The sequence below is a fragment of the Brevundimonas halotolerans genome (assembly GCF_003730275.1).
In the GTDB taxonomy this organism is placed as follows: Bacteria; Pseudomonadota; Alphaproteobacteria; order Caulobacterales; family Caulobacteraceae; genus Brevundimonas; species Brevundimonas halotolerans.
In genome coordinates this window covers 1-90,753 of sequence record NZ_QTTA01000002.1, presented here as the reverse complement: position 1 = coordinate 90,753, position 90,753 = coordinate 1, and the positions used below count along the sequence as shown (strand labels likewise).

Here is a 90,753-nt window from a genome sequence, read left to right as displayed (position 1 = left end):
TGCACCTGAAGGAAGGTGTGGAGATGATCATGCCCGGCGACAACGCCGAGCTGAACGTCGAGCTGATCACCCCGATCGCCATGGACCAGGGCCTGCGCTTCGCCATCCGCGAAGGCGGCCGCACGGTTGGAGCAGGTGTCGTTTCGAAGATTACGGAGTAATCATCGAAACGAGCGCCGTGTGCGACAAGCGCACACGGAGGCGGCGCCGGCGTGGTCTCCAAGATCACCGAGTAATCGGTAGACACGAATACGCATAACAGAGCGGCCCCCGGAGCGATCCGGGGGCCGTTTTGCTGTCCGGCCTCAAGTGGCCGCGACCGCGTCGCGAGCCTAGCCCCGTCAGACGAACTCCACCTCCACGCCCTCTTCGACGGCGCTGGCCAATTGTTCGACGTCCCAGTTGGTCAGGCGGACGCAGCCGCTGGAGGCGGTCTTGCCGATCTTGGCCGGCTCAGGGGTTCCGTGGATGCCATATCCGTCGCGCGACAGGTCAATCCACACCGCGCCGACCGGATTGTTCGGGCCGGGCGGCACGATGACCTTGCCTCCGCTCTCGCCGAACATGGACGGGTCATAGGTGTAGTTCGGTCGCGGCGCGATCGCTCGCACCGTGTGGGAGCCGGACGGGGAGGGGGTCTCGCTGCTGCCAATGGTGGCGGGATAGAAGGCCAGCAGCTTGCCGTCGGCGTCGAAGGCGCGGAGCGAGTTCTCGGCCTTGGTGACCTCGATGCGGGCGACCTTGCCATCAAGCGTGTCCGGGCCGGTCGCGGCGACGACGATGGTCTGGCCCGCGCGGCCGAAATCGACCCCCGGGTTGAGCGCGTCCAGCAGGGCCTCGCTCATGTGAAACTTCTCGGCCAGCGCTTCGCGGGCATCGGCGTAGCCGACCGTCTCGAGCTCGCCCATGGCGGCGATGTCTTCGGGCACGGTGCCGATGAAGGGGCCGGCCACGTCGTCTTCGGTAAGGGTGTAGTCGGTCAGCACCCGGTTGCTGTCGCCCGAGGTCAGTTGCTCGAAGACCTTCGCGTCCAGTTCGCCGGTCACCTCCAGGTCGTTGGCCTCCTGAAAGGCGGCGATGGCCTGGCGGGTGTTATCGCCGCCCAAGCCGTCGATGATGCCGGGGGAGAAACGGGTGCGGTCCAGCAGGATCTGGGCCCGGGCCATGGCGGGGTTGGGCCGCGCCTCGTCGGGCAGGGCCTCGGTGACCGCACCGCCGCGCTCCGATGAGTCGGCAGTCTCATCCTCCCCGTTCGCCGTATCGGTGTCCGTGTCGGACGTGGGTGAGGTGAAGGTGGCGGATTCGATCGACTGGCGCAGGCGGGTCGCTTCATCCCGGGCCGGACTCGACGCCTCCAGTTGGGATCGCTCGCGGTCATTGTCACCACAGGCCGCAGTCGCCAGCAGGGGCAGGGCGGCAAGGAGGACCACGGGGAGAGGGCGGCGAAGGATCATGGACAGGCTCCGGTTGAGGGCCCCTGTCCAAACCCGCAGGGCCGCCCGCGTTCCCCTCAGCGCAGCGCCTTGCCGAGGCCTGCGACGGTATTGGCGGCCCAGCAGGCATAGCCGCTGTCGTTGAGATGCAGATCGTCGGGGCCGACCCCGCCGCCTTCCAGACCGGTCCAACCGGACATGGGGCCGAAGCGAGGATCGACGGCATAGCCTTCTCGCGTGCCGAGGTAGGCAATCGTACCGGCCACTCCGGCGAGCAGGGTGTTACGGCCCCGGAAGCCGTCGTTGTCGGTGTCTTCGGGAAGACGCTGGGGATCGATCAGCACCACATCGACGCCGGCGGCATCCAGGATGTCGCGCCCTCGGTCAAAATCGCTGACCACCCGGGCGAGGGTCAGGTCGCGCAGCATATCATTAGTGCCCAGCTGCCAGATGACCAGATGGGGGCGGGCGGCGTCGATCTCGGCCTGCAGCCGGGTGACCGTGTCAGCGGTCGTCTCGCCGCCGATGCCGCGATTGATGACGGTGATGCGGGCGTCGGGGAAGGCGTCGCGCAGACCCGCCTGGACCAGCGGGACATAGCCGCGTTCAGGCTGGCTGGCGCCCACTCCCTCGATGCTCGAGGAGCCGACGGCCAGGATTGTCAGTGCTCCTGCCCGAAGTGCGGCACGGCTGCGCATAAGGCCGTCATTCGCCCGAAAGCCACTGGTCGAGACCGGGCAAGCCGCCGGCACTTCGAACGCCCGGATGGTCGAGGGCCCGGGGACGAGGGCGCAGGCCCCCATCGCAAGGACGGCCAACAGGGAGGCGAGGGTGCCGGCGGGTCGCATCAGTTCTCTTCGCCGGTGGCGGGGTCGGTTTCGGTCTCGCCCGAATTGCTGGAGCCTTCCGAGCCGCGGGGTTCGGTGGCCGGACGCGGGGGCTCGCCATCCTTTGAGGGGCGCTGGTCCTCGTTTTCAACAGAGCGGTTATCGGGTCGGGGGTCGGTCATGGGAGGACTCCTTCGACGAGCACAGTGCCCGGCGCAGGCTCAACGCTCAAGGCGCCCGGGAGGCTCCCGCTCGCCCGGCATGACTAATGCCGCGTTCACCATGGCTCTCAACCCGGGTTCAAGGCTGATCGGTTAGGTTTGAGATGACGGGGGTACGCGACAGGCGGACCCGAGCGAGGCGAACGAGACGGGAATGGCGATGGCTCTGAAGGTCGAGATGCTGGGCGTTGAGCGCCTGTCGGCGGATCACTGGACGTTGTGGGAGCAGATGCGCCTCGCCAATCCGGCGCTGTCCAGCCCCTATTTCCGGCCCGAGTTTACCCGCATCGCCGCCGGGGTCACGCCGGGCGCGCGCGTGGCCGTGCTGCACCGGGGCGAGGATGTCGTGGGCTTCTTCCCGCACCAGACCCGTGGCGGGGCGATCCAGCCGCTGGCGGCGCCGATGAACGATTACCACGGGATCATCAGCCACCCCGAGACGGCCCCGACCCTGACCCATGTCGCCGACCTGCTGGACGGCAACCGGCTCAACGTCAGTGGCTGGGTTGGGCCCGGCGGGGCGGGCCGGGTGCGCGAAGCGGTGATGGCCGTGCTCCCGGACGCCGGCTTTGAGCCCTGGTACGCCGAACGGCGCACGACCCAGGGCAAATACTTCAAGGACAAGGAGCGCGCCCGCCGCAGTCTCGAGACGGAACTGGGCCCTGTGCGCGTCGAACTGGGCCTGCGCGACCCCGAGCTGCTGACGCAGGTCATTGACCTGAAGCGCGATCAGTACCGGCGCAGCAGCCTGCACGATGTGTTCGCCTGTGGCTGGACGGTACGGCTGCTGGAAGCGCTGATGCAGGCCAAGGGCGACTTTGGCGCCTCGATCGCGGGGCTGTGGGCGGGCGACAGGCTGTGTGCCCTGGAATATTCTCTGCACGCCGACAGCCATTATCACTTCTGGTTCCCGGCCTATGTGCCCGGTCTGGCGCGCTGCTCGCCCGGAGTGCTGCTGAGCCTCGAGACCATGCGTCAGGGCTCGGAGCAGGGGTATCGCGTGTTCGATTTCGGCTTCGGTGGCGAGCACTACAAGAAGTATTTCTGCAATGCCTCCCAGAGCCTGCGCGAGGCCGTCATCCAGAAGCCCGGCCTGCAGGCCAGCCTGGGCGGTGCGGCGGCGGCGACGCTGGAGACCCTGGTCGGCCCGGTGCGGAGCGAGGCCCTGCGCACCAGTCTGCGCCGTCGCTGGTCGGCCATTGAGGCCTGCGAGGTCGATGGTCTGGCGCGCATGCGGGGTGTGGCGGTCGCGGCCCGCGCGGCCCTGAGGAAGACGCCCGACATCCTGACGGCCTCGGCCTGATCGACCGGAGAGACCCGATGCTGCAAAAGACCGCCCCTTCGCGCTACACCGGCCCGATCGCAAAGGGGGATGTGCACCCCCATACGCTGGTCGATCGCGGCTTTGCCTCGGACGAGGCGCTCGCCGCCCTGCTGGATCGCTATCCGGCCGAGCTGTTTGACATCAACCTCTATGACTATGACGACGACGGCCAGTCGCGCCTGCGCACCGGGGCGCGCGGGCGCCTGTCGGGCGCTGAACTGCTGGAGGCGATCAAACAGGGGCGCCTGTGGGTCAATCTGCGCTCGGTCGAACAGGGATGGCCCGAGCTGTGGCAGGCCGCGATGGGCGAGTTGGCAACCATACAGGCGCGCTATCCGGGGCTGAAGGCGGTACGCAATGCGGGCCAGCTGATCCTGTCGTCGCCCAAGGCGCGGGTGCCCTATCATTTCGACGCGGCGGGCGTGGTGCTGTTTCACCTGCGCGGCCGCAAGCGGGTGTTCGTCTATCCGGGCGATGAGTTGCACCTGCCCGAGATTGCCATGGAACAGGTGGTCGCCCGCCAGACGACCGAAGAAGTGCCGTACAGCCGCAGCTTCGAGGCCGATGCCCAGGTGGTTGATCTGGAGCCGGGGCAGGCGCTGACCTGGCCCTTCTATGCGCCGCACCGGGTCGAGAATCTGGACCGGTTCTGCGTGTCGCTGTCGATGGACTTTCAGACCTGGCCGACCCGGTTCCGCAACGGGGCCCTCTATGCCAATGCCGTTGCCCGGGCGCGGAGACATCAGCCCCGCTCGACCGACACGCTCGGCACGGTGGGGCTTGCCGCCCGCTGGGCCGCATCGCTGGCGTTCAGGAAGCTGAAGCTGATGCCGGATCAGATCGCCCGGTTCGAACGCGACTTTGAACCCGAGGTCGGGGCCTTGGACGGGGCGGGCTCCATTAATTCGAGGTCATGACCTCGAGTTAAAATGACAGGCGGGCCTCGGGCGCGCATCCTTTCCTCATGTTGGGAAAGGGAGGAACACCCATGAAATCCGCACTCATCCTGTCCGCCGCTCTGCTGTCGACGACCGCGCTGGCCGGCACGGTACAGGCCCAGGACGTCCAGATCGAAAATGCCGTTGCCCGGGTCATCGTGCTGGTCGAGGACCGCGCGGATGTTGCCGTCGAGATCGAGCGGGGCCGCGCCGACCTGCCGGTGCCGACGGTCCGCCAGAGGGGCGACCGAATCGAGGTGGACGGCAATCTGCCGCGTCGCGCCATCCGCAACTGCCGCTCGGGCCCCGCCAGCGCGCGCCAGCCGGGGGAGGGCGCGTCGGTCGATCTGCGCGATGTCGGACGGGTCCGTCTGGACGAGGCCCCGTTGATCGTCGTCAGAACCCCCTGCAAGGTGGAGGTGAGCGCCTCGGGCGCGGTCTTCGGCACGATCGGACGCGGCGCCAGCGACGTCGAGTTCGGCAATGCTGGATGCGGCGACTGGACCATCGCCAATGTTACCGGGACGCTTGACCTGTCCCTCGCGGGATCGGGGGATGCCCTGGTGGGCACCTCCGAGAGGCTGAAGATCGGCATTGGCGGCTCGGGCAATGTCCGCGCCGGGGCGACTCGCGATCTGGACATCGGTATCGGGGGTTCAGGCGATGTGGAGGTCGCCGGCGTCAACGGTCCGGTCGAGCTGGGCGTAGCCGGATCGGGCGATCTTCTTGTCCGCGGCGGCACCGCTCCGCGCGTGGATATTTCCATCGCGGGCTCGGGAGACGTGGAATTCCGGGGTACGGTCGGCGATCTGAGCGTGTCGATTGCCGGTTCGGGCGATGTCCGGGTCCATGAAGTGACCGGTCGCGTCAGCCGCGCCATCCTAGGGTCGGGCGACATAAGCATCGGTCGCTGACATCCGTGGAATTCCGCCCTTGACGCAGGCGGAATCGAACGGCATAAGCCCCCACTCTTGTTGGACCGGCTGTGCACTTCGCGTGAGTATGAAGTGCAGACGCGGTCCGCAGGAACGACCTGAGACCCTGTTCTTTGCAGCGATCCAGGACTTAAACGGCCTTCGCGGGTAACTGCGTGGGCCGCTCGTTTTTGCGGACGTGCGTACTCTGAAGGCTTCGGCCTGAAGACTCCGGTCTTTGAAATGGTTCACAGGGACGCAGGTTCGCCTGCTTGGGAAATACGACCGATATGGATCAAAGCATCCGCATCAGGCTCAAGGCCTTCGATCACCGCGTCCTCGACTTTTCGACGCGCGAAATCGTCAATACTGCCAAACGCACGGGTGCGACTGTTCGCGGTCCCATCCCGCTGCCGACCCTGATCGAAAAGTTCACCGTGAACCGTTCGCCGCACGTCGACAAGAAGTCGCGCGAGCAGTTTGAAATCCGCACGCACAAGCGTGTCCTCGATATCGTCGACCCCACCCCGCAGACTGTGGACGCGCTCATGAAGCTCGACCTGTCCGCCGGTGTGGACGTCGAGATCAAGATTTAAGAAGAAGAGGCGGGATCCGATGCGCAAAGACGCGCAAAGAACGGGCGTGATCGCCAAGAAGCTGGGAATGACGCGTATCTTCGCTGAAGATGGCGCGCATGTCCCTGTGACCGTGCTGCAGCTCGATGGCTGCCAGGTCGTGGGTCAGCGCACGCAGGAGCGGGACGGCTATGTCGCCCTGCAGCTGGGTGCCGGTGCCCGCAAGGCCAAGCGCACCAACAAGGCGCAACGCACGGTGTTCGCCAACGCTGAGGTCGAGCCCAAGCGTATCGTCGCCGAGTTCCGCGTGTCGGAAGACGCGCTGATGGATGTCGGTGCCGAGCTGTCGGCGGACCACTTCATCGCCGGCCAGACCGTGGACATTCAGGGCCAGACCATCGGTAAGGGTTTTGCCGGTGCCATGAAGCGCTGGAACTTCGGCGGTCTGCGGGCCACCCACGGTGTGTCGGTCTCGCACCGCTCGCACGGTTCGACGGGTAACCGTCAGGACCCGGGCAAGACCTTCGCCGGCAAGAAGATGGCGGGTCACCTGGGTCAGGAAACCGTCACCCTGCAGAACCTGACTGTGTTCCGCGTCGACGTCGACCGCGGCCTGATCCTGATCAAGGGCGCTGTCCCGGGTCACGACGGCAGCTACGTCAAGGTTCGCGACTCCATCAAGAAGGCCCGTCCGGCCGACGCTCCGTTCCCCGGTGCCGTGAAGTCTTCGGGCAAGGCTGCTGCTGAGGCGCCCGCCGAGACCCCGGCCGAGGACGCCCCCGTCGCCGAAACCACAGAAGGCGGTGAAGCGTAATGAAGCTCTCGGTCATCAAACTCGACGGCAAGGCCTCGGGCGATGTGGAGCTGTCGGATGCCGTATTCGGCATCACCGACATCCGCGGCGACCTGCTGGCCCGCTATGTGAACTGGCAACTGGCCAAGCGCCGCGCCGGTACCCACAAGGTCCAGACGCGCAACGAAAACTCGCGCACCGGCAAGAAGATGTACAAGCAGAAGGGAACCGGCGGCGCCCGTCACGGTTCGCGTCGCGCCCCGCAGTTCGTCGGTGGTTCGCGCGCCTTCGGCCCGGTCGTTCGCGACCACGGCTTCTCGCTGCCCAAGAAGGTCCGTGCCCTGGCCCTGCGCCACGCCCTGTCGTCCAAGGTCGTCTCGGGCGACCTGATCGTGGTCGACAGCGTCTCGGTCAAGGAACCCAAGACCGCCAAGCTGCGTGAGCAGTTCGGCAAGCTGGGCTGGACCAAGTGCCTGATCATCGCCGGTCCGGAAGTCGATGTCGGCTTCGGTCTGGCGGCTCGCAACATCCCGAACATCGACGTGCTGCCGAATGCCGGCCTGAACGTCTATGACATCCTTCGGGCCGACAAGCTGGTGCTGACCAAGGCCGCCGTCGAGGCGATCGAGGCGCGCTTCTCTGAGAAGGAGGCCGCATAATGGCCGGCGCTCAACCCACAGCCAAACACTACGACACGATCCTCTCGCCGATCATCACCGAGAAGGCGACGATCCTGTCCGAGCAGAACAAGGTCGTCTTCCGTGTGGCCGGTACGGCCACCAAGGACGAGATCGCTGCGGCGGTCGAAAGCCTGTTCAAGGTCAGCGTCGTCAAGGTCAACACCCTGGTTCAAAAGGGCAAGACCAAGCGTTTCCGCGGCATCATGGGCCGTCGGGTAGACATCAAGAAAGCGATCGTGACGCTGGCCGACGGCCAGTCCATCGACGTTACCACGGGGCTCTGAACCGATGGCTCTGAAGACATATAATCCGACGTCGCCGGGCCGCCGCGCCCTGGTGCTGATCGACCGTTCGGAGCTCCACAAGGGGCGTCCGGAGAAGTCGCTGACCGAAGGCCTTACCAAGTCCGGCGGTCGCGGTGCCGGTGGTCGTATCGCCGTCCGCTTCCGCGGCGGTGGTGCCAAGACCCTGTACCGCAAGATCGACTTCAAGCGTCGCAAGTTCCAGACGGCGACCGTCGAGCGCCTGGAATACGATCCGAACCGCACCGCCTTCATCGCCCTCATCACCTATGAGGACGGCGAAAAGGCCTACATCATCGCGCCGCAACGCCTGAAGGCGGGCGACACGGTGGTCGCAGGCGAAAAGACCGACGTGAAGCCGGGCAATGCCATGCCGCTTCGTTCGATGCCGGTGGGTACGATCATCCACAACATCGAGATGAAGCCGGGCAAGGGCGCCCAGCTGGCCCGTTCGGCCGGTGCCTACGCCCAGCTGGTCGGCCGCGACGCCGGTTACGCCCAGATCCGTCTGGGTTCGGGCGAGCTGCGCATGGTTCTGGACGGTTGCATGGCCACGGTGGGCGCGGTGTCGAACCCCGACCACATGAACCAGAACCTCGGCAAAGCCGGTCGCAAGCGCCACATGGGCTTCCGTCCGCACGTCCGCGGTGTTGCCATGAACCCGATCGACCACCCGCACGGTGGTGGTGAAGGTCGGACCTCGGGTGGCCGGACGCCGGTCACGCCCTGGGGCAAGGACACCAAGGGCACCCGTACCCGCAAGAACAAGGCCACGGACAAATACATCATCCGTAGCCGCCACGTTAAGAAGGCTCGCTAAAGATGGCCCGCTCCTCCTGGAAAGGCCCGTTTGTCGACGGGTATCTGCTAAAGAAAGCCGAGACCGCGCAAGCGTCGGGCCGCAAGGATGTGATCAAGACCTGGTCGCGCCGGTCCACCATCCTGCCGCAGTTCGTTGGCCTGACCTTTGGTGTCCACAACGGCATGAAGCACGTGCCGGTGTCGGTCTCCGAAGAAATGGTCGGCATGAAGTTTGGCGAGTTCTCCCCGACCCGGTCGTTCCCGGGCCACGCGGCGGACAAGAAGGCCAAAAGGAAGTAACGGATGGCCCAGACCAAAAACCCCCGTCGCGTGTCGACGACCGAGGCCCGCGCCAAGCTGGTCAACGTCCGCATCAGCCCTCAGAAGCTGAACCTGGTGGCCCAGTCGATCCGTGGCCTGCCGGTGCAGAAGGCGCTGAACGAGCTGGAGTTCAGCCGCAAGCGCATTGCGACCGACGTCCGCAAGGTCCTGTACTCGGCCGTTTCCAACGCCGAGAACAACCACAACCTGGACATCGACAACCTGATCGTTGCCGAGGCCTTCGTGGGCAAGAACCTGGTGATGAAGCGTTTCGCGAGCCGCGCTCGTGGTCGTTCGTCGCGTATCCTGAAACCGTTCAGCGAGATCACCATCGTGGTCCGTGAAGCCGGCGAGGCCGCCTGATGGGTCAGAAAATCAATCCGATCGGGCTCCGGCTCGGTGTCAACCGCACCTGGGACAGCCGCTGGTTCGCCGGCGGCCAGGAATATGCCAAGCTGCTCCACCAGGACCTGAAGCTGCGCGAGTGGCTGCGTGAGCGCCTGTCGGGTGCCGGCGTGTCGCGGATCATCATCGAGCGTCCGCACAAGAAGTGCCGCGTGACGATCTATGCCGCCCGTCCGGGTGTCGTGATCGGCAAGAAGGGCGCCGACATCGAGAAGCTGCGCAAGGACATCGCCGCCATGACGGACGGCGAGGTTCACCTGAACATCGTCGAGGTCCGCAAGCCGGAAGTCGATGCCCAGCTGATCGCCGAAAACATCGCCCAGCAACTGGAGCGCCGCGTGGCCTTCCGCCGCGCCATGAAGCGCGCCATGCAGTCGGCCATGCGTCTGGGTGCCAAGGGCGTCCGGATCAATGTCGCCGGTCGCCTCGGCGGTGCCGAAATCGCCCGGATGGAATGGTACCGTGAAGGCCGTGTGCCGCTGCACACCCTGCGCGCCGACATCGACTACGGCGTGTACGAAGCCAAGACCACCTACGGCATCATCGGTGTCAAGGTGTGGGTCTTCAAGGGTGAGGTGCTGGAGCACGACCCGATGGCCCAGGACAAGCGTTGGGCCCAGGAAGCTGCCGGTCCGTCGTCGAATGAAGGCCGCGAGCGTGGCCCCCGCGGTGATCGCGGTCCGCGCCGTGACCGGGGACGTGAGAGCTAAGTCATGCTGCAACCGAAGAAGACCAAATACCGCAAGGCCTTCAAGGGCCGCATCCATGGCTCGGCCAAGGGTGGTTTCTCGCTGAACTTCGGCTCCTACGGCCTGAAGACGATGGAGCCGGAACGCATCACCGCGCGTCAGATCGAGGCGGCCCGCCGCGCGATCACCCGCCAGATGAAGCGCCAGGGCCGCGTCTGGATCCGTATCTTCCCGGACGTGCCGGTTTCCGGCAAGCCGGCCGAAGTGCGGATGGGTAAGGGCAAGGGCGCCGTGGACCACTGGGCGGCGCGCTGCCACCCGGGCCGGATCCTGTTCGAAATCGACGGCGTGCCGGACGACATCGCCCGCGAGGCGCTGCGCCTCGGTGCCGCCAAGCTGCCGGTCCGCACCAAGGTGGTCACCCGCCTAGATGCCGGCATCGGCCAAACGGAGCAAGCGGCATGACCAAGATCGCCGACCTGCGGGCCCTGACGCCCGACCAAATGTCCGAAGAGCTGCTCAAGCTCAAGAAGGAACAGTTCAACCTGCGCTTCCAGGCGGCCACCGGCCAGCTGGAAAAGACCCACCGTGTGGGTGAAGTGCGCAAGGACATCGCCCGCCTCTCGACGCTTCTGCGCCAGAAGCAGGCAGCGGCTTAAAGGAACGAAGATGCCGAAACGAATTCTCGAAGGCGTGGTCGTCTCCGACAAGGGCGACAAGACTGTCGTCGTCAAGGTCGAGCGCACCCTGCTGCACCCGGTCCTGAAAAAGACCGTGCGCCTGTCCAAGAAGTATCACGCCCACGACGAAGCGAATGCCCTCAAGGTCGGTGACCTGGCCCGCATCGTCGAGTGCGCCCCGAAGTCCAAGCTGAAGCGTTGGGAAGTCGTCGCCGACTCCCAGGCTTCGGCTTCGTAATAGAGAAGGATCGGATCCCATGATCCAGATGCAAACTAACCTGGAGGTGGCCGACAATTCGGGCGCTCGCCGGGTCATGTGCATCAAGGTGCTGGGCGGCGCGAAGCGTCGCTACGCCTCGGTTGGTGACACCATCGTCGCCTCGGTCAAGGAAGCGATTCCGCGCGGCCGGGTGAAGAAGGGTGACGTCGTGCGCGCCATCGTCGTCCGGACGGCCAAGGACATCCAGCGCAAGGATGGCTCGGTCATCCGCTTTGACAAGTCGGCCGCCGTGATCGTCAACAAGCAGAACGAGCCGGTCGGCACCCGTATCTTCGGCCCGGTTCCGCGCGAGCTGCGCGCCAAGAACCACATGAAGATCATCTCGCTGGCTCCGGAGGTCCTGTAACCATGGCCGCCAAGATCAAATCGGGCGACACCGTCGTCGTCCTGGCAGGCAAGGACAAGGGACGCACCGGCAAGGTGCTGAAGGTTCTGCCGACCGAAAATCGCGTCGTCGTGCAAGGCATCAACATGGTTCAGCGCCACACGCGCCCGACCCAGGCTGATCCGCAGGGCGGCATCAAGAACAAGGAAGCCTCGCTTCACCTGTCGAACGTCGCGATCGCTGACGCCAACGGCAAGGCGACCCGCGTGGGCTTCAAGGTGGAGAACGACCAGAAGGTCCGCTTCGCCAAGACGACGGGAGACGTCATCTGATGGCCGAATCCAAATACACACCGCGCCTCAAGGGCGATTATAACGAGCGCATCAAGGGCGTGCTGACCGAGAAGTTCGGCTACACCAACCCGATGCAGATGCCCCGCCTGGACAAGATCGTCCTGAACATGGGCATCGGTGAAGCTGTGGCCGACTCCAAGAAGGCGAACGCCGCCCTCAAGGACCTGACCGCGATCGCCGGCCAGAAGGCCGTGCCGACCAAGGCCCGCAACTCCATCGCCGGCTTCAAGCTGCGCGAAGGCATGGTCATCGGCGGCAAGGTGACGTTGCGCGGCGACCAGATGTACGAGTTCCTGGACCGGCTGATCACGATCGCGCTGCCGCGCGTGAAGGACTTCCGGGGCCTGAAGGGCACCTCGTTCGACGGTCGCGGCAACTATGCGATGGGCCTCAAGGAGCACATCGTGTTCCCGGAGATCAACTACGACCAGATCGACCAGATGTGGGGCATGGACATTATCGTCTGCACCACGGCCAAAACGGATGAAGAGGCCAAGGCTCTCCTCACCGAATTCAAATTCCCGTTCGTGAACTGAGCGGGAAAGGAAAAGCACAATGGCTAAGAAAAGCGCCGTAAACCGGAACGAGCACGTCAAGCAGCTTGTTGCGAAGTATGCCGCGAAGCGGGCCGCCCTCAAGGCGACCGCCAACGATGAATCGCTGCCGCTGGAGGAACGCTTCGAAGCGCGCCTCAAGCTGGCCGCGCTGCCGCGCAACTCCGCGCCCAGCCGCATCCGCAACCGCTGCGAGGTGACGGGCCGTCCGCGCGCCTATTACCGCAAGCTCAAGATGAGCCGTATCGCGCTGCGTGAACTGGGCAACAAGGGTCAGATCCCCGGCCTGACCAAGTCGAGCTGGTAAGGGGAAAAACGCCATGATGATCAACGATCCCCTGAGCGACATGATCGCTCGCATCAAGAACGCGGCGACCCGCAAGCGTTCCAAGGTGCTCACCCCGGCCTCGCGTCTGCGTCAGCGCGTCCTCGACGTGCTGAAGGACGAAGGCTACATCCGCGGCTATTCGCTGGTTCAGAACCCCGGCGAGTTCCCGCAGTTCGAGATTGAGCTGAAGTATTTCGACGGCCAGCCGGTCATCGCCGAGATCAGCCGCGTGTCCAAGCCGGGCCGCCGCGTCTACTCCGCGATTACCGACCTGAAGCCGATCAAGAACGGCCTCGGCATCTCGATCCTTTCGACTTCCAAGGGCGTCATGTCTGACACGGCTGCCCGCGACGCCAACGTCGGCGGCGAAGTCCTCTGCAGGGTCTACTAAGATGTCCCGTATCGGTAAAAGAACCATCGCCATCCCGAAGGGTGTGACCGTCAACATCGACGGCCAGACCATCGTGGTGAAGGGCCCCAAGGGCGAGCGCTCGTGGACCGTGGCCGAAGAGATCGAGGTCACTCAGGGTGACGACGGTCTGAATCTGGCCCCGCGTGCGGACACCCAGCGTGCCCGCGCCATGTGGGGTCTGTCGCGGACCCTGGTCGACAATATGGTCGTCGGTGTCACCGATGGCTTTGAACGCACCCTGGAACTGGTCGGCGTCGGCTATCGCGCCGCGCTCAAGGGCCAGTCGCTGTCGCTGCAACTCGGCTTTTCGCACGAGATCGACATCGCTCCGCCGGCCGGCATCACCTTTGCCGTGCCCAAGCAGACCGAAGTGAAGATCTCGGGCAATGACAAGCAGGCCGTCGGTCAGATCGCCGCCGTCATCCGCAAGCTGCGTCCGCCGGAGCCCTACAAGGGCAAGGGTGTGCGCTACGCGGGCGAGACCGTCCGGCGCAAGGAAGGCAAGAAGAAGTAAGTCATGGCCACTACGCTCAAACAGAATGCCAAGCGTCGCGCCGAGCGCACCCGTCGTCGCCTCAAGGCGGTCGCCAACGGTCGCATGCGCCTGTCGGTCCATCGGTCGGACAAGAACATCTCGGCCCAGATCATCGACGACGCCAACGGCGTCACCCTGGTTGCTGCCTCTTCGCTGGAAGGCGAAAAGGGCAAGAAGCAGAAGGGCTCCGACACCGCCGCTGCGGCGCGTATCGGCAAGCTGATCGCCGACCGCGCCAAGGAAAAGGGCGTCACCGACGTCGTTTTCGACCGGGGCGGCTACATCTATCACGGTCGGGTGAAGGCGCTGGCGGATGCCGCGCGTGAAGCCGGCCTGAACTTCTAAGGAACCGCAGCATGGCGCATCAACCCCAACGCGGCGGCGGCGGCAACGATCGCAATCGTCGTGACAACCGCAACGCTCCCCAGGCCGAGGGTCCGGATTCGGACATCATCGAAAAGCTGGTTCACATCAACCGCGTCGCGGCCACTGTGAAGGGCGGCCGCCGGTTCTCGTTCGCGGCCCTGATGGTCGTCGGCGACGGCAAGGGCCGTGTCGGCTTCGGTCACGGCAAGGCGCGCGAAGTGCCGGAAGCCATCCGCAAGGCGACGGAAGAAGCCAAGAAGACGATGATCCGCGTTCCGCTTCGCGAGAACCGCACCCTGCATCACGACGGCAACGGCCGTTGGGGCGCCGGCAAGATCATGGTCCGCTCGGCCCCTCCGGGCACCGGCGTGATCGCGGGCGGTCCGATGCGGGCCGTTCTGGAAACCCTGGGCGTGCAGGACGTGGTCGGCAAGTCGACCGGTTCGTCCAACCCGTACAACATGATCCGTGCCACCTTTGAAGCGCTGAAGGTTCAGTCCTCGCCGCGCCAGATCGCGTCCAAGCGCGGCAAGAAGGTTGCGGATCTGATGGGACGTCGCAATGACGGTGCTTCGGCGCCGGAAGCCGTCGAGAGCTGATCATGGCCAAGAAAGACACCTCCACCGTCACCGTCCGCCAGACCGGCAGCCCGATCCGTCGCAAGTCGGACCAGCGCGCCACCCTGATGGGTCTGGGCCTGAACCGCATGGGTCGTGAATCGACCCTTGAGGACACCCCGGCCGTCCGTGGCATGATCGCCAAGGTCGCCCACATGGTCGAAGTGGTCGAAAAGTAAGCGAATTCGCTACGCGAAGTGGCGAGTGGTGAGTGGCGTGTGACGAGTAGGCAGGGGGTCGGTTCATCCGATTTTGCTTGACTCGGCACTCATCACTCGCCACTCGCCACTTTCTTTTTTCAACGCCGAGTCTGGCCTCGCCAGGCGCTAGCACCCGAAAGGATCAGGCACATGAAACTGAACGAAATCCGTGACAACGAAGGCGCTCACAAAAAGCGCATGCGCGTCGGCCGGGGCCCCGGTTCCGGCAAGGGCAAGACCTCGGGCCGCGGCGTCAAGGGTCAGAAGTCGCGGACGGGCGTCAGCCTGCTGGGCTTTGAAGGCGGCCAGATGCCGCTGTACATGCGCATGCCCAAGCGCGGCTTCAACAACCCCGGCGCGCTGAAGCTGGCCGAGGTGAACTTGTGGCGTCTGCAGGACGCGGTGGACGCCAAGAAGCTGGACATCAAGAACGAAATCAACGGCGACGCCCTGGTGGCCGCCGGTGTGCTGCGCCGCACCAAGGACGGCGTGCGCGTGCTGGGCACCGGTGAGCTGAAGGCCAAGCTTAACCTGGTCGTGTGGTCGGCTTCGGCCGGCGCGGTCAAGGCCATTGAGGCCGCTGGCGGAACCGTCGTGCAGGAGCGGATCGCCGCTGAAGCCAAGGCCGCCGCGCGGATCGAAAAGCGCAATGCCGCCAAGGGCAAGGCTCCCCCCGCCAAGGCGCCGCGTGGCGACGCCAACAAGGTCTCGGCCCGCTCCCGCCGCCAGGCTGCGGACAAGGCTGAAAAATAAACCCGCCGGGGCGGTCTCGCTAAGAGGCCGCCCTTCGCCTATCTGGGAATGGGCACCCGGTCGCTTGCGGCCGGTCTTGGACTGAAACGTCGGGGTAAACCGCTATGGCTTCGGCCGCCGAACAACTTGCTGCCAATATGAACATCGGCTCGTTCGCGAAAGCGACCGAGCTGCACAAGCGCTTGCTCTTCACGCTGGGTGCGCTGCTGGTCTACCGGATCGGGACGTTCGTGCCGATCCCCGGAATCAATTCCGAGGCCTTCCTGCAGTTCTTCCAGAACCCGGACGGCCAGCGCGGCATCCTGGACATGTTCAACATGTTCTCCGGCGGCGCGGTCGAGCGCATGGCCGTGTTCGCCCTGAACGTCATGCCCTACATCTCGGCGTCGATCATCGTGCAGCTGATGGGCGCGGTTTATCCGCCCTGGGAGAAGCTGAAGAAGGAAGGTGGCGAGGCCGGTCGCAAGCAGCTGAACCAGTACACCCGCTATCTGACCGTGCTGCTGGCGCTGATGCAGTCGCTGGGCATCGCCGTGGGCCTGAACGGCCAGCCGAATCTGGTCGATGCACCGGGTATCTTCTTTATCGTCTCGACCGTCGTGACCCTGACGGGCGGCACCATGTTCCTGATGTGGCTGGGTGAGCAGGTGACGGCGCGCGGCGTCGGTAACGGCATCTCGCTGATCATCTTTGCCGGTATTGTCGCGGTCCTGCCGTCCAGTGTCGCGCGGCTGCTGGGTCTGGCCCAGCAGGGCCAGATGTCGGCCTTCCTGCTGCTGTTCCTCGGCGCGCTTGCGATCGCCACCGTGGTCTTCATCGTCTTCATGGAGCGGGCCCAGCGTCGGCTGCTGATCCAGTATCCCAAGCGTCAGGAAGGCAACCGCATGGCTGGGGGGGAGCGCAGCTTCCTGCCGCTGAAGGTCAATGCCGCCGGCGTCATTCCGCCGATCTTCGCCTCGTCCCTGCTACTGCTGCCGGCGACCGTGGCCCAGATGACGGCCAATGCGGACCTGCCGTCGTGGATGGGGTGGCTGCCGTTCGTCACCGCCCAGATGTCGCACGGGCAGCCCCTGTTCATGGCGCTGTATGCGTTCCTGATCATCTTCTTCTGCTTCTTCTACACCTCGATCACCTTCAATCCCGAGGACACGGCCGAGAACCTGCGCAAGTACGGCGGCTTCCTGCCGGGCATCCGTCCGGGCAAGCGCACGGCCGAGTACCTGGACTATGTGCTGACCCGCCTGACGGTGATCGGCGCGGCCTACATCACCGCCGTCTGCCTGCTGCCGGAATTCATGGCCAGCTCGATGGGTGGCCTGCTTTTCGGCGGCACCTCGATCCTGATCGTGGTCTCCGTGACCATGGATACGGTGGCGCAGATCCAGTCGCACCTGCTGGCGCACCAGTATGAGGGGCTGATCAAGAAGGCCAAGCTGCGCGGACGTGGCGGCGGCGGCCGGGGTGGCATGCCGGCACCTGCACGCCGCTAGGCCAGAGGGGGAACGCCATGAACCTGATCCTGTTCGGGCCGCCTGCGGCCGGCAAGGGCACCCAGGCCAAGCGGCTGGTCGAGACGCGGGGCATGGTCCAGCTGTCGACCGGTGACATGCTGCGCGCCGCCATCGCCTCTGGCTCCGACCTCGGCCAGACGGTCAAGGGCATCATGGAACGTGGCGAACTGGTCACCGACGAGATCGTCGTGGCCCTGATCGAGGCGCGGCTGGATGAGGCCGAGGCTGCCGGGGGCGCCATCTTCGACGGCTTTCCCCGCACGGTGGCCCAGGCCCAGGCCTTGGATGCCATGCTGGCCCGCCGCGGCTCGACCATCGACCGGGTGGTCCGCCTGAAGGTGGATGACGAGGCGCTCAAGGCCCGCATCGCCCAGCGCTATGCCGAACAGGGGCGCCCGGACGACAACCCTGAAAGCTTCCGCGTCCGGCTGGAAGCCTACAACCGGCAAACCGCGCCGCTGCTTCCCTACTATGAGGGCCAGGGCAAGCTGGTCGAGATCGACGGCATGGCTTCGATCGACGCCGTCGCCGGGGCCATCGACACCGTTCTGGCCGACGCCTGAGCGCGACAGGAGACCGAACCCGGTTTCGGGCGTTAAGCTGGGCCGATGGGCCTGTCTTTTTCCTCTCTGTCTCCCCGACAACGCCGGGCGTCCCGCTGGAGCGGTGGCATGGTCGTGGCTCTGGCCGTTCACGGCCTGGTGCTGCTGGCCGTCAGCCGCTCGACTCCCGCTCTGCCCGAGGCGCCGCTGAGGACGATCGACGTCTTCCTCTATTCCCCCGAGCCGCCCCCGCCGCCCCCGCCGCCACCGGCTGAGCCGGCCGTCGAGACCGGGGGAGGGGCGCCGGCCAGTCCCTCGGTCGTAAACCTGCCGCCCGAGCCCCCGCCCGAGGTCGAACGCGAGCTGGTCGCCCCACCCGAGCCTGCGCCTGAGCCGACACCCCGGGTTGGTATTGCGCCGCTGCCGACGCCCACGCCGGGTCAGGGGCTGGGCGGTCAGGGGACCGGCACGGGGACCGGTACGGGTCAAGGCGCCGGCCCGGGCGCAGGCACGCGGACCGGCCCGCGAAACCTGCGCGAGCCGCGTCCCGACGCCCTGCGGCCCTATCATCCGCGCGAGGCCTTGCGCCGGGGCGTGTCGGGGACCGCCGTCGTCAGCTGCCGGATCCGGCAGGATACGGTGCTGGATCAGTGCCGGGTCCTGAGCGAGACGCCGCCCGGCCAAGGCTTTGGCGCCGCCGGCATCGCAGCTGCGGTTGCCGAATACAGGTTCCGCCCGGGCATGGTCGACGGCCGCCCTGACTTTGACCTGCGGGCTGTGATAACCATTCGCTTCGGGCGCAATGCACCCTGAAGCGCCCCACAGCCGTTGACGGCGCGTGAATCCCCTGTATAAGGCGCGCTTCCGCGAAGGACGCGACACGCTCCTGGTCTGTTGACCGGAGCGGTTTCTGCGTCTGGAAACGCGTTATTGGAGATATTCGTGGCCCGTATCGCTGGCGTCAACATTCCGACCAACAAGCGCGTTGTCATCGCGCTTCAGTACATCCATGGCATCGGCCCCGCCGCCGCCCGTGAAATCACCGAGAAGGTGGGCATTGAGGCCGCGCGCCGGGTCAATGACCTGACCGACGCCGAAGTCCTGCAGATCCGCGAGACGATCGACGCCGACCACACGGTCGAGGGCGACCTCCGCCGCGAAACCTCGATGAACATCAAGCGTCTGATGGACCTGGCCTGCTATCGCGGCCTGCGTCACCGCAAGGGCCTGCCGGTCCGCGGTCAGCGCACCCACACCAATGCCCGCACCCGCAAGGGTCCGGCCAAGCCGATCGCCGGCAAGAAGAAGTAAGAGAAAGAGCTGATCGATGGCCAAGGACACGGGTCGCGTCAAACGCCGCGAGCGCAAGAACATCACTTCGGGCGTGGCGCATGTGAACGCCAGCTTCAACAACACCATGATCACCATCACCGACGCCCAGGGAAATGCGATTTCCTGGTCTTCGGCCGGTCACATGGGGTTCAAGGGCTCGCGCAAGTCGACCCCTTATGCGGCGCAGATGGCCGCCGAGGACGCGGCCAAGAAGGCCAGCGAGCACGGCGTCAAGACGCTGGAAGTGAACGTCTCGGGCCCCGGTTCCGGTCGTGAGTCGGCCCTGCGCGCCCTGCAGGCCGCCGGCATGACCATCACCACCATCCGTGACGTCACGCCGATGCCGCACAACGGTTGCCGTCCGCCCAAGCGCCGCCGCGTCTAAGGCCCGCTGAAGCATTCTTTTCCCGTTGGTCGGGCTGTTCGCAATCGCGGACTTTCCAGATCGACGAAACCCGTTCGAGGGACCCTATGATCGAAAGAAACTGGCAAGAGCTGATCCGTCCCGAGAAACCGCAGATCGAGACCGGTACCGACCCGCTGCGTAAGGCGCGCCTGGTGGCCGAACCTCTCGAGCGCGGTTTCGGTGTGACGCTCGGCAATGCCCTGCGCCGCGTGTTGCTGTCGTCGCTGCAAGGCGCCGCGGTGACCGCGATCCAGATTGATGGTGTGGTTCACGAATTCTCGTCGCTGGAAGGCGTGCGCGAGGACGTGGTCGACATCGTGCTGAACATCAAACAACTGGCCCTGCGCATGCACTCGGAAGGCCCGAAGCGCATGATGCTGAAGGCGACCGGCCCCGGCCCGGTGACCGCCGGCCAGATCGAGCTACCGCACGACATCGAAGTGTTGAACCCCGACCACGTGCTGTGCACGCTGGACGACGGCGCCTCGGTGCGCATGGAACTGACCGTCCAGAACGGCAAGGGCTATGTCGCCTCGGAAGCCAACCGTCCGGAAGACGCGCCGATCGGCCTGATCGCCGTCGACGCCCTGTATTCGCCGGTCAAGCGCGTCGCCTATCGCGTTGAGCCGACCCGTCAGGGCCAGTCGCTGGACTATGACAAGCTTGTTCTGGAAGTGGAGACCAATGGTGCGGTCTCGCCGGTGGACGCCGTGGCTTTCGCCTCGCGCATCCTTCAAGATCAGCTGCAAATCTTCATCACCTTCGACGAGCCCAAGGCCGTGGTCGAGCAGTCGGACGGCAAGCCTGAACTGCCGTTCAACCCGGCCCTGCTGAAGAAGGTCGACGAACTGGAACTGTCGGTCCGCTCGGCCAACTGCCTGAAGAACGACAACATCGTCTACATCGGTGACCTGATCCAGAAGACCGAGGGCGAAATGCTTCGCACCCCGAACTTCGGCCGCAAGTCGCTGAACGAGATCAAGGAAGTGCTGGCGACCATGGGCCTCAGCCTGGGCATGGATGTGCCCAACTGGCCGCCGGAAAACATCGAAGACCTGGCCAAGAAGTTCGACGACCAGATCTGAGTTCAACCCCTCCGCCCCAGGCCAGACGGCTGACGGAGCGGTTAGAAGGAAAAGGCCCAGGCCCGCCAAGAGCATGCGGGAACCGGGACTGAGTAGGAGAGACCCCGATGCGCCACGGCGCCGCCTATCGCAAGCTTGGTCGCACGACCAGTCACCGCCAGGCCATGTTTGCCAACATGGCGGCCTCGCTGATCAAGCACGAGCAGATCACCACGACCCTGCCCAAGGCCAAGGAGCTTCGCCCCTTCGTCGAGAAGCTGGTGACCCTGGCCAAGAAGGGCGACCTGCACGCCCGTCGTCAGGCCATCAGCCAGGTGCGTGACGTGCCGCAGGTCGGCAAGCTGTTCGAGACCATCGGACCGCGCTACGCCGACCGTAACGGTGGCTATATCCGCATCATGAAGGCCGGCTTCCGCCACGGCGACAACGCCGCCATGGCCGTCATCGAGTTCGTTGATCGCGACACCGCCGCCAAGGGTCTCGACTCCGGCCCGGTGTTCAGCAACGACGACGACGCCGAAGACTAATCCCGGCTCACGTCGGACAGATTTGAAGGGCGGTGGAGCGATCCACCGCCCTTTTCTGTTCGGGGGCGACGACCTACTCCGATGGCGCGTCCGCGAGGGCTTCAGCCTCCGCCTCGGCACGCCTCCGTTCGCGGAACATCAGGGCGGCGACAGCCCCCGACTGGGCGTTCGCGCTACGCTGGTTCAGCTCGGCGTCGTAAAGCGAACCCAGGTAAGCCTCATCCCAGTCGGTCAGGCCAAAGGCGATGGTGGGGTTTTCGAACACATTCAGAATGGTCGGAAAGCCCGACAGAACGGCATCCGGGTCGACCTGGGCAAAGGCGACCATGGCGACGTAATCAGCCAGTTGCTGGAAGGTGACGCCTTCCGCCTGGTCGATATCGATGATCACATAGGCGCGCCTGAGGTCGTTCTGGATGACTGTGGTCAGTCGGCTGGCCATTGTGCCGGTTTGCGGCGGGGCATAGCCGGGAATGCGTACGGCTATGCCGCCGGCCTCACTGTTGACTGGCAGGCTGACATGCCACCAGCGCACCGGTGCGTCGGACTCAATGAAGCGCCGCAGTTGAAGGCGCGAACGGGACGAGCCGGAATAGGGAGGCCGAAAGGCGTTGGGGCTGCGCTCGACCAAGGCGGCGGTCAGGGCCGACGCATCGTCCGTGGCGATGATCAGCACATTGGGACTACAGCCCGGCTCACCGATGGGAAGGCCAAGGTCGAGCGCCACCTCGGACACCCGGTCGACCATGGCCTGAGCGGCCTCGCGCTGCAGATTGACCACACCCACGCAGATACCCGAGCGCGCGCTCCACCGGGCCGGGCCGCGCCCGTGCGGCGGCGCGACCACGGTATCGGCAAAGGTCTCGACCTGCTCGCGAAGGGGGGTGCCGAGGACGACAATGTCCTCGACCGTGGTCTCCTCGGGGGGCCGGGTTTCCTGAGCTGCGACAGTGGCCGGCATCAGCCCGACCAGAACCGCAAGCGCAATCCCGAGGGTAAAGGTTTTCATGTCCGACGTCGCCTCTTGGCTGATCACTCGGCGTCAGCATCTTCCAGTTCGACCTCATCGTCACCCGCGACACGCTGACGGTCCCGGAACATCAGGGCTGCGACCGCCCCGGACTGGGCGTTCGGGTTGCGCTGGTTCATTTCGGCGCCGTAAAGGGAACCGAGATAGGCTTCATCCCAATCCGTCATTCCGAACGCGATGGTCGGGTTGTCGAAGACATTGAGAATAGTCGGAAAGCCCGAGACATCGGCGTCGGGGTCGATCTGGGCAAAAGCCACCATGGCCACATAATCAGCTAGCTGACTAAAACTCAGCCCTTCGGCCTGATCGATGTCGATGATCACATAGGCCCGCAGCAACTTGCTGGTGATGGGCGAAGTCAAGCGGCTCCCCCAACTTGGTATCCACGGTGCGTCCCCACCAGGGAGTCTGACGGCTGGCTGGCCTGTCTCTCTTATAATCGGCATACTGACGTGCCACCATCGTACGGGGCTGTCGCTGGACTGGAATGCCCTCAGTGCCGATGGCCGTCGTGCAGCCCCGGAATAGCGAGGACGGAAAGCGTTGGGGCTCTGCTGAACAAGGGCCGTCGCTAGCGCGGGCGCGTCGTCGGTGGCGATTACAAGAATATTGGGGCTGCAGCCCGGCTCACCCACGGTCAGGCCCAGGTCGAGCGCAACTTCCGAGACGAGGTCTGCCATGGCCTGAGCGGCGTCAGGGCGAAGATTCACCACACCGACACAGATTCCGGATCTCTCATCCCAGCGGGCCGGCCCCCACCCCGTTGCGGGCGCTGTGACATCGTCAACGAAGGTTTCTACCTGCTCGCGGAGGGGCATGCCCAGCACCACGATGTCCTCGACCGTGGTCTCGGGCATAGTTGCCGACGAGTCTTGAGCCCATGCGACAGTTGGTGCCAAGGCGGAAACGAGAAGACATGCCCCTCGTAATACGCCGAACTTCATTGCGAGCAGTGTCATTTATGGGATCGGGTAGCCGGCATTATTCTTTGCATTCTGAAATTTCAGCCGGTTCTTCACCGCAGACCCTACTTCTGACATGTGACTATCTGACAGTAGAACGAGCATTCCGAATACGTCCCGCCTGTTGAAATACAGCCAGCGACGCATTCGATGAAGCATTCATCGTCAGCAGAATTGCAGACTTGCGCCATGGCCACCGGCGTCGGAGCGGCCAAGGCCAAGGCGATCGGGAACGCAAAAGCAACAAGACGTTTCATAGTGGTTCCCCCCATCGGTGAACTCTTTCACCGATGATCACGCTAAGATTGCGTCAACTGCTCGTCAAATAACAGAGTTGTGTGGTGCCTATTCCTTCGACAGATCCTGGCGGTTGAACCAGGCGATGGCACCCGCGGCGGGCAGCAGGGTCCACAGGGCGACGCTGATCCATGCCTTGGGAAGGACACCGTCCGGCACGCCAGCGGCGGCATCACCCCCCCGCACCAGATCCTTGATCGAGTCGAGGGCCCCACCGGGATCGACCAGGACCGACAGCCAGCTGTCGGGCATGAAGCCCATGGGTGGCAGCACCTGCATAGGCAGGAAGAACTGGGCGATGGCCAGCACCAGCGGCACGAACAGGGCGACCAGCAGCGAGCGGGTCATGACGGCGGCCAGCAGGCCGATCATCGTGAACTGCAGGATTCGCAGCAAAGACAGTCCCGCCAGCAGGAAGAACTGGCCCACATCCCCGGCATCCATGGTGAAGGTCAGACCCCGGTCGAACACGGCGGCCTGGATCAGGTCGCTGAGGGTGCCCGAGATCAGCATGACCAGCATGGCGACCAGCGACAGGCCGGTCACCACGGCCAGCTTGCCCAGCAGCAGGTTGGGCCGGGTGTTGCGCGCGCTGATCAGGCGCCAGGTCTCCCAGCGATAGTCACCGGCATAGACAGTGGCTGCCCCGATCAGAATGAACAGCAGCACCAGTGCATTCGACAGATTGCCGGCGTTGGCGATCATGGCCTGACCCATGTCCAGCGGCTGCATCGACAGCATCTGGGTCAGCTCGGGCGGGGCATCGGGGTCGGCAGCCAGCTTGGTGGCATTGGCGTCAATCACCAGACTGCTGATGGCGCCCACGATGAGCAGCAGGATGGGCGCGAAGAACACGCTCCAGAACCAGGTCGTACGGCTTTTGGAGAGGCGGAAGGCTTCCGCGCGGATGGCGTCAGCCCACATGGTCATGCTCCGGCGTCTGGATGGAACCCGTCTCGGTAAAGAAGACGCTCTCGAGGTCGGTGCCGACCCAGCGCGCCTCGTCGATGTCGATGCCCTGTTCGACGAGGGCGCGGATCAGGGCCGGGCCCTCGGCGCGGGGCACATTGGCGAGGATGGCGGTGCCGTCCACCGTGCCGCGTTCGCCCAAGATCGTGCTCGCCTTGTCCAGCGGCGTCAGCGACAGGCGCAGGCGCTCGCCCGTGGTGGTCAGTTCCGACACCGTGCCCTCGCGGACCAGCTTGCCCTTGTTGAGGATGGCCACGCGGTCGCAGACGCGCTGGACCTCCAGCAACTGGTGGCTGGCCAGCACGACGGTCAGGCCGTCGTCATGCGCGAGGCTGCGGATCAGGGCCCGCATCTCCTGAATGCCGGGCGGATCCATGCCGCTGGTCGGCTCATCCAGAATGATCAGCTCGGGCTCGGTGATCAGGGCGGCGGCGACGCCGAGGCGCTGCAGCATGCCGACGGAGAAGCCCCGGACCCGGCGGTCTGCAGCCTCGGTCAGGCCGACCCGCTCCAGCCAGCGATCGGTGCGCGTGGTGTCGGACGTCAGCCCGTGGGCCAGCGACAGCCAGGTCAGCACCTGACGGGCGCTCATATAGGGGGGGTAGCGCGGGGTCTCGATCATAGAGCCCATACGCCGCATGGCCTTCGGGTCGCGGATGGCCCCGCCCATGACAGACGCGTCGCCCTCGGTGGGCGCGATCAGGCCCAGCAGGATGCGAAACAGGGTGGATTTGCCGGCCCCGTTGGGCCCAAGCACGCCATAGACGCCGCCCTTGGGGATGGTCAGGCTGAGACCGTCCAGGGCTTTGACCGTGCCATAGGTCTTGGTGAGATTGCGGGTTTCGATGACTGCGCTCATGGCGGGGAGGGTGACCGGGCAGGCGCCACACCGCAAGCTGGAAACCGCCGGTTGCAGATTAAGGATTCTCCATGGTTCGGAGCTCGCCTTGATGCCGTCCCATTGCGGCGGTGCAATATTGGCCCAAGCCGTCTGTCGATTTCAGTGGATTGCCGATGAAATTCCCGCCTCTTGCCATCTCTGTTCTGGCGCTTGCCCTGACCGCATGTGGCGCGCCTGACGACACAAAGGCCCAGGACAGTGTGTTCGAGCCTGCGGCCGAGCGGGCGGTCCCGCGCGATGCGGCTGAGGTCAAGGCCAGCTTTGCCCCCGTGGTGCGCAGCACAGCCCCCGCCGTCGTCAATATCTCGGCCCGCGGGGTGCAGACCTATCGCGACCCCTATTGGGGCCAGTTCCGCCAGCAGCCGACCGGCTCGGTCGGCTCGGGCGTGATCGTGCGGGCCGACGGGATTGTGGTCACCAACACCCACGTCATCCAGGGCATGGACGAGATCATCGTCGGCCTGAACGACCGTCGCCAGTTCACCGCCAAGGTGCTGCTGGCCGATGAGCGGTCGGACATCGCCGTGCTGCAGCTGGAGGGCGTCGAGGAGCCGCTGCCGGTGCTGCGCATCGATGCGGGCGAAGACCAGCAGATCGGCGATCTGGTGCTGGCGATCGGCAATCCGTTTGGCGTCGGCCAGACGGTGACCAACGGCATTATCTCCGCCCTGAACCGGACCGAGACCGGCATTTCGGACTCCGGCTCCTTCATCCAGACCGACGCGGCCATCAATCCGGGCAATTCCGGCGGGGCGCTGGTCGATATGGATGGCGACCTGATCGGCATCAATACGGCGATCTTCTCGCGCTCGGGCTCGTCCTCGGGCGTGGGCTTTGCCGTGCCCGCCACCATGGTTCAGCGCGTGGTCGATGCCGCGCTGGAGGGTGAGACCACGGTCGTCAGGCCCTGGCTGGGCGTGAAGGGCGAACCCTTGACGGCGGAAGAGGCCACGCGCATGGGTCTGGACCGTCCGCGCGGGCTCAAGGTCACCGATCTGTTCGCCAATGGCCCGGCCGCTCGGGCCGGCATCCGGCAGGGCGATGTGATCCTCGCCGTCGGCAACAATGAGATCAACGATCAGGGCGGGCTGAACTTCCGTGTCGGCACCCGGGCGCCGGGCGACACCGTGGCTGTGACCCTGATCCGCGACGGCCGCGAGCAACAGGTGAACGCCCGTGTCCAGCCCCTGCCGGGCGAGATCAACCTAGAGGCCGCCGTGGTGATCCGCGAGGGTGCCATGGCCGGAGCCCAGGTGCTGGCCCTGAACCCGGCGATCGCTGACCGGCTGCTGGGTGATCCCTTCGCCGAAGGGGTGATCGTTGGTGGGCTTGCCCAGAACTCCATAGCCGCGCGTCAGGGCTTCCGGCGCGGGGACATTATCGTGTCGGTCAATGGACAGGCCGTGGATACGGCCCAGGACCTGGCGCAACTGCGTCGGGGCGCGCAGGTCGTCATTCAGCGCGGCGGCCAGAGCCTGAACGGCACCATGCGCTGACGGTGGATCAGGCCTTGATCGGAGCGCCGATCGACCAGATGTGACCGAACGGGTCGGTCAGCTGGCCATAGCGGTCGCCCCAGAACTGGTCGGCCAGCGGCATCAGCGGGATGCCGCCCGCGACGAGGGCGCGCTTCCACCACTCGTCGGCGTCATCGACCTGCAGGTGAAGTGTGACACCCGCGGGTTTGATATCCGGCGTCTGGCCGTATTCCGGGAATTCGTCCGACAGGAAGATCAGGCTGCCGTTGATCTTCAGCCGGCTGTGCATCAGCCGCTCGCCGTCATCCGCCAGATTGCGGAACAGCTCCTCGGCGCCAAAGGCCGCGCGATAGAACTCCACCGCCGCCTGTCCACCCCGCGACGGGATGGTCAGATAGGGGATCAGTCCGACGGGGGTCGGCGGGGCAGTGTCGGCCATAAGTTGTCCTTTGTCGGCAGGGCGTCCGGCCCCTACATACGCGCATGAGCGATCTTTTCGAAGCCTCGGGTATCCATCCGCCTGACGCGCCGCTGGCCGACCGGCTGCGGCCAACCACCCTGGATCAGGTGGTGGGGCAGGATCACCTGCTGGGCGAGGGCGGCCCAATCCGGCGGATGGTCGAGGGCGGACGACTGGGCTCGATGATCCTTTGGGGTCCACCGGGCACCGGCAAGACCACTATCGCCCGGCTGCTGGCCCGGGCGGCGGGCTATGAGTATCAGCAGATCTCGGCCGTCTTCTCGGGTGTGGCCGATCTGAAGAAGGCGTTTGAGGCGGCCCGCATGCGCCGCGCCGCCGGCCAGTCGACCCTGCTGTTCGTCGATGAAATCCATCGCTTCAACCGCGCCCAGCAGGACGGCTTCCTGCCGTTTGTGGAGGAGGGGATCGTGACCCTGGTCGGCGCCACGACCGAGAACCCGTCGTTCGAACTGAACGGGGCGCTGCTGTCCCGATCGCAGGTGTTCGTGCTGAAACGGCTGGACGATGAGGCGCTTGATCAACTGTTGACTCGTGCTGAGGCGCAGGAGGGAAAGACCCTCCCTCTGACCCCGGAGGCGCGCCACGCCCTGCTGGCGCTGGCGGACGGCGACGGTCGATATCTGCTGACCATGTCCGAGGTCCTGTTCGGTCTGTCGGGCGAGGCCCCGCTGGACGTGCAGGGGCTGGCCGGCACCCTGCAGAAGCGCGCCCCCGCTTATGACAAAAGTAGAGAAGAACACTATAACCTCATATCAGCATTGCATAAATCTGTCCGAGGATCGGACCCGGACGCGGCCCTCTACTGGCTGGCACGCATGCTGAACGGGGGCGAGGACCCGCTGTATCTGGCGCGCCGCATCGTGCGGATGGCGGTCGAGGACATCGGCGAGGCCGACCCTCTGTCGCTGCTGGTCGCCAATGCGGCCAAGGACACCTATGACTTTCTGGGCAGTCCCGAGGGCGAACTGGCCCTGGCCCAGGCGGTCGTGCACCTGTCGACTGCGCCGAAATCGGTCGGCGTCTATGAGGCCTATAAGGCCGCCGCCAGGGCCGCGCGTGAGACCGGCTCGCTGATGCCCCCCGCCCACATCCGCAATGCGCCAACCAAACTCATGAAGTCGCTCGGCTACGGCAAGGGGTATCAGTACGACCCGGACACCCCCGAAGGCTTCTCGGGCGCCAACTACTTCCCCGACGAGATGGAGCGCCGCGTCTTCTATGCGCCAAAGGGCGAGGGCCATGAGGCCAAGGTCAAGGAACGTCTTGACCGCTGGGCAGCCCTGCGCGCGCATATGAAGGCCGAATAGGCCCCACGAGAAGCGTTGCCGTTTTCGAAATTCGGCGTAACCTCCCTTGCGTCAACCTTGGGAGGGGAAAGACATGACTTCGATGACGGTAAGAACGCCTTGGCACCTGTGGGCGGTGGGGGTGGTGTCGCTGCTGTGGAATGGTTTCGGCGCCTATGACTTCATCATGACGTCGACGCAGGGTGAGACCTACATGCGCAGCATGAAGTTCTCGCAGGAGATGATCGACTATTACATGGCCATGCCGGACTGGATGTGGGTGCCGTGGATTCTGGGCGTCTGGGGCGCAGTGATCGGCTCGATCTTTCTGCTGCTGCGTATGCGCTGGGCCGTCTGGGCCTTCGCCCTGTCGCTGGTCGGCGCCGTCGTCAGCCTGATCTACGGCAAGTTCATCAACCCGCCGCCTCTGACGCCCGAAATGGCCGCCATGAGCTGGATGCCCTGGGTGATCGTGCTGATCGCCGCCTTCCTGGCTTGGTACGCCTGGACGATGGCTCGCAAGGGTGTCCTGCGCTGATCTGATGGCTGACGGGCGGGCTGGCATGCTCTAAGCCGGAACTGTGAGTTTCCAGCCGCCCGTCACCCTTTCCGATGCCGAGATCGCTGCCGTCCGTGCGTCGGTGGTCTTCGAGGACGCCCATGTGCTGGTGCTGAACAAGCCCGCGGGCCTGTCCAGCCAGGGCGGGCGGATCAAGGCCAATACGCTGGACGACCTGCTGTGGGCCTTTGCCCGGTCGAACGGAAAGCGGCCGCATCTGGTCCACCGGCTGGACCGCGACACCTCGGGCGTCATTCTGGCGGCGAAGACCAAACCGGCGGCCGGCTTTCTGGGCAAGGCCATCCAGAGCCGCAAGCTGACCAAGACCTATCTGGCGCTGGTCGAGACACCGCCGCCACAGGATCAGGGCGTGATCCGCCGGGCCCTGCTGCGGCAGGAGATCGGCCGCGAGAGCTATATGCGGGCCGTGCCGGACGGCACGCCCGGCGCCCAGCCGTCCGAGAGCCGCTATCGCGTGCTGGCGAGGAGCGCGCAGGGGGCCTTGGTCGAGCTTGAGCCGCACACCGGCCGCATGCATCAACTGCGCGTGCATATGGCCGATCTGGGCAGTCCGCTGGTCGGGGATGCGCGCTACGGTGGCGCCCTGACGTTCGCGGGTCGGAAGGCGGAGCGGCTGATGCTGCACGCCGCCCGCCTGCGTTTCCCGCATCCGGAGGGGGGCGAGCGAGGGGTCGAGGCACTTGTGCCTGATGATTTCAGGACCTTGATGGCGGCGGCCGGCCTGGTCGCGCCGGAACGTTCCGACCAAGCGGGCGCTTGTTCCTCATAGAGCGGAGAAATGCCATGACTTTCAGACATCCCGGCCGCCCCGTCGCACTTGCCGCCGTCGCCGCCTCGATCCTCGTGCTGGGTGGCTGTGCCAGTCTGGCGCCCTACGGCCCCCAGATGGGGCAGGGCGGACAGGGCTATAGCGAGGCCCCGATTGAATCGAACCGCTATCGCGTGACCTATAACGGCGTGGGCGATCCTGGGCCGGTCGCGGATTACGCCCTGCTGCGGGCGGCCGAACTGACCCTCGCCCAAGGCTATGACTGGTTCGAGGTGACGCAGCGCTGGACCGACGGCCGTCCCGATCCACGCGGCGGCGTGCGCCCCAGTGTATCCATCGGTGCAGGCTCTGGCCGGTACGGCGGCTTTTCAACGTCGGGCGTCGGTGTGGGCGTCGGCCTCAACCTGACCGGACCGGGCGCCACCTCGACCACGCTCGAGGTCGTCATGGGACGCGGGACCAAGCCCGACAGCGCCGTGGCCTATGACGCGCGTGAGGTCACCCGCGCGCTCGGCTGGCGCTGAGGCCTATCGCCCCCGCGTCAGGGCCCGGTATTCGACCAGACGTTCCTTGTCGCGGCGCACCTGATCGGCCACGGCATTGTCGACGTCGAGCGAGGCGTAGCGCACCCAGCTCTCGGCCCCCAGCTTGTCCTGGATGGCACCGACCGGCGTCTGCCAGCGGAAATAGGACAGCCAGCTGATGATGATGCCGATCACGACGGCGAGCGCCTGAAGTCCGCGGAAGGCCACCTCGTCGATGGGCGGACGCTCATAGGCGAAGGCCACCAGCCAGACGATCAGGATCAGCGGCGTGGCAATGCGCGACACCCAGCGGGTCCAGTAGCGCTCGCGGCGGACGCGCCACAGCTCCATCTGGACGTACTTCTCGAGGTACTCCATCCGCGCGCCGATCCACATGGTCAGCCGGGTCAGATACAGGGCGCGCTGGCCCCAGCCCTTGCCGTCCATCTGGTATTGGGTCTCGGCCTGATCGGCCATGGCCCGGGCGGTGGTGAACAGGTTCTGCAGCTCGCGCGTCTGCTGCACGATCTCGCGCGAGAGCTGGTAGGAATCGTTCTCCAGCCGGAAGCGGTACTGGATGAACAGGATGGCCTGCAGCGCCCAGAACACACCCAGCGTCACCAGCATGCCACCGGCCGCGAGGCCGAGGCCGACGGGGCGCGAGCCGGTCCATTGCGCCAGCCAGGTCGGCCCGACGGTCGCCAGCACCATCAGACCGATCAGGGCCAGGGCCTGGGTCAGGCGCTTGACCCCCACATGGACCATCAGGGCGGCGAACACACCGCGCCCATAGTCGTGGATATGGCTACGCAGCGGCAGGTCGGCGGGGAAGCGCTCGTTGATCTGACGCGTGAACAGGACGTGGAATCGGTCGGGCTTCCCGTCCTTCTCCCAGAAGGGGAAAATGTCGAGCGCCTGATTGTAATATTCGTCGATGTGGGCCGACACCATGGCCAGCTCATCGGGGTCGTGAGAGAAATAATTGCTGTCCTGGATGGGCTTCAGGATGCCGTCGGCCGTGCGCATGTGGGCGTCGCGGCGGGGAGGGCGGCCGGCCGGGATCTCGCGATCCTCTACATCGGCGGCGCCCGGCGGCGGGGCATTCGGACCCTTCGGCGTATCGACCACCGGATCGGGCCCGATCATGGGGGCGGGCTCGGATCCCGGCATTGGCGGCGGCGGCGTATGGTCGGTCATGATCGAAAACAGCCCAGCTTCACTGACCGGTCAGTATCGCAGATCACGCCATCCGGCCACCGGCGTTCTCCCGACGCACGAACCTGCGCGCCGGGGTTAACCATCGCCGGGCGGGGCCCCTCCCGGCAAGTGAAGATTGTGTCAGGTGCCGTTGCGCGACCGGTGCCCTTCGTTTTGCCTCGAAGACAGGTATAAGCCCGCCCATGACACGTTTTCTGATCGTTGCGGCCGGCGGAGGGGTCGGTGCGGCCCTGCGCTACGGGGTCGGGCTTGGTCTGGGCCGGATGCTGCCCGGCGCGGCCTGGCCATGGGGGACATTTGCCGTCAACGGTCTGGGAGGCCTCGCCATGGGCCTGCTGGTCGGCTGGCTGGCTCATCGCGGCGGCGCCCATGCCGAGACCTGGCGGCTGCTGATCGGGGTGGGCCTGCTGGGCGGGTTCACGACCTTTTCCGCCTTTTCGCTCGAGGTCGCCCTGATGATCGAACGTCGGCAGATGGGGCTGGCGCTGGGTTATGCATTGGCCTCGGTCATTGTGGCGGTTGTGGCCCTGTTCGTGGGGCTCTGGATCATGCGCCGTATGGTGGGAGGCGTGCTGTGAGCCGCGAAGTCAAGACATTGCCCGTGGCCGCCGAGGAAGAGGGCATCCGGCTGGATCGCTGGATCCGCAGGCGTTGGCCGCACGTGTCGCACATCCAGGTCCAGAAGCTGGCGCGTTCGGGCCAGATCCGCGTCGATGGATCGCGCGCCCGTCCTGAGGACCGGCTGGCGGCCGGGTCGATGATCCGCGTGCCCCCGATCCCGGAGGTCAAGGCGCGCGAGCCGGGCCAGCGTGACCGCATCACCCCGCGCGACGCCGCCTATGCCCGCTCGCTGGTGATCTTCGAGGACGAGATGGTCATCGTCCTGAACAAGCCGCATGGGCTGGCGGTTCAGGGCGGAACCAAGACCACGCGCCACGTCGATGCCCTGCTGTCAGCGTGGGGCGAGGGGCTGGAGCGCCCGCGTCTGGTCCACCGCCTGGACCGGGACACGACGGGCGTCCTGCTGCTGGGCAAGGGGCCCGAGGCCGCCAAGCGCCTGTCAGGCGCCTTTGCCCGGCGTCAGGCCAAGAAGACCTATTGGGCGCTGGTGTCCGGCACACCCAAGCCCGTATCAGGGCGGATCGAACTGGCGCTCAAGAAGTCGGGCATCAATGACTATGAGATCATGCGGCCGGCCGATGCCAAGGAGCATGGCGCCGAGACCGCCGAGACCGCTTATGCCACCGTCTCGCGGGCCGGACAGCGCGTGGCCTGGCTGGCGCTACGGCCGTTCACCGGTCGGACCCATCAGCTGCGGGCCCATATGAAGTCGATCGGCCATCCGATCCTGGGCGATCCCAAATACGGTGACGAGACTTCGGCGGCCCTGTCGGGGTCGTTGAAGCTGCAGTTGCACGCCCGCCGGATCGAGCTGGACCACCCCGGCGGCGGCAAGCTGATCGTCGAGGCGCCGCTGAGCCCCGAGATGAAGGCTGGCTTCGAGAACTTCGGCTTCGTCGAGGACGAGTCCGACTTTGACCCCTTCGCGGGGATGCGGCGCTAATCGTGCTGGCGGTGTTCGACATCGACGGCACCCTGGTGGACAGCCGGGCGACCATCCTGAGCGCCACCCGGACGGCGGCCCGGGCCATGGGCCTGCCGGAGCCCGACTATGAGTTCGTGCGGGGCGGGGTCGGCCTGTCGTTGACCGAGGCCATGGCGCGGCTGGGGCCCGATCTGGGGCCCGACGAGGTCGACCGTTACACCGACCACTACAAGGCCGCCTTCGTCACCATGCATGCCGAGCCGGGGTTTGAGGAGCCGCTCTATGCGGGCGCCATGGACCTGCTGGCTGATCTGAAGCGCCGCGGCTGGCGGTTGTCGCTGGCCACCGGCCAGTCGCGGCGCGGCGTCGCCCGCAATCTGGCGCGGGCCGGTTGGGCCGATCTGTTTCTGTCCAGCCACTGCGCCGAGGACGGGCCGGGCAAGCCCAATCCCGCCATGCTTCAGGCTGCGATCACGGCGTGTAAGGCCCGGCCGGAGCAGACCGTGATGATCGGCGACACCGGTCATGACATGCGCATGGCCCGCGCCGCCGGGGTGTGGGCCCAGGGCGTCGGCTGGGGCTTTCACACCGAGGCCGAACAGGTCGAGGCCGGGGCGCATCATGTGGCCGCGACCTTCGACGACCTGACGCGCCAGCTTGAGACCTTTGCCGCCCGCCAGAGGGAGACGACATGAGCCATATCCCGCCGCTGGACCCCAATGTCGCCGCCGCCAAGGGCTTTCGCGAGCCCGGCGACCGGCCGAAACGCTTCTGGAAGGCCGCCGGGGTGGCCGAGGTCGAGGGCGGCCACGCCGTCCAGCTGGACGGTCGCACGCCCAAGACGCCGGCGGGCCGCCCGCTGGTCCTGCCCACCGCCGAGACCGCGCGGCGCGTGGCCGCCGAGTGGGACCGCCAGACCGAGGTGATCGAGCCCGCGACCATGCCCGCCACCCGGCTGGCCTCGACGGCGCTGGATGCCGTCTGCCTGGCGCGCGAGGCCGTGGCCGATGAGATCGCGGCTTACGCCGGGACGGACCTGATCTGCTACCCGGCCGAAGCGCCGACCAGCCTGCGCGCCCGACAGGACGCGGAATGGGGCCGCTGGCGCAACTGGGCCGCCGAACACGGCATCCGGCTGGAGCCTGGCTCGGGCATCGTCCACCGGACCCAGTCGCCCGAGGCGCTGGCGCGGGTGAAGGCTCTGGCGCTGGAGCTGGACGATTTCGCCCTGACCGGGCTGGCCTCTCTGGTGCCCATGTATGGCTCGGCTATTCTGGCGCTGGCGGTGCTGAAGGGGGCCCTGTCCGCCGAGGCCGCTCACGACCTCAGCCGACTGGACGAGGCGTTTCAGGAGAGCCAGTGGGGCATCGACGCCGAGGCCGCCGAACGCACCGCCGCCATCCGCGCCGAGGCCATGGAGATCGACGCCTGGTTCCGGGCACTGGGTCTTTAGGGCTGGACCGCCGGGGCGAGGTCGGCCGCAGACGAGTCTGACAAAAACGCCGTCTGAACCGTCTGAATGGTCTGTTTCGAGACCCTCATCTCCTCCCCAAACGTGGGGAGGAGATGAAGAATTACCGTCTGAACCGTCTGAATCGTCTGAATGGTCTGAAATCACGGTCGCGTCCTCCGGAGGCAACCGGGCAGTATGGGCGCGGTGTCGACCCGGTCGGGAAGAACGGTGCGGGAGGGAGCAGGGGTGTTGAAAGGGATGAGGAATTTGGCGCCGGGTTTAATAGCTGGGGCGCTCGACCCACTGTCATGTCTCCTTCTCCCGATGGGAGAAGGTGGCGCGTGAGCGACGGATGAGGGTCGGTGGTGTCCGTCGGCGATCGCCGTGGCAGAGACTATGCGACGGCTCACGCCGAAGGATGCGGTGAGCCCCTCACCCCCAACCCCCTCTCCCAATGGAGAGGGGACTCTAGAAGGGGGTTCATCACAGCGGGCACAGCGAGGGCACGGCGACCACAGCGGGGCAGCGTCAAGACTCAACCGCGCCGTGCTCGCCGTGAAGCCCCGTGGTCGCCGTTATGAACCCGCTTCGCGCGCTCACTCCCGGAACAGCAGGCTGCCGTCGCCGTATGAGTAGAAGCGGTAGCCGCTTTCAACGGCGTGGGCGTAGGCGGCCTTCATGGTGTCCGTGCCTGCGAAGGCCGAGACCAGCATGAACAAGGTCGACTTCGGCAGGTGGAAATTGGTCATCAGTATATCCACCGCGCGGAAGCGGTAGCCCGGTGTGATGAAGATGGCGGTGTCACCATGGAAGGGCCCGATCACGCCGTTCTCGCCGGTAGCCGACTCCAGCAGGCGGAGGGAGGTGGTGCCGACGCAGACGATGCGCCCTCCAGCGGCGTGGACGCGGTTCAGGGCCTCGGCCGTCTCTTCTGACACCGTGCCCCATTCGCTGTGCATGCGGTGTTCCGACAGGTCGTCGACCTTGACCGGCAGGAAGGTGCCCGCGCCAACGTGCAAGGTGACGGCGTGCATGCTGACGCCCTTCGCCCGGATGGCGTCCAGCAGGGCGGAGGTGAAGTGCAGGCCCGCCGTGGGTGCGGCGACCGAGCCGTCGTGTTCGGCATAGACGGTCTGATAATCCGACCGGTCGCGGTCGTCCTCGGCCCGTTTGGCGGCGATATAGGGGGGCAGGGGCATTACGCCGATGTCGCGGATGGCATCGTCCAGCGCCGGGCCCGACAGGGCGAACTTGAGGGTCACCAGCCCGTCTTCGCCCTTGGCCATGACCGTCGCGCCAAGGCCTGACATCAGGCAGGCCGCATCGCAATCCGCCCCGAAGACGATGCGGTCCCCCGGCTTGATGCGCTTGCCCGGCTTCATGAAGGCCGACCAGACGTCTGGCGCATCGCGGTGGTGCAGGGTCGCCTCGACGGGCACGCTCAGCGTCTCGCCTTCGGGGCTGATGCGATGGCGCGAGCCGGACATGCGGGCAGGGATCACACGCGTGTCGTTGAACACCAAGGCGTCGCCGGGGCGAAGAAAGTCCGCCAGATCGCGCACGATCCGGTCCTCAAGCCCGCCGTCACGCACGACCAGCAGCCGGGCGAAATCGCGCGGCTCGACCGGGCGGAGCGCGATGTGATCCTCGGGCAGGTGAAAGTCGAAATCGGCGGTCTTCATGAGGCGGCGGTTTTGGTCATGGCGTCGCGGCGCGGTCAAGCGAGCAAAGGGCCTCCCTTAAGCGTTGCTTCAGGCGTTTCAGGCAAGAAGGGCCTATGAGTCTGACGCTTCCCGCACTGGCCGACGGGGCCCCGCTGACCGCATGGGACAGTTTGCGGCGGGCTGTGTGGCTGTTCGACCCGGATACCTGCTTCGGCGTCTATGCCAACCGGACGGCGTTGGCCCTGTGGGGTGCGGCGGATCTGGACGAGTTACTGTCGCGCGATTTTTCCAAATTGTCGCCGGCCGTCCGCGCCCGGACAGACCGGCTGAAGGCCGTGACGGCCGACGGCGAACCGGTCGAGGAACGCTGGACCTTCTATCCCAATGGCGAGCCGCTAACGGTTCAGGCGCTGATTTCGACCGTGGCGCTGGACGACGGCCGCAAGGTGCTGCTGTTCGAGGCCACCGAGGCCGACGTCGGGGTCGAGGAACGGCGGGCGGTGGAGGCCCTGCGCCATTCGGCCGGGCCGGTCGGCCTGTTCGACGCCACGGGCGCGGTACTGTTTGCCAATCCCGGGGCCTTTTCGGCCTATGGCGAGGGTGTGGGCCTGATCGACCGGTTCGAGGACCGGGCTGCCGGCCAGGCAGTTCTGGATACTGCGCTGGCCGAGCGTACGACGGCCGAGGTGCACCGCATGGTGACGCTGAAGGGCCCGCGCTGGCACCATATCGACTGTCGGCCCGTTCAGGATCCGGTGACGGGCGCCGTCAGCGTGCTGCTGAACGAGCACGATGTCACCGACCGGGTCGAGGCCGAGGCTGCGCGCGCCGCCGCCGAGCAGAAAGTCGCCATGGCCGAGGCGCGGCAGAGATTCCTCAGCGACATGTCGCACGAGCTGCGCACCCCCCTGAATGCGGTCATGGGCTTTGCCGACGTCCTGGACCGGTCCGGGCTGAACCCGGATCAGGCGGCGCATGTGGCGCGGATCACCGCCGCCGGTGAGGCCCTGCACACGGTTGTCGAGCGAATGATCGACCTGTCGCAGCGCGATGACTGGGGCGGGGCGATCGATATGGACGACCTGATGCGGCCGAGGCCGGCCGCGACGCGGCCTGACATGCCCGAACCGGCCGCCGTAGACGCGTCCGTCGAGGATGAGGGCGAGGGGCGCGCCATGGTCGTCCTCTATGTCGATGACAATGAAAGCAACCGGGTGCTGGTCTCGACCCTGCTGACGGCACAGGGGGTGATCTGTGAAACCGCCGATGACGGGGCCGAGGGCGTCGAGGCCGCCCGCCGTGGCGGATGGGACGTGATCCTGATGGACATCCAGATGCCGGTCATGGACGGCGTCGAGGCCACCCGCCGAATCCGCGCCCTGGGCACCGAGGTCGCCGCGACCCCGATCATCGCCCTGACCGCCAATACGCTTGCTGAGCAATTGGAGCTCTATTTCGCCGTCGGCATGGACGACTGTATCGCCAAGCCGCTGAACGCCGCCGAGATGTTCGACAAACTGTTCACCCAGGCCAGCCGCCCCTGGCGCGAAGACTGGGCGGAAGCGAGCGCTGCGGCCGCCTGACTATCGCTTGGGCGGATCGCCCTCCAGATCGGCGATCAGGGTCTCCATCTCGGCGATTTCGCGGCGCTGGGCCTCGATGATCTCATCGGCCAGCTGGCGGACGCGCGGGTCCCGGATGTTGGCGCGCTCGCTGGTCAGGATGGCGATGGAGTGGTGGGGGATCATGGCGCGCATCCAGGCGACCTCGCCCACCGTGGCCTGGCTGCGGACCAGCCACAGACTGCCGGCAAACACGATCACGGCACCGCCGACGATGGCGAGGTTGACGGCCCGCTGTTTGTACATGCTCCACATGAAGCCCAGCATGACCACGGCCATGGTCGCCCCCATGAGCAGGGCCATGTAGAGGCGGGTTTCGCTGAAGTGGACGTGGCTCCACTGGTACGTATTCAGATACATCAGGCCGTACATGATGACGGTCGAGACCGCGATCATGGCGGCGAAGCGGCGGTAGGTCATGGGGTTTTCCTCCTCGATCCGACAACGATCCTGGCTGCGTATCGCTCCCCGCCGTTGACCGCAGCGGCGTTGCGGGTCAAACGCTGGGCATGCTTCAGAACCTTGAACCCCTCGCCCGTGAGGCCCGCTCGTGGCCGTTTGAACAAGCCCGCAATCTTCTGGCCCATGTGCTGAAGAAGCGGCTGTCGGACGCCGAGCTGAATGCCGCGCGGATGCTGATCGATGCGGGCAAGGCGGACGAGGCGCTGGCAACGTTCGAGGCGCTGCAGCGGCCGGTGATCCTTGAGACCGGCTATGGTCCTTCGGGCCTGCCGCATATGGGCACCTTTGGCGAGGTGGCGCGCACGACCATGGTGCGCAATGCCTTTCGGGCGCTGACGGGCGACCACTGGCCGACGCGACTGATCGCGTTCTCGGACGACATGGACGGCCTGCGCAAGGTGCCGGACGGTGTGCCGAACCCGGAGATGTTGCGCGAGGACCTGCACCTGCCGCTGACGAAGGTGCGCGACCCGTTCGGCACGCACGACAGCTTCGGCTCGCACAACAATGCGCGGCTGCGGGCGTTTCTGGACAGTTTCGGCTTTGACTATGAGTTCATGAGCTCGAGCGAGCAGTATCGCTCGGGCCGGTTCGACGCGACCCTGATGCGGATGCTGGAGCGCTATGACGCGGTCATGGCCATCATGCTGCCGACGCTGGGCGAGGAGCGCCGCGCCACCTATTCGCCCTTCCTGCCGATCAGCCCTGTCACCGGCCATGTGCTGCAGGTGCCGACGCTGGAGAGGAATGTCGAGAAGGGCACCATTGTCTTTGACGATCCGGCAGGCGGCCGCACCGAGGTGCCGGTCACCGGCGGCCATGTGAAGCTGCAGTGGAAGCCGGACTGGGCCATGCGGTGGACGGCTCTGGACGTCGACTATGAGATGTCGGGCAAGGACCTGATCGAGAGCGTGCGCGAGGCGTCGAAGATCTGCCGGGCCCTGGGCGGCACCCCGCCCGAGGGTTTCAACTATGAGCTGTTCCTCGACATTGAGGGCAAGAAGATCTCCAAGTCCAAGGGCAATGGTCTGACCATGGACGAGTGGCTGCGCTACGGCACGCCCGAGAGCCTGAGCTGGTACATGTTCCAGTCGCCGAAATCAGCCAAGAGCCTGCACTTCAACGTCATTCCGCGGGCCATTGACGACTATCTGAGCTTCATCGACCAGTTCCAGACGCAGGAGCCGGCCAAGCAGATCGACAATGCCGTCTGGTCGATCCATGCGGGCGCGCCACCGAAGGTCGCCAGCCCGGTGTCGTTCAGCCTGCTGTTGAACCTGGTCGGCGTGGCCAATGCCTCGACCAGGGACCATCTGTGGGCCTATTTCGCCAAGTATCTGCCGGAGGCCACGCCGGAGACTGAGCCGACGCTGGATCGGCTGATGGGGCATGCGCTGAACTATTACGAGGACTTCGTGAAGCCCTCGAAGACCTATCGCGCGCCGACGGAGCAGGAGAAGGCGGCGTTCGAGGATCTGGCGGCACGTCTGAAGGCCCTGCCGGCTGACACCACCGACGGCGAGGCCATTCAGGGCGAGGTCTATGCGGTCGGCAAGGCGCACGACTTCCAGCCCCTGCGGGCGTGGTTCGGGGCGCTGTATGAGGTGCTGCTGGGCGCGTCGCAGGGTCCGCGATTTGGGTCCTTCGCCGCCATCTATGGCCTGCCCCAGACGATCGCGCTGATCGAAAGGGGCGCACGGGGGGAGCTGGTGGGGTAGGGGGCGGCCCCTCGACCATGCTGCGCATGGTCCCCCTCCCCCAAGGGGGGGAGGAATGTACCGTGCTCAAGCAGCGAGGCTCCGCGAGCCGAGCGGTAGCGCGTCAACAATATGAACCGAAAACAACAATCCGTTCATGGGAGCCTTTCGCTGCGTCCGCGCATTTTCATGACACGACCCCACTGAAGGAGTGAGTCATGTCGAAGATGATCAACAGAGCTTTGATGGCCGGTGCGGCCCTTGTGGCCATGTCGGCGGTGCCGGGTATCGCCAGCGCGCAGTCGGCCAATGGAATCACCAACTGCGACGCCCCCGGCGGGCGGCAACAGGCCGGTGCCGTGATCGGTGGTGTGCTGGGCGCCTTGGCTGGCAGCCAGATTTCGGACAATGAGCGCGAGTTGGGCGCCGTGGCCGGTGCGGCTGCGGGTGCCGCTGCGGGCTCCTACGTCGGCTGCCAGCAGCAGCGCGACCGTGCCCGCCAGGCGCCTCAGGCTCAACAGGGCGGGGCCACCGTCCGCGCCACCAGCAATCTGCGGGTCCGTTCGGGGCCCGGCACCAACTATCGCCAGATCGGCAGCCTGAGCGCCGGCCAGTCGGCGCAGGTGACGGGTTCGCAGGGCGAATGGGTGCAACTGAGCAACGGTGGCTGGGTCAGCGCCCACTATCTGACCTACTGATCGGGTCCCAGAGCTGACGAGCGGGGCGTGTCCGGCAAGGGCGCGCCCCGTTTTCGTGTGCGTCTACTGGCTGACCCACAGGATACGGCGCACCCAGGCCATATCGGCGCGCGCCACCTGACGCGGGGGATAGTCCGGATTGATCGACAGCAGCGTCAGCCCGGACGCATCGGTGCGCTCGACCTCCTTGACCAGGGTCTCGCCGGAATGGGTACGCACCACCACCCGGTCGCCGCGCCGCACGGGTCGGGGCTCGGCATCAACGATCAGCTTGTCACCGGGGCGATACAGCGGCGCCATGGACTCGCCGGACACCTCAAGGCTGTAGAGCCCATCGCGGGGCTGGGGCAGGTCGGTCTCCAGCCAACCCTCACCGGTCGGCAGGCCCGCCTCGTCGAAAAATCCGTCCTGACCGGCCTGGGCCAGCCCCAGCAGCGGCACGGCGGTCGGTGGCTCCTCCGCATCCTCGGCCAGACGGGCGAACTGGCCCAGCGACAGGCCACAGACCGCCAGAACGCGCGTCAGGCTTTCGGTCGAGGGCCAGCGCGGCCGCGCCTCGGGCGGCGGTCCCAGGCGTTTGGACGGATTGAAGGCGGTCGGATCCAGTCCCGCCCGCCGCGCCAGCCCCGAGGCCGTCAGCCCCTCGGCCTGCGCCAGCCGGTCCAGCCCCCGCCATATCTGCACATGAGTGAGCGGCACATCAGCCCTCCGCGCGAATCAGAGGGACAGGATATAGGAAAAGAAGCCTACTCCAAGCCCGCGGCGCGACGTTCCTGCCAGGCCCAGAAGGTGCCGACGGCGAGGGCGACCAGCACGCCGTAACCGGCCAGGTTGATGACGGTGTAGTAGGACGAGATCGAGGGGCGGATATCGAGGGTCATAAGAGCGTGGGCGGTGACCACCAGCAGCTGGGCAGCGGAGGCCCAGGTCGGCCAGGTGCGATGCGATTTCCACACCAGGGCCCCCAGCACCAGCAGCATGACCACATCAATGGCCAGCATGCTCCATTGGGCGCTGTAGAGGTCGCTGTCGTTCTGGACGAGCATCGATGCCAGCCAGCCGAGGCCATAGGCGCCGGCAGCGATCCGCTCGGTCTCCTCGCCTTTCAGGAAGGCGAATCCCAGAACCAGCACAATGAAGGCCGCGCCGATCTGGGAATAGAGGGTGTCAAACATGAGATCGCCCCCTGAGCGAAACACTCAGAGGGCGATCATGCATTGAATCGGGTCTGACCGGAATGTCCGGTGTCAAACATTACGCCGAATTCAGGCCAGGCGCAGGTGACCCTTGGTCGGCGGGGTTCCGCCCACCGGGGTTTCCCAATCGTCGGGCTTGTCGACGGGACCGACGGCGTAGACGCCCCAGCCCATCTTGCGGTGGTCCTTTTGCAGCTCGGCGTGGCAGGCGACGATGGCCGTACGGGCTTCGCTGAGGGCGGCGATGGTTTCCATGGCCTTGGCCTGGCTACCGGCGCCGGCGACCGGCGAGACTTCCAGAAGGGCGCGGGCGCCGATCATGGACTGAACCAGGGTCGTGGTCTGGGTGATGGCCGCATCAATGGCCTTTTCCGTAGCGTGCAAATCCTTGGCAACGCCAGCGATGACTTGTGTTCTGTCCATGAAACCCTCCAAGCAACTATGGTTAAGCAAACCTTAACACGCTTCGGGCCGCCTTGAAACACAGGTTTTCGAAGAAATAGTCCCGGTAACGCCTCCGCCGATCGGTGGCTCATCCTCGGGCTTGTCGACCGGGCCGACAGCAAGGGCCTCCAGTCCCAGACTTCGGGCGAGGGCGGCCAGCCGCCCGTGGGTGCGGACGATGTGGCCGCGGGCCTCGGACAGGGCCACGACGGATTGAGCGGTGTCCTCGAAGGCCTTCTGTCCGGTGACGGCCGACAGATAGGCCTCGGCCCGGGCCTCGGGCAGATAGGCGGCCAGCCGGGCGGTGTGGATCAGGGCGGCGTCAATGGCCGATTCAGCGGCATACAGGCGATGGGCCAGTGCCTGGCCGGCGTCGGAACGAGTCATGTGCGAATCTCCCCTGTGGCGGGTTGCCACGGGAAAATACAACCATAACCTGCGTAAACTTACAACCCGGGGCTGTCTTCCAGCAGGAAGTGCGCGGTCAGGGCGGCGATGGGCTGGGCCTCGTCCTCCTGCCAGGCTTCGGCCAGTACGTGGGCGACACGCCGCCCGGCCTTGTTGATGCGGGCCCGGGCATAGACGTGCTGGGGCCGCCCCGAGCGCAGATAGGCGACCGAGACATTGATCGGACGGGGCAGGTGCATGCCGGGGAAGCTCTCGGCGACCTGGGCCATGGCCGTGATCTCGAGCAGCGCCGCCGTTGATCCGCCATGCAGGGCCGGAAGCATCGGATTGCCGATCAGATGATCGGAAAACGGCATGGTGACGGTCAGAGTGTCGCCGGCCTGTTCCGCCGTCAGGCCGAGGAAGCGGGCATAGGGCATGGCCTCGATCACGCGGCTCATTCCCCGGTCTCCGGCTTCGGGCGGCGTTCGGGCCGAGCAGTGGTCAGGATATAGGCGGACTGGGCCGCCGCGACGGGGTCGTCTGGCGCATCCTCGAACGCCCAGGCGCGGACAAAGGCGATCGACCGGGTCAGGCGATAACAGCGCGCTTCCGCGATCAGGTCAGTGCGGGGCCGGGCGGCGCGCATATAGTCGACGCGCAGGTCCAGCGTGGCCAGCGGCTTGAAGTTGTCCAGCGAAACCCAGACGGCCAGTCCGCCGACATGGTCCAGCAGTGTGGTGACGACACCGCCGGCGATGACGCCCGTGTCCGGGTCACCGACCAGATCCTCGCGCCAGGGCACCCGGATGCGGACGCGATCGCCGTCCAGCGACTCATAGGTGAAGCCGAGCGCGTGGGTGTGGGCTGCACCCGAGGCCAGTTGCGGTAGAAGCGGGGCGATTGCGGGAACGTCCATGCCCCGTGCTTATCGCGCCGAACGATGCCTGCAAATGGCGGAGCGCGTCTTCGAACTCAGCCTGCGGCGACCTGGGGTCCGTCCGCCATCGCCTCGTCCTCGACCTGGGGCGCGGACAGAGCCGCGTTCATGGCGTGGCGCAGGCGCTCGGGCTTGATCGGCTTTTCGACAACGGCGGCCATGCCGGACGCGATGTAGCGACGGGCGTCCTCGGGGTCGGCATTGGCCGTCAGGGCGATGATCGGCACATCGCGCATCGGTCCTTTGAGCTTGCGGATCGCCTGGGTGGCCTGAAGCCCGTCCATACGCGGCATCTTGATGTCCATCAGGACCAGATCGAAGTCGCGTTCCTTGATGGCGTCCAGCGCCTCCATGCCGTCGTCGGCCGTCTCGGACGTGCAGCCGAACATTTCGCACAGGGCCTGGGCGACCACGCGATTGGTGGCGTTGTCGTCGACGATCAGGATATGCGGATTGGCGATCATGTCGGATTCGACCATGTCCGAGACATTGCTGTCGGCCTCGACGGGCCGCTCGGCACGCTCGGCCGAGATGTCGAACGCAAAGGTCGCGCCCCGGCCCGGGTTGTTCTCGGCCCAGATGCGTCCGTCCAGCCGGTCCATGATCTGGCGACAGATGGCCAGACCCAGACCCGCACCGTCGGGGCCGGAGCCGTGCACAAAGGGCTCGAAGATCACATCGACCCGGTCTGCGGGGACACCCGGGCCATCGTCGCGGACACGTGCCTGCATGACGACGCGGTCGCCCTCGATCCAGGCCTTCAGCCCGGCCTCGACCATGCCATTGCGGGCAAACTTCAGCGCATTGCCGATCAGGTTGTTGAAGATCTGCTTGATACGGACCGGGTCAATCTTCGCGGCCAGTTCGGTGTCGCCCTCATAGCTGACGACCAGATGGACATTGTCCTGTGAGGCGCGCGGCTCCCACATGGCGGCGACATCGTCCATCAGGGCGCGGAGCGGCGTGGGCTGCAGATTGATGTCCAGCTCGCCGGCCTCGGCGCGCGACAGGTCGAGGGCGTCCTGCAGGATTTGCAGCAGGACTTCCGACGAGTCGACGATGGTCTGGACGTGGGACTGGGCCGCCGCATTCAGCGGCTGTCGACGCAGCAGTTCGGCCACTGCCAGCACGCCGTTCAGCGGTGTGCGCAGTTCATGGCTCATGATCGACAGGAACTGGCTCTTGGCGCGCGCTGCGGACAGAGCCTGGGTGCGGGTGTCGGACAGCATCCGGGCCTGTTCGGTCAGCTCGGCATTCTGGCGGCGCTGGTCGTCATTGATGGCCTTCAGCAGCGAGATGACCGTGCCGATGCCCCAGTATTTGCCCTTGCGGGTGACAATAAAGCCCCGGGTCAGGGCGCCGGGCCCCGAGCTCAGCATGGCGTCGCAGAAGCTGTCGATGCGGACCCCGGCCTCGACCACCGAGGGCTCGTCGTCCATCAGTTCGGTGATGGGGCGGTTGCCGTACAGCGCATGGCCAAAGGGGCCCGCGACCTTGAGCAGAAAGGCATTGCGCTCGATCAGGCCCACGGGCCGGTCATCCTTGACCACCGGTATCACAAGCGCGTCCGGAAAATCCTTGAAGTGGGCAAAGATCGCCGCTCCGAGCGTCTCGGGCGGGACCGGTGTGGCCCTTTCGGTCAGCTTTTCGATCGTCGGCATAACTGACCGATACTCCCTCGACTGGATGTGAGGCTTAACCGACAACCATTTGCAGATTGGTAAACGCGGGAAACTTCGGTTTTCCTGCCGCATTCTCGACGCTTTTGCATCGATCCCGCCGCGGGTGTATGAGGCGCCTCTCCCGCCTTTACGGGCTTTTTCGCATGCGCGCGGCCAGACGGCCGACCGCAGATTTGTCATGAGCGCTTTCGACCCACAGCCCGCCGCTTCGGCCCTCGTCCTGTTCTCGGGCGGGCAGGACAGTGCGACCTGCCTGGCCTGGGCGATGGAGCGGTATGCGCGCGTCGAGACGGTGGGCTTCGACTATGGCCAGCGCCATGCGGTAGAAATGCAGGCCCGGCTTGCGGTGCGCGACGGCATGCGCGCCGCCCTGCCGGAAGGGGCGGACCGTCTGGGCGAGGACCATGTCGTCGACCTGACCGGCTATGGCGCCATCGCCGAGAGCGCCCTGACGGCCGACCGGGCCATGGAGATGGACGCGCGGGGCCTGCCGACCACCTTCGTCCCGGGGCGCAACCTGGTGTTCCTGAGCGTGGCGGCCGCGCTGGCCGACCGGCGTGGACTGGACGTGCTGGTCGGGGGCATGTGCGAGACGGACTTCTCGGGCTATCCCGACTGTCGCCGCGAGACGATCGACGCCATGGAACGGGCCCTGTCGCTGGGTCTGGATCAGCCGGTGCGGATCGAGACGCCGCTGATGGCCCTGACCAAGGCCGGGACCTGGGCGCTGGCGCACCGGATCGGCGGCGAGCCGCTGGTCGAGCTGATCCTTGAGGCCAGCCACACCTGTTACCGGGGCGACCGGTCGGAGCGACATGTCTGGGGCTATGGTTGTGGCACCTGTCCGGCGTGCGAGCTGCGCGCGCGCGGCCATTCCGAATGGGTGGCCGCATGACCTATTCGGTCAAGGAGACCTTTCTGACGGTGCAGGGCGAGGGCGGACAGGCGGGGCGTGTGGCCGTCTTCCTGCGCTTTGCCGGCTGTAATCTGTGGAGCGGGCGCGAGCAGGATCGCGCGACCGCGGTCTGCAGCTTCTGCGATACGGACTTTGTCGGCACCGATGGCGATGGCGGCGGCAAGTTTGCGATGGCCGGGACCCTGGCCGACCACGTCGCCGGGTTCTGGACGGGGCAGGGCGGGCGGCCGCTGGTCGTCTGCACCGGGGGCGAGCCCCTTTTGCAGCTGGACGGTGCCCTGATCGCGGCCCTGCACGCGCGCGGCTTTGAGATTGCGGTCGAGACCAATGGCACGATCGCGGCCCCCGAGGGCATCGACTGGATTTGCGTCAGCCCCAAGGCCGATGCCCCGGTGATCCAGACGACGGGCCAGGAGCTGAAACTGGTCTATCCGCAGGACACGGCCCGGCCCGAACGGTTCGAGGACCTGGCCTTTGAACGGTTCTGGCTGCAGCCGATGGATGGTCCGGACGTCCTGGCCAACACGGCGGCGGCCTTTGACTATTGCCTGACCCATCCCAAGTGGCGCCTGAGCGTCCAGACCCACAAATATATCGGCGTGCGTTGATGCCCACTTTCGAGATCACCAAACAGGCCACCTTCGACGCGGCTCACCATTTCCCGAACGAGCCGGAGGGCAGCATCTATCGCCGGGTGCATGGCCACTCCTTCACGGTCGAAGCCACGGTGCGGTCCGAGACGCTGGATGCCGAGCATGGCTGGGTCGCGGACCTCGGTGCGCTGGACCGGGCGTTGAAGGCGGCGGCGGAAGAGCTGGACCACGGCCTGCTCAATGAAAAGCCGGGGCTGGAAATGCCCAGCCTGGAGAACCTGTGCCTGTGGTTCGCCAACCGGATGAAGCCGGAGTGGCCGGGCTTGTGTCGCATCCAGGTGGCCCGGCCGACCATCAACGAGCGGTGCGTGCTGACGCTCTAGCAGTCGCGGCCCGAGGCGCGGCGCTGTTCGCAGCGGCGTTGCTCGCGCTCATAATCCCGCTGTTCCCGCTCGCGCTTCAGACGGGTTTCTTCGTCCGAGGTCGTGACGGCGTCGACACCGGCGCCCAGCACGGCCCCGGTCGCCTTGACCGTGCCGCCGACCACGGCAGCGCCCGTGCCGACGACAGCGCCCACCAGACAGCCCTGAAGCATCAGGGATGCACCGAGCACGGCCGCAAGCGAGATCAAACGCGATGTGGAACGGATCATTGGCCGGTTCTCCCCGAGGTCGGGATCAGGGTTACCGGCCAATGATGAACAAGGCCTGACGCCGGGGCTAGCGTCTTCCGGCTAGCGGCTGTCGACCATGACCAGTTCGGCGTCCTCGTGGGCGGTCACCGTGATGGTGGGCTCGTCCTTGATCCCTGCGCCGTCGCGGGCATTGAGGACTGTGCCGTTGACGTCGATGGACCCTACGGCCGGCACCAGATAGGCACGCCGGCCCTCGGCCAGGTCATAGGTCAGGCTTTCGCCGGCCTTGAGCGTCGCGCCCAGCACGCGCGCGTCGGCATTGATGTCCAGCGCGCCGTCGTCCGGATCGCCCGAGGCCAGCACCTGGAATTTGCCGGTCCGGTCCGACCTGGGGAAAGGTTTCATGCCCCAGCCGGGTTTGGCGCCGGGTTTGTCGGTCTCGATCCAGATCTGGAACAGGGTGGTGGTCTCGTCCTCGAGGTTGAACTCCGAGTGACGCACGCCGGTGCCCGCGCTCATCACCTGGACGTCGCCCGCGCCGGTGCGACCGCGATTGCCCATGGAGTCCTCATGGGTGATGGCCCCGGTCCGGACATAGGTGATGATTTCCATGTCCGCGTGGGGGTGGGGCGGAAAGCCCGATTGCGCGGCGATCTCGTCATCGTTCCAGACACGCAGCCGGCCCCAGCTCATGCGGGCCGGGTCATAATAGTTCGCGAACGAGAAGTGGTGGCGGGCCTTCAGCCAGCCGTGGTCGGCCCCGCCGAGACTGTTGAAGGGTCGGACGTCGATCATGATGCGGTCTCCCTGAGGGTGGAACGGGGGTCAGCCCGCGCCGGTTCGGCCGCTATATAGGTAACTGTGCCGGTGACGAAAAGGGGCCCCGCCTACGGCGTGTCAGGATCATTGCCACACGTTTGGCGGTTATATACGGGTACTCATCACTTTTCCCGTCGGAGCGACAGTTTCCCAGCATGCCAAACTCCGCAGGTATGACGAGTGAACGTCTTGGCCGCATCGTCGAGGGAGCCGCGAGCGAGGTCTATATATTCGGCGCAGAGGATTTCCGGTTCCGGCTTGTGAACAAGGGTGCCCGGGATAATCTGGGATACAGCATCGAAGAGCTGGCCGGTCTGACGCCGTGGGATATCAAGCCGGTCATTGGCCGCGACGCCTTCCTCGCCCTGATTGAGCCGCTTCAGGCGGGGAAAGTCGAAAGGCTGGACTTTGACACCGTTCACCGGCGGAAAGATGGAACGGATTACAATGTCGCTGTGAAGCTGCAGTTGTTCGTCGATGGTGATGATGCCGTTTACTATGCGGCGATCCAGGACACGACAGACTACCGTCGCATCGAGTCCGAACTCAGGGACACGGCCAGACGGCTCGATGGCATCCTCAGCAATACAACCATGTCCGTTTTTCTGATGGATGAGCGGCAGCACTGTGTGTTCATGAACCGGGCGGCGGAGAAGCTCACGGGATATGCTTTCCATGAAACGACCGGACGCCCGCTGCACGATGTGATCCACCACACCCGTCCGGATGGCTCGCCGTTTCCGCTCTCGGAGTGCGCCATCGACCGTGCTTTCCCCGAAAAGGCCGGAACGCAGGGCGAGGAGGTCTTTGTCCATAAGGACGGCTCCTTCTATCCGGTTGCCTTTACCGCCAGTCCGATCCGCGACGACGAGGCGAACGTCATCGGCACCGTGATCGAGGCGCGGGACATCAGCGAGGAGAAGCGCAGGGAGGAAGCGCGCAAACTTCTGATGCACGAAGTCGACCACCGGGCGCGCAATGTCCTTTCGATCGTGCAGTCGCTCACGCGTCTTACGCGCGCTGATGATCTTGAAACCTACAAACATGCGCTGGTCGGGCGCATCAGCGCCCTGGCGCGAGCCCAGGCGTCCCTGGCCAGCCGCAAATGGGAAGGCGGGCGTCTCGAGGACGTGGTCCGCGAGGAGATTGAAGCGCTCTGTCCCAAAGACAGTGTGGAGGTGAAGGGTCCTGAGGTCGAGCTTTCGCCCGAGCAGGTCCAGCCGATCAGCATGCTGCTTCACGAATTGGCGACCAATGCCAATAAGTACGGGGCCTGTAGCAGTGGCGTGGGCCGTGTCTCGGTCACCTGGACGCTGGACGCGCGTCAGGTGACGCTGGTGTGGCGCGAGTCCGGCGGCCCGCCTGTCACCGCGCCCACGCGCGAGGGCTTCGGCTCATCGCTCAAAGCCAGTGTCGTGCGCCAGCTGAACGGCACCTTCAGTCGCAAATGGGAGCCGACCGGGCTGGTTGTGGAGGTCGCGTTTCCGCTCTGACGCGCGAAATGCCGAGCCTAGCCACCCATCTGCCCCCGGTGCCGCATCATGGCGTCGGCCAGGACGCAGGCGGCCATGGCCTCGACCACAGGCACGGCGCGCAGGGCGACGCAGGGGTCGTGGCGGCCCTTGGTGCGCAGTTCGGTCTCGGTGCCGTCGCGGGTGATGGTGCGGCGCGGCGTCAGGATCGAGGAGGTCGGCTTGAACGCCACTCGCGCCGTAATCGGCTGGCCGGTCGAGATGCCGCCCAGAATGCCGCCCGCCTTGTTCGACATGAAGACCGGCAGTCCGTCAGGGCTCAGTCGCATCTCGTCGGCATTGTCCTCGCCCGATAGTTCGGCCGAGGCGAACCCGGCGCCGATCTCGACCCCCTTGGCGGCATTGATCGACATCAGGGCCGCGGCCAGTTCGGCATCCAGCTTGGCATAGAGCGGCGCGCCCCAGCCGACCGGCACGCCCGTGACCTCGAGCGCCACCACGGCCCCGATCGAGGATCCGGCCTTGCGGATGCCGTCCAGATAGTCGGACCACGGCTGGACGACCTCGGTGGAGGCCGCGAACAGCGGATTGTCCTGCACTGCGTCGAAGTCGAGCGCGTCATCGGGAATGCGGTGCGGCCCGATCTGGACCACTCCCGCGCGGATGGCGATGTCCGAGCCAAGGATCAGGCGGGCGACAGCGCCCGCCGCCACGCGCAGGGCGGTCTCGCGCGCGCTGGAGCGGCCCCCGCCGCGATGGTCGCGCACGCCGTATTTGGCCTGATAGACATAGTCTGCGTGGCCGGGGCGATAGGCGCGGGCGATCTCGCCATAGTCCTTTGAGCGCGCATCCTCATTGTCGATCATCAGGCTGATCGGGGTGCCGGTGGTGACCGGGCCATCTCCGTCATCAAAAGTGCCGGACAGGATGCGGACCGTGTCGCTCTCGCGCCGCTGGGTGACGAAGCGGCTGCCTCCGGGCTTCCTCTGGTCCAGCCACGGCTGGATGTCGGCCTCGGTCAGCGGGATCCGCGACGGGCAGCCGTCGATGACACAGCCGATGGCCGGCCCGTGGCTTTCGCCCCAGGTGGTCACGCGAAACAGATGGCCGAAGCTGTTGTGGGACATGGCCCTCTGGCCTTAGGCCGCGAGACGCGGTGTCGTCCAGACCCGGGCGAAGCGGTCGAGCAGATGTTCGGCGGCAGAGGGGGCTTCCTCGGCGGGCATCAGGGTGATGAACAAATGCCCCTGACCGTGACGACCCCGGGCGGGCAGACCCAGTCCCTTGAGGCGCAGACGCACCGGCGGCTCAAGCCCAGCGACGACCCAGGCATTGCGTGGTCCGGCGTGGGTCATCACCTCGACGCGGCCGCCGTCCTGAAGCACCCGGGGGGAAACCTCCGCCTGCATGAACAGGTCGTCGCCGAGCACCGACAGGCCATGGGCTGCCCGGATGCGGACGGCCAGAAACAGATCGCTGTCGTCGCGGCCAGCGCCCTTCAGCCGCACATGCTCGCCCGCCCTGAGGCCCGCAGGCAGGGTCAAGCGAAAGGTGCGTCCCCGGTGGCGGGTCGTAACCGGCCCGCCGTTCAGTGCCAGCATCGGATCGATGGACAAGGTCGGCAGAGGAGCGCTGCGGCGCATCGGCGGCGCCAGGGCCGGGAGGGCCGGCCCTTCGGCCTGAATGACGTGCCAGGCGGCAATGACCTCGCGGAACCGCTCGGCGTCCCCCGCGGGATGGTCGGGACGCGCCGCCTTGACCGCCCGCAGGAAGGCCTGACGCGTCGTCTCGTGATCGACCAGGCCGGGCAGGCCCAGCACCGCCAGCGCCTGGCGATAGGTCAAAAGGGAGGTGTCGGGGCCGCTCATTGCGACCAAAAGCCACGAACAGGGTCAATGCCGGGTTAATCGTGACGCTGGCTCTCGCGAACTGGCGCGGGCGGCGCTAGAGAGTGGCGCATGAGCACGCCCGTTATCCCGCCCAGCCCGTCGCGTGAGGAATATGCCCGCGATTATGCCGCAGCACTTGCCGCCAACAGCGATGAGGCGGACTTTGCCTGTGACGAGCCGTTAGCCCTGCTGGAACGGTGGCTGGCCGATGCCGGGGCGCATGAGATCAACGACTCAAACGCCATGGCGCTGGCGACCGTCGATGCCGACGGGCTGCCCGACTGCCGGATGGTGCTGCTGAAAGATGTCAGCGCCGAAGGCCTGACCTTCTATTCTAACCGGGAAAGCGACAAGGGTCAGCAATTGGAGGGTCAGCCGCAGGCGGCCCTGCTGTTCCACTGGAAGTCGCTGCGGCGTCAGGTGCGCCTCAGGGGAACTGTCGAGCCGGTCAGCGCGGCAGAAGCCGATGCCTATTTCGCCAGCCGCGCCCGCGAAAGCCGGATCGGGGCCTGGGCCTCGGCCCAGTCCCGGCCTCTGGCGGACCGTACCGAACTGGAGGCCGCCGTGGCACGTGAGACCGCGCGCTTCGAGGGTCAGGACGTGCCGCGCCCCGAGGGCTGGACCGGCTGGCGGCTGGTGCCGGTACAGGTCGAGTTCTGGCGGGATCGCCCCTTCCGCCTGCATGATCGGCTGCGGCTTCACCGGGATGACGCAGACTCGCCCTGGCAGACGCAGCGGCTCTATCCCTGAGGATCAGCCACCGATGTCGGGCGCTGCCGGGTCCAGATTGGGTCCGCCGTACCGGGCGAGGAAGGTCTCTACGGCATCTGCGGCGATGCGGGCGTGCGAACGCGTGACCTGGACGGAGTCACCGGTGACCAGGGGGACGAAGAAGACCGGGTGCTCGACCATTCCCATCAACTGGCCGGCGGCCCACGACGGTTTGTCGCAAACCAGCTCCCCGCGTGCGTCGAGCGCCACGATGGCCTCGAGCAGGGACGCTCCGATCTGGGCCTTGCCGCGCTCGAAGAAATGGCTGGCCATGGCCTGGAAGCGCGGACGCTCGGCCATGACCAGCCGGAAGACGGACCGGACCAGCGGATCACTCATGAAGGCGGCATAGGCTTCAGCAAACCGGATCAACTGGCAGCGCGCGGGACCGTCGACAGCTCGGACATGGCTGATCTGGCGAGCGAATTCGTTTGAGGCGTCCTCAATGACGGCGTGGAACAGCTCGGCCTTTGAGGGAAAGAAGGTATAGAGGGTGGCGGTCGAAACCCCGGCCTCGCGGGCGATCGGCTCGACTCGCGTCGCGGCGAACCCCTGGGCCATGAACTGGCGTCGGGCCTCGGCCAGCACATTGCGGCGCCGGGGGTCCTCACTGTCAACTTGGAAGAAGGTGGCCGGCTCAGGCCGGGCGGGTTGGGGCAGACTCATGAGCACGAAGGGTGGCGTGGATAACGCCGTCTCGCAAGATTAAACTCGACCGACGTTACCCGACCTCACCCCAGCCACCGCTCCAGCAGCGGATGGGTCAGCACCGGGGCCACCAGCCGGTCCACCGACTGCGGGTCGGTCAGCACGACGGCGGCAGTCGCATCGGCCACGATGAAGTCGGCATGTACCTTGGCCGGTTCCGTCAACCGCTCGTGCCCCGGGCGGACCGTCAGCAGATACTGGTCAATGACCGACTGCGCCGTGCGACCACGCTCGACCTGGTCGCGCAACAATCGCCGGATGAAGCGGATGTCCGACGGCGTGTCCACGAATACCCGGATGTCGAACAGCTGGACCAGCGCCGGGGTGCACAGCAGGTGGGTGCCCTCGATCACGATCACATCGGCGGCGGGCACGGGCTCGCCCCCCGGTTCACGCCCGTGGGTGACAAAGGAATAGACCGGCGCCTCGACCGGCTGCCCCGCCTTCAGCGCGCTGAGGTGGCGATGCAGCAGATCATGGTCTCGGGCGGACACGTCGTCGAAATCAAAGGTCGCCGCGTCAAAGTCGGGCAAGGAGGCGGCGTCCCGATAATAGGAATCCTCGCGCACCAGGGCTGCGACCCCCTCCGGCAGGTGCCGGATCAGGGCCTCGGCCAGGGTGCTCTTGCCCGAGCCCGAGCCGCCGGTGATGGCGATCAGAATGGCCATGGATCGGCTCTAGCGGAAGAAGCAGGTCAGGCCGGCGTACAGGGTTTCGACCATGGCATCCGGCCCCTCGGATGACAGCATGCCGCCCAGATCGCCACTCGAGAACTCGGTGCCGAGCGTCGAGTCCGGGATCATTTCCACGACCCGTGCGGACTGAAGGTCGGTCCGGCTGGAGCCCACACCGACGCCATCTGCAGTGGTCAGACTGGCCTCGTCGAGGAACCAGCCGGCGAATTTGTCGTCCTGAAAGGCCAGCTGCAGGCCGTTCGGATATTCGGCGAACTGCGTCGGGCCGGCTCCGCACTCACTGTTGGTGGTCACCTGGGGCGTTTCGGTGCCCAGCAGGGTCGAGACGGCGTTCAGGACCATGTCCTGCGACATGCCGAAGGGCAGGGCCCGGGCCGAGCCTTGCGCGGTGAAGGCCCGCAGGCCCTCGCCCTCGAGCGCCAGTCCACCCTGCGCGGCCTCGGCGGCGTCCTGCCCGGAAGGCGTGGCTTCCGGTTCCGTCGCCGGGGCAGGCGAGGGCGCCCCGGTCATGCTGTCACAGGCGCCAAGGGCCAGCAGGGCAGCGAGGGTAAGGGCGGTGCGGGCGAGGGTCATGGAAGGGTCCTGTCGGCCAGATCGGGGAAGGTTTGTGCCCAAACTAGCCGAAAGCGACGCGTCCGGGGCACAGAAAGTCGCTCCCCCTGACGTTGCGTCACGTTGCCTATCCCTCACGCCGCCGATAGCTTGCCGGCAAGTGCCGCGGGCAACGTCGGCCAGACCCATGAATTTCGGAGAGGAAACCGATGCTCGGATTGATGCAGGACTGGCCGCTGACGGTCGACAAGATCCTCGATCACGCGAAGAACTGGCATCCCCAGCGCGAGGTCGTGACCCGCTCGGTCGAAGGGCCGATCGTGCGCTCCACCTATGGTGAAATCCACGGTCGGGCCAAACGCGTCTCTAACGTCCTGAAAAGCTGGGACGTCAAGGTCGGCGACCGGGTCGCCACCCTGGCCTGGAATACCGGCCGTCACATCGAGGCTTGGTATGGCATCATGGGCATCGGCGCGGTCTGCCACACCCTCAATCCGCGCCTGTTTCCGGAACAGCTGATCTACATCATCAATCACGCCGAAGACCGGATCATCTTCGTCGACCTGACCTTTGTACCGCTGCTGGAAGCCATCCTGCCCCACTGTCCGACCGTCGAGCGGGTGGTTGTCATGACCGACCAGTGGAACATGCCGGCGACCAAGCTGCCCCGGGCCGAATGCTACGAGCAACTGCTCGAGGAATCCTCCGAGGATGTTGAATGGGGCGGCTTTGAAGAACAGACGGCCTGCGGGCTCTGCTACACCTCGGGCACGACAGGGAACCCGAAGGGGGTGCTGTATTCGCACCGGTCGAATTTCCTGCACACCCTGGTCACCCTGCAGGCCACCATTATGGGCGCCACGCCGGACGAGGTGATCCTGCCGGTGGTGCCCATGTTCCACGCCAACGCCTGGGGCATCGCCTTCTCGGGCCCTGCGGCCGGCTCGAAGCTGGTCATGCCCGGCGCCCAGATGGACGGTGCGTCGATCTACGAACTGCTCGAGTCCGAAAAGGTCACATTCTCGGCCGCCGTGCCGACCGTGTGGCAGGGGCTGCTGGCCTATATGCGCGAGAATTCGCTGAAGCTGTCGACGGTCAAGAAGGTCCTGATCGGCGGCTCGGCCGTACCGGAAAGCCTGATCCGCGCCTTCAACGACGAGTTCGGCGTCGAGGTCTTCCAGGGCTGGGGCATGACCGAGACCTCGCCGGTCGGCACCCTGTCGCGGCTGACGCCAGAGCTTTCTGCCCTGCCGTACGATGAGCAGATGAAGTGGCGCATCAAACAGGGCATGCCGCCGCTGGGCGTCGAACTGAAGCTCAAGAACTACGCCGGTCAGGAAATGCCGCACGACGGCAAGACCTATGGGCGCCTGATGGTCCGCGGCCCGACCATTGCCGGGGGCTATTTCAAGGACGAGGGCGGCAAAATTCTCGACAACGAGGGCTTTTTCGACACCGGCGACGTCTCGACCATCGACAGCTACGGCTTCATGCAGATCACCGACCGGGCCAAGGATGTGATCAAGTCGGGTGGCGAGTGGATCAGTTCGATCGACATCGAGAACATCTCGGTCGGCCATCCCAAGGTCGAACTGGCGGCCGTGATCGGCGCGGCCCATCCCAAGTGGGACGAACGTCCGGTGCTGGTGATCAAGCTCAAGCCCGGCGAGACCGAGAACAAGCAGGAGCATCTGGATTTCCTGCAGGGCAAGATCGCCAAATGGTGGATGCCCGACGATGTGGTGTTCGTCGACGACATCCCGCTGGGCGCCACCGGCAAGATCGACAAGAAGCTCGTGCGCGAGCGAATGAAGGACTACGTCCTGCCGACGGCGCAGGGCTGATCCGATGGCGCGGCGGGGCCCAGGCGGCTGGGTGACGCTGGCCTTGGTCGCCGGCGTGCTGTCGGCGCCCCTGGTCGTGTTCATCGGCGTCTTCGGCCTGCGCTTCGGCTGGTGGGGCCTTGATGTCGCGCTCGACCTGCTGGGCGTCACGGTCGCACCGTGGCTGCTGGGTCTGGGCGCGATCTGCGCCCTGCTGCTGTTGTGGCGGGCGCGGCGCACCGGCGTAATGGGCTGGATTGTCGGGCTGGTTGCCTTAGCCATGGTTGGCGGAGGCGTATGGCTCTACGACCGGCATGCTGTCGGGTACTCGATGACCCAGCCCTCGCCGCGCAGCGTCTCTACGAATGCAGATGATCCGCCCGGCTTTTCGGCCCGGCTGACGGCTGCGAGGGCCGCCTCTGAAGCAGTGCCGGAGCAGACCCTGCGCAGCACGTCATGTCCCGGGGTCGTCTCCATCCCCTCCCAAGTCCGCGCCGAGGATGCGACCGCGGCCTTGCAGCGCGCAGGCTTTACACCCCTGCCATCCTCCCTGTTCCAAGTTGAGGGCACCCACGAAGGGCTCTGGTTCCTGCGCAGGCATGACGTCACCATCCGCATTCGCCCCGGCCAGACGGATGTGCGGGTCGCCCCCCGCGATCAACGGCCCCAGGGCGGCGAGACCTGCCGCCTCCTCGCCCGGATCGTGGCGGAACTTCAACCGCGTAGCTGATAGACGGTGGTGGCCGACGGCACCCCGTTCGCCTCTACGTCCCCCCGTCGCTCCAGCCGGATCAGATGCGCCAGCAGGGACTGGGCCGCCGCCGGCCACAGGCGCTGGTCCACGGCCGCATAGAGGGCGGGCACCATCGCCAACGCAGACGATGGCCCCTTCGCCAATGCTTCCAGCACCTGGTCGTCCCGGCCCAGCCGATGGGCCTTCAGCGCCTTCAGGAAGGGCAGGGGGGCGGTCACCGGCCCGCCGTGTGTGGGCCACAGCGTGTCGAACCCGGCCGCCATCACCCGGTCCAGACTGTCCAGATAGGCGTCCATGTCGCCCTCGGGCGGCGAGACCACACTGGTCGACCAGCCCATCACATGATCTCCGCTGAACAGGGCATTCTCCTCGCGCAGGGCAAAGGCCAGATGCTCGGGCGCGTGGCCGGGCGTGGCCAGAACGTCCAGCGTCCAGCCGTCGCCGGTGATCCGGTCGCCGTCGGTCAGATCCTGATCCGCCGACAGGGCGGGGTGGGCCAGAACCGGTGCCCCGACCGCCTCGGCGAAGGGGCGGGCCAGCGGCAGGTGATCGGCATGGCCATGGGTGACCAGCACATGGGTGACGGTCTGACCCTCTACGGCCTGCAGCAGGGCGGACAGATGGGCGTCGTCCGCCGGGCCCGGATCGATGACGGCCACCGCGTCGGCGTCGCCGACCAGAAACGTGCCTGTCCCCGCAAAGGTGAAGGGGCCGGGATTGTTGGCCAGCACCCGCCGGATGCGCGGCGTCAGGCGCTCGACCTGTCCGTACAGGGGCGTGAAGTCACGGACGAAGGGAATGGGCGCGGCGGTCACGCGGGCTGGCCCCGGAGCTGGCCCGGAGATTGCGTTAAGGTCTCGTAAACCCTCTGTGGAGTGCGCGTCATGGCCCGAACCCTGGCTCTGGATGTTTCAAATCGGCTCTTGCCGGTGATGTTGGCCGTCATCTGTATCATGGCGAGCCAGCTGGTGGTGGCGTCATGCACACCCGAGCCCGTGCCCTACGCCAGCCGCGTGGCGATCAGCCGTTAACGCGGTAGCAGCAAGGCGACTCAGGTCGCCACGGCAGACCATCCCTTGTCTGGAATAGCCCACGAAAGCCGATGCACAGGGTCCGAACTGCGGTTTCGCGCATGAGGCGTGACACCGGTGTCTTCGCCATTGATGACACGAGGGCATTCTAAAATCATGCGAAATATCAGCAATTTAAAAACACTGTGGCCTGATTGCGACAATGTGGCGACGATTGGGTTACCGACCTGTAATTGTCGTGCGCGACCGAAGATGCGGGTCTACGGTGGCAAACAGTCTGTGTGCATTGGGGCGCACGGATAATGGTTGTCGGGACGCGGGGGACCTACGGGAACTTCGTCTCGGCCACAGGAGGACCACAGTTTGAAAACCCAGACCATTCGCCAACGCTTGCTGCACTCGACCATGATCGGCGGTACCGCCCTCATGGCGCTTGTGGCGGCCCCGGCCGTCGGCCTGCTGGCTCCCAGCACCGCCATGGCCCAGGACCTGGTGCAGGGCGCCGTTTCCGGCACCGTTGAAACGCAGTCGCAGACGCCGGTCGCCGGCGCCACCGTGACGCTGCAATCGGTGTCGCAAGGCTTCACCCGCACCTACACGACCGACGCTTCCGGTTCGTTCCGCGCCATCGCCCTGCCGCAAGGCCGCTACACGGCGACCATCACGGCGCCGGGCTTCTCCTCGCTGTCCGACGTCATTTCGGTCGGCTCGGGCGGCACCACCTCGGTGGTCTTCACCGTCGGTAGCGCCTCGGGTGCCTCGACCGTCGATGACATCGTCGTCGTCGGCGTTCGGACCGCCGTGTCCGACTTCGACGCCACCACCACCGGCCTGACCGTCAACGTTGAAGAGCTGTCGCGCAATGTGCCGATCGCCCGCGATGCCGGCGCTGTGGCCCTGCTGGCTCCGGGCGTGACGGCCTCGGATAACGCCTTCGGCGGCATCCCGACCATCGGCGGCGCTTCGGCCGGTGAAAACACCTACTTCATCAACGGCCTGAACATCACGAAATTCCGTGACTTCACGGGTTCCTCGACCGTTCCGTTCGAATTCTACCAGACGCTGGAAACCAAGACCGGCGGCTATTCGTCGGAATTCGGTCGCGGCACCGGCGGCGTGCTGAACGGCACGACCAAGTCGGGCGGAAACGAGTGGGAATTCGGCATCACCGCCTACTGGGAACCCGATGCGCTGCGTTCGGACTCGCCGGACACCTATCTGGCCCAGAACCGCTTCGATGAAGTCGAAACCTCCGACATCATCTTCGACTTCGGCGGCCCGATCATCCGCGACCGCCTGTTCATCTTCGGTCTGGTGAATTTCCGCGACCGTGAATTCGTCAATATCGGAGCCCCGACCACCGATCCGGACTTCGGTGCGGGCGCCAACGGCACCCGGGTGACGTCGAACGATCCGTTCTACGGCGCCAAGATCGACTATCTGATCAATGACGATCACCGCGTTGAGTTCACCTACTTCTCGGATGAGCAGACCCAGGAAACCAGCAACATCTTCGTCGATGCCAATGGCGACTATGTGGGTCAGTTCACGCCCTCGACCTTCGAGTTTGGCGGATCGAACTGGGTTGCCCGTTATACCGGCATCTGGACCGACTGGCTGACGACCTCGCTCGCCTACGGCGTCAACGAGTACAACGAGTACAACTCCTCGCCGGGCGACGCCGGGGCCCTGATCACCGATCAGAACCCGGGCTTCCCGCGTCGCGGTATCTGGGGTGTGGGCCAGCCTTCGGTCAACGAGGACGAGCGCACCATCCTGCGCGCTGATGTCGACATCTATGCCGACTTCTATGGTGCTCACCACTTCCGCTTCGGTATCGACCAGGAGAAGCTGGAGTCCTACCAGGCGCTCGACTATTCGGGTTCCGGCTACAACTACTGCCGCCCGGGCGGCATCACTCCGACCATCGCCTGTACCGGTCAGGTGACGGGTGGTATCTGGTATCGCTATGAGCGTCTCGTCGGTGGCCAGCCCACCCGCGTGCGTATCCGCGCCTATGACAACGACGGTGGCTGGAAGTCGACGCAGAACGCCTACTACCTGCAGGACTCCTGGCAGGTGACCGATCAGCTGACCCTGAACCTGGGCGTGCGTAACGAGGGCTTCGAGAACGAAAACCTCGCCGGCGTGGCCTTCATCGACCTGCAGGATCAGTGGGCTCCGCGTCTGGGCTTCACCTATGACGTCACGGGCGACCGTACGTCCAAGCTGTTCGGCTTCTATGGCCGCTACTTCCTCCCGGTGGCCGTGAACACCAACCAGCGTCTGGCTGGCGCCGAGTTCTTTATCCAGGATCGCTGGATGCTGGACCTGAGCGGTGGCCCGAACGACACCAACGCCGACGGTATCCACGACACCACGGATGAGCCGATCCTCGGCACCTTCGTCAGTGGCGCCAACTTCGGTGACGGAACGCTCAAGGCCACCAACACCTCGGTCGATGCTGAAATCGATCCGATGTACGTTGACGAGTTCATCCTCGGCTACGAACAGCAGATGTGGGACGGCTGGACCCTGGGCGTCAAAGGCACCTATCGTGAACTGGGCACGGCCATCGACGACGTCGCCATCGACGCCGCCGTTCTGGACTATTGCGACAACGTCGCGACGGACCTGACCTACACCCAGTGCTATTCGGTGTGGTACGGCTTCCACCAGTACGTCCTGACCAACCCGGGTGAGGACATGGTCATCACCCTGTCGGGTGCCGACCTGTCGCGCGCCACCGGCGGGGCGATCACGGCCGACCGCCAAATCACCCTGACGGCCGACCAGCTGAACTATCCGGAGCCCGAGCGGACCTACAAGGCCGTGGAAGTCTCGATGGAGAAATCCTTCGACGGCATCTGGGGCGCCCGGTTCAGCTACGTCTGGTCGGAAAGCGAAGGCAACTACGAAGGGGCCCTGAAGTCCGACAACGGCCAGGTCGACCCCGGCCTGTCGCAGGACTTCGACCAGCCCGGCCTGACCGACAACTCCTACGGCTTCCTGCCGAACCACCGCGCGCACAGCTTCAAGGCGTTCGGTAACTGGCAGGTGACGCCGGCGCTGAACATCGGGGCCAACCTGATCATTCAGTCGCCGCGCAAGTTCGGCTGTCAGGGGGTTCACCCGACCGACTTCTTCGCCTCGCTTTACGGCCCGGCGTCGTGGTTCTGTCAGGGCGTGGCCACGCCGCGCGGCTCGGTCTTCGAAAGCGACTGGACCAAGAACCTGGACCTGACGTTCGCGTACAACCTGTCGGAAGTCTTCACCATTCCCGGTGACTCCCTGGTTCTGCGTGCCGATGTGTTCAACGTCTTCGGCTTCGAAGCCGAGACCGACTACAACGAATTCGGTGATCTGGACGCCTCGACGCCCGACCCGAACTTCGGTCGCCCGACGGCCTATCAGGCCCCGCGCGGCGTGCGTCTGAGCATGGCCTACCGCTTCTAAACGGTAAGCCAGATACAAGACTGGGGCGGCGGACCTTCGGGTTCGCCGCCCTTTTCTTTGCGCGTAGCCGGGAACCGCCGTCAAAATGCCCGGTTGAACCGTGACGCTGGCCCACGCATTCAGGGGCTGCCTCCCTCAGACTTCAGGATTTCGATGACTGTTCGTACGCTTCTTCTCGGAACCGCCATGGCGATCGGCCTGGCGGGCACGGCCGCGGCCCAGGACGCGGTCATCCGCACGGGCGGCACTGACGCCGTCTTCGCCTCCCAGAACACCGAGCGCATGTGGGAGGCGGTGGCCTATTCCAACCCGCTGCCGCCGGGCGCGCCGACCGCCGACTATCCGCTGGTGGCCTGGTGCGAGGCCATGGTCAGCGGCCATGTGGCGCTGGGCGAAAGCCTGAACACCGACGACGAATTGGATCTGGAGTTGATCGAGCTGGGCCGCGCCGAAGAGCGCAAATTCAGCCGCGCACTCGAGGTCGCCGGCCCGCGGCAGAGCCCAGAGACGCTTGAAATTGCCGAGACCGCCGCCTCGGGTGTCCGTGCCCGCTGGTCCCGCATGATGGAGCAGGATCTGACTGCCCGGGATGAGACCTTCGGCCTGTTCTTCGGCCTGCCCGGCAGGTGTGAGCACGCCGCCCGCCGCATCCGCGAGAACATCACCACGCCGCCCGCCACCCTGGCGGACGTCGGGTTGGAACCACCGGCCGCTGCGACCGAGTAGGGCTCAAGCCGCGTCGCTGCGCGCTCTGCGCTCCGGCTGGTAGTTGAGGATCGGGGCCAGCCAGCGTTCGGCCATGGCCACATCCCAACCCTTGCGTCGGGCATAGTCCTCGACCTGATCGCGGTCGATCTTGCCGACCCCGAAATAGTGGCTGCCCGGGTGCCCGAAATAGAGGCCGGAGACCGAGGCCGGCGGCGTCATGGCATAGCTTTCCGTCAGCGCCATGCCCGCATTCTGCTCAGCATTCAGTATACGGAACAAAGTCGCCTTTTCGGTGTGATCCGGCTGGGCGGGATAGCCGGGGGCGGGGCGAATGCCCTGATATTGCTCGGCGATCAGGGCGTCGACGTCCAGGGCCTCATCGGCCGCATAGCCCCACAGCTCGGTTCGCACCTTGCGATGCAGGGCCTCGGCAAAGGCTTCGGCCAGCCGGTCGGCCAGCGCGGTGGCCAGAATGGCGGAATAGTCGTCGCCGGCGTCCCTGAACCGTTTGGCGATCTCCAGCTCGCCATGGCCCGCCGTCACGGCAAAGGCGCCGATATAGTCCTGGCCGGTCTCGGCGACGAAGTCGGACAGGGCCAGATTGGGCTTGCCGTTCGACTTCTTGATCTGCTGGCGCAGGGTGTGGAACCGGGCCAGTTCGTCGCTTCGGCCTTCGTCGGTGAAGACCACGATGTCGTCGCCCTCGGCCCGGGCCGGCCAGAAGCCGACCACGCCCCTTGCCGTGAACCAGCGCTCGTCGATGATCCGCTTCAGCATCGCCTTGGCGTCGGCGAACAGGTCGCGCGCGGCCTCGCCGACGAACTCGTCCTCAAGGATCAGCGGATAGCGCCCGATCAGCTCCCAGCTGGCGAAGAAGGGCGTCCAGTCGATATGGTCGGCCAGATCGGACAGGTCCCAGGCGTCGAACGTCCGTATACCGATGAATGACGGTGCGCCGGGCAAGGGGGCATCCGCCTCGGCCCGCCAGCGATTGGCCCTGGCGTCGGTGATCGAGGTGCGCGCCTTGGTGTCCTGGCTGCGGGCATATTGCTCGCGGATGCGGACGTATTCGTCGCGGGTCAGCGCCTCGTTCCTCGCCCGTTCGTCCTTCGACAACAGGCCCAAGACCACGCCGACGGCACGACTGGCGTCGATGACATAGGTGGTCGACCCGCGGTGATAGGCCGGCTCGATCTTGACCGCCGTATGGGTCCGGCTGGTCGTCGCCCCGCCGATCAGCAGCGGAATGTCGAACCCGCGCCGCTCCATTTCCGAGGCCACGAACACCATCTCGTCCAGCGACGGCGTGATCAGGCCCGACAGGCCGACGATATCGACCTTGTGCTCGACGGCGGCGTCGAGGATCCGGTCGGCCGGGACCATGACGCCCAGGTCGATGACCTCATAGTTGTTACACTGGAGCACGACGCCGACGATGTTCTTGCCGATATCGTGGACGTCGCCCTTGACCGTGGCCATCAGGATGCGGCCCGCCTGCTCGCGCGGCTTGCCGGCCTTCTCCGCCTCCATGTAGGGCTCCAGCCAGGCCACGGCCTGCTTCATCACCCGCGCCGACTTTACCACCTGCGGCAGGAACATCTTGCCCGAGCCGAACAGGTCGCCGACCACATTCATCCCGTCCATCAGCGGGCCTTCGATGACGTGCAGCGGCCGGTCGAACGACAGGCGCGCCTCCTCGGTGTCGGCGTCGATATAGTCGGTGATGCCGTTGACCAGGGCGTGTTCGATCCGCTTGCCGACCGGCTGGTCGCGCCATTTCAGATCGACGACCCGCGCCGCGCCCTTGTCGCCCTTGTAGTTCGGGGCGAGGTCGACCAGCCGCTCGGTGTTGGACACATTGGTCCGCTGCGGCCGGTTCAGGATCACGTCCTCGACCGCCTCGCGCAGCACAGGGTCGAGCGTGTCATAGACCGGCAGGTCGCCCGCGTTGACGATGCCCATGTCCATGCCCGCCTGGATGGCGTGGTACAAGAAGACCGAATGGATCGCCCGGCGCACCGGCTCATTGCCGCGGAAGCTGAAGCTGACGTTTGAGACCCCGCCGGAGACGCGCGCATATGGGAGCGTGGCTTTGATAACTCGCGCAGCCTCGATGAAGTCGACGGCATAGTTGTCGTGTTCCTCGATCCCCGTCGCCACGGCGAAGATGTTGGGATCGAAGATGATGTCCTCGGGCGGGAAACCGACCTCGTTGACCAGGATGTTGTAGGCGCGGGTGCAGATCTCGATCTTGCGCGCGGCGGTGTCGGCCTGGCCGACCTCGTCGAAGGCCATGACCACCACGGCGGCGCCGTAGCGCAGGCATTTGACCGCCTGTTCGCGGAACTCGGCCTCGCCCGCCTTCATCGAGATCGAGTTCACGATGGGCTTGCCCTGGACGCATTTCAGCCCCGCCTCGATCACCTCCCACTTGGAGCTGTCGATCATCACCGGCACGCGGGCGATGTCGGGCTCGGCCGCGATCAGGTTGAGGAAGGTCCGCATGGCGGCGGCGCCGTCCAGCAGGCCCTCGTCCATATTGACGTCGATGATGGCCGCGCCCGCCTCGACCTGCTGACGGGCCACATCCAGTGCCGCCGCATAGTCACCCGCGACGATCAGCTTCCGGAATTTGGCCGAGCCGGTGACATTGGTCCGCTCGCCGACATTGATGAAGGTGGGACGCATCAGAGAGCCTGTAAACCCTTGCTGGTCTCTGCTCGCCACTCGTCGAGTTCCGGGCTTTCGGCCCAGAGTTCCTGCAACTCCGACCGCCTCATCACCCTGTTGAGCGTCAACCTTGCGAGCTGTGCCGAAAACGGAGGGGGCGGCGGTAATAGATCACGCAGGATCGCCACCTCTGGAGAGAGGTCTACGACATCCGGTCTCCGCTTGGCGGCGACGAGCGTCGCGGCGGCAACGCCTCTCTGGCTGTCGGGCGCTTCCAGATAGCCGAATTTCAGGATTACCTTCGCCATCGCCCTGGTCGCGACGGTCCAGCCCCCTTCCTCGATTTCGTATCCAAGGTCGACCGCGTCGTCGTTCTCGAAAGCAGCGAGTCCCCAGGTACCCATCACGCCACCAGCTCAAAGGGTTCCAGCCCCGCCAGCCGCATGGCCACCGCCCGTTCCGGAATCTCGCGCGTCGGCAGCTTCGCCACCGCCTCGGCGGTGTGGCGGATATGGTCGGGGGTCGTGCCGCAGCAGCCGCCGACGATGTTGACCAGCCCCGACCGGGCCCATTCCTCGAGGAAGTGGGCGGTCTCGTGCGGCTGCTCGTCATACTGGCCCATGGCGTTGGGCAGGCCGGCATTGGGATAGGCGGCGACCAGGGTGTCGGCCACGCGCGACAGCTCGGCGATGAAGGGCCGCATCAAATCGGCCCCGAGCGCGCAGTTGAAACCGACGGCGAAGGGTCTGGCGTGGCGCACGCTGTTCCAGAAGGCCTCGGCCGTCTGCCCCGACAGGGTCCGGCCCGAGCGGTCGGTGATGGTGCCGCTGATCCAGATCGGCAGGGCCTCCATGCCCTCGTCCTCGAGGTCCTTGATGGCCTTGATCGCCGCCTTGCAGTTCAGCGTGTCGGTGATGGTCTCGATCAGATACAGGTCGACCCCGCCCTCGTTCAGCGCCTTCACCTGATGGCGATAGGCGTCATAGACCTGGTCGAAGGTCACCAGACGCGCGCCGGGATCGTTCACGTCCGACGACATCGACAGCATCTTGTTCAGCGGCCCGATGGAGCCTGCGGCAAAGCGCGGCTTCGACGGCTGCTTCTCCGTCCAGCGGTCGGCGGCCGCGCGGGCCAGTTTCGCGCCTTCGAGATTGATGTCCCACACCGCCTGTTCGTCGAGGTGATAGTCGTCCTGGGCGATGACGGTGGCCGAGAAGGTGTTGGTCTCCGAGATGTCGGCGCCAGCGGCGAAATACTGGTCGTGCAGGCCGGCGATGACGTCGGGGCGCGTCAGGCACAGGATGTCGTTATTGCCCTTCATCTGGCCGACGTGATCGATGAACCGCTCGCCGCGGAAATCCGCTTCCGACAACTCGCTACGCTGGATCATCACGCCCCAGGCGCCGTCGAGGACGAGGATGCGTTCTTTTGCAGCCCGGTGCAGGGCCGCAATGCGGTCGGCGCGGGTCATTGATGATCCTCCCCTGTGAGCGAAGCCAAACGGGGGAGGGGGACCGCGAGGCGGTGGAGGGGGCGAGTTCCGGACGCCGCGCTCGAGGTCGCCCCCTCCACCACGCTGCGCGTGGTCCCCCTCCCCCGCGAAGGGGCGGGTGAGGATCCATAAGGACGGCTCACGATACGGCCTCGCGCACGCCCAGCACCCGGCAGATGGCATAGACCAGATCGGCGCGGTTCAGGGTGTAGAAGTGGAAGTCAGCAAAGCCTTCTTCCTGCAGGCGGGCGCACATTTCGGCGGCGACCGAGGCGGCCAGCAGGCGGCGCGTTTCGGGGTCGTCGTCCAGCCCGTCGAAATGAGCGGCCAGCCAGTCGGGCACCGAGGCGCCACAGGCCGCGCTCATCCGCTTCAGCCCGTTGAAGTTCGACACCGGCATGATGCCCGGCGTCAGGGGCAGGGTGATGCCCGCCGCCCGCACCCGGTCCCGGAACCGCAGAAAGGCGTCGATGTCGAAGAAGAACTGGCTGACGGCCCGCGTCGCCCCCGCGTCGATTTTGGCCTTCAGCACATCGATATCATGGTCGATGGACGGGCTCTCCGGATGCTTTTCCGGATAGACGCCGACCGAGATTTCCATGTCGCCGTGCCGGGCGATGGCGGCGGTCAGTTCTGTGGCATTGGCATAGCCATCGGCGCGCGGCTGATAGACCCCGCCGATGCCGTTCCCGCCGGGCGGATCGCCGCGCAGCGCCACGATATGACGAACCCCGGCGGCCTTGTACTCGGCGACTACGCTATCGACCTCATCGCGCGAGGCCTCGACGCAGGTCAGATGGGCGGCAGGGGCCAGGCCCGTCTCGGCCAGAATCCGCTGCACCGTCCGGTGGGTCCGCTCGCGCGTCGATCCGCCCGCGCCATAGGTGACCGAGACAAAGCCGGGGTTCAGCGGCTCCAGCCGGCGGATCGCCTTCCAGAGGGTGGCCTCGGCCTCATCCGACTTGGGCGGGAAGAATTCGAACGAGACATTGACCGCATTGCGGTTCGAGCCCGCCCGCGCCACCGGCCCCAGCGGCGACAGCAGTAGGGCCCGGGCTTCAGCCAGCGACGTCATCAGGCGACGCTCCGCTTGGCATCGGCCGGGCGCACGGCGGTCCAGATCAGCACGGTCAGACCATCCTTGTCAGGGGGCAGGGCGATGGGCGCGCTGGCCCGCAAACCGGCATCCGCCAGCCAGCCGTTGATCTCGGCATCGGTAAAGCCCAGCCGCCGATGCTGATGCTCTTCGCGCAGTTCCTCGAGGTCGTGGCGGGCAAAGTCGATGATCAACAGCTTGCCGCCCGGCATGACCAGCCGCGCCGCCTCATTGATCGCCGTGGCCGGGTCCGCCAGATAGTGCAGAACCTGATGTACCAGCACCAGATCGGCGCTCTGCGAGGGCAGGCGGGTGGCAAAGATGTCGCCGTGGCGCAGCTCGACCTTGCCGACGCCCGCCTGGGCCACCTTGGCGCGGGCGATGTTCAGCATGTTCTGCGACAGGTCCAGACCCACGGCCATGCGCGCCCGTCCGCCCAGAAGGGTCAGCATCCGCCCCGACCCGGTACCCAGATCGACCAGACGCTCGAACGGGCCTGGCCCGGCCGCGCGCTCGATCGCGGCCTCAACCGCCGACTCGCACACATACAGCGACCGGATCCGGTCCCACTGCGGCGCGACCTGCTCGAAATAGGCCTCGGCGGCGGCCTCGCGGTCGCGGCGGACCTCGTCAAGACGCCGGTGATCCTGCTCGCTGGAGCGGTCGTCCAGCAGGTCCAGCACCGTATCGACCAGCCGCCGCGCCGTGGGGTCAGATGACAGGCGGTAATAGACCCGCGCCCCGTCCGGGAAGCGCTCGATCAGGCCGGCCTCGGTCATCAGCTTCAGATGGCGCGACACGCGCGGCTGGCTCTGGTCCAGAATGTGCGACAGCTCCATCACCGACAGCTCATCCCCGGCCAGCAACGCCAGCACGCGCAGCCGCGTGGGCTCGCCCGCCCCGCGCAGGGCTTCTATGGTCTGATCAGCGGTCCAATTCATTCAATCATATAAAGATATCCTTATACGATTATGCAAGCAAAATCGGGCGACGGAACGGGCGGACTGGTGCGTGGGTATGCAGAGGGCGCAACAAGGAGACGTGGCATGACGAAGATGGCGATGATGACGGCAGCCAGCCTGATGACGGTTCTGGCCGCCTGCGGCCCGGCACCGGAGCGAGAAGCGGACACTGCGCCTGAGGCAAGCAGTGCGCCGGCCCCCGCGCCAACAGAACAGGCCGCCGACGAGGCCACGGCTCAGCCGACCGCTTCCGTTGCGCCGGCGTCGCCCAAGCCCGCCGAGCCTCCCCGACGCCGTCGCGGCCCGGAAGGGGGCGAGCAGACCTTGCGCGGTCTGGAACAGCGCATGCTGGCCGGCTTTGATCGGCTGGATATCGACGGCGACGGTCAGCTGACCCCCGACGAACTGGCCGCCGGGGACGGCCCGGGCGGGGCGCGCATGCTGCGTCGGGCAGATACGGACGGCAACGGCACCCTGACCCGCGAAGAGGTTCGCCGGGCCGCCGGCACCCTGTTCGAGATGATGGACGTCGACGGCGACGGCGTGGTCACCGAGGCCGAACGCCCGCTGCGGGGTCGCTAGTCCGGGACTGGGGTGACCAGCGGCTGGCCCGCGAACAGCGCCGCCAGATTCTGCATCAGTAGCGTCAGCATGCCCTGCACTGACTCGGTCGTGGCGCCGCCCGTGTGCGGGGTCAGTACTGTGTTCGGCACATCGGCCCAGCGCGACGGATCGGTCGGTTCGTCCTCATAGACATCCAGCGCGGCCGCCCCCAGCGTCCCGGCCTTCAGCGCCTGGATCAGGGCGTCTTCGTCGACCAGACTGCCGCGCGCCACATTGACCAGCAGGCCGGATGACCCCAGCGCCGCCATCACCTCGGCGTTGATCAGGCCGCGATTGTCGTCATCGGCCTTGCAGGCCACCACCAGTATGTCCGAGCTGCGCGCCAGCTCCAGCAGGGTCCCGGTCCTAGGCCATTGCACGTCCTTGGGCCGGGGGCCCCACCACTGAACGGACATCCGCAGTGCCTCGGCCCGCACGGACACCGCCTGACCGATCAGGCCCATGCCGACGATCCCGACCCGCGCCCCCTTCAGCGAGGGGGTGATCAGGCGCGCCTCGGGCGTCCAGCCGCCGCTGCGCAGGGTCCGGTCCCCCTCGACCAGCCGCCGTCGCGAGGCCAGGATCAGGCCGATTGCATGGTCCGCCACATCCTCGTGGTTGACCGCCGGCGCATGGGTGACCGGCAGGCCGCGCGCCCGACACCAGCCCACATCGATGCCGTCATAACCCGAGGTGAAACAGGCGATCAGCCGCAGCGAAGGCAGCCGCTCGATCAGCGCCGTATCCAGCGGAAACTCGCCCGCCACCACCAGCGCCTGGATGTCCCGCTCGGCCTCGACCGGCGGATGCTCCCAGAACCGGTAGACGTCATAGGTCGACTCCAGAAAGCCGGTCAGCGGCGCCAGATGCCGCTGCATGATCAGGACTGCGGGGCGTTGGGTCATGGGGCGATCCTTTCCCGTTGGCAGCCCGCTGGCAAGAGCCGCCATCCTGTCGAGGGTTTCATGCGGGTGCCTCATTCCCGACCCAATTCGCTACAAGTGTAGCGTTACAAATGTAGCGAGCCTCCCATGCCCCCGACCTCCATCGACCTACTACCTCGACGCGAGCGCGAAGTGTTTGAGACCCTGTACCGGCTGGAGCAGGCCACCGCCGCCACCCTGCGCGGCGTGCTGGCCGATCCACTCAGCGACTCGGCGGTGCGCACCCTGCTCAGCCGGCTGGAGGCCAAGGGGCTGGTCCGGCGCTCGGCCGGGCCGGACGGCTTCATCTATGCCCCCGTGCCGCGCACCGATGCCGTGGCCGAGGGCGCGCTGAAGCGGATGGTCGAGACCTTCTTCGCCGGCTCCGCAGCCAGCGCCGCGACCGCGCTTCTGGGCCTGGGCCAGACCCTGACCACCGACGAGGCCGAGGCCCTGCGCCGCACCATCGACCGGATGGGCGCGCCGGGGGAGGGGGAGGACCGCTCATGATTGCCGCCCTGATCCTGTCGCTAGCCCTCAAGTCCACGGTGATCGCGGGCGCAGGCCTCCTCTGTGCCAGGGCTGTGGCGCGTGGAGCCTCGGACCGGGCCAACATCCTCCGGGCCACGGTCTGCCTGCTGCTGGCCCTGCCGGTGGTAGCGCTGGCTCTGCCGGTCTGGGAACTGGCCCTTCTGCCGGCCTCCGCTCCAGCCGCGCCTGCGGTCCCCGCCGGGCCGCTCTGGCAGGGCGAGATCGGACCGGTCGCCGGGGTGGCGGTCGAGGCCGCCATGCTCTGGCCCTCGCCCCTGGGTCTCGCCGTTCTCGTCTGGCTTGTCGGCGGCCTGTTCGTCTCCGGGCGTCTGGTGCTGGGCATCATGACGCTGGACCGATGGACGTCCGAGGGCCAGGCCGTGACCTGTCCGGCCTGGCGTGCGGCGCTGGACCGGCTCTGCACCGGGCGTCGGCCGCGGCTGGTGACCAGCGCTCGCCTGCCCGGACCGCTCAGCTGGGGGGTGCCGCCCGGCACCATCCTGCTCGACCCCGCCAGCCTGTCCGACTCGCGGACCGCAGATGCCGTGCTGGCCCATGAGCTGTCCCACCTGAAGCGCGGCGACTGGCTGTTCCTCGTCCTGTCGCGGCTGGCGCTGGCCCTGTTCTGGTTCAATCCGCTGGTCTGGATGCTGCACGCCGCGCTCGTCGCCCGCACGGAAGAGGCCGCCGATGCCGCCGCCGTCTCCCGCGTCGATCGCCAGACCTATGCCCATGCCCTCGTGCGACTGGCCAGCCAGCCGGCCGCCAACGCCGCTGTCACGTGGAGCTCGACCGCCATGGCGGGCGATGCCCGCTCTCTCAAGAAAAGGATCGATTGTCTGATGACCGACCACGCCCCCCATGCCCGCCCGTTGACCGTGGCCGCAACCGTTGCCGTCCTGTCGCTGTTGGCCACCCCGCTGGCCGCCCTGCAGGTGACGCAGGACCCGCCCCCGTCCCCGCCGCCTGCGCCCGCAGCGCCCCCTGCACCGCCGGCGCCTCCGGCCCCGCTGCTGGCGCACGCCCCACTGCCGCCTCTGCCGGCGCCCCCTGCGCCGCCGCCGCCGCCGCGCCGCCTGCAGGATCCGCCCGCGCCTCCGGCGCCTCCTGCACCGCCGGCCGGCGCCCGCGTCATTTCATACAGTCAGGCCACGCCCCGGGAGCGCGCCGAGATCGACCGCGCCCGTGCTGAAGCGCGCGTCGCCCGACAACAGGCCGACGTCGCGCGCGCCGAGGCGGAACGGGCCCATGCCGAGGCCGGGGTGGCCCGCGAGCAGGCGGCGGTTGCGCGCCGCGAGGCCGGCCGCCAGATGGCCGAGGGCGCCGAGCAGATGCTCGACGGGGCCCGTCAGATGCGCGAGGAAGCCGCCCGGCTGGAAGACCCCGCCTATCGCGCTGACCAGATTGCCCGCAATCGTGCGCGCGGCGAGCCGGTCACCGACGCCGAACTGCGCGCCCTCGCGCCCCGCCTGCGACACCAGGCCGACGCGCTGGAACGCCAGGCCGTGGAGATGCGCGCCCGCGCCGCCCGGATGGGGTGAGGGCAGGGGCGGGAGGCGTGATCGCGCCTCCCGCGGCCCCTACCGCCCGAATTTCTGGAATTTGATCCGGTGGGGGATCAGGCTGTCGACGCCGAGGCGGCGCTTCTTGTCTTCCTCGTAGGCCTCGAAGTTGCCTTCGAACCATTCGACGTGGCTGTCGCCCTCGAAGGCCAGGATGTGGGTCGCCAGACGGTCCAGGAACCAGCGGTCGTGGGAGATGACCACGGCGCAGCCGGCGAACTGTTCCAGCGCTTCCTCGAGGTTCTGCAGCGTCTCGATGTCCAGGTCGTTGGTCGGTTCGTCGAGCAGGATCAGATTGCCGCCGGTCGCCAGCGTCTTGGCCAGGTGCACGCGGTTGCGCTCCCCGCCCGACAGCTGGCCGACCTTCTTCTGCTGGTCGCCACCCTTGAAGTTGAAGCTGCCGACATAGGCGCGGGTGTTGATCTCGCGCTTGCCGACCATCATCACATCGGTGCCGCCCGAGATGGCCTGCCAGATGGTCTCATCGGGTTTCAGGTCGTCGCGCGACTGGTCGACATAGGCCAGCTTGACCGTCTCGCCGACCTTGATGGTGCCGCCGTCGGGCTGCTCCTGGCCGGTGATCAGCTTGAACATGGTCGACTTGCCGGCGCCATTCGGGCCGATCACGCCGACGATGCCGTTGGGCGGCAGTCGGAAGGTCAGATTGTCGAACAGCAGCTTGTCGCCATACGACTTCTTCAGGCCCTCGACCTCCAGCACCACATTGCCCAGACGCGGGCCGGGCGGAATCTGGATGTGGGCGTGGGTCTGGGCGCCGCGCAGGCTCTCCTGCTCGTCGACCATCCGCTCATAGGCCGCCAGACGCGCCTTGGACTTGGCCTGACGGGCCTTGGCGCCCGAACGCACCCATTCCAGTTCGCGGGTCAGGGCGCGCTGGCGAGCTTCGGACTCGGACTGTTCCTGCACCACGCGCTTGGTCTTGGCTTCCAGCCAGCTGGAATAGTTGCCCTCGTGCGGGTGGCCCTTGCCGCGGTCCAGTTCCAGCGTCCACTTGGTCACCAGATCGAGGAAGTAGCGGTCGTGGGTCACCAGAATGACGCAGCCCGGGAAGGCTTCCAGGTGGTGCTGCAGCCAGGCCACCGACTCGGCGTCCAGGTGGTTGGTCGGTTCGTCCAGCAACAGCATGTCGGGCTTGGACAGCAGCAGCCGGGCCAGGGCCACGCGGCGCTTTTCACCGCCGGACAGATTGGTCACCGACCAGTCGTCGGGCGGGCAGCGCAGGGCGTCCATGGCCATCTCGATACGGCTGTCGATGTCCCACACGTCTCCGGCGTCGATCTTTTCCTGAAGGGCGGTCATCTCCTCCATCAGTTCGTCGGAGTAGTTCTCGGCCATTTCCATGGCGATGGCGTTGAAGCGGTTGACCCACTGCTTCTCCTCGCACCAGGATTCGACGTTCTCGCGAACGTTCAGGCTGTCATCCAGATGCGGCTCCTGCTCCAGATAGCCGCGCTTGATGCCGTCGGCCGCCCGGGCCTCACCGGTGAACTCCTTGTCGAGCCCGGCCATGATCTTCAGCAGGGTGGATTTACCCGAGCCATTGACCCCGACCACGCCGATCTTGGCGTCGTTATAGAAGCTCAGCCAGATGTTCTCGAAGATCTTCTTGCCGCCGGGAAAGGTCTTGGTCAGACCCTGCATCTGAAAGATAAACTGCTGCGCCATGAGTGCGGTGCGCCCTGTGGTCTGGAGTATGGGGGAGGTTGCACCGGCATGTAGCGACTGCGTGGGCGAAGGGCAACGGCGGGCCGCACGCGCCCGGGGTCACAACAGGGCGCGCGCCGTCTTCAGGTCGTCGATGAACCGCGCGCGCTCAGCGGCGCGGGTGGCCTCGTCCGGCAAACGCAGCAGATAGGACGGATGAACGGTGGGCAGCACCGGTGTGCCGTCCTCCAGCCGGATCGGCCGGCCCCGGTCCTTGGTCACGGCGATCTTGTGGCCCAGCACACCCAGCGCCGCCGTCGCCCCCAGCGTCACGATCAGCCGGGGCTTTACCAGCGCCCGCTCGGCGTCCAGCCACCACCGGCAGGCCTCGACCTCACCCGCATCCGGGGTCTTGTGCAGGCGTCGCTTGCCGCGCGGCTCGTGCTTGAAATGCTTGACCGCATTGGTGATCCAGACCCGGTCGCGGTCCAGCCCTGCCTCGGCCAAGGCCGCGTCCAGCACCTGACCGGCCGGTCCGACGAAGGGCTCGCCCGCCAGATCCTCCTGATCGCCCGGCTGCTCGCCGACGATCATCAGGTCTGCGCGCGCCGGCCCCTTGCCGCACACCGCCTGGGTCGCATCGCGCCACAGGGGGCAGCGCCTGCAGGCCTGCGCGGCCTCGCTCAAGGCTGCGAGGGAGTCAGGCGCGGACACAGGCTCAGGGCGCTGGACGACCGGCGCGATGGCCTTCATCAGTCGGGCATTGGCCGGGCTGGCGGGCGTGGCCACCATCGTGCCCAGCCGGGCCTCAGCCTCGCGGATCATGCCGGGGATCAGCGCCGCCTCGGGCAGATTGGCCCAGTAGCGACGCGGCATTTCGCTCTGCATCATCTTCGTCTTCAGCCGGGCCGGGTTGAAGGTCGAGGCGTAATAAGTCTTCCAGAACTCCTCGACATCGTCGCCGTCCGGCGCCTGATCCTTCATTGCAGGCGGGCCAAAGCTCAGGCGCTCCAGATCCCAGTGCGCCGTGCCGTCCGGCGTCAAGATCGTCCAGCGCATGGTCGTGAAGCGCCGTTGGAAGAAGGGCGCGGTCCGCTCCAGCACCCGGTGCGCCGGCTCGAACCAGGCGATCCAGTGCTCGCCGTCCTCATCCTCGATCCGGCGAAAGCGCACGAAGGCCTTCATCTTGTGAGCCGCCCGGCTGACGTTCTTGGCCCGCTCCATGGCGTCGGCGACATCGCGGTCGGATGCGATGTGCAGCAAGGCCCGCTCGCGCTGCAGTCGCCACAGCAGCCGGTACAGCAGGTCAAACCGGTCCTCCGACCGGTGCAGGGCCACCTGTTCGACGAGGTCGAGGAAGGCACGCGGCACGCTCAGGACGGGGAGGGGGGTGTTGCGCGGCACAGGGGGCAGTCTATCGGGCTGATCGAACAGCGAGCCCTGCGCATCGCCCGCCCGAAAGCGCACGGCAGCCGGCTCTACCCCCTCGACCAGCAGGCCGCGCGCAGCCTCGCGCCACCCTTCGAGGTCCGTCTCGGACGCCAGATGCACGCTCCGCATCAGAACAGGCTCAACTGCTCGGGCGCCTGCGGCTTGACCAGTCGCGCCCGCAGATCGACGGCGTCGGTCAGGCCGCCGGGGGTCCAGTCCAGCGTGGTGATGAAGGGGCGGATCTTGTCCAGGCTGCGCGTCAGCCGCTGGATATCCTCCAGCCTCAGCGTCCGGTAGCGCCGCACCTTCAGGATGCGGTCGACCGAGCGTACCCCCAGCCCCGGTACCCGCAACAGGGTCTCGCGCTCGGCCAGATTTACATCGACGGGGAAACTGGCGCGGTTGGCCAGCGCCCAGCCCAGCTTGGGATCGACCGCCAGATCCAGCATGCCGTCGGGCGTGGCCGAGGCGATCTCGGGCGCCGAAAAGCCGTAGAACCGCATCAGCCAGTCGGCCTGGTACAGCCGGTGTTCCCGGATCAGCGGCGGCTTTGATAGCGGCAGCTGCGCCGACGAGTCCGGAATGGGGCTGAAGGCGGAATAATAGACCCGGCGCAGGCCATAGCCGCCGTACAGAGAGGCCGACCGCTCCAGAATCTCGCCGTCGGGCGCCCCGTCCGCACCGATGATCAGCTGGGTCGACTGGCCGCCGGGGGCAAAGCGGGGCGGGCGCATGCGGTCCTTCTTCGCCGGTCGCGCGGCCTCGACCCTCTGGCGCACCTGACCCATGGTCCGCTTGATCACGCCGGCGTCCTTCTGCGGGGCCAGTCGGGCCAGCGCCTCATCACGCGGCAGTTCGATATTGGCCGACAGCCGGTCGGCATACAGCCCCGCCTGCGCCACCAGATCGGGATCGGCCTCGGGGATCAGCTTCAGGTGGATATAGCCGCGAAAGTCATGCTCTTCGCGCAGCATCCGCGCGACCCGCACCAGTTCCTCCATCGTATAGTCGCCCGACTGGACGATGCCCGACGACAGGAACAGCCCCTCGATATAGTTCCGCCGATAGAAGTTCAGCGTCAGGTCGACGACCTCCTGCACCGAGAACCGCGCCCGCGGCACGTTCGACGACACCCGGTTGATGCAATAGGCGCAGTCATAGATGCAGAAGTTGGTCAGCAGGATCTTCAGCAGGCTGACGCACCGCCCGTCCGGCGTATAGGCATGGCAGATCCCCATCCCCTCGGTCGAGCCGATCCCCTTGCCCCCGACCGAATTCCGCTTCGCCGCCCCCGATGACGCACACGACGCATCATACTTGGCCGCATCAGCCAGGATTTCCAGTTTTCGGCGAAGATCGAGACGGGCCATTGTTCATGCTATGTTCCATATCAAGGGTGAGGTCCAGCGTGGCCGTTGCGGGCGGAATGTCGCGGGCACGCCGGCTGCCGCCCTTGCCTGTTGCGGTGCAGCATGGCAGAGGGCGGGCAACCTGGACCCGCGCCACGAGATGGCTTGCGGGTGGCTATTCCGGCCGCCGATCCGCCGGAGCAACGAAACTGGCCTGAGCATTAACACCGCGTCGTCACGCGGCGGGCCCGTTCCTTGTGTGTGATCCCCATGTCTGTTTTCCAATCGGCCCGCGAGCAGTGGCTGGCGCAACCGCGCAAGGATCTGCTGGCCGGCACCGTCGTCGCCCTGGCCCTGATCCCGGAGGCCATTGCCTTTTCCATCATCGCCGGGGTCGATCCGGCGGTCGGCCTTTACGCCAGCTTCGTCATCGCCGTGACGATCGCCTTTGTCGGCGGGCGCCCGGCCATGATCAGCGCCGCGACCGGGGCCATGGCCCTACTGATGGTCACCCTGGTTCGCGACCACGGGCTTGAATATCTGTTCGCCGCCTCGATCCTGACGGGTGTCTTCCAGATCGGCGTCGGCATTCTCAAGCTGGGCCGCTACATCAAATTCGTCTCCAGCTCGGTGATGACGGGCTTCGTCAACTCGCTGGCCATCTTGATCTTCATGGCGCAGCTGCCCGAGCTGATCGGCATGGGTTGGCAGACCTATGGGCTGGTCGCGGCCGGGCTGGCGGTCATCTACGGCCTGCCGCGCCTGACGAAAGCCGTGCCCTCGGCGCTGGTGGCCATTGTCCTGCTGAGCGGCTTTGTCATGTGGAGCGGGATGGACGTCCGCACCGTCGGTGACATGGGCGAGATGCCATCGACCTTCCCGATGTTCCACATTCCGATGGTGCCCCTGACGTGGGAAACCTTCGCCATCATCGCGCCGGTGGCCGCGACGCTGGCCTTCGTCGGCCTGCTGGAGAGCCTGCTGACCGCCAATCTGCTGGACGACATCACCGACACCCCGTCCGACAAGGACCGCGAGACGCGCGGTCAGGGTATCGCCAATATCGCGGCAGGCTTTTTCGGTGGCATGGCGGGCTGCGCCATGATCGGCCAGTCGATCATCAATGTGACCAGTGGCGCGCGCGGGCGGCTGTCGACCCTCTGGGCAGGGCTGTTCCTGCTGTTCCTGATCCTGGTGCTGCAGGACTGGGTGGCGCGCATTCCGATGGCGGCGCTGGTGGCCGTCATGATCATGGTCTCGATCGGCACCTTCAACTGGAATTCGGTGCTCAAGCTCCGCACCATGCCCTTCCAGTCCTCCGTGGTCATGCTGGCTACCACCATCACCGTCGTCCTGACCCATGACCTGTCCAAGGGGGTGGTGCTGGGCGTCATCCTCTCGGCCATCTTCTTCATGCGCAAGGTCGGCAAGACGGTGGTCGTGGAAGAGGTCGAGGCCCCCGAGGGCGAGCTGAAATACCGGGTCAGCGGCAATCTGTTCTTCGCCTCGGCCGACGTCTTTGCCGCCAGTTTCGAGCACCACGGCCATCCCACGGTGGTCGAGATCGACATGTCGAACGCCCACCTGTGGGACGTGACCGGCGTGGTCGCGGTCGACAAGGTGGTGTTCCGCTACCGCCGTCAGGGCGCGCGGGTCGTGGTGTCCGGCATGAACCTCGCGGCCCAGACCCTGGTCACCAAACTGGGCCGCCACGAGAAGGAACACCTGCCCACCGGGGCCGGCGCGCACTGATCCGTCAGGCGTAGTTGAAGCTGATCGAGATCCGTTCGGCCTTGGCGGCATTGGGCGGCACCTCGTGGCGCAGCCAGCTTTCCCACATCAGCACGGTGCCGGGCCGGGGCGCCAGATAGACGAACGGCCGCTCGGCCTCGGGCGCATCGGCATGCACGCCCGGCCGCGCCATCATCATCGGCAGGCGCGGGTCTTCCAGCTTCAGCGACGAGGCCCCGTCGGGTATCTCGATATAGACCGTGCCCGACAGGAAGGCGTGCGGGTGGATGTGGCCTGAATGCCCGCCGCCGGGCTTCAGCACATTGACCCACAGATTATCCAGCTTGGGCTTTCTCGCCAGATCGAAGTTCAGCGCCTTGGCATAGGCCAGCGCGTGGCGGTCCAGATGTCGTTTCAGCGCCTCGAACTCGGGCATGCGCTTCGGCAGATCGTTGAGTGATCCATACGACGTATAGCCGCGATAACCATGGTCCCGGCACCAGGCGCGACCGGCCCCGTCCTCGACCGCCAGCACACGGCAAGCCTCGGCCAGCTCAGCGACGAGCTGCGGATCGTCCAACTCGGACTCATAGACCTGGGTCACAAACAGGGGGCGCAATGTCATGGCGACGGGATAGCCTGTCCTTGGCGGTGCGAGAAGCGGCTCAGAAGGGAAGAGCCGCCTCGCCCCTCAGAATGGCCTCGGCCCCGGCCGTATGCGGCGCCCCCTCGCGGTCATGCAGGATCAGCGGCGGCAACAGGCGCAGGGGCGCCTTGCCGGTCTTGATCGCCTTCACCAGCACCCGCTTGGCTGGCTGGTCGGCAAAGGGATGGATGGGGCGGATGGCGAACGACCCGGCCTTGGGCGCCAGCAACGCGAGGATGTCGGCCAGGCGCTCGGCCCGGTGGATCATGACGATCCGTCCGCCCTCGCGCACGGCCTTCAACAGGAAACAGGTCCAGGCCTCAAGCCCGTCATCGGCCATCCAGGCCGCGCGCCGCTCGGGGGCCGGGGGCCGCAGGCTGCCGGGATCGTCAAAGAAGGGCGGATTGCTGACCGCCCAGTCAAAGGGCGGCAGGTTCAGTGCGCGGAAGCCCTCGGCCACATCGCCGGTGCGGATCTCCGCCCGGTCGCCCAGGCCGTTCGTCTCGATATTCCGCTGCGCCAGTTCGGCGATCTCAGCCTCACGTTCCAGCCCGACCAGCTGCACGCCCGGGCACCGCACCGCGATCTGGGTCAGCACCGCCCCGGGGCCACAGCCGGCCTCAATCACCCGCTCGCCCGGCCGGGCCGCGACCGAAGCTGCCAGCAGGGCCGCATCCATGCCCGCGCGATAGCCCCGCACGGGCTGGGCCAGCCGCACCCACCCGCCCAGCAGGGCGTCTTCCCGCACCTCGGGGATACTGCCTGCGACCGTCACACGTCTTGACCCTTCATGGTCCGATCACCATTGTGCGCGCCAACCCGCCCCGGCAAGACGGGCGCCGGTTTTTTATCTCCCCGCCCTATCGCATGAGTTCCCCTTGGACGCCGTTTCCAATTCCGTCAGCCGACCCGCCGGAGATGTCGCCCCCATCGTGCGGCTCAGCCAGCCGGACATGGATCGCGTCAACCAGCTGATCCGCGAGCGGATGGCCTCCGACGTCCCGCTGATCCCGGCGCTGGCCGATCACCTGATCGCGGCGGGCGGCAAACGCCTGCGTCCCATGCTGACCATCGCCGCCGCGCGCGCCTCGGGCGGGGCGAAGGGTATCGACGCCCCCCTGCATCTGGCCGCGGCGGTCGAGTTCATTCACACCGCCACCCTGCTGCACGACGATGTGGTCGACACCTCGGACCTGCGCCGGGGCAAGGTCGCCGCCCATCTGATCTGGGGCGCACCCTCCAGCGTGCTGGTCGGTGACTTCCTGTTCGCCCGCGCCTTCGAACTGATGGTCGAGACGGATTCCATGCGCGCGCTCGGCATTCTGGCCCGCGCCTCCAGCGTCATTTCCGAGGGCGAGGTGCTGCAACTGACCCGCGCCCACGACCTCAACCTCGATACCGCCGTCTATCTCGAGATCATCACCGCCAAGACCGCCGAACTGTTCGCAGCGGCCGCCGAGGCCGGCGCGGTCGGGGCAGGCGCCGACGACGCCGTGGTCAAGGGCTTGCGCGACTATGGCATGAACCTCGGCATTGCCTTCCAGCTGGCCGACGATGCGCTGGACTATGGCGGCACCGCCTCGGCCCTGGGCAAGAATGCCGGCGACGACTTCCGCGAAGGCAAGGTCACCCTGCCGCTCATCCTGGCGATCGAGCGCGGCGGCGGGCTGAAAGACGGCTTCTGGGATCAGGCCTTTGCCAAATCCGTGCGCGACGATGACGACTTTGCTCGCGCCCGCGAGCGGGTGATCGGCACCGGCGCGGTCAGCGCCACCCTCGACGTGGCGGGAGATTATGCCGACGCCGCCAAGGCCGCGCTGGCCGTCCTGCCCGACAGCGACTGGCGCGACGCGCTCGACCTGCTCGCCGACTACGCCGTCAGCCGGGTCTACTAGCGCAGGCTGCCGCAGAACCGCTGGATGCGCTCGCACGCCGCTTCCAGCACCGCTTCGGCGGTCGCATAGCTGATGCGGAAATAGGGGCTGAGGCCAAAGGCCGAGCCCTGCACCACGGCCACGCCCTCGGCGTCCAGCAGGGCGCTGGCAAAGGTGTCGTCGCTGTCGATCACCGTGCCGTCCGGCGTCGCCTTGCCGATCAGGCCCTCGATCGACGGATAGACATAGAAGGCTCCCTCGGGTGTGGCACAACGGATGCCGGTGGCCTGGTTCAGCATCGACACCACCAGATCGCGGCGCGCCTCGAACGCCTTGCCGCGCTCGGCGATGAAGTCCTGCGGCCCGTTCAGGGCCTCGACCGCCGCCCACTGGCTGATCGACGACGGGTTCGAGGTCGTCTGGCCGGCCACCTTGCGCATCAGGTCGATCAGGGGCTTGGGTCCACCCGCATAGCCGATGCGCCAGCCGGTCATGGCATAGGCCTTGGACACGCCATTGACCGTCAGCGTGCGGTCGTACAGGTCCGGCGCCACCTGGGCGATCGTCACGTAATCCAGGCCGCCATAGATCAGGTGCTCATACATGTCGTCGGTCATCACCCAGACCTGCGGATGGCGGCGCAGCACCCCGGCCAGCGCCTCCAGCTCGGCGGCGGTATAGGCCGCACCCGTCGGGTTCGACGGGCTATTGAGGATTAGCCATTTCGTCCGGGGCGTGATTGCCGCCTCCAGCACCTCGGGCCGCAGCTTGAAGCCGTCAGCCTCTTCGCCCACCACCCGCACCGGCTCACCGCCCGCCAGCAGCACCATGTCGGGATAAGATACCCAATACGGCGCCGGCACGATCACCTCATCGCCGGGCGACAGGGTCGCGACCAGGGCGTTGTAGATCACCGTCTTGCCGCCCGGCGCGACGTGGATCTGGTTGGCGGCATAGGTCAGGCCATTCTCGCGCGCGAACTTGGCCACCACGGCGGACTTCAGCTCGGGCAGGCCGTCGACGTCGGTATATTTGGTCTCGCCCCGGCGGATGGCCTCAATGGCGGCCTGCTTGATGTTGTCGGGGGTGTCGAAGTCCGGCTCGCCGGCGCCCAGCCCGATCACATCGCGGCCCGCCGCCTTCAGCGCGCGCGCCTGTGCCGTCACCGCCAGCGTCGCCGAGGGCTTCACGCGGGCAAGGGCCTTGGACTGCAGCTCGGACATGGACAGCGACTCACAGACGGGGAGGGGAGAGGCCGTTATTCACGGCACAGGCTGTTTACGGGGCGTCGCGCGTGGGTGCAAATGGGGGCGGTTGCAGGAGAGCGCCATGAGAAATGCAGCACGAACCCTGATCGGCATGGCGGCGGCAATCTTCTTGTTGTCTGGCGCTTCCTCAAGTTTGGCGCAGGACGCGAACGACGATCCCATCGAGCCGGCATTTGATCGCGACTGTATGGACGACTACGGGCGTGACCTGTGTGACCCCGAGGGGTGGCTCGGAATTGTCGAGACGTTCGGTGTCGAAGCGGCAGAGGACGCCCAGGCCAACGGCTGGCGCGGCGTGAGGGTTTTCACCATCGATGGCTACTCGAGAGACATGCCCATGGTGTCGGTGCTTTACACGGAGGCGAGCGAACATGGCATTCCCTTGAACCCACGCCTCGAAGTGCGGGGCGCGGGGGATGGGGAGGGGCCTGCGTCGTCTCTCTCTCGCGAGGCCTGGTTCGGACTCACGCTGAAATCACGACGTATTGTGGAACTGGCGACCGCAGCGCCCCCGCGTCAATCGGCGGGCGATGACGGATTGCCCGGGACGGCTGGCGACGAGATGATCATTTGCCTCCATGCCTGGGTGACCGTGACCGAAGTTCTGACCGACGACGGTGTCCTCCGGCGCGTCCGCAACGCGTGCGGTGACGACCCGCTGTTCGATGCCGGATACGAGCTTTCGGGACAGGCTCTGCGCGGCTTCCCGGTCTGCAGTCATCTCGATCCTGCGAACTACCGGAACGAGTCTGCTCAGCTGGATCGATGTCTGGTCCTCGAAGGGGACAATCAGATTGCTGCGGCTGAAGTGTTGAATCTGCTTGATGGGCCGATCTTCGATGAGGCCTCCAGCATCGCGGCCTATGCGGCGCCGGGTATCCAGATCTCGGGCACCTCCCGCGAAAAGTCTCTGTCCGGGGCGCTTGGACTTGACGACGCTCGCGTCGTGCGGATCTACACGGCGTCGATCCGGGCGGTTGGAACTGACGTCAGGGCTCGGGGGATCGTCCATCGATACGGCGACGAGGACGGCAATGACTTCGCCGCGGACGTCCAACAGGTCTGGCGCAAGACCGACGGGGCGTGGCGACTGGTAGAGTTCACCCTGGGCCCGTGGGAGCCAATGTAAGCTGTGATCCGCCGCATTCTCGACTTCGTTCTGGACCTGGAGGCAGCCCGGTGGCGGGCGGCGCTGGCCACGGTTGTCCTGCTGGGGGCGGTGGTGGCCCTGTTGCTGGTCGGCAAGGCGGCGCTGGGGCTGGAGGCCGAGCACAGGCTGGAGGCCTGGCTGCAGGGCTACGCCGGCGGGCCGTGGGCGTTCGTCGCGACCGTCATCCTGTTCGTGGGGGCGGCCTTCATCGGCGCGCCGCAGTTCCTGCTGATCGCGGCCTGTGTCGTGGCCTTCGGGCCGTCGCTGGGCTTTGCCTACAGCTGGGCGGCGACGGTCATCTCGGCCGGGGTGACCTACTGGCTGGGGCGCGGGCCGACCGCACGGCTGCTGGATCGCTGGGGTGGCAAGACCGCTGCGCGGCTGAAGGGCTTCGTCGGGCGCAACGCCTTCTACGCCAGCTTCATGATCCGCAATGTGCCCTCGGCGCCGTTCGTCGTCGTCAATATGGCCTTCGGGGCAGCGCGGGCCGGGTTCGTACCCTTCCTCGCCGGCTGTGCCCTGGGCGTGCTGCCCAAGACGGCGCTGGTCGCCTTCTTCGGCGGGGCGGTGGCGGTGGCGGTCAGCGGCGACGGCACCTGGACCAGCCTGATCCTTGCGGGCGTGGCGGTGGTGTGGCTGGGCCTCATGCTGGCGGTGAGGGAATGGGTCAAACGCCGTGAGGCAAAACGCAACTGAGCTGGTTGCAATATGGAGCCGCAACCCCATCTGCCCGTTCAGGTCGCACCGACCCGAACCTTGAAGGAGAGCTCCCTTGTCCCTGACCGTCTATATTTCGCCCGGCGCCTGCGCCATGGCTTCCCATTCCGCCCTCGAGGAGGCCGGCCTCGACTACGAAGCCACGGTCATCGACCTGAAGAAGGGCGAGCAGCGCACCCCCGAATACCTGGCCATCAACCCGGCCGGCGTGACCCCGGTGCTGAAGACCGATCAGGGTGTCCTCACCCAGAACGCCGCCATCCTCGCCTGGGTGGCCGAGACCAATCCGGACAAGAAGCTGGCCCCGGTCGGCGACGCCTTTGCCATGGCCCGTTTCCACGCCTTCAACGGCTGGCTGGCCTCCGGCCTGCACCCGGCCATCGGCAAGGTGCTGTTCAGCCGTCCGCCGCTGGAAGGTGAGGCCAAGGACCAGGCCGTCGAGCAGGCGCTGGCCAAATACGACCTGGCTGAGCAGCAGATCGAGGGTGACTGGGTGTTCGGCGACGGCTGGACCCTGGCCGACAACTATCTGGCCGTGTTCACCCGCTGGGCGCGTCAGGCCCGGCTGCTCGACGCCGGCCGCTATCCGAAGCTGAACGCCCATCTGGATCGCGTCCAGGCGCGTCCCGCCATCCAGCGCATGCTCAAGGCCGAAGGTCTGGAACCGGTCGCCGCCTGACCACACCCTCATGATACGCCGGGCTGATTCAGGGCTTGTAATCCCTGTCCCATAAGGGCAAACGGGCCACGGTCGGCTCGGCGATATCGATCAGGACGGCCCGTGCGTGGGGATGCGCGTCGGGGCGGGGCTTCGCCGCAGCGGACAAAAACGCTGACCGCCCCAAAAAGGCCCGAACCGGAACGGTATCCCACCCCTATGCATCTCTTCGGCATGATCTCGAACGACATCGCCATCGACCTCGGCACGGCCAATACCCTGATCTATATGAAGGGCAAGGGCATCGTCCTGAACGAGCCGTCGGTGGTCGCTCTCCGGAACGTCGGTGGACGGAAGATCGTCCACGCCGTCGGCATCGAGGCCAAGCAGATGCTGGGCCGCACGCCCGGTCACATGGAAGCCATCCGTCCCATGCGCGACGGGGTCATCGCCGACTTCGAAGTCGCCGAAGAGATGATCAAGCACTTCATCCGCAAGGTGCATAACCGCAAGGGCTTCGTGAACCCCAAGGTCATCGTCTGCGTGCCGTCGGGTGCCACGGCGGTCGAGCGTCGCGCCATCAATGATTCCTGTCTCAACGCCTCGGCCCGCCGCGTCGGCCTGATCGACGAGCCCATGGCCGCCGCGATCGGCGCCGGCCTGCCGATCCACGAGCCGACCGGCTCCATGGTCGTCGATATCGGCGGCGGCACCACCGAGGTGGCCGTCCTGTCCCTGTCGGGCATCGTCTATTCGCGCTCGGTCCGCGTCGGCGGCGACAAGATGGACGAGGCGATCATCAGCTATATGCGCCGCAACCATAACCTTCTGATCGGCGAGACCACCGCCGAGCGGATCAAGAAGGACATCGGCACCGCCCGCATCCCGGCCGACGGCGAAGGCCTGTCGATCGAGGTCAAGGGTCGTGACCTGATGCAGGGCGTGCCCCGCGAAGTGAAGATGAGCGAGCGCCAGGCCGCCGAGGCCCTGACCGAGCCGGTCAGCCAGATCATCGACGCCGTCAAGGTCGCGCTCGAGGCGACCCCGCCCGAACTGGCCGCCGACATCGCCGACAAGGGCATTATGCTGACCGGCGGAGGCGCCCTGCTGCGCGGTCTGGACGCCGAAATCCGTGACCACACGGGCCTGCCGGTCTCGGTCGCCGATGATCCGCTGTCCTGCGTTGCCATCGGCTGCGGCCGGGTGCTGGAGCATCCGCGCTGGATGAAGGGCGTGCTGGAAAGCTCGCTTTAAGGCCTGCTTGGCGACCGACAGACATCAGCGGTTTTCAAGCCCCGGTGATTCTGCGATAGCCTGAGTTCGTGGGCAGATTCGCCCGCCGGCCCCTGCGGGGGTCGGTTGACACCAACCCTCTGATGCAAGGGTCGCCGTGGCGTTTCGCGACGGACCGTTCGAGAACCTCAAGGTGCCGCTGATCTGGACGGCGGGCCTGACTGTGCTCGCCGTGCTGGCGGTGTCGGTCTTCCTGCTGCTCAGCCAGCGGCGGGGCGATCCCGACAGCCAGAATGCCATCCGTGGCGCCGGGGACCAGGTCTCGGGCGGGGTCGGCGGCGTGCTGGCCGCGCCCGTCCGCTGGGTCGGGGCCGCCAGCGACTACGTCGGCGACTATTTCTTCGCCGTGTCCGAGAACCGTCGCCTGAAGGAGCAGGTTGCAGAGCTTCAGGCCGTGGCCGACGCCAACATCGCCCTGCAGAACATCAACACCCGCTATGAGGCCATGCTGGGTATCCGGGTCGAGCCGGACGTCGAGATGGCCACCGCCCGGTCGATCTCGGAATCGCGTGGCCCCTTCGCCCGCTCGCGCCTGATCGATGTCGGCACCGGCCAGGGCGTCCGCATCGGCAACCCCGTCATCAACGAACATGGCCTGGTCGGTCGGGTGGTCGGCACCTCGTCCCGCGTCAGCCGCGTCCTGCTGGTCACCGATGTCTCCAGCCGCATCCCGGTGCTCATCGATCGCACCGACGCCCGCGCCATGCTGACCGGTGACGGCAGCGGCAATCCGCGTCTGGAATATGTGCGCGGGACCGACTCGGTCGAGGTCGGCGACCGCGTCCTTACCTCGGGCGATGGCGGCGGCATTCCCCGGGGCGTGCCGATCGGCGTCGTCGCGCGGGGTATCGACGGCTCCTGGCGGGTCAAGCTGTTCAGCGACCGGGGCGCCATCGACTTCGTCAAGGTCCTGAAATTCGAAGACTTCGGCCAGCTGGTTGACCCCGAGACCCTGAACGCGCCGCCGCTGGCCGCGCTCGGCACGGCGGCCGCGCCGGCCCCCGCAACCGGTCCCCAACCCGGCGGTGCAGGCGAGTGAGACGTCCGGTCGCCGTTCGCGTCGTCGGACCTCTGCAGTGGATCATCTATCCGGCGCTGCTGGCTGTACTGGCCACCCTGATCCTGGCGACGCCCGTCACCCTGTTCGGCCTCAGCCTGCCCGAGCCCGTCATCCCGCTGGTGCTGGCCTTCGCCTGGCCGCTGATCCGGCCCTCGATCTCTGCGCCGCTGATGCTGTTCGTCCTCGGACTGTTTCTGGACCTCCTGTGGTATGCCCCGCTGGGTCTGTGGGGACTGGTGCTGCTGTGCGTCTACGCGGCCATTCTGGTGTCCCGGAATTTCCTGATGGGACAGGAAACCCGCGTCCTGTTCGTCTGGTATACGGTCGCCGCCCTTGGGGCCTTCTTTCTGGCCTATGTCATCGTTACAATCGTGGCCGGGCGGGCGCCGAGCCTTCTGGCCCTTCTGGGCCAGATCGTGCCGACGCTTCTGATCTTCCCGCTGGCGGATCGCCTGATCCAGCGGTTTGACGATGGCGATGTGCGGTTTCGATGAGCAGCGAACCCTCGATCTTCTTTTCGGACGTCAATGAGCGGCAGGGCTCCTTCCTGCGGCGCACCTTTGTGCTGGGCGGACTGACGGCGCTGGGCGTGCTGGGCCTGACCGCGCGCCTCGGCCAGCTGCAGGTCGTCCAGGCGCAGGAATACACGACGCTGGCCACGGCCAATCAGTTCAACTTTCGCTTGGTGCCACCGCCGCGCGGCATCATCCGCGACCGCGACGGCGTGATCATCGCCGGTAACCGGCCCAGCTTCCGCGTGCTGGTGGTTCGCGACGAGACCAAGGATCTGGACCAGACGCTGGACCTGCTCGGTCGGCTGATCCCCGACACCCTCGAGCGCCGCCGGGGCATCATCCGCGACGTCAACGCCGCCCCGCGCTTCTCGCCCGTCCCGGTCAAGAGCGACCTGACCTGGGAAGAGTTCGCCAAGGTCAACCTCTACGCCAACGAGCTGCCCGGCGTGATGGCCGATATGCACGAGACTCGCTACTACCCGCACGGGGGCTCGTTCGCCCACGTTGTCGGCTATGTGGCCAAGGTTTCGGACCGCGACATCAAGGCCGTGCGCGACAAGGGCGAAGAGCCCTCGGCGCTGCTGTTCAACCCCGGTTTCCGCATCGGCCGTCAGGGCGTCGAGGCCGCACTGGATGAACAATTGCGGGGTGAGGCCGGCGGCCAGCGGGTCGAGGTCGATGCCCGCGGGCGCGTGGTCGGCGAAGACCCGGAGAATTCCCGCCCTGCGGTGCCGGGCAAGGAAGTGGTGCTGACCCTGGACACCGACATCCAGAACCGCGCGCTCGAGGTGTTCGGCGAGGAATCCGGGGGCTGCGTCGTCATGGACGTGCGCAACGGCGACATCCTGGCCATGGTGTCGTCACCGTCCTTCGATCCGAACCTGTTTGTCTCGGGCGTGCCCAGCAACATCTATCGCGCCTGGGCCGACTATGAGCGGCGGCCCCTGCTGGACAAGGCCATCTACGGCACCTTCCCGCCGGGCTCGACCTTCAAGATGACCACAGCCCTGGCCTTCCTCGACGCCGGGATCGACCCCGCCGAACGGGTGACTTGCACCGGCGGCTATCGCTTCGGAGCCCGTACCTTCCGCTGCTGGAAGGCCGGCGGGCACGGTTCGATGAACATGCACGATGCGATCAAGAACTCGTGCGACACCTATTTCTATCACCTCTGCAATCGCGCTGGCGTCGACCGGATTGCACGGGTCGCCGAGGATCTCGGTTTCGGTCACAGCTATGAGATCGGCATCGCGGGTCAGTCCGACGGCATTGTTCCGTCCCAGAAATGGAAGCGCGAATACACCGAGGCCACCAGCTGGGAGGATGATCCCAAATGGTATCCCGGCGAAACCCTGTCCGTTGCGATTGGTCAGGGAGCCCTGTCGGTCAACGCCCTGCAGCTGGCAGTGATGACGGCGCGTCTCGCCAATGGCCGCAAGGCCGTGCAGCCGCGTCTGATCAAATCGATTGACGGCGAGCCCTACGCCGAAGCCACCTTCGCTGATCTGCCGTTCAGCACTGAGCACCTCGATATCGTCCGTGCGGGCATGGCGGCGGTGGCCAATGATGTCAGGGGCACGGGCTATCGTGCGTCACAGTTGGGGCTTGGCGACATCCTTATGGCCGGCAAGACCGGAACGGCGCAGTCACGGGACTACAAGCCCGGAGAATCGCGGGGGCCCCGCAATGCGGTCTGGAGCCGCCGGGACCATGCCCTGTTCGTCGCCTTCGCGCCGCACGATGCGCCCCGCTATGCCATCGCCCTGATCATCCAGCATGCCCCGGCAGGCGGCTCGGCCGACGCCGCGCCGCGCGCGCGCGAGGTCATGAAGGTGGCCCTGCTCAAGGATCCCGATATGCGCGCCCGCATCGAGCGGCCGCTGCCGCGCGAGCCCGAGGCGGGGTCCATAATCGACGAAGGCGCCGCTCCGCCGCCGCCCACAGCGGCTGAGCCCGGATCCGCCGCTGCCGAGGCCGTTCCGGTCTCGCCGGACCCACCCGCGCCCCAGGATCTTCCCGGGCCGCAGCCCTATCTTCCGGATCCGCAATGACCGCCTCGGCCCTGACCCGTCCCGGAGAGCGCGACCGGCTGACCGTTAAATTCACCCAGATCGACTGGCGGCTGCTGGTGTTGCTGTGCGCCATCGCGGGCATGGGCGCCGCCATGCTCTATTCCGTGGCCCAGGGGTCGTGGGAGCCATGGGCCGCCAAACATCTGATCCGGTTTGGCGTGTGCCTGGCCGCCATGCTGGCCCTGTCGATGGTGAACCTCAAATGGTGGTTCCATCTGGCGTATCCGGCCTATTTCGGCTCGCTGGTGCTGCTGGCCGCGATCGAGGTGCCGGGGCTGGGCTATACGGCCATGGGTGCAACCCGCTGGCTGGATCTTGGCGTCACCCGCATCCAGCCGTCCGAGCTGATGAAGATCGCCCTCGTTCTGGCGCTCGCCCGCTGGTACCACGGCGCCACCGCCCAGGAAGCCCGCTTTCACTGGAAGCTGATCTATCCGGCCCTGATGATCGGGGCGCCGTTTGCCTTGGTCGCCCACCAGCCCGACCTCGGCAGTGCCCTGCTGCTGGGTATGACCGGAGCAGCCATCATGTTCGCTGCGGGCCTCAGCTGGAAGATTATTGTCGTTGCAGGCGGGACCGTACTGGCCGGCGTCTGGCCCTTCATCCAGTTCGTCATGCACGACTATCAGCGCGACCGGGTCCTGACCTTCCTCAACCCGGAAGCTGACCCCTCGGGCGAGGGCTATCAGATCATGCAGTCCAAGATCGCCATGGGCTCCGGCGGTTTGCTGGGCAAGGGCTATGGTCTCGGCAGCCAGAGCCAGCTGGAATTCCTGCCGGAACGCCACACCGACTTCATCTTCGCCGCCGTGTCCGAGGAATTCGGCTTCGTCGGCTCGTTCGGCATGCTGCTCTGCTATCTGGGGGTGATCCTGATCTCCCTCCGCATCGCCTCCCTGTCACACAGCCATTTCGGCCGGCTGGCCACGGCCGGGGTCACCGCGACCTTCGCCCTCTATGTGTTGATCAACGGCGCCATGGTCATGGGTCTGGCGCCGGTCGTGGGCGTGCCCATGCCGCTGATGTCAAACGGCGGCACCGTCATGCTGACGGTCATGATCGGCTTTGGCCTGGTCATGGCCACCCGCGTCCACCGCTACGTCGAACTGCCCAAGGGCAACGGCCTGTTCTAGGACGAATCGACATTCAGCGCATCCAGAGCATGGAGGCAGCGATGTGGATGAAGGCAAGGTAGTGGCGCGCCAGCCTGTCGAATCGGGTGGCGAAGCGGCGGAAGTGCTTGAGCTTGTTGAAGCAGCGCTCGACGCGATTGCGCAGCTTGTAGATCCGAGGGTCGTGCGGGATCGGTGTCTTGCGCGAGCGGGTTGAGGGGATGACGGCCTCGGCTC

The 90,753-nt window shown here is 66.4% G+C and carries 104 protein-coding genes, 1 pseudogene and 1 other annotated feature; of the genes and pseudogenes, 66 read left to right on the top strand and 39 right to left on the bottom strand.

Annotated features, from left to right (window positions below; genetic code table 11):
- Positions 1-161 (top strand): EF-Tu C-terminal domain-related protein (locus tag EG854_RS00955; protein WP_478209853.1); only part of this gene is annotated, 161 nt, incomplete at its 5' end.
- 180 nt (positions 162-341) lie between these two features.
- Here EG854_RS00955 and EG854_RS00950 read toward each other — a convergent pair.
- Genes EG854_RS00950 through EG854_RS13050 form a run of 3 tightly spaced genes read right to left on the bottom strand, consistent with a single transcriptional unit; the run spans position 342 to position 2,442 of the window.
- The gene (locus EG854_RS00950; RefSeq protein WP_123285864.1) at positions 342-1,454 is read right to left on the bottom strand and encodes a L,D-transpeptidase family protein; all 1,113 of its coding nucleotides are present in this window, start codon (positions 1,452-1,454) and stop codon (positions 342-344) included.
- Positions 1,455-1,510: 56 nt separating this feature from the next.
- Positions 1,511-2,281 carry an SGNH/GDSL hydrolase family protein gene (locus EG854_RS00945; RefSeq protein WP_123285863.1) on the bottom strand — a complete coding sequence of 257 codons (771 nt, stop codon included), beginning with the start codon at positions 2,279-2,281 and terminating at the stop codon, positions 1,511-1,513.
- Positions 2,281-2,442, bottom strand: coding sequence for a hypothetical protein (locus EG854_RS13050; protein ID WP_164461752.1), 162 nt, complete (start codon positions 2,440-2,442; stop codon positions 2,281-2,283). The genes EG854_RS00945 and EG854_RS13050 overlap by 1 nt, the downstream gene beginning before the upstream one ends.
- 193 nt (positions 2,443-2,635) lie before the next feature.
- On the opposite strand from EG854_RS13050, the gene EG854_RS00940 reads away from it, so the two are divergent.
- The 31 genes from EG854_RS00940 (at position 2,636) to rplQ (ending at position 21,029) form a co-directional block, all read left to right on the top strand.
- Positions 2,636-3,784, top strand: a complete 1,149-nt coding sequence (locus EG854_RS00940) for a GNAT family N-acetyltransferase (protein WP_123285862.1) — start codon at positions 2,636-2,638, stop codon at positions 3,782-3,784.
- A gap of 17 nt (positions 3,785-3,801) precedes the next feature.
- Entirely contained in the window at positions 3,802-4,722 is a 921-nt protein-coding gene (locus EG854_RS00935; protein ID WP_123285861.1) for a cupin-like domain-containing protein, read from the top strand.
- A gap of 71 nt (positions 4,723-4,793) precedes the next feature.
- Positions 4,794-5,657, top strand: a complete 864-nt coding sequence (locus EG854_RS00930) for a GIN domain-containing protein (RefSeq protein ID WP_123285860.1) — start codon at positions 4,794-4,796, stop codon at positions 5,655-5,657.
- 290 nt (positions 5,658-5,947) lie between these two features.
- Positions 5,948-6,253 (top strand): 30S ribosomal protein S10, encoded by a 306-nt coding sequence (rpsJ, locus tag EG854_RS00925; RefSeq protein WP_003164367.1) that lies wholly within the window; start codon positions 5,948-5,950, stop codon positions 6,251-6,253.
- Between the two features lie 19 nt (positions 6,254-6,272).
- Positions 6,273-7,046 (top strand): 50S ribosomal protein L3, encoded by a 774-nt coding sequence (rplC, locus tag EG854_RS00920; RefSeq protein ID WP_123285859.1) that lies wholly within the window; start codon positions 6,273-6,275, stop codon positions 7,044-7,046.
- Positions 7,046-7,684 (top strand): 50S ribosomal protein L4, encoded by a 639-nt coding sequence (gene rplD, locus EG854_RS00915; RefSeq protein ID WP_123285858.1) that lies wholly within the window; start codon positions 7,046-7,048, stop codon positions 7,682-7,684. The genes rplC and rplD overlap by 1 nt, the downstream gene beginning before the upstream one ends.
- Entirely contained in the window at positions 7,684-7,989 is a 306-nt protein-coding gene (locus tag EG854_RS00910; RefSeq protein WP_123285857.1) for a 50S ribosomal protein L23, read from the top strand. The genes rplD and EG854_RS00910 overlap by 1 nt, the downstream gene beginning before the upstream one ends.
- A 4-nt stretch (positions 7,990-7,993) precedes the next feature.
- Positions 7,994-8,827, top strand: coding sequence for a 50S ribosomal protein L2 (gene rplB, locus EG854_RS00905; RefSeq protein ID WP_123285856.1), 834 nt, complete (start codon positions 7,994-7,996; stop codon positions 8,825-8,827).
- A gap of 2 nt (positions 8,828-8,829) precedes the next feature.
- Entirely contained in the window at positions 8,830-9,108 is a 279-nt protein-coding gene (rpsS, locus tag EG854_RS00900; protein WP_123285855.1) for a 30S ribosomal protein S19, read from the top strand.
- A 3-nt stretch (positions 9,109-9,111) separates the two neighbouring features.
- Entirely contained in the window at positions 9,112-9,492 is a 381-nt protein-coding gene (gene rplV / locus EG854_RS00895) for a 50S ribosomal protein L22 (RefSeq protein ID WP_123285854.1), read from the top strand.
- Entirely contained in the window at positions 9,492-10,244 is a 753-nt protein-coding gene (gene rpsC, locus EG854_RS00890; RefSeq protein ID WP_123285853.1) for a 30S ribosomal protein S3, read from the top strand. The genes rplV and rpsC overlap by 1 nt, the downstream gene beginning before the upstream one ends.
- Before the next feature lie 3 nt (positions 10,245-10,247).
- Positions 10,248-10,688 (top strand): 50S ribosomal protein L16, encoded by a 441-nt coding sequence (rplP, locus tag EG854_RS00885; RefSeq protein ID WP_123285852.1) that lies wholly within the window; start codon positions 10,248-10,250, stop codon positions 10,686-10,688.
- Complete coding sequence (gene rpmC, locus EG854_RS00880) at positions 10,685-10,882, top strand: 50S ribosomal protein L29 (protein ID WP_123285851.1); 198 nt, start codon at positions 10,685-10,687, stop codon at positions 10,880-10,882. The genes rplP and rpmC overlap by 4 nt, the downstream gene beginning before the upstream one ends.
- A 10-nt stretch (positions 10,883-10,892) precedes the next feature.
- Positions 10,893-11,141 carry a 30S ribosomal protein S17 gene (gene rpsQ / locus EG854_RS00875; protein ID WP_123285850.1) on the top strand — a complete coding sequence of 83 codons (249 nt, stop codon included), beginning with the start codon at positions 10,893-10,895 and terminating at the stop codon, positions 11,139-11,141.
- Between the two features lie 19 nt (positions 11,142-11,160).
- Complete coding sequence (gene rplN / locus EG854_RS00870) at positions 11,161-11,529, top strand: 50S ribosomal protein L14 (RefSeq protein ID WP_123285849.1); 369 nt, start codon at positions 11,161-11,163, stop codon at positions 11,527-11,529.
- Positions 11,530-11,531: 2 nt separating this feature from the next.
- Positions 11,532-11,840 (top strand): 50S ribosomal protein L24, encoded by a 309-nt coding sequence (gene rplX, locus EG854_RS00865; protein WP_123285848.1) that lies wholly within the window; start codon positions 11,532-11,534, stop codon positions 11,838-11,840.
- Positions 11,840-12,397 carry a 50S ribosomal protein L5 gene (gene rplE, locus EG854_RS00860; protein WP_123285847.1) on the top strand — a complete coding sequence of 186 codons (558 nt, stop codon included), beginning with the start codon at positions 11,840-11,842 and terminating at the stop codon, positions 12,395-12,397. The genes rplX and rplE overlap by 1 nt, the downstream gene beginning before the upstream one ends.
- Positions 12,398-12,416: 19 nt before the next feature.
- Positions 12,417-12,722: a 30S ribosomal protein S14 gene (rpsN, locus tag EG854_RS00855; protein ID WP_123285846.1), complete on the top strand. Its 306-nt coding sequence runs from the start codon at positions 12,417-12,419 to the stop codon at positions 12,720-12,722.
- 13 nt (positions 12,723-12,735) lie between these two features.
- Entirely contained in the window at positions 12,736-13,134 is a 399-nt protein-coding gene (rpsH, locus tag EG854_RS00850) for a 30S ribosomal protein S8 (RefSeq protein WP_123285845.1), read from the top strand.
- Between the two features lies 1 nt (position 13,135).
- The gene (gene rplF / locus EG854_RS00845) at positions 13,136-13,669 is read left to right on the top strand and encodes a 50S ribosomal protein L6 (protein ID WP_123285844.1); all 534 of its coding nucleotides are present in this window, start codon (positions 13,136-13,138) and stop codon (positions 13,667-13,669) included.
- Positions 13,670-13,672: 3 nt separating this feature from the next.
- A complete protein-coding gene (gene rplR, locus EG854_RS00840; protein WP_123285843.1) occupies positions 13,673-14,035 on the top strand; it encodes a 50S ribosomal protein L18 in 363 nt (120 codons plus the stop codon).
- A gap of 11 nt (positions 14,036-14,046) precedes the next feature.
- Positions 14,047-14,655, top strand: a complete 609-nt coding sequence (gene rpsE, locus EG854_RS00835; RefSeq protein ID WP_123285842.1) for a 30S ribosomal protein S5 — start codon at positions 14,047-14,049, stop codon at positions 14,653-14,655.
- Between the two features lie 2 nt (positions 14,656-14,657).
- Complete coding sequence (gene rpmD, locus EG854_RS00830) at positions 14,658-14,852, top strand: 50S ribosomal protein L30 (protein ID WP_123285841.1); 195 nt, start codon at positions 14,658-14,660, stop codon at positions 14,850-14,852.
- Positions 14,853-15,023: 171 nt separating this feature from the next.
- Positions 15,024-15,626: a 50S ribosomal protein L15 gene (rplO, locus tag EG854_RS00825; protein ID WP_123285840.1), complete on the top strand. Its 603-nt coding sequence runs from the start codon at positions 15,024-15,026 to the stop codon at positions 15,624-15,626.
- A gap of 104 nt (positions 15,627-15,730) precedes the next feature.
- A complete protein-coding gene (secY, locus tag EG854_RS00820) occupies positions 15,731-17,116 on the top strand; it encodes a preprotein translocase subunit SecY (protein WP_123285839.1) in 1,386 nt (461 codons plus the stop codon).
- Positions 17,117-17,133: 17 nt separating this feature from the next.
- Positions 17,134-17,700: an adenylate kinase gene (locus EG854_RS00815; protein WP_123285838.1), complete on the top strand. Its 567-nt coding sequence runs from the start codon at positions 17,134-17,136 to the stop codon at positions 17,698-17,700.
- 108 nt (positions 17,701-17,808) lie between these two features.
- A complete protein-coding gene (locus EG854_RS00810) occupies positions 17,809-18,492 on the top strand; it encodes an energy transducer TonB (protein ID WP_206423358.1) in 684 nt (227 codons plus the stop codon).
- Between the two features lie 129 nt (positions 18,493-18,621).
- Positions 18,622-18,990 carry a 30S ribosomal protein S13 gene (rpsM, locus tag EG854_RS00805; RefSeq protein ID WP_123285870.1) on the top strand — a complete coding sequence of 123 codons (369 nt, stop codon included), beginning with the start codon at positions 18,622-18,624 and terminating at the stop codon, positions 18,988-18,990.
- A 16-nt stretch (positions 18,991-19,006) separates the two neighbouring features.
- Positions 19,007-19,396 carry a 30S ribosomal protein S11 gene (gene rpsK, locus EG854_RS00800; protein ID WP_123285836.1) on the top strand — a complete coding sequence of 130 codons (390 nt, stop codon included), beginning with the start codon at positions 19,007-19,009 and terminating at the stop codon, positions 19,394-19,396.
- An 86-nt stretch (positions 19,397-19,482) separates the two neighbouring features.
- Positions 19,483-20,502 carry a DNA-directed RNA polymerase subunit alpha gene (locus tag EG854_RS00795; protein ID WP_123285835.1) on the top strand — a complete coding sequence of 340 codons (1,020 nt, stop codon included), beginning with the start codon at positions 19,483-19,485 and terminating at the stop codon, positions 20,500-20,502.
- Between the two features lie 107 nt (positions 20,503-20,609).
- Positions 20,610-21,029: a 50S ribosomal protein L17 gene (gene rplQ, locus EG854_RS00790; RefSeq protein WP_123285834.1), complete on the top strand. Its 420-nt coding sequence runs from the start codon at positions 20,610-20,612 to the stop codon at positions 21,027-21,029.
- A gap of 73 nt (positions 21,030-21,102) precedes the next feature.
- Here rplQ and EG854_RS00785 read toward each other — a convergent pair whose 3' ends face one another.
- The 4 genes from EG854_RS00785 to EG854_RS00770 all read right to left on the bottom strand — a co-directional run bounded on the left by EG854_RS00785 (position 21,103) and on the right by EG854_RS00770 (position 25,146).
- Positions 21,103-22,038, bottom strand: coding sequence for a hypothetical protein (locus EG854_RS00785; protein ID WP_164461750.1), 936 nt, complete (start codon positions 22,036-22,038; stop codon positions 21,103-21,105).
- A 23-nt stretch (positions 22,039-22,061) separates the two neighbouring features.
- The gene (locus EG854_RS13045; RefSeq protein WP_164461748.1) at positions 22,062-22,916 is read right to left on the bottom strand and encodes a hypothetical protein; all 855 of its coding nucleotides are present in this window, start codon (positions 22,914-22,916) and stop codon (positions 22,062-22,064) included.
- A gap of 450 nt (positions 22,917-23,366) precedes the next feature.
- Entirely contained in the window at positions 23,367-24,248 is an 882-nt protein-coding gene (locus tag EG854_RS00775) for an ABC-2 transporter permease (protein ID WP_206423357.1), read from the bottom strand.
- A complete protein-coding gene (locus tag EG854_RS00770; protein WP_123285830.1) occupies positions 24,232-25,146 on the bottom strand; it encodes an ABC transporter ATP-binding protein in 915 nt (304 codons plus the stop codon). The genes EG854_RS00775 and EG854_RS00770 overlap by 17 nt, the downstream gene beginning before the upstream one ends.
- Positions 25,147-25,301: 155 nt before the next feature.
- Here EG854_RS00770 and EG854_RS00765 point away from each other — a divergent pair, with 155 nt between their 5' ends.
- Positions 25,302-26,684, top strand: coding sequence for a trypsin-like peptidase domain-containing protein (locus tag EG854_RS00765; protein ID WP_123285829.1), 1,383 nt, complete (start codon positions 25,302-25,304; stop codon positions 26,682-26,684).
- Between the two features lie 7 nt (positions 26,685-26,691).
- On the opposite strand, the gene EG854_RS00760 is transcribed toward EG854_RS00765, so the two are convergent.
- The gene (locus EG854_RS00760) at positions 26,692-27,105 is read right to left on the bottom strand and encodes a VOC family protein (RefSeq protein ID WP_123285828.1); all 414 of its coding nucleotides are present in this window, start codon (positions 27,103-27,105) and stop codon (positions 26,692-26,694) included.
- Positions 27,106-27,149: 44 nt separating this feature from the next.
- On the opposite strand from EG854_RS00760, the gene EG854_RS00755 reads away from it, so the two are divergent.
- From EG854_RS00755 to EG854_RS00740, 4 genes are all read left to right on the top strand, one after another.
- Positions 27,150-28,454 carry a replication-associated recombination protein A gene (locus EG854_RS00755; RefSeq protein ID WP_123285827.1) on the top strand — a complete coding sequence of 435 codons (1,305 nt, stop codon included), beginning with the start codon at positions 27,150-27,152 and terminating at the stop codon, positions 28,452-28,454.
- A 73-nt stretch (positions 28,455-28,527) separates the two neighbouring features.
- Positions 28,528-28,971, top strand: coding sequence for a hypothetical protein (locus EG854_RS00750; protein ID WP_164461746.1), 444 nt, complete (start codon positions 28,528-28,530; stop codon positions 28,969-28,971).
- A 43-nt stretch (positions 28,972-29,014) separates the two neighbouring features.
- Positions 29,015-29,782: an RluA family pseudouridine synthase gene (locus EG854_RS00745; protein WP_123285825.1), complete on the top strand. Its 768-nt coding sequence runs from the start codon at positions 29,015-29,017 to the stop codon at positions 29,780-29,782.
- Positions 29,783-29,796: 14 nt separating this feature from the next.
- The gene (locus tag EG854_RS00740; protein WP_123285824.1) at positions 29,797-30,306 is read left to right on the top strand and encodes a CC0125/CC1285 family lipoprotein; all 510 of its coding nucleotides are present in this window, start codon (positions 29,797-29,799) and stop codon (positions 30,304-30,306) included.
- 3 nt (positions 30,307-30,309) lie between these two features.
- Here EG854_RS00740 and EG854_RS00735 read toward each other — a convergent pair whose 3' ends face one another.
- Complete coding sequence (locus EG854_RS00735) at positions 30,310-31,503, bottom strand: hypothetical protein (protein ID WP_123285823.1); 1,194 nt, start codon at positions 31,501-31,503, stop codon at positions 30,310-30,312.
- A 203-nt stretch (positions 31,504-31,706) separates the two neighbouring features.
- Between EG854_RS00735 and crcB the strand changes: the two genes are divergently transcribed.
- From crcB to EG854_RS00715, 4 genes are read left to right on the top strand one after another with little or no spacing between them, the layout of a single operon-like run.
- Entirely contained in the window at positions 31,707-32,102 is a 396-nt protein-coding gene (gene crcB / locus EG854_RS00730) for a fluoride efflux transporter CrcB (RefSeq protein ID WP_123285822.1), read from the top strand.
- Positions 32,099-33,088: an RluA family pseudouridine synthase gene (locus EG854_RS00725; protein ID WP_123285821.1), complete on the top strand. Its 990-nt coding sequence runs from the start codon at positions 32,099-32,101 to the stop codon at positions 33,086-33,088. The genes crcB and EG854_RS00725 overlap by 4 nt, the downstream gene beginning before the upstream one ends.
- Positions 33,089-33,090: 2 nt before the next feature.
- The gene (locus EG854_RS00720; RefSeq protein WP_241153066.1) at positions 33,091-33,765 is read left to right on the top strand and encodes an HAD-IA family hydrolase; all 675 of its coding nucleotides are present in this window, start codon (positions 33,091-33,093) and stop codon (positions 33,763-33,765) included.
- Positions 33,762-34,523 (top strand): ATP12 family chaperone protein, encoded by a 762-nt coding sequence (locus EG854_RS00715; protein WP_123285819.1) that lies wholly within the window; start codon positions 33,762-33,764, stop codon positions 34,521-34,523. Before EG854_RS00720 ends, EG854_RS00715 begins: the two co-directional genes overlap by 4 nt.
- Before the next feature lie 596 nt (positions 34,524-35,119).
- Here EG854_RS00715 and queA read toward each other — a convergent pair.
- Positions 35,120-36,205 (bottom strand): tRNA preQ1(34) S-adenosylmethionine ribosyltransferase-isomerase QueA, encoded by a 1,086-nt coding sequence (gene queA, locus EG854_RS00710; protein WP_123285818.1) that lies wholly within the window; start codon positions 36,203-36,205, stop codon positions 35,120-35,122.
- A gap of 95 nt (positions 36,206-36,300) precedes the next feature.
- Between queA and EG854_RS13335 the strand changes: the two genes are divergently transcribed.
- Positions 36,301-37,770, top strand: coding sequence for a response regulator (locus tag EG854_RS13335; RefSeq protein ID WP_123285817.1), 1,470 nt, complete (start codon positions 36,301-36,303; stop codon positions 37,768-37,770).
- On the opposite strand, the gene EG854_RS00700 is transcribed toward EG854_RS13335, so the two are convergent.
- Positions 37,771-38,229 (bottom strand): DUF305 domain-containing protein, encoded by a 459-nt coding sequence (locus tag EG854_RS00700; RefSeq protein WP_123285816.1) that lies wholly within the window; start codon positions 38,227-38,229, stop codon positions 37,771-37,773.
- An 89-nt stretch (positions 38,230-38,318) separates the two neighbouring features.
- Between EG854_RS00700 and EG854_RS00695 the strand changes: the two genes are divergently transcribed.
- Both EG854_RS00695 and EG854_RS00690 read left to right on the top strand, forming a co-directional pair.
- A complete protein-coding gene (locus EG854_RS00695) occupies positions 38,319-39,989 on the top strand; it encodes a lysine--tRNA ligase (protein WP_123285815.1) in 1,671 nt (556 codons plus the stop codon).
- A gap of 197 nt (positions 39,990-40,186) precedes the next feature.
- Positions 40,187-40,666, top strand: a complete 480-nt coding sequence (locus tag EG854_RS00690) for an SH3 domain-containing protein (RefSeq protein ID WP_123285814.1) — start codon at positions 40,187-40,189, stop codon at positions 40,664-40,666.
- 63 nt (positions 40,667-40,729) lie between these two features.
- On the opposite strand, the gene EG854_RS00685 is transcribed toward EG854_RS00690, so the two are convergent.
- The 7 genes from EG854_RS00685 to EG854_RS00655 all read right to left on the bottom strand — a co-directional run bounded on the left by EG854_RS00685 (position 40,730) and on the right by EG854_RS00655 (position 45,294).
- On the bottom strand, positions 40,730-41,365 hold the full coding sequence (locus EG854_RS00685) for a S24 family peptidase (RefSeq protein ID WP_123285813.1): 636 nt from the start codon (positions 41,363-41,365) through the stop codon (positions 40,730-40,732).
- Positions 41,366-41,412: 47 nt separating this feature from the next.
- Positions 41,413-41,841: a hypothetical protein gene (locus tag EG854_RS00680; RefSeq protein WP_123285812.1), complete on the bottom strand. Its 429-nt coding sequence runs from the start codon at positions 41,839-41,841 to the stop codon at positions 41,413-41,415.
- Positions 41,842-41,931: 90 nt separating this feature from the next.
- Positions 41,932-42,285 carry a hypothetical protein gene (locus EG854_RS00675; RefSeq protein WP_123285811.1) on the bottom strand — a complete coding sequence of 118 codons (354 nt, stop codon included), beginning with the start codon at positions 42,283-42,285 and terminating at the stop codon, positions 41,932-41,934.
- 33 nt (positions 42,286-42,318) lie between these two features.
- Complete coding sequence (locus tag EG854_RS00670) at positions 42,319-42,693, bottom strand: hypothetical protein (protein WP_123285810.1); 375 nt, start codon at positions 42,691-42,693, stop codon at positions 42,319-42,321.
- Between the two features lie 59 nt (positions 42,694-42,752).
- Entirely contained in the window at positions 42,753-43,154 is a 402-nt protein-coding gene (locus EG854_RS00665) for a PaaI family thioesterase (RefSeq protein ID WP_123285809.1), read from the bottom strand.
- Positions 43,151-43,612 carry a PaaI family thioesterase gene (locus EG854_RS00660; protein ID WP_123285808.1) on the bottom strand — a complete coding sequence of 154 codons (462 nt, stop codon included), beginning with the start codon at positions 43,610-43,612 and terminating at the stop codon, positions 43,151-43,153. Before EG854_RS00660 ends, EG854_RS00665 begins: the two co-directional genes overlap by 4 nt.
- Before the next feature lie 56 nt (positions 43,613-43,668).
- Entirely contained in the window at positions 43,669-45,294 is a 1,626-nt protein-coding gene (locus EG854_RS00655; protein ID WP_123285807.1) for a response regulator, read from the bottom strand.
- Between the two features lie 199 nt (positions 45,295-45,493).
- Here EG854_RS00655 and queC point away from each other — a divergent pair, with 199 nt between their 5' ends.
- The 3 genes from queC to EG854_RS00640 are packed head-to-tail and all read left to right on the top strand — an operon-like array spanning position 45,494 to position 47,207.
- Positions 45,494-46,210: a 7-cyano-7-deazaguanine synthase QueC gene (gene queC, locus EG854_RS00650; RefSeq protein ID WP_123285806.1), complete on the top strand. Its 717-nt coding sequence runs from the start codon at positions 45,494-45,496 to the stop codon at positions 46,208-46,210.
- A complete protein-coding gene (gene queE, locus EG854_RS00645) occupies positions 46,207-46,839 on the top strand; it encodes a 7-carboxy-7-deazaguanine synthase (protein WP_123285805.1) in 633 nt (210 codons plus the stop codon). The genes queC and queE overlap by 4 nt, the downstream gene beginning before the upstream one ends.
- Positions 46,836-47,207 (top strand): 6-pyruvoyl trahydropterin synthase family protein, encoded by a 372-nt coding sequence (locus tag EG854_RS00640; protein ID WP_164461744.1) that lies wholly within the window; start codon positions 46,836-46,838, stop codon positions 47,205-47,207. The genes queE and EG854_RS00640 overlap by 4 nt, the downstream gene beginning before the upstream one ends.
- On the opposite strand, the gene EG854_RS00635 is transcribed toward EG854_RS00640, so the two are convergent.
- A complete protein-coding gene (locus EG854_RS00635; protein WP_123285803.1) occupies positions 47,204-47,476 on the bottom strand; it encodes a hypothetical protein in 273 nt (90 codons plus the stop codon). The genes EG854_RS00640 and EG854_RS00635 overlap by 4 nt on opposite strands.
- 81 nt (positions 47,477-47,557) lie before the next feature.
- Positions 47,558-48,253: a pirin family protein gene (locus EG854_RS00630; protein WP_123285802.1), complete on the bottom strand. Its 696-nt coding sequence runs from the start codon at positions 48,251-48,253 to the stop codon at positions 47,558-47,560.
- Between the two features lie 197 nt (positions 48,254-48,450).
- Between EG854_RS00630 and EG854_RS00625 the strand changes: the two genes are divergently transcribed.
- Positions 48,451-49,770: a PAS domain S-box protein gene (locus EG854_RS00625; protein ID WP_241153065.1), complete on the top strand. Its 1,320-nt coding sequence runs from the start codon at positions 48,451-48,453 to the stop codon at positions 49,768-49,770.
- A 17-nt stretch (positions 49,771-49,787) separates the two neighbouring features.
- On the opposite strand, the gene aroC is transcribed toward EG854_RS00625, so the two are convergent.
- Both aroC and EG854_RS00615 read right to left on the bottom strand, forming a co-directional pair.
- Positions 49,788-50,876, bottom strand: a complete 1,089-nt coding sequence (gene aroC / locus EG854_RS00620; RefSeq protein WP_123285800.1) for a chorismate synthase — start codon at positions 50,874-50,876, stop codon at positions 49,788-49,790.
- Between the two features lie 12 nt (positions 50,877-50,888).
- The gene (locus EG854_RS00615) at positions 50,889-51,617 is read right to left on the bottom strand and encodes a DnaJ C-terminal domain-containing protein (protein WP_123285799.1); all 729 of its coding nucleotides are present in this window, start codon (positions 51,615-51,617) and stop codon (positions 50,889-50,891) included.
- Positions 51,618-51,707: 90 nt separating this feature from the next.
- Between EG854_RS00615 and pdxH the strand changes: the two genes are divergently transcribed.
- The gene (pdxH, locus tag EG854_RS00610; protein WP_123285798.1) at positions 51,708-52,388 is read left to right on the top strand and encodes a pyridoxamine 5'-phosphate oxidase; all 681 of its coding nucleotides are present in this window, start codon (positions 51,708-51,710) and stop codon (positions 52,386-52,388) included.
- A gap of 3 nt (positions 52,389-52,391) precedes the next feature.
- Here pdxH and EG854_RS00605 read toward each other — a convergent pair whose 3' ends face one another.
- From EG854_RS00605 to EG854_RS00595, 3 genes are all read right to left on the bottom strand, one after another.
- Complete coding sequence (locus EG854_RS00605) at positions 52,392-53,075, bottom strand: TetR/AcrR family transcriptional regulator (RefSeq protein WP_123285797.1); 684 nt, start codon at positions 53,073-53,075, stop codon at positions 52,392-52,394.
- 65 nt (positions 53,076-53,140) lie between these two features.
- Positions 53,141-53,785, bottom strand: coding sequence for a uridine kinase (udk, locus tag EG854_RS00600; RefSeq protein ID WP_123285796.1), 645 nt, complete (start codon positions 53,783-53,785; stop codon positions 53,141-53,143).
- Positions 53,786-53,794: 9 nt separating this feature from the next.
- Entirely contained in the window at positions 53,795-54,385 is a 591-nt protein-coding gene (locus EG854_RS00595; protein WP_123285795.1) for an aspartate-semialdehyde dehydrogenase, read from the bottom strand.
- Positions 54,386-54,573: 188 nt separating this feature from the next.
- Here EG854_RS00595 and EG854_RS00590 point away from each other — a divergent pair, with 188 nt between their 5' ends.
- Positions 54,574-56,208, top strand: a complete 1,635-nt coding sequence (locus EG854_RS00590) for a long-chain-fatty-acid--CoA ligase (RefSeq protein WP_123285794.1) — start codon at positions 54,574-54,576, stop codon at positions 56,206-56,208.
- Between the two features lie 31 nt (positions 56,209-56,239).
- Entirely contained in the window at positions 56,240-56,917 is a 678-nt protein-coding gene (locus tag EG854_RS00585) for a DUF1499 domain-containing protein (RefSeq protein WP_164461742.1), read from the top strand.
- Here the strand turns inward: EG854_RS00585 and EG854_RS00580 are convergent.
- The gene (locus tag EG854_RS00580) at positions 56,902-57,756 is read right to left on the bottom strand and encodes an MBL fold metallo-hydrolase (protein ID WP_241153064.1); all 855 of its coding nucleotides are present in this window, start codon (positions 57,754-57,756) and stop codon (positions 56,902-56,904) included. The two genes, EG854_RS00585 and EG854_RS00580, sit on opposite strands and share 16 nt — an antisense overlap.
- Positions 57,757-58,335: 579 nt before the next feature.
- Here EG854_RS00580 and EG854_RS00575 point away from each other — a divergent pair.
- Positions 58,336-61,428 carry a TonB-dependent receptor gene (locus EG854_RS00575; protein WP_164461740.1) on the top strand — a complete coding sequence of 1,031 codons (3,093 nt, stop codon included), beginning with the start codon at positions 58,336-58,338 and terminating at the stop codon, positions 61,426-61,428.
- 153 nt (positions 61,429-61,581) lie between these two features.
- Positions 61,582-62,154 (top strand): hypothetical protein, encoded by a 573-nt coding sequence (locus tag EG854_RS00570; protein WP_241153063.1) that lies wholly within the window; start codon positions 61,582-61,584, stop codon positions 62,152-62,154.
- Positions 62,155-62,157: 3 nt separating this feature from the next.
- On the opposite strand, the gene metH is transcribed toward EG854_RS00570, so the two are convergent.
- The 5 genes from metH to EG854_RS00545 form a co-directional block, all read right to left on the bottom strand.
- The gene (gene metH, locus EG854_RS00565; RefSeq protein ID WP_123285790.1) at positions 62,158-64,824 is read right to left on the bottom strand and encodes a methionine synthase; all 2,667 of its coding nucleotides are present in this window, start codon (positions 64,822-64,824) and stop codon (positions 62,158-62,160) included.
- On the bottom strand, positions 64,824-65,210 hold the full coding sequence (locus EG854_RS00560; RefSeq protein ID WP_123285789.1) for a DUF4259 domain-containing protein: 387 nt from the start codon (positions 65,208-65,210) through the stop codon (positions 64,824-64,826). Before EG854_RS00560 ends, metH begins: the two co-directional genes overlap by 1 nt.
- A complete protein-coding gene (locus tag EG854_RS00555; protein WP_123285788.1) occupies positions 65,210-66,277 on the bottom strand; it encodes a homocysteine S-methyltransferase family protein in 1,068 nt (355 codons plus the stop codon). The genes EG854_RS00560 and EG854_RS00555 overlap by 1 nt, the downstream gene beginning before the upstream one ends.
- Before the next feature lie 160 nt (positions 66,278-66,437).
- Positions 66,438-67,373: a methylenetetrahydrofolate reductase [NAD(P)H] gene (gene metF / locus EG854_RS00550; RefSeq protein WP_123285787.1), complete on the bottom strand. Its 936-nt coding sequence runs from the start codon at positions 67,371-67,373 to the stop codon at positions 66,438-66,440.
- Positions 67,373-68,335: an ArsR/SmtB family transcription factor gene (locus tag EG854_RS00545; protein ID WP_123285786.1), complete on the bottom strand. Its 963-nt coding sequence runs from the start codon at positions 68,333-68,335 to the stop codon at positions 67,373-67,375. Before EG854_RS00545 ends, metF begins: the two co-directional genes overlap by 1 nt.
- Positions 68,336-68,440: 105 nt before the next feature.
- On the opposite strand from EG854_RS00545, the gene EG854_RS00540 reads away from it, so the two are divergent.
- Positions 68,441-68,938, top strand: coding sequence for an EF-hand domain-containing protein (locus tag EG854_RS00540; RefSeq protein WP_164461738.1), 498 nt, complete (start codon positions 68,441-68,443; stop codon positions 68,936-68,938).
- Here the strand turns inward: EG854_RS00540 and EG854_RS00535 are convergent.
- Entirely contained in the window at positions 68,935-69,864 is a 930-nt protein-coding gene (locus EG854_RS00535) for a 2-hydroxyacid dehydrogenase (protein ID WP_123285784.1), read from the bottom strand. The two genes, EG854_RS00540 and EG854_RS00535, sit on opposite strands and share 4 nt — an antisense overlap.
- Positions 69,865-69,990: 126 nt before the next feature.
- On the opposite strand from EG854_RS00535, the gene EG854_RS00530 reads away from it, so the two are divergent.
- Both EG854_RS00530 and EG854_RS13330 read left to right on the top strand, forming a co-directional pair.
- Positions 69,991-70,392 (top strand): BlaI/MecI/CopY family transcriptional regulator, encoded by a 402-nt coding sequence (locus EG854_RS00530; protein WP_123285783.1) that lies wholly within the window; start codon positions 69,991-69,993, stop codon positions 70,390-70,392.
- Positions 70,389-71,954 carry a M56 family metallopeptidase gene (locus EG854_RS13330; RefSeq protein WP_123285782.1) on the top strand — a complete coding sequence of 522 codons (1,566 nt, stop codon included), beginning with the start codon at positions 70,389-70,391 and terminating at the stop codon, positions 71,952-71,954. The genes EG854_RS00530 and EG854_RS13330 overlap by 4 nt, the downstream gene beginning before the upstream one ends.
- A 39-nt stretch (positions 71,955-71,993) precedes the next feature.
- On the opposite strand, the gene ettA is transcribed toward EG854_RS13330, so the two are convergent.
- From ettA to EG854_RS00510, 3 genes are all read right to left on the bottom strand, one after another.
- A complete protein-coding gene (gene ettA, locus EG854_RS00520) occupies positions 71,994-73,661 on the bottom strand; it encodes an energy-dependent translational throttle protein EttA (RefSeq protein ID WP_123285781.1) in 1,668 nt (555 codons plus the stop codon).
- Positions 73,662-73,760: 99 nt separating this feature from the next.
- Positions 73,761-75,200, bottom strand: a complete 1,440-nt coding sequence (locus tag EG854_RS00515; protein WP_123285780.1) for a UdgX family uracil-DNA binding protein — start codon at positions 75,198-75,200, stop codon at positions 73,761-73,763.
- Positions 75,200-76,441 (bottom strand): putative DNA modification/repair radical SAM protein, encoded by a 1,242-nt coding sequence (locus EG854_RS00510; protein ID WP_123285779.1) that lies wholly within the window; start codon positions 76,439-76,441, stop codon positions 75,200-75,202. Before EG854_RS00510 ends, EG854_RS00515 begins: the two co-directional genes overlap by 1 nt.
- 120 nt (positions 76,442-76,561) lie before the next feature.
- Positions 76,562-76,625: a sequence feature (sul1 is cis-regulatory element that is thought to sense ions involved in sulfur or methionine metabolism; They are found in Alphaproteobacteria), on the top strand.
- Positions 76,626-76,690: 65 nt separating this feature from the next.
- Between EG854_RS00510 and EG854_RS00505 the strand changes: the two genes are divergently transcribed.
- Positions 76,691-78,172: a SulP family inorganic anion transporter gene (locus EG854_RS00505; RefSeq protein WP_123285778.1), complete on the top strand. Its 1,482-nt coding sequence runs from the start codon at positions 76,691-76,693 to the stop codon at positions 78,170-78,172.
- 4 nt (positions 78,173-78,176) lie between these two features.
- Here EG854_RS00505 and EG854_RS00500 read toward each other — a convergent pair whose 3' ends face one another.
- Positions 78,177-78,776 (bottom strand): TIGR02466 family protein, encoded by a 600-nt coding sequence (locus tag EG854_RS00500; protein ID WP_123285777.1) that lies wholly within the window; start codon positions 78,774-78,776, stop codon positions 78,177-78,179.
- Between the two features lie 40 nt (positions 78,777-78,816).
- Complete coding sequence (locus EG854_RS00495; RefSeq protein ID WP_241153062.1) at positions 78,817-79,572, bottom strand: tRNA1(Val) (adenine(37)-N6)-methyltransferase; 756 nt, start codon at positions 79,570-79,572, stop codon at positions 78,817-78,819.
- A gap of 103 nt (positions 79,573-79,675) precedes the next feature.
- On the opposite strand from EG854_RS00495, the gene EG854_RS00490 reads away from it, so the two are divergent.
- Positions 79,676-80,692, top strand: coding sequence for a polyprenyl synthetase family protein (locus EG854_RS00490; protein ID WP_241153061.1), 1,017 nt, complete (start codon positions 79,676-79,678; stop codon positions 80,690-80,692).
- Here the strand turns inward: EG854_RS00490 and EG854_RS00485 are convergent.
- Positions 80,689-81,894 carry a pyridoxal phosphate-dependent aminotransferase gene (locus EG854_RS00485; RefSeq protein WP_123285776.1) on the bottom strand — a complete coding sequence of 402 codons (1,206 nt, stop codon included), beginning with the start codon at positions 81,892-81,894 and terminating at the stop codon, positions 80,689-80,691. The two genes, EG854_RS00490 and EG854_RS00485, sit on opposite strands and share 4 nt — an antisense overlap.
- 106 nt (positions 81,895-82,000) lie before the next feature.
- On the opposite strand from EG854_RS00485, the gene EG854_RS00480 reads away from it, so the two are divergent.
- The 8 genes from EG854_RS00480 (at position 82,001) to rodA (ending at position 90,537) form a co-directional block, all read left to right on the top strand.
- The gene (locus tag EG854_RS00480; protein ID WP_164461737.1) at positions 82,001-83,068 is read left to right on the top strand and encodes a hypothetical protein; all 1,068 of its coding nucleotides are present in this window, start codon (positions 82,001-82,003) and stop codon (positions 83,066-83,068) included.
- A gap of 3 nt (positions 83,069-83,071) precedes the next feature.
- Positions 83,072-83,785 (top strand): TVP38/TMEM64 family protein, encoded by a 714-nt coding sequence (locus tag EG854_RS00475; protein ID WP_241153060.1) that lies wholly within the window; start codon positions 83,072-83,074, stop codon positions 83,783-83,785.
- Between the two features lie 76 nt (positions 83,786-83,861).
- Positions 83,862-84,485, top strand: coding sequence for a glutathione S-transferase family protein (locus EG854_RS00470; protein WP_241153059.1), 624 nt, complete (start codon positions 83,862-83,864; stop codon positions 84,483-84,485).
- A gap of 198 nt (positions 84,486-84,683) precedes the next feature.
- Positions 84,684-85,718, top strand: coding sequence for a rod shape-determining protein (locus tag EG854_RS00465; protein WP_123285774.1), 1,035 nt, complete (start codon positions 84,684-84,686; stop codon positions 85,716-85,718).
- Positions 85,719-85,854: 136 nt separating this feature from the next.
- On the top strand, positions 85,855-86,796 hold the full coding sequence (mreC, locus tag EG854_RS00460) for a rod shape-determining protein MreC (protein ID WP_123285773.1): 942 nt from the start codon (positions 85,855-85,857) through the stop codon (positions 86,794-86,796).
- Positions 86,793-87,311 (top strand): hypothetical protein, encoded by a 519-nt coding sequence (locus tag EG854_RS00455; RefSeq protein ID WP_123285772.1) that lies wholly within the window; start codon positions 86,793-86,795, stop codon positions 87,309-87,311. Before mreC ends, EG854_RS00455 begins: the two co-directional genes overlap by 4 nt.
- Positions 87,308-89,383 carry a penicillin-binding protein 2 gene (gene mrdA, locus EG854_RS00450; protein WP_123285771.1) on the top strand — a complete coding sequence of 692 codons (2,076 nt, stop codon included), beginning with the start codon at positions 87,308-87,310 and terminating at the stop codon, positions 89,381-89,383. Before EG854_RS00455 ends, mrdA begins: the two co-directional genes overlap by 4 nt.
- Positions 89,380-90,537: a rod shape-determining protein RodA gene (gene rodA, locus EG854_RS00445; protein WP_123285770.1), complete on the top strand. Its 1,158-nt coding sequence runs from the start codon at positions 89,380-89,382 to the stop codon at positions 90,535-90,537. Before mrdA ends, rodA begins: the two co-directional genes overlap by 4 nt.
- A 13-nt stretch (positions 90,538-90,550) precedes the next feature.
- On the opposite strand, the pseudogene EG854_RS00440 reads toward rodA, so the two are convergent.
- Positions 90,551-90,753 (bottom strand): annotated as a pseudogene (locus EG854_RS00440) (hypothetical protein); the annotation flags it as partial.

Coding starts and splice junctions, on each gene's coding strand:
- rplX (WP_123285848.1), top strand. CDS start 11,532: ATGGCCGCCAAGATCAAATCGGGCGACACCGTCGTCGTCCTGGCAGGC.
- EG854_RS00465 (WP_123285774.1), top strand. CDS start 84,684: ATGCATCTCTTCGGCATGATCTCGAACGACATCGCCATCGACCTCGGC.
- EG854_RS00660 (WP_123285808.1), bottom strand. CDS start 43,612: ATGGACGTTCCCGCAATCGCCCCGCTTCTACCGCAACTGGCCTCGGGT.
- EG854_RS00680 (WP_123285812.1), bottom strand. CDS start 41,841: ATGTTTGACACCCTCTATTCCCAGATCGGCGCGGCCTTCATTGTGCTG.
- EG854_RS00760 (WP_123285828.1), bottom strand. CDS start 27,105: ATGGCCGACACTGCCCCGCCGACCCCCGTCGGACTGATCCCCTATCTG.
- EG854_RS00715 (WP_123285819.1), top strand. CDS start 33,762: ATGAGCCATATCCCGCCGCTGGACCCCAATGTCGCCGCCGCCAAGGGC.
- EG854_RS00530 (WP_123285783.1), top strand. CDS start 69,991: ATGCCCCCGACCTCCATCGACCTACTACCTCGACGCGAGCGCGAAGTG.
- udk (WP_123285796.1), bottom strand. CDS start 53,785: ATGGCCATTCTGATCGCCATCACCGGCGGCTCGGGCTCGGGCAAGAGC.
- EG854_RS00695 (WP_123285815.1), top strand. CDS start 38,319: ATGCTTCAGAACCTTGAACCCCTCGCCCGTGAGGCCCGCTCGTGGCCG.
- EG854_RS00535 (WP_123285784.1), bottom strand. CDS start 69,864: ATGACCCAACGCCCCGCAGTCCTGATCATGCAGCGGCATCTGGCGCCG.
- EG854_RS00590 (WP_123285794.1), top strand. CDS start 54,574: ATGCTCGGATTGATGCAGGACTGGCCGCTGACGGTCGACAAGATCCTC.
- EG854_RS00950 (WP_123285864.1), bottom strand. CDS start 1,454: ATGATCCTTCGCCGCCCTCTCCCCGTGGTCCTCCTTGCCGCCCTGCCC.
- rplR (WP_123285843.1), top strand. CDS start 13,673: ATGGCCACTACGCTCAAACAGAATGCCAAGCGTCGCGCCGAGCGCACC.
- EG854_RS00515 (WP_123285780.1), bottom strand. CDS start 75,200: ATGCGGAGCGTGCATCTGGCGTCCGAGACGGACCTCGAAGGGTGGCGC.
- rodA (WP_123285770.1), top strand. CDS start 89,380: ATGACCGCCTCGGCCCTGACCCGTCCCGGAGAGCGCGACCGGCTGACC.
- EG854_RS00670 (WP_123285810.1), bottom strand. CDS start 42,693: ATGACTCGTTCCGACGCCGGCCAGGCACTGGCCCATCGCCTGTATGCC.
- rplD (WP_123285858.1), top strand. CDS start 7,046: ATGAAGCTCTCGGTCATCAAACTCGACGGCAAGGCCTCGGGCGATGTG.
- EG854_RS00675 (WP_123285811.1), bottom strand. CDS start 42,285: ATGGACAGAACACAAGTCATCGCTGGCGTTGCCAAGGATTTGCACGCT.
- rplO (WP_123285840.1), top strand. CDS start 15,024: ATGAAACTGAACGAAATCCGTGACAACGAAGGCGCTCACAAAAAGCGC.
- EG854_RS00940 (WP_123285862.1), top strand. CDS start 2,636: ATGGCGATGGCTCTGAAGGTCGAGATGCTGGGCGTTGAGCGCCTGTCG.
- rpsS (WP_123285855.1), top strand. CDS start 8,830: ATGGCCCGCTCCTCCTGGAAAGGCCCGTTTGTCGACGGGTATCTGCTA.
- EG854_RS00540 (WP_164461738.1), top strand. CDS start 68,441: ATGACGAAGATGGCGATGATGACGGCAGCCAGCCTGATGACGGTTCTG.
- EG854_RS00505 (WP_123285778.1), top strand. CDS start 76,691: ATGTCTGTTTTCCAATCGGCCCGCGAGCAGTGGCTGGCGCAACCGCGC.
- EG854_RS00770 (WP_123285830.1), bottom strand. CDS start 25,146: ATGAGCGCAGTCATCGAAACCCGCAATCTCACCAAGACCTATGGCACG.
- EG854_RS00625 (WP_241153065.1), top strand. CDS start 48,451: ATGACGAGTGAACGTCTTGGCCGCATCGTCGAGGGAGCCGCGAGCGAG.
- rpmC (WP_123285851.1), top strand. CDS start 10,685: ATGACCAAGATCGCCGACCTGCGGGCCCTGACGCCCGACCAAATGTCC.
- metF (WP_123285787.1), bottom strand. CDS start 67,373: ATGACGTCGCTGGCTGAAGCCCGGGCCCTACTGCTGTCGCCGCTGGGG.
- rplV (WP_123285854.1), top strand. CDS start 9,112: ATGGCCCAGACCAAAAACCCCCGTCGCGTGTCGACGACCGAGGCCCGC.
- ettA (WP_123285781.1), bottom strand. CDS start 73,661: ATGGCGCAGCAGTTTATCTTTCAGATGCAGGGTCTGACCAAGACCTTT.
- EG854_RS00750 (WP_164461746.1), top strand. CDS start 28,528: ATGACTTCGATGACGGTAAGAACGCCTTGGCACCTGTGGGCGGTGGGG.
- EG854_RS00595 (WP_123285795.1), bottom strand. CDS start 54,385: ATGACCCTCGCCCGCACCGCCCTTACCCTCGCTGCCCTGCTGGCCCTT.
- rplF (WP_123285844.1), top strand. CDS start 13,136: ATGTCCCGTATCGGTAAAAGAACCATCGCCATCCCGAAGGGTGTGACC.
- EG854_RS13330 (WP_123285782.1), top strand. CDS start 70,389: ATGATTGCCGCCCTGATCCTGTCGCTAGCCCTCAAGTCCACGGTGATC.
- rplE (WP_123285847.1), top strand. CDS start 11,840: ATGGCCGAATCCAAATACACACCGCGCCTCAAGGGCGATTATAACGAG.
- secY (WP_123285839.1), top strand. CDS start 15,731: ATGGCTTCGGCCGCCGAACAACTTGCTGCCAATATGAACATCGGCTCG.
- EG854_RS00545 (WP_123285786.1), bottom strand. CDS start 68,335: ATGAATTGGACCGCTGATCAGACCATAGAAGCCCTGCGCGGGGCGGGC.
- EG854_RS00630 (WP_123285802.1), bottom strand. CDS start 48,253: ATGATCGACGTCCGACCCTTCAACAGTCTCGGCGGGGCCGACCACGGC.
- EG854_RS00635 (WP_123285803.1), bottom strand. CDS start 47,476: ATGATCCGTTCCACATCGCGTTTGATCTCGCTTGCGGCCGTGCTCGGT.
- rplB (WP_123285856.1), top strand. CDS start 7,994: ATGGCTCTGAAGACATATAATCCGACGTCGCCGGGCCGCCGCGCCCTG.
- EG854_RS00795 (WP_123285835.1), top strand. CDS start 19,483: ATGATCGAAAGAAACTGGCAAGAGCTGATCCGTCCCGAGAAACCGCAG.
- EG854_RS00785 (WP_164461750.1), bottom strand. CDS start 22,038: ATGAAAACCTTTACCCTCGGGATTGCGCTTGCGGTTCTGGTCGGGCTG.
- pdxH (WP_123285798.1), top strand. CDS start 51,708: ATGAGCACGCCCGTTATCCCGCCCAGCCCGTCGCGTGAGGAATATGCC.
- EG854_RS00775 (WP_206423357.1), bottom strand. CDS start 24,248: ATGACCATGTGGGCTGACGCCATCCGCGCGGAAGCCTTCCGCCTCTCC.
- rplN (WP_123285849.1), top strand. CDS start 11,161: ATGATCCAGATGCAAACTAACCTGGAGGTGGCCGACAATTCGGGCGCT.
- EG854_RS00740 (WP_123285824.1), top strand. CDS start 29,797: ATGACTTTCAGACATCCCGGCCGCCCCGTCGCACTTGCCGCCGTCGCC.
- rpsH (WP_123285845.1), top strand. CDS start 12,736: ATGATGATCAACGATCCCCTGAGCGACATGATCGCTCGCATCAAGAAC.
- EG854_RS00485 (WP_123285776.1), bottom strand. CDS start 81,894: ATGTCCGAGCTGCAGTCCAAGGCCCTTGCCCGCGTGAAGCCCTCGGCG.
- EG854_RS00755 (WP_123285827.1), top strand. CDS start 27,150: ATGAGCGATCTTTTCGAAGCCTCGGGTATCCATCCGCCTGACGCGCCG.
- rplQ (WP_123285834.1), top strand. CDS start 20,610: ATGCGCCACGGCGCCGCCTATCGCAAGCTTGGTCGCACGACCAGTCAC.
- metH (WP_123285790.1), bottom strand. CDS start 64,824: ATGCGTCCCACCTTCATCAATGTCGGCGAGCGGACCAATGTCACCGGC.
- EG854_RS00605 (WP_123285797.1), bottom strand. CDS start 53,075: ATGAGTCTGCCCCAACCCGCCCGGCCTGAGCCGGCCACCTTCTTCCAA.
- EG854_RS00700 (WP_123285816.1), bottom strand. CDS start 38,229: ATGACCTACCGCCGCTTCGCCGCCATGATCGCGGTCTCGACCGTCATC.
- EG854_RS00655 (WP_123285807.1), bottom strand. CDS start 45,294: ATGCCGACGATCGAAAAGCTGACCGAAAGGGCCACACCGGTCCCGCCC.
- queA (WP_123285818.1), bottom strand. CDS start 36,205: ATGAAGACCGCCGATTTCGACTTTCACCTGCCCGAGGATCACATCGCG.
- EG854_RS13045 (WP_164461748.1), bottom strand. CDS start 22,916: ATGCCCGAGACCACGGTCGAGGACATCGTGGTGCTGGGCATGCCCCTC.
- mrdA (WP_123285771.1), top strand. CDS start 87,308: ATGAGCAGCGAACCCTCGATCTTCTTTTCGGACGTCAATGAGCGGCAG.
- EG854_RS00690 (WP_123285814.1), top strand. CDS start 40,187: ATGTCGAAGATGATCAACAGAGCTTTGATGGCCGGTGCGGCCCTTGTG.
- rpsC (WP_123285853.1), top strand. CDS start 9,492: ATGGGTCAGAAAATCAATCCGATCGGGCTCCGGCTCGGTGTCAACCGC.
- EG854_RS00815 (WP_123285838.1), top strand. CDS start 17,134: ATGAACCTGATCCTGTTCGGGCCGCCTGCGGCCGGCAAGGGCACCCAG.
- EG854_RS13050 (WP_164461752.1), bottom strand. CDS start 2,442: ATGACCGACCCCCGACCCGATAACCGCTCTGTTGAAAACGAGGACCAG.
- rplP (WP_123285852.1), top strand. CDS start 10,248: ATGCTGCAACCGAAGAAGACCAAATACCGCAAGGCCTTCAAGGGCCGC.
- rplC (WP_123285859.1), top strand. CDS start 6,273: ATGCGCAAAGACGCGCAAAGAACGGGCGTGATCGCCAAGAAGCTGGGA.
- crcB (WP_123285822.1), top strand. CDS start 31,707: ATGACACGTTTTCTGATCGTTGCGGCCGGCGGAGGGGTCGGTGCGGCC.
- rpmD (WP_123285841.1), top strand. CDS start 14,658: ATGGCCAAGAAAGACACCTCCACCGTCACCGTCCGCCAGACCGGCAGC.
- EG854_RS00930 (WP_123285860.1), top strand. CDS start 4,794: ATGAAATCCGCACTCATCCTGTCCGCCGCTCTGCTGTCGACGACCGCG.
- EG854_RS00555 (WP_123285788.1), bottom strand. CDS start 66,277: ATGACCCGCGCCGACCGCATTGCGGCCCTGCACCGGGCTGCAAAAGAA.
- EG854_RS00570 (WP_241153063.1), top strand. CDS start 61,582: ATGACTGTTCGTACGCTTCTTCTCGGAACCGCCATGGCGATCGGCCTG.
- EG854_RS00510 (WP_123285779.1), bottom strand. CDS start 76,441: ATGGCCCGTCTCGATCTTCGCCGAAAACTGGAAATCCTGGCTGATGCG.
- EG854_RS00560 (WP_123285789.1), bottom strand. CDS start 65,210: ATGGGTACCTGGGGACTCGCTGCTTTCGAGAACGACGACGCGGTCGAC.
- EG854_RS00910 (WP_123285857.1), top strand. CDS start 7,684: ATGGCCGGCGCTCAACCCACAGCCAAACACTACGACACGATCCTCTCG.
- EG854_RS00810 (WP_206423358.1), top strand. CDS start 17,809: ATGGTCGTGGCTCTGGCCGTTCACGGCCTGGTGCTGCTGGCCGTCAGC.
- aroC (WP_123285800.1), bottom strand. CDS start 50,876: ATGTCCCACAACAGCTTCGGCCATCTGTTTCGCGTGACCACCTGGGGC.
- EG854_RS00615 (WP_123285799.1), bottom strand. CDS start 51,617: ATGAGCGGCCCCGACACCTCCCTTTTGACCTATCGCCAGGCGCTGGCG.
- EG854_RS00935 (WP_123285861.1), top strand. CDS start 3,802: ATGCTGCAAAAGACCGCCCCTTCGCGCTACACCGGCCCGATCGCAAAG.
- EG854_RS00945 (WP_123285863.1), bottom strand. CDS start 2,281: ATGCGACCCGCCGGCACCCTCGCCTCCCTGTTGGCCGTCCTTGCGATG.
- rpsN (WP_123285846.1), top strand. CDS start 12,417: ATGGCTAAGAAAAGCGCCGTAAACCGGAACGAGCACGTCAAGCAGCTT.
- EG854_RS00665 (WP_123285809.1), bottom strand. CDS start 43,154: ATGAGCCGCGTGATCGAGGCCATGCCCTATGCCCGCTTCCTCGGCCTG.
- EG854_RS00735 (WP_123285823.1), bottom strand. CDS start 31,503: ATGACCGACCATACGCCGCCGCCGCCAATGCCGGGATCCGAGCCCGCC.
- rpsE (WP_123285842.1), top strand. CDS start 14,047: ATGGCGCATCAACCCCAACGCGGCGGCGGCGGCAACGATCGCAATCGT.
- rpsJ (WP_003164367.1), top strand. CDS start 5,948: ATGGATCAAAGCATCCGCATCAGGCTCAAGGCCTTCGATCACCGCGTC.
- queC (WP_123285806.1), top strand. CDS start 45,494: ATGAGCGCTTTCGACCCACAGCCCGCCGCTTCGGCCCTCGTCCTGTTC.
- EG854_RS00500 (WP_123285777.1), bottom strand. CDS start 78,776: ATGACATTGCGCCCCCTGTTTGTGACCCAGGTCTATGAGTCCGAGTTG.
- EG854_RS13335 (WP_123285817.1), top strand. CDS start 36,301: ATGAGTCTGACGCTTCCCGCACTGGCCGACGGGGCCCCGCTGACCGCA.
- EG854_RS00765 (WP_123285829.1), top strand. CDS start 25,302: ATGAAATTCCCGCCTCTTGCCATCTCTGTTCTGGCGCTTGCCCTGACC.
- rpsK (WP_123285836.1), top strand. CDS start 19,007: ATGGCCAAGGACACGGGTCGCGTCAAACGCCGCGAGCGCAAGAACATC.
- rpsQ (WP_123285850.1), top strand. CDS start 10,893: ATGCCGAAACGAATTCTCGAAGGCGTGGTCGTCTCCGACAAGGGCGAC.
- EG854_RS00480 (WP_164461737.1), top strand. CDS start 82,001: ATGAGAAATGCAGCACGAACCCTGATCGGCATGGCGGCGGCAATCTTC.
- queE (WP_123285805.1), top strand. CDS start 46,207: ATGACCTATTCGGTCAAGGAGACCTTTCTGACGGTGCAGGGCGAGGGC.